General features: G+C 61.4%; 101 protein-coding genes (2 of these 101 cut by a window edge). 83 read left to right on the top strand and 18 right to left on the bottom strand.

Going from position 1 to position 115,343, the window contains the following annotated elements:
• The 8 genes from GEOBRER4_RS13300 to GEOBRER4_RS13265 form a co-directional block, all read right to left on the bottom strand.
• Nucleotides 1-21: the beginning of a DUF294 nucleotidyltransferase-like domain-containing protein gene (locus GEOBRER4_RS13300; RefSeq protein WP_185242708.1), read on the bottom strand. Its footprint begins 1,197 nt before the window's first position; 21 of the gene's 1,218 nt are visible here — the first part of the coding sequence; it begins with the start codon at nucleotides 19-21; its stop codon lies off the left edge, out of view.
• Between the two features lie 203 nt (nucleotides 22-224).
• Nucleotides 225-2,213, bottom strand: a complete 1,989-nt coding sequence (locus GEOBRER4_RS13295; RefSeq protein ID WP_185242707.1) for a solute symporter family protein — start codon at nucleotides 2,211-2,213, stop codon at nucleotides 225-227.
• Nucleotides 2,214-2,235: 22 nt separating this feature from the next.
• Nucleotides 2,236-2,547, bottom strand: a complete 312-nt coding sequence (locus GEOBRER4_RS13290; protein ID WP_085812145.1) for a DUF485 domain-containing protein — start codon at nucleotides 2,545-2,547, stop codon at nucleotides 2,236-2,238.
• An 843-nt stretch (nucleotides 2,548-3,390) separates the two neighbouring features.
• The gene (locus GEOBRER4_RS13285) at nucleotides 3,391-4,440 is read right to left on the bottom strand and encodes a hypothetical protein (protein WP_185242706.1); all 1,050 of its coding nucleotides are present in this window, start codon (nucleotides 4,438-4,440) and stop codon (nucleotides 3,391-3,393) included.
• 12 nt (nucleotides 4,441-4,452) lie between these two features.
• Entirely contained in the window at nucleotides 4,453-4,704 is a 252-nt protein-coding gene (locus GEOBRER4_RS13280; protein ID WP_012529954.1) for a hypothetical protein, read from the bottom strand.
• Nucleotides 4,705-4,783: 79 nt separating this feature from the next.
• The gene (locus GEOBRER4_RS13275; protein ID WP_085812149.1) at nucleotides 4,784-4,981 is read right to left on the bottom strand and encodes a hypothetical protein; all 198 of its coding nucleotides are present in this window, start codon (nucleotides 4,979-4,981) and stop codon (nucleotides 4,784-4,786) included.
• A gap of 431 nt (nucleotides 4,982-5,412) precedes the next feature.
• On the bottom strand, nucleotides 5,413-6,798 hold the full coding sequence (locus tag GEOBRER4_RS13270) for a sigma-54-dependent transcriptional regulator (RefSeq protein ID WP_085812150.1): 1,386 nt from the start codon (nucleotides 6,796-6,798) through the stop codon (nucleotides 5,413-5,415).
• A 46-nt stretch (nucleotides 6,799-6,844) separates the two neighbouring features.
• On the bottom strand, nucleotides 6,845-8,815 hold the full coding sequence (locus GEOBRER4_RS13265; RefSeq protein WP_185242705.1) for a cache domain-containing protein: 1,971 nt from the start codon (nucleotides 8,813-8,815) through the stop codon (nucleotides 6,845-6,847).
• 180 nt (nucleotides 8,816-8,995) lie between these two features.
• Between GEOBRER4_RS13265 and GEOBRER4_RS13260 the strand changes: the two genes are divergently transcribed.
• Nucleotides 8,996-9,889, top strand: coding sequence for a DUF2156 domain-containing protein (locus GEOBRER4_RS13260; RefSeq protein WP_185242704.1), 894 nt, complete (start codon nucleotides 8,996-8,998; stop codon nucleotides 9,887-9,889).
• Here the strand turns inward: GEOBRER4_RS13260 and mnmH are convergent.
• On the bottom strand, nucleotides 9,864-10,904 hold the full coding sequence (mnmH, locus tag GEOBRER4_RS13255) for a tRNA 2-selenouridine(34) synthase MnmH (protein ID WP_185242703.1): 1,041 nt from the start codon (nucleotides 10,902-10,904) through the stop codon (nucleotides 9,864-9,866). The two genes, GEOBRER4_RS13260 and mnmH, sit on opposite strands and share 26 nt — an antisense overlap.
• Before the next feature lie 260 nt (nucleotides 10,905-11,164).
• On the opposite strand from mnmH, the gene secA reads away from it, so the two are divergent.
• The 38 genes from secA to GEOBRER4_RS13065 all read left to right on the top strand — a co-directional run bounded on the left by secA (nucleotide 11,165) and on the right by GEOBRER4_RS13065 (nucleotide 55,163).
• Nucleotides 11,165-14,038, top strand: coding sequence for a preprotein translocase subunit SecA (gene secA, locus GEOBRER4_RS13250; RefSeq protein ID WP_185242702.1), 2,874 nt, complete (start codon nucleotides 11,165-11,167; stop codon nucleotides 14,036-14,038).
• A 174-nt stretch (nucleotides 14,039-14,212) separates the two neighbouring features.
• A complete protein-coding gene (gene argJ, locus GEOBRER4_RS13245; RefSeq protein WP_185242701.1) occupies nucleotides 14,213-15,388 on the top strand; it encodes a bifunctional glutamate N-acetyltransferase/amino-acid acetyltransferase ArgJ in 1,176 nt (391 codons plus the stop codon).
• 87 nt (nucleotides 15,389-15,475) lie between these two features.
• Nucleotides 15,476-15,883, top strand: coding sequence for a DUF2914 domain-containing protein (locus GEOBRER4_RS13240; RefSeq protein ID WP_185242700.1), 408 nt, complete (start codon nucleotides 15,476-15,478; stop codon nucleotides 15,881-15,883).
• Between the two features lie 52 nt (nucleotides 15,884-15,935).
• The gene (locus GEOBRER4_RS13235) at nucleotides 15,936-17,081 is read left to right on the top strand and encodes a serine hydrolase domain-containing protein (protein WP_185242699.1); all 1,146 of its coding nucleotides are present in this window, start codon (nucleotides 15,936-15,938) and stop codon (nucleotides 17,079-17,081) included.
• A 241-nt stretch (nucleotides 17,082-17,322) separates the two neighbouring features.
• Nucleotides 17,323-18,534, top strand: coding sequence for a response regulator (locus GEOBRER4_RS13230; RefSeq protein ID WP_185242698.1), 1,212 nt, complete (start codon nucleotides 17,323-17,325; stop codon nucleotides 18,532-18,534).
• 86 nt (nucleotides 18,535-18,620) lie between these two features.
• Nucleotides 18,621-21,287 carry a valine--tRNA ligase gene (locus GEOBRER4_RS13225; RefSeq protein ID WP_185242697.1) on the top strand — a complete coding sequence of 889 codons (2,667 nt, stop codon included), beginning with the start codon at nucleotides 18,621-18,623 and terminating at the stop codon, nucleotides 21,285-21,287.
• Nucleotides 21,288-21,459: 172 nt separating this feature from the next.
• The gene (locus GEOBRER4_RS13220) at nucleotides 21,460-22,284 is read left to right on the top strand and encodes a prepilin peptidase (RefSeq protein WP_085812161.1); all 825 of its coding nucleotides are present in this window, start codon (nucleotides 21,460-21,462) and stop codon (nucleotides 22,282-22,284) included.
• Between the two features lie 10 nt (nucleotides 22,285-22,294).
• The gene (locus GEOBRER4_RS13215) at nucleotides 22,295-23,761 is read left to right on the top strand and encodes a sensor histidine kinase (RefSeq protein ID WP_185242696.1); all 1,467 of its coding nucleotides are present in this window, start codon (nucleotides 22,295-22,297) and stop codon (nucleotides 23,759-23,761) included.
• Between the two features lie 86 nt (nucleotides 23,762-23,847).
• Nucleotides 23,848-25,218, top strand: a complete 1,371-nt coding sequence (locus tag GEOBRER4_RS13210) for a sigma-54-dependent transcriptional regulator (RefSeq protein ID WP_185242695.1) — start codon at nucleotides 23,848-23,850, stop codon at nucleotides 25,216-25,218.
• A 227-nt stretch (nucleotides 25,219-25,445) separates the two neighbouring features.
• Nucleotides 25,446-26,231 carry a DsbC family protein gene (locus tag GEOBRER4_RS13205; RefSeq protein ID WP_185242694.1) on the top strand — a complete coding sequence of 262 codons (786 nt, stop codon included), beginning with the start codon at nucleotides 25,446-25,448 and terminating at the stop codon, nucleotides 26,229-26,231.
• Nucleotides 26,232-26,428: 197 nt separating this feature from the next.
• A complete protein-coding gene (locus tag GEOBRER4_RS13200) occupies nucleotides 26,429-26,620 on the top strand; it encodes a hypothetical protein (RefSeq protein ID WP_185242693.1) in 192 nt (63 codons plus the stop codon).
• Complete coding sequence (locus tag GEOBRER4_RS13195; protein ID WP_185242692.1) at nucleotides 26,617-31,491, top strand: Ig-like domain-containing protein; 4,875 nt, start codon at nucleotides 26,617-26,619, stop codon at nucleotides 31,489-31,491. The genes GEOBRER4_RS13200 and GEOBRER4_RS13195 overlap by 4 nt, the downstream gene beginning before the upstream one ends.
• A gap of 26 nt (nucleotides 31,492-31,517) precedes the next feature.
• Nucleotides 31,518-32,018: a pilus assembly FimT family protein gene (locus tag GEOBRER4_RS13190; protein ID WP_085815088.1), complete on the top strand. Its 501-nt coding sequence runs from the start codon at nucleotides 31,518-31,520 to the stop codon at nucleotides 32,016-32,018.
• On the top strand, nucleotides 31,978-32,397 hold the full coding sequence (locus GEOBRER4_RS13185; protein ID WP_185242691.1) for a type IV pilus modification PilV family protein: 420 nt from the start codon (nucleotides 31,978-31,980) through the stop codon (nucleotides 32,395-32,397). Before GEOBRER4_RS13190 ends, GEOBRER4_RS13185 begins: the two co-directional genes overlap by 41 nt.
• A 1-nt stretch (nucleotide 32,398) precedes the next feature.
• Entirely contained in the window at nucleotides 32,399-33,637 is a 1,239-nt protein-coding gene (locus GEOBRER4_RS13180) for a prepilin-type N-terminal cleavage/methylation domain-containing protein (protein ID WP_185242690.1), read from the top strand.
• 23 nt (nucleotides 33,638-33,660) lie between these two features.
• A complete protein-coding gene (locus GEOBRER4_RS13175) occupies nucleotides 33,661-34,278 on the top strand; it encodes a pilus assembly PilX N-terminal domain-containing protein (protein ID WP_185242689.1) in 618 nt (205 codons plus the stop codon).
• 229 nt (nucleotides 34,279-34,507) lie between these two features.
• Entirely contained in the window at nucleotides 34,508-35,005 is a 498-nt protein-coding gene (locus GEOBRER4_RS13170) for a pilus assembly FimT family protein (protein ID WP_185242688.1), read from the top strand.
• Nucleotides 34,974-35,384 (top strand): prepilin-type N-terminal cleavage/methylation domain-containing protein, encoded by a 411-nt coding sequence (locus GEOBRER4_RS13165; RefSeq protein WP_185242687.1) that lies wholly within the window; start codon nucleotides 34,974-34,976, stop codon nucleotides 35,382-35,384. The genes GEOBRER4_RS13170 and GEOBRER4_RS13165 overlap by 32 nt, the downstream gene beginning before the upstream one ends.
• On the top strand, nucleotides 35,377-36,630 hold the full coding sequence (locus GEOBRER4_RS13160) for a prepilin-type N-terminal cleavage/methylation domain-containing protein (RefSeq protein ID WP_185242686.1): 1,254 nt from the start codon (nucleotides 35,377-35,379) through the stop codon (nucleotides 36,628-36,630). Before GEOBRER4_RS13165 ends, GEOBRER4_RS13160 begins: the two co-directional genes overlap by 8 nt.
• Before the next feature lie 14 nt (nucleotides 36,631-36,644).
• Nucleotides 36,645-37,262, top strand: a complete 618-nt coding sequence (locus tag GEOBRER4_RS13155) for a pilus assembly PilX N-terminal domain-containing protein (protein ID WP_185242685.1) — start codon at nucleotides 36,645-36,647, stop codon at nucleotides 37,260-37,262.
• Nucleotides 37,263-37,521: 259 nt separating this feature from the next.
• Nucleotides 37,522-37,719: a helix-turn-helix transcriptional regulator gene (locus GEOBRER4_RS13150; protein ID WP_041248407.1), complete on the top strand. Its 198-nt coding sequence runs from the start codon at nucleotides 37,522-37,524 to the stop codon at nucleotides 37,717-37,719.
• Between the two features lie 18 nt (nucleotides 37,720-37,737).
• Entirely contained in the window at nucleotides 37,738-38,790 is a 1,053-nt protein-coding gene (gene pilM / locus GEOBRER4_RS13145) for a type IV pilus biogenesis protein PilM (protein ID WP_185242684.1), read from the top strand.
• Complete coding sequence (locus GEOBRER4_RS13140; protein WP_185242683.1) at nucleotides 38,787-39,335, top strand: PilN domain-containing protein; 549 nt, start codon at nucleotides 38,787-38,789, stop codon at nucleotides 39,333-39,335. Before pilM ends, GEOBRER4_RS13140 begins: the two co-directional genes overlap by 4 nt.
• A 30-nt stretch (nucleotides 39,336-39,365) precedes the next feature.
• Nucleotides 39,366-39,965, top strand: a complete 600-nt coding sequence (gene pilO / locus GEOBRER4_RS13135; protein WP_185242682.1) for a type IV pilus inner membrane component PilO — start codon at nucleotides 39,366-39,368, stop codon at nucleotides 39,963-39,965.
• The gene (locus GEOBRER4_RS13130) at nucleotides 39,946-40,497 is read left to right on the top strand and encodes a pilus assembly protein PilP (protein WP_185242681.1); all 552 of its coding nucleotides are present in this window, start codon (nucleotides 39,946-39,948) and stop codon (nucleotides 40,495-40,497) included. Before pilO ends, GEOBRER4_RS13130 begins: the two co-directional genes overlap by 20 nt.
• A gap of 12 nt (nucleotides 40,498-40,509) precedes the next feature.
• Nucleotides 40,510-43,293 carry a type IV pilus secretin family protein gene (pilQ, locus tag GEOBRER4_RS13125; protein ID WP_185242680.1) on the top strand — a complete coding sequence of 928 codons (2,784 nt, stop codon included), beginning with the start codon at nucleotides 40,510-40,512 and terminating at the stop codon, nucleotides 43,291-43,293.
• 431 nt (nucleotides 43,294-43,724) lie between these two features.
• Complete coding sequence (locus GEOBRER4_RS13120; protein ID WP_185242679.1) at nucleotides 43,725-45,635, top strand: Ig-like domain-containing protein; 1,911 nt, start codon at nucleotides 43,725-43,727, stop codon at nucleotides 45,633-45,635.
• Nucleotides 45,636-45,814: 179 nt separating this feature from the next.
• Nucleotides 45,815-46,996, top strand: a complete 1,182-nt coding sequence (gene aroC, locus GEOBRER4_RS13115) for a chorismate synthase (protein ID WP_185242678.1) — start codon at nucleotides 45,815-45,817, stop codon at nucleotides 46,994-46,996.
• Between the two features lie 167 nt (nucleotides 46,997-47,163).
• Nucleotides 47,164-47,676, top strand: coding sequence for a shikimate kinase (locus GEOBRER4_RS13110; RefSeq protein WP_185242677.1), 513 nt, complete (start codon nucleotides 47,164-47,166; stop codon nucleotides 47,674-47,676).
• Entirely contained in the window at nucleotides 47,673-48,761 is a 1,089-nt protein-coding gene (gene aroB / locus GEOBRER4_RS13105; protein WP_185242676.1) for a 3-dehydroquinate synthase, read from the top strand. The genes GEOBRER4_RS13110 and aroB overlap by 4 nt, the downstream gene beginning before the upstream one ends.
• Before the next feature lies 1 nt (nucleotide 48,762).
• Complete coding sequence (locus GEOBRER4_RS13100; RefSeq protein ID WP_185242675.1) at nucleotides 48,763-49,965, top strand: tetratricopeptide repeat protein; 1,203 nt, start codon at nucleotides 48,763-48,765, stop codon at nucleotides 49,963-49,965.
• Complete coding sequence (locus tag GEOBRER4_RS13095; RefSeq protein WP_185242674.1) at nucleotides 49,955-50,317, top strand: roadblock/LC7 domain-containing protein; 363 nt, start codon at nucleotides 49,955-49,957, stop codon at nucleotides 50,315-50,317. The genes GEOBRER4_RS13100 and GEOBRER4_RS13095 overlap by 11 nt, the downstream gene beginning before the upstream one ends.
• An 11-nt stretch (nucleotides 50,318-50,328) precedes the next feature.
• The gene (aroQ, locus tag GEOBRER4_RS13090) at nucleotides 50,329-50,763 is read left to right on the top strand and encodes a type II 3-dehydroquinate dehydratase (protein ID WP_174573564.1); all 435 of its coding nucleotides are present in this window, start codon (nucleotides 50,329-50,331) and stop codon (nucleotides 50,761-50,763) included.
• Nucleotides 50,764-50,784: 21 nt separating this feature from the next.
• On the top strand, nucleotides 50,785-51,855 hold the full coding sequence (locus GEOBRER4_RS13085) for an aminopeptidase P family protein (RefSeq protein ID WP_185242673.1): 1,071 nt from the start codon (nucleotides 50,785-50,787) through the stop codon (nucleotides 51,853-51,855).
• A gap of 81 nt (nucleotides 51,856-51,936) precedes the next feature.
• Nucleotides 51,937-52,407: an acetyl-CoA carboxylase biotin carboxyl carrier protein gene (accB, locus tag GEOBRER4_RS13080; protein WP_185242672.1), complete on the top strand. Its 471-nt coding sequence runs from the start codon at nucleotides 51,937-51,939 to the stop codon at nucleotides 52,405-52,407.
• 126 nt (nucleotides 52,408-52,533) lie between these two features.
• A complete protein-coding gene (gene accC / locus GEOBRER4_RS13075; protein ID WP_185242671.1) occupies nucleotides 52,534-53,874 on the top strand; it encodes an acetyl-CoA carboxylase biotin carboxylase subunit in 1,341 nt (446 codons plus the stop codon).
• A gap of 3 nt (nucleotides 53,875-53,877) precedes the next feature.
• A complete protein-coding gene (gene gcvH, locus GEOBRER4_RS13070; protein WP_085812190.1) occupies nucleotides 53,878-54,267 on the top strand; it encodes a glycine cleavage system protein GcvH in 390 nt (129 codons plus the stop codon).
• Between the two features lie 74 nt (nucleotides 54,268-54,341).
• Complete coding sequence (locus tag GEOBRER4_RS13065) at nucleotides 54,342-55,163, top strand: menaquinone biosynthetic enzyme MqnA/MqnD family protein (protein ID WP_185242670.1); 822 nt, start codon at nucleotides 54,342-54,344, stop codon at nucleotides 55,161-55,163.
• A gap of 127 nt (nucleotides 55,164-55,290) precedes the next feature.
• Here the strand turns inward: GEOBRER4_RS13065 and GEOBRER4_RS13060 are convergent, their stop codons facing one another.
• Entirely contained in the window at nucleotides 55,291-55,743 is a 453-nt protein-coding gene (locus GEOBRER4_RS13060) for an NUDIX domain-containing protein (protein WP_185242669.1), read from the bottom strand.
• 83 nt (nucleotides 55,744-55,826) lie between these two features.
• Nucleotides 55,827-56,120 (bottom strand): PxxKW family cysteine-rich protein, encoded by a 294-nt coding sequence (locus GEOBRER4_RS13055; RefSeq protein WP_185242668.1) that lies wholly within the window; start codon nucleotides 56,118-56,120, stop codon nucleotides 55,827-55,829.
• Between the two features lie 235 nt (nucleotides 56,121-56,355).
• Here GEOBRER4_RS13055 and GEOBRER4_RS13050 point away from each other — a divergent pair, with 235 nt between their 5' ends.
• The 3 genes from GEOBRER4_RS13050 (at nucleotide 56,356) to nifS (ending at nucleotide 60,287) form a co-directional block, all read left to right on the top strand.
• Nucleotides 56,356-57,780, top strand: coding sequence for a phosphoglucomutase/phosphomannomutase family protein (locus GEOBRER4_RS13050; protein ID WP_185242667.1), 1,425 nt, complete (start codon nucleotides 56,356-56,358; stop codon nucleotides 57,778-57,780).
• Between the two features lie 486 nt (nucleotides 57,781-58,266).
• The gene (nifU, locus tag GEOBRER4_RS13045; protein ID WP_085812195.1) at nucleotides 58,267-59,121 is read left to right on the top strand and encodes a Fe-S cluster assembly protein NifU; all 855 of its coding nucleotides are present in this window, start codon (nucleotides 58,267-58,269) and stop codon (nucleotides 59,119-59,121) included.
• Nucleotides 59,118-60,287: a cysteine desulfurase NifS gene (nifS, locus tag GEOBRER4_RS13040; RefSeq protein WP_185242666.1), complete on the top strand. Its 1,170-nt coding sequence runs from the start codon at nucleotides 59,118-59,120 to the stop codon at nucleotides 60,285-60,287. Before nifU ends, nifS begins: the two co-directional genes overlap by 4 nt.
• Before the next feature lie 96 nt (nucleotides 60,288-60,383).
• On the opposite strand, the gene GEOBRER4_RS20450 is transcribed toward nifS, so the two are convergent.
• From GEOBRER4_RS20450 to GEOBRER4_RS13030, 3 genes are read right to left on the bottom strand one after another with little or no spacing between them, the layout of a single operon-like run.
• Nucleotides 60,384-60,458, bottom strand: coding sequence for a type II toxin-antitoxin system RelE family toxin (locus GEOBRER4_RS20450; RefSeq protein WP_226377956.1), 75 nt, complete (start codon nucleotides 60,456-60,458; stop codon nucleotides 60,384-60,386).
• A gap of 44 nt (nucleotides 60,459-60,502) precedes the next feature.
• Nucleotides 60,503-60,640, bottom strand: a complete 138-nt coding sequence (locus GEOBRER4_RS20445; RefSeq protein ID WP_226377786.1) for a hypothetical protein — start codon at nucleotides 60,638-60,640, stop codon at nucleotides 60,503-60,505.
• Nucleotides 60,627-60,857 (bottom strand): ribbon-helix-helix protein, CopG family, encoded by a 231-nt coding sequence (locus GEOBRER4_RS13030; RefSeq protein ID WP_185242665.1) that lies wholly within the window; start codon nucleotides 60,855-60,857, stop codon nucleotides 60,627-60,629. The genes GEOBRER4_RS20445 and GEOBRER4_RS13030 overlap by 14 nt, the downstream gene beginning before the upstream one ends.
• Before the next feature lie 83 nt (nucleotides 60,858-60,940).
• Between GEOBRER4_RS13030 and modF the strand changes: the two genes are divergently transcribed.
• Complete coding sequence (gene modF / locus GEOBRER4_RS13025) at nucleotides 60,941-62,395, top strand: molybdate ABC transporter ATP-binding protein ModF (protein WP_185242664.1); 1,455 nt, start codon at nucleotides 60,941-60,943, stop codon at nucleotides 62,393-62,395.
• Nucleotides 62,396-62,404: 9 nt separating this feature from the next.
• Here the strand turns inward: modF and GEOBRER4_RS13020 are convergent, their stop codons facing one another.
• Complete coding sequence (locus GEOBRER4_RS13020; RefSeq protein ID WP_185242663.1) at nucleotides 62,405-66,907, bottom strand: DEAD/DEAH box helicase; 4,503 nt, start codon at nucleotides 66,905-66,907, stop codon at nucleotides 62,405-62,407.
• Between the two features lie 369 nt (nucleotides 66,908-67,276).
• Here GEOBRER4_RS13020 and GEOBRER4_RS13015 point away from each other — a divergent pair, with 369 nt between their 5' ends.
• The 17 genes from GEOBRER4_RS13015 to GEOBRER4_RS12935 all read left to right on the top strand — a co-directional run bounded on the left by GEOBRER4_RS13015 (nucleotide 67,277) and on the right by GEOBRER4_RS12935 (nucleotide 88,330).
• Nucleotides 67,277-68,500 (top strand): hypothetical protein, encoded by a 1,224-nt coding sequence (locus tag GEOBRER4_RS13015; protein ID WP_185242662.1) that lies wholly within the window; start codon nucleotides 67,277-67,279, stop codon nucleotides 68,498-68,500.
• A 125-nt stretch (nucleotides 68,501-68,625) separates the two neighbouring features.
• Nucleotides 68,626-69,537, top strand: a complete 912-nt coding sequence (locus GEOBRER4_RS13010; protein WP_185242661.1) for a sigma-70 family RNA polymerase sigma factor — start codon at nucleotides 68,626-68,628, stop codon at nucleotides 69,535-69,537.
• Between the two features lie 108 nt (nucleotides 69,538-69,645).
• Complete coding sequence (locus GEOBRER4_RS13005; protein ID WP_185242660.1) at nucleotides 69,646-70,749, top strand: zf-HC2 domain-containing protein; 1,104 nt, start codon at nucleotides 69,646-69,648, stop codon at nucleotides 70,747-70,749.
• A 52-nt stretch (nucleotides 70,750-70,801) separates the two neighbouring features.
• On the top strand, nucleotides 70,802-71,263 hold the full coding sequence (locus GEOBRER4_RS13000) for a hypothetical protein (RefSeq protein WP_185242659.1): 462 nt from the start codon (nucleotides 70,802-70,804) through the stop codon (nucleotides 71,261-71,263).
• Between the two features lie 13 nt (nucleotides 71,264-71,276).
• A complete protein-coding gene (locus GEOBRER4_RS12995; RefSeq protein WP_185242658.1) occupies nucleotides 71,277-73,001 on the top strand; it encodes a hypothetical protein in 1,725 nt (574 codons plus the stop codon).
• 121 nt (nucleotides 73,002-73,122) lie between these two features.
• The gene (locus GEOBRER4_RS12990; protein WP_226377785.1) at nucleotides 73,123-74,337 is read left to right on the top strand and encodes an S-layer homology domain-containing protein; all 1,215 of its coding nucleotides are present in this window, start codon (nucleotides 73,123-73,125) and stop codon (nucleotides 74,335-74,337) included.
• Between the two features lie 47 nt (nucleotides 74,338-74,384).
• Nucleotides 74,385-75,326, top strand: coding sequence for a hypothetical protein (locus GEOBRER4_RS12985; RefSeq protein ID WP_185242657.1), 942 nt, complete (start codon nucleotides 74,385-74,387; stop codon nucleotides 75,324-75,326).
• Nucleotides 75,327-75,472: 146 nt separating this feature from the next.
• On the top strand, nucleotides 75,473-77,503 hold the full coding sequence (locus tag GEOBRER4_RS12980; RefSeq protein ID WP_185242656.1) for a transglutaminase-like domain-containing protein: 2,031 nt from the start codon (nucleotides 75,473-75,475) through the stop codon (nucleotides 77,501-77,503).
• Nucleotides 77,504-77,547: 44 nt separating this feature from the next.
• Complete coding sequence (locus GEOBRER4_RS12975) at nucleotides 77,548-80,424, top strand: caspase family protein (RefSeq protein ID WP_185242655.1); 2,877 nt, start codon at nucleotides 77,548-77,550, stop codon at nucleotides 80,422-80,424.
• Nucleotides 80,425-80,471: 47 nt separating this feature from the next.
• A complete protein-coding gene (locus tag GEOBRER4_RS12970; RefSeq protein ID WP_185242654.1) occupies nucleotides 80,472-80,687 on the top strand; it encodes a tetratricopeptide repeat protein in 216 nt (71 codons plus the stop codon).
• Between the two features lie 200 nt (nucleotides 80,688-80,887).
• Nucleotides 80,888-81,925 carry a FecR domain-containing protein gene (locus GEOBRER4_RS12965; protein ID WP_185242653.1) on the top strand — a complete coding sequence of 346 codons (1,038 nt, stop codon included), beginning with the start codon at nucleotides 80,888-80,890 and terminating at the stop codon, nucleotides 81,923-81,925.
• On the top strand, nucleotides 81,925-84,009 hold the full coding sequence (locus GEOBRER4_RS12960) for a CHASE2 domain-containing protein (protein WP_185242652.1): 2,085 nt from the start codon (nucleotides 81,925-81,927) through the stop codon (nucleotides 84,007-84,009). The genes GEOBRER4_RS12965 and GEOBRER4_RS12960 overlap by 1 nt, the downstream gene beginning before the upstream one ends.
• A 213-nt stretch (nucleotides 84,010-84,222) precedes the next feature.
• Nucleotides 84,223-84,981, top strand: coding sequence for a 3',5'-cyclic-nucleotide phosphodiesterase (locus tag GEOBRER4_RS12955; protein WP_185242651.1), 759 nt, complete (start codon nucleotides 84,223-84,225; stop codon nucleotides 84,979-84,981).
• A gap of 27 nt (nucleotides 84,982-85,008) precedes the next feature.
• Nucleotides 85,009-85,785, top strand: a complete 777-nt coding sequence (locus tag GEOBRER4_RS12950) for an ABC transporter permease (protein WP_185242650.1) — start codon at nucleotides 85,009-85,011, stop codon at nucleotides 85,783-85,785.
• Nucleotides 85,786-85,799: 14 nt separating this feature from the next.
• Nucleotides 85,800-86,459 (top strand): ATP-binding cassette domain-containing protein, encoded by a 660-nt coding sequence (locus tag GEOBRER4_RS12945; protein ID WP_185242649.1) that lies wholly within the window; start codon nucleotides 85,800-85,802, stop codon nucleotides 86,457-86,459.
• The gene (locus GEOBRER4_RS12940; protein WP_085812215.1) at nucleotides 86,452-87,405 is read left to right on the top strand and encodes an MlaD family protein; all 954 of its coding nucleotides are present in this window, start codon (nucleotides 86,452-86,454) and stop codon (nucleotides 87,403-87,405) included. Before GEOBRER4_RS12945 ends, GEOBRER4_RS12940 begins: the two co-directional genes overlap by 8 nt.
• On the top strand, nucleotides 87,398-88,330 hold the full coding sequence (locus GEOBRER4_RS12935) for a tetratricopeptide repeat protein (RefSeq protein WP_185242648.1): 933 nt from the start codon (nucleotides 87,398-87,400) through the stop codon (nucleotides 88,328-88,330). Before GEOBRER4_RS12940 ends, GEOBRER4_RS12935 begins: the two co-directional genes overlap by 8 nt.
• 186 nt (nucleotides 88,331-88,516) lie before the next feature.
• Here GEOBRER4_RS12935 and GEOBRER4_RS12930 read toward each other — a convergent pair whose 3' ends face one another.
• On the bottom strand, nucleotides 88,517-89,695 hold the full coding sequence (locus GEOBRER4_RS12930) for a hypothetical protein (protein WP_185242647.1): 1,179 nt from the start codon (nucleotides 89,693-89,695) through the stop codon (nucleotides 88,517-88,519).
• Between the two features lie 265 nt (nucleotides 89,696-89,960).
• Between GEOBRER4_RS12930 and GEOBRER4_RS12925 the strand changes: the two genes are divergently transcribed.
• Nucleotides 89,961-91,022, top strand: coding sequence for an L-histidine N(alpha)-methyltransferase (locus tag GEOBRER4_RS12925; RefSeq protein ID WP_185242646.1), 1,062 nt, complete (start codon nucleotides 89,961-89,963; stop codon nucleotides 91,020-91,022).
• 3 nt (nucleotides 91,023-91,025) lie between these two features.
• The gene (locus tag GEOBRER4_RS12920) at nucleotides 91,026-91,310 is read left to right on the top strand and encodes a hypothetical protein (protein WP_226377784.1); all 285 of its coding nucleotides are present in this window, start codon (nucleotides 91,026-91,028) and stop codon (nucleotides 91,308-91,310) included.
• Here the strand turns inward: GEOBRER4_RS12920 and GEOBRER4_RS12915 are convergent.
• The gene (locus GEOBRER4_RS12915) at nucleotides 91,307-91,534 is read right to left on the bottom strand and encodes a PQ-loop domain-containing transporter (RefSeq protein WP_226377783.1); all 228 of its coding nucleotides are present in this window, start codon (nucleotides 91,532-91,534) and stop codon (nucleotides 91,307-91,309) included. The genes GEOBRER4_RS12920 and GEOBRER4_RS12915 overlap by 4 nt on opposite strands.
• Nucleotides 91,535-91,655: 121 nt before the next feature.
• Nucleotides 91,656-92,072, bottom strand: a complete 417-nt coding sequence (locus tag GEOBRER4_RS12910; protein ID WP_185242645.1) for a c-type cytochrome — start codon at nucleotides 92,070-92,072, stop codon at nucleotides 91,656-91,658.
• Between the two features lie 149 nt (nucleotides 92,073-92,221).
• Between GEOBRER4_RS12910 and GEOBRER4_RS12905 the strand changes: the two genes are divergently transcribed.
• From GEOBRER4_RS12905 to GEOBRER4_RS12810, 21 genes are all read left to right on the top strand, one after another.
• Nucleotides 92,222-92,536, top strand: a complete 315-nt coding sequence (locus GEOBRER4_RS12905; protein ID WP_185242644.1) for a hypothetical protein — start codon at nucleotides 92,222-92,224, stop codon at nucleotides 92,534-92,536.
• 282 nt (nucleotides 92,537-92,818) lie between these two features.
• A complete protein-coding gene (locus GEOBRER4_RS12900) occupies nucleotides 92,819-93,250 on the top strand; it encodes a Fur family transcriptional regulator (protein WP_185242643.1) in 432 nt (143 codons plus the stop codon).
• A gap of 150 nt (nucleotides 93,251-93,400) precedes the next feature.
• On the top strand, nucleotides 93,401-95,392 hold the full coding sequence (feoB, locus tag GEOBRER4_RS12895; protein WP_185245329.1) for a ferrous iron transport protein B: 1,992 nt from the start codon (nucleotides 93,401-93,403) through the stop codon (nucleotides 95,390-95,392).
• A 187-nt stretch (nucleotides 95,393-95,579) separates the two neighbouring features.
• Nucleotides 95,580-95,765, top strand: coding sequence for a hypothetical protein (locus GEOBRER4_RS20100; protein WP_085812224.1), 186 nt, complete (start codon nucleotides 95,580-95,582; stop codon nucleotides 95,763-95,765).
• 31 nt (nucleotides 95,766-95,796) lie between these two features.
• Complete coding sequence (locus GEOBRER4_RS12890) at nucleotides 95,797-96,441, top strand: metal-dependent transcriptional regulator (protein ID WP_185242642.1); 645 nt, start codon at nucleotides 95,797-95,799, stop codon at nucleotides 96,439-96,441.
• A 365-nt stretch (nucleotides 96,442-96,806) separates the two neighbouring features.
• A complete protein-coding gene (locus GEOBRER4_RS12885; protein ID WP_185242641.1) occupies nucleotides 96,807-98,615 on the top strand; it encodes a methyl-accepting chemotaxis protein in 1,809 nt (602 codons plus the stop codon).
• A gap of 16 nt (nucleotides 98,616-98,631) precedes the next feature.
• Nucleotides 98,632-98,994 carry an STAS domain-containing protein gene (locus GEOBRER4_RS12880; protein ID WP_185242640.1) on the top strand — a complete coding sequence of 121 codons (363 nt, stop codon included), beginning with the start codon at nucleotides 98,632-98,634 and terminating at the stop codon, nucleotides 98,992-98,994.
• Nucleotides 98,994-99,359, top strand: coding sequence for a response regulator (locus GEOBRER4_RS12875; RefSeq protein WP_012530027.1), 366 nt, complete (start codon nucleotides 98,994-98,996; stop codon nucleotides 99,357-99,359). The genes GEOBRER4_RS12880 and GEOBRER4_RS12875 overlap by 1 nt, the downstream gene beginning before the upstream one ends.
• Nucleotides 99,356-101,446 (top strand): chemotaxis protein CheA, encoded by a 2,091-nt coding sequence (locus tag GEOBRER4_RS12870; protein WP_185242639.1) that lies wholly within the window; start codon nucleotides 99,356-99,358, stop codon nucleotides 101,444-101,446. Before GEOBRER4_RS12875 ends, GEOBRER4_RS12870 begins: the two co-directional genes overlap by 4 nt.
• A gap of 78 nt (nucleotides 101,447-101,524) precedes the next feature.
• The gene (locus GEOBRER4_RS12865) at nucleotides 101,525-102,403 is read left to right on the top strand and encodes a CheR family methyltransferase (protein WP_185242638.1); all 879 of its coding nucleotides are present in this window, start codon (nucleotides 101,525-101,527) and stop codon (nucleotides 102,401-102,403) included.
• On the top strand, nucleotides 102,400-102,897 hold the full coding sequence (locus GEOBRER4_RS12860) for a chemotaxis protein CheD (RefSeq protein ID WP_185242637.1): 498 nt from the start codon (nucleotides 102,400-102,402) through the stop codon (nucleotides 102,895-102,897). Before GEOBRER4_RS12865 ends, GEOBRER4_RS12860 begins: the two co-directional genes overlap by 4 nt.
• Nucleotides 102,898-103,968 carry a protein-glutamate methylesterase/protein-glutamine glutaminase gene (locus tag GEOBRER4_RS12855; protein ID WP_185242636.1) on the top strand — a complete coding sequence of 357 codons (1,071 nt, stop codon included), beginning with the start codon at nucleotides 102,898-102,900 and terminating at the stop codon, nucleotides 103,966-103,968.
• 89 nt (nucleotides 103,969-104,057) lie between these two features.
• Nucleotides 104,058-105,293 (top strand): EAL and HDOD domain-containing protein, encoded by a 1,236-nt coding sequence (locus GEOBRER4_RS12850; protein ID WP_185242635.1) that lies wholly within the window; start codon nucleotides 104,058-104,060, stop codon nucleotides 105,291-105,293.
• Between the two features lie 196 nt (nucleotides 105,294-105,489).
• Nucleotides 105,490-106,245 (top strand): 3-deoxy-manno-octulosonate cytidylyltransferase, encoded by a 756-nt coding sequence (gene kdsB / locus GEOBRER4_RS12845; protein WP_185242634.1) that lies wholly within the window; start codon nucleotides 105,490-105,492, stop codon nucleotides 106,243-106,245.
• A 186-nt stretch (nucleotides 106,246-106,431) separates the two neighbouring features.
• Nucleotides 106,432-108,033, top strand: coding sequence for a CTP synthase (locus tag GEOBRER4_RS12840; protein ID WP_185242633.1), 1,602 nt, complete (start codon nucleotides 106,432-106,434; stop codon nucleotides 108,031-108,033).
• Nucleotides 108,034-108,062: 29 nt separating this feature from the next.
• The gene (gene kdsA, locus GEOBRER4_RS12835; RefSeq protein ID WP_185242632.1) at nucleotides 108,063-108,884 is read left to right on the top strand and encodes a 3-deoxy-8-phosphooctulonate synthase; all 822 of its coding nucleotides are present in this window, start codon (nucleotides 108,063-108,065) and stop codon (nucleotides 108,882-108,884) included.
• Nucleotides 108,885-109,096: 212 nt separating this feature from the next.
• Nucleotides 109,097-110,065 (top strand): KpsF/GutQ family sugar-phosphate isomerase, encoded by a 969-nt coding sequence (locus GEOBRER4_RS12830; RefSeq protein WP_185242631.1) that lies wholly within the window; start codon nucleotides 109,097-109,099, stop codon nucleotides 110,063-110,065.
• A gap of 116 nt (nucleotides 110,066-110,181) precedes the next feature.
• Nucleotides 110,182-110,697, top strand: a complete 516-nt coding sequence (locus GEOBRER4_RS12825) for a KdsC family phosphatase (protein WP_185242630.1) — start codon at nucleotides 110,182-110,184, stop codon at nucleotides 110,695-110,697.
• A gap of 444 nt (nucleotides 110,698-111,141) precedes the next feature.
• Nucleotides 111,142-113,943 (top strand): SLBB domain-containing protein, encoded by a 2,802-nt coding sequence (locus GEOBRER4_RS12820; protein ID WP_185242629.1) that lies wholly within the window; start codon nucleotides 111,142-111,144, stop codon nucleotides 113,941-113,943.
• Nucleotides 113,944-114,108: 165 nt separating this feature from the next.
• Nucleotides 114,109-114,474: a four helix bundle protein gene (locus GEOBRER4_RS12815; RefSeq protein ID WP_085812240.1), complete on the top strand. Its 366-nt coding sequence runs from the start codon at nucleotides 114,109-114,111 to the stop codon at nucleotides 114,472-114,474.
• A 154-nt stretch (nucleotides 114,475-114,628) separates the two neighbouring features.
• Nucleotides 114,629-115,343, top strand: the 5' portion of a protein-coding gene (locus tag GEOBRER4_RS12810) for a nucleotide sugar dehydrogenase (RefSeq protein WP_185242628.1). 572 nt of this gene lie beyond the right edge of the window; only the first 715 of its 1,287 coding nucleotides appear in the window; the start codon lies at nucleotides 114,629-114,631; the stop codon falls past the right edge of the window.

Genomic DNA, 115,343 nt, shown 5'->3' with positions numbered 1-115,343 from the left:
TAGGTATACCCGGTGTGGCATGCTCTCCGCCCGATGCAAATGAGTGTGGCGTTGATTCTACAGAAAAATACCATGATGTAAAACTGTTTTGCGGGAGATGGGAGGGGGAGGGGCAAAAAAAATCGTTTTTCCGCCCCGCTTGCGTCCCCTTTATCGTGTGCAGAAGACAAAAAAACTGGGGAAGGTTTCCCTTCCCCAGTCCTTTCAGCGTTATGCGTTTGCTGCTAGTGCTCGACTGCCTTGGCCATGCCCAAACCGGTGTTCTGGCGAACGTAGACCTCGTCGAACATCTCCTCGGAACGCCTGTTCGGGAAGGCGAGGGCGCCCAGAATGGCGGCCATGAAGCCCAGCGGGATGGAGACGATGCCGGGGTTCTTCAGGGTGAAGAGCGGTTTGTCGAGTCCCATCATGGAGGTGCCGTCTTTCTGTGCGTCTACCTTCGCCTTGGCAAGCGCCTTGGCGTCGTTTTCGGAGAGGGTCTCGCCGGCAGGGAGAGCCGCCTGCTTCTTCTCCATAGCGGCGACCACCTTCTTGGCGCCTGCGGCAACCACTTTCGGGTAGGTCATGTTGGGGGAGACCATCACCAAGCCGATGGAGGCGATGGTGCCTACCAAGAGGCCCGAGATGACGCCAGCGGTGTTGAACTTCCTCCAGAAGAGCGAGAGGATGACGACCGGCAGGTTGCCGGAAGCGGCGACCGCGAAGGCGAGTGCCACGAGGTGGGCGACGTTCTGCTTCTCGGCCGCGAGGCCGATCATGATGCCGCAGGCGCCTACCACGAAGGAGGTGGCGCGTGCTGCGAAGACCTGCTCATGCTGGTCGGCGTGACCGTCTTTGATCACGTTGACGTAGATGTCGTGTGCGATGGCCGCGGAGGCCGCGAGCACCAGGCCGGAAACAACGGCGAGGATGGTGGCGAAGGCTACGGCGCACAGGAAGGCGAGGAAGAGGTCGCCGATGACGGGTGCGATGTCGGCGCCCATCTGCTGTGCCAGCATCAGGGTAGCCATGTTGCCGCCCGGGTCGACCTGGGTGATCCCCTGCGGGGTGAGGTGGATCGCCGCGCCGAAGCCGAGGAGGGTAGTCAGGATGTAGAAGCCGCCGATGATGAACATCGCGATGATGACGGATTTACGTGCCGCCTGCGCGGTCGGGACGGTGAAGAAGCGCATCAGGATGTGCGGCATGCCGGCGGTGCCGAGCACAAGGGCCATGCCCAGGGAGATCTGGTCCAGCGGGTTCTTCAGGTAGAGGCCAGGCTCGAGGAAGCGCTGCCCCGCGTCGGCGCCGGCGAGGATGACGCCGTCTTTCAACACCAGTTTGGAGACGTGGTCCTGGATGTCAGGGCTGCTGACGATGGTCGAGAAGAAGCCGATCGGGTTGAAGCCGGCCTTCAGCATGACCAGGAAGGAGAGCAGGAAGGCGCCCGACATGAGGAGGCCCGCCTTGATGATCTGTACCCAGGTGGTAGCGACCATGCCGCCGAAGACTACGTAGCCGACCATGAGGACGCCGACGCCGATGATGGACATCTTGTAGGGGATGCCGACCAGAAGGGCCATCAGTTTGCCTGCACCGACCATCTGGGCGGTGAGGTAGAAGGTGGAGACCGCGACGGTGGAGATGGCGGCGAAGGCGCGCACCGGTTTAGGGGAGGTACGGAAGGAGAGGATGTCCCCCAGGGTGTACTTGCCCGCGTTGCGGCACGGCTCGGCGACGATCAAAAGGACCGTGATGTAGGCGACCAGCCAGCCGACCGAGTACATGAACCCGTCGTAGCCGTAGAGCGAGATCAGGCCGGAAATCCCCAGGAAGGAGGCTGCCGACATGTAGTCGCCGGCGATAGCCCAGCCGTTCTGGGTCCCCGTGATGCCGCCGCCTGCGGCGTAGAAGTCGGAAGCAGTCTTGGTCTGTTTGGCGGCCCAGACAACGACCCCCATGGTGATAGCGATGATGACCATGAACATGCCGATGGTGATGGTCCTGTTGGTTTTGAGCTCCCTTTTGACCGGAGCGGGCTTGGCCGGGGCCGGCGTCGCGACCGCCTGGGCCTGGTTAAGCTGGGCGGCCGGGGCTGCGACGGCGGGAGCGGCGCCCTGTGCTGCGGGTGCGCTCACCGCGGGTGCGGCGGCGGGGGCTGCCTTTTGCTCTTCGGCAAAGGCGGCCGCGGCAACGGAGAGGGCCAGCGTGGCTGCTATAAATATCTTTTTCATCGTCATTGTCGTTCCTCCTTTCCTAGAGATGCAGTTCGTCGATCAGTTCCCTGGTCAACCGGTCAAAGTCCTTGTTGGCGACATGCGAATAGTAAAGCGCGATTCCCCAGGAGACGAAGAACTGGGAGAGGGCGAATACGTACCCGAAGTTGACGACGCCGATCATCTTGACCTTGAAGATCCCCGGTGTGTACGCCGCCCCGATGGGGAGCAGGAAGTAGTACACGCAGGAGAAGATCCACCATCCGAAAAGGAAGGCCGTCTTCTTGTGGTGCAGTTCCACGAATTTTGGATTTTTTGCGATTGCTTTCCAGTCGTACTGTCTTTCTGCCATGGTAGTCACTCCTTTCTTGTAAGCTGCGCTGTTGTGGCGACGGCGTCCCGTCCCCGTGGTCAAGTCCCGATAAATCCCCCTTTCCGATTTCTTTAGATTTCGATGCCGATCTGCAACTTCTGAAACTGGGTTTGTTGAACGGCCCTGTCCTTCGCTGCGGCCGTAACTGGTTTTTTTTATGGCCTTTTGGGAGGGGAGGTCTGCTGTTCCCCTTCTCTGTGCCCCGGGTTTTTAGGAGCGTGTCAGCGTATACGTAAAATTGTTTTACCACATGATTTCCAAATGTACAATAAAAATAAACAGCGTTCTAAAGCAAAAAAATATCAAGAACCCGAAAACTGTCTTATCTGGTAAGCTGCAAGATATAGAAATTACAAGTAAAAACCAGAAAGTTGCGACTAAATTATTTTTTATTATTCTGGGGGTGCCGGGGTGCGCGGGGTCGTCGCTGTGTTTTTTGGGGTGTCGGTTTACGGTTGACTCAAACGCTGTCGCATTGATGGGTGAGGGGTTGCCGGTACTGTTATTTATCGTCGGGGCTGCAGGTAAATTTAGAACTTTTGGGCAAAAAACGCCGTCGACGCAGCTGGTTTTATTATCTAGTCTGTTCGCTTCTGACCCTGGCGACGCATGAGCTAGAGAGAGGGGAGGCGGGTGTGTGAACGATATAGGAGGCGGCTTTTGCCGTAGCAGAACAGCTGCAGGTGAGGTTTGCTTCCAATTTGAAAAATTGATGTTACATTGTTTTATTATGACTGAATAATTGACGTTGGCGGAAAAGAAAAAGGGAAGGCCGTTTCTGGCTTTACCTTTGATCTTCGGATCTTGCAGCAGAAGGTCAAGTCACTGCTTTCCGAGAGACAGTGATTTGGACGGTCCGTTCATTCGTATCGCTGCGGCAAACTCCATCCAGAAGATTAGATAGATCGAAACCATGAGCGACAAGCCTATGTTCGCGTTCTCGGGTCCGAGCGCCTTGGACAGGATCGGCGAGGCGAACCCGGCCCCCAGGGTGCCGGTGGCGCGCTCCAGGAGGTAGAAGATGGGGAGGGTCACCAGGGTACCGGCTATCATGATGCCGATGCCGCGTCCGCGCTTCACCCAGTATCTGGGGGAGAAGCCGAACATGCGCATGAAGATGACCACCAGTATGATCCAGACCGAGTAATCCACCGCCGCGTCCGGGAGCGCCAGCTTGTTTTTCACGAGCGCAACCTCTAGCACCGTGACGGCGAAGAGGAGCACGAACATCCAGTTGAACTTCTCGTTTGCCTGGGTCTGCCAGTTGCGGCTGTCCGGGGCCGCCGTCTCGCGGGCGGAGTGGTTCGGGGTTCCAAGGGCCGAGAACAGGATCGCGAACCAGATGCCGGCGTTGTGGAACAAAAGCGAGGCGTGGTTCCCCGCGACGTTGGCGATGCGCGACATGGGGTCGCGGGCGAAGTCGGCGGCGATCCTCATCAGGAACAGGTTCACGATGATGGAGCACATGATGATCACGGTCAGGGTGAAGATGCGCCGCGGCAAAAGGTACGGGTCGATGCGGTCCGGGAAGCCGAGGATGAAGGCGAGCCAGATCAGGTACATGATGAGGGGGATGCCGAGGCAGATGCCATAGACGGAGTTCCCGGCGAAATCGCCGTTCTGGGCGTAGATGATGTAGTTGTTCTTCTCGTCCGCGTCGGTGTTCGCCGCCTGGACCACTTCCTTGGCGACCTTCTTCACGTGGGGGAGAAGCCCCATGCCGTACCAGCCGTGGTCCCCCTGGGCCGTGTCGATTACCCAGTACTGCTCACCCATCATCTCGTCCAGTCCCTGGAAGATGCGCAGGGAAAAGGTCGCGCAGATCACGACTGCAACGAGGAGCAGCAAGATGTTGGACATTTTCATGGGCATGACGGCGTCCTCCTACTCCTTGTGGGTGGTCCAGAACATGGACACCGCGTTGGCGGCGAAGAGGCCGTAGAGCCACATGGTGTTCCAAGCAGGCCCCGACCAGTGGCTGCCGCGTCCGCCTCCCACGACGCCTGAGGCGATGACGATGCCGATCATCGCGGTGAAAGCTACCATGGCGACTGCGCGCAGGATGGCGCTGTTGCGCCAGGTATGCCGCTCGAGTTCCTCGAGTCTTGAGAGCAGTTCAAGTTCTTTTTCACTCATCGCCGTTCTCCTTTTGCCATAACAAAATACAGTTTGCTGCTTGCCTTAATACCGTCGCTTCGCCCGGAGGCCCGTCGGCTCATGCCGGGCAAAGCTTGTGATCGAGCGCCCCCAGAGGGACGCGGTCGGAAAGCTCCTGGTACTTGAGGCATTCCCTGTAACGGCAGCTGCAGAAACTTATGATCTGCTTCACGTCGTGCGGCGAGATGTAGCCGCAGCCGACGTCGCAGTAATCATCGTTTTTGCCGTAGAAAGGGCAGACCGTAGCTTCCCGCATAAGACCCCAATACCTTTTTGAAAAAGCAGACGATACTCAAGCAAGAGATCCAAAGAGTGACGTCTACATCATTAGCAACCACCGTACCAATCCGGAGTTTACAACCTTCTCCTGTGAAAACATGATTGATGTCGAAGGCTTAGGGCGTGGTAACGGTTCTGCCGGGGAGGGGGACTTGAGGGGGGTTTTTGCATAAACGCAAATCGAGATTAGAGAGGCGGTTGCCGCAGCCTCACGTCAGGTTTTGCCGGAGAAAGGTGGGGGGGAGCTGGAAAGTGACTGAATTCAGGCGGGTTAGCCCGCTTGAAGGGTGCGGGAGTTGGGTCTTTGCAGCGTTGCAACTGCCGGAAACAGGGTTTTTGCAATGCTGCAAATAGTTCCGTCGACTTGCGGCAAAGGCGAAAACGAAGGAGGAAGGGGAAGCCTTTATGCTACATGTTGTACTCTTCCTTCCTGATGCCGTACTTCTTGATCTTGCGGTAGATGGTTGCCATGTTGGTGCCGGCCTCTTTCGCGGCGGCCTCGACGTTCCCCTGGTTCTTGCGCAAAAGCCCCCGCAGGTACTCCGTTTCGAAGCGCATCAGCGCCTTGGCGTACTCCCCCTCGTCGGCCGTAGCCTCTCCCCCCGCCTCCAGCGGGGCCACCTCGATGAACTGGGAAAGTACCGGGAAGGTGATGTAGTCGTTGTTCTCCATGGCGATGCACGCCTCGATCACGTTTCTGAGCTGCCGGATGTTGCCGGGCCAAGGGAATTCCACCGCGGCCTCCAGTGCCTCGTGGTCGAGCCCCTTGATCTGGGTGCCGAACTTGGAGTTTTGCAGCGAGATGAAATGCGCGGCCAAAAGCGCTATGTCGTCCTTTCTCTCCCTCAAGGGGGGGAGGTGGATGTTGACCACGTTAAGGCGATAGTAGAGGTCCTCGCGGAATTCCCCCGCCTTGACAGCCTGCTTCATGTCGGCGTTGGTGGCCGAGAGCACCCGGACGTCCACCTTGGTGGGGGTAGGGTCACCCAGCCGGTTGAACTCCTGTTCCTGCAGAAAGCGCAAGAGGGTCTTTTGCACCGTCATGGGGAGGTTCCCCACCTCGTCGAGAAAGAGGGTGCCGCCGTCGGCGGTCTCCAAAAGGCCGCGGCGGTTCTCGGCCGCCCCGGTGAAGGCACCCTTGCGGTAGCCGAAGAGCTCGCTCTCCAAAAGGGAGGCGGGGAGGGCGCCGCAGTTGATGGCGACGAACTTCTTCTCCTTTCTGGGGGAGTTGTAGTGGATCGCCTGCGCTATCAGCTCCTTGCCGGTGCCGGACTCCCCGGTGATCAGCACCGAGGTGTCGCGCACGGCGAGCTTCTCCACCCGCTCCAGGACCTCCTTGAGCGCCTTCGAGGCGCCGATGATGTTGCCGAAGTTGAACCTCCCGACGAGCTCTTCTCTGAGCTCCCGGTTCTCCTCCATGAGGCGGGTGTGCTGCAGGGCGTTCTTCACCCGGTACAGAAGCTCCTCGGGCTCGAAGGGCTTGGTGAGCATGTCGTAGGCACCCTTTCTGAGCGCCTGGATCGACATCTCCACCGTGGCGTAGGCGGTAACCATGATCACCGGGAGGGCCGGGTCCTTCTGCTTCACCTTCTGCAAAAGCTCCAGCCCGTCCATCCCCGGCATCTTGATGTCGGTCACCAGGAGGTCCCACTGCCCCGCCTGGAAGCTTTCGGCAGCCTCGAAGCTCCTGGTGTACGCGGTGACCGCATAGCCGTTGTCGGAAAGCACCGCCTCCATCATGCGGCAGAGCCCTTCCTCGTTGTCGACCAGCATGATCCTTTTCTTCACAGTCACGCTTGCTACCTCCCAACCGTCCCCCGAGCCGGGGCGGACAGTGATCTTAACAGTAGTCGTCCCGGTTGATGGGGAGCCGCACCTCGACCGTGGTCCCGACGCCGATCTCGCTCTCGATACCGATCTTGCCGTGGTGCTGCTCCACGATCTGCCTCGTTATGGCAAGCCCCAGGCCCGTCCCCTTCACCTTGGTGGTGAAGAAGGGTTCGAAGATCCGCTCCATGTGCTCGGCGGCGATCCCGGCGCCGTTGTCGGAGAACTTGAGGCTCACGCAGTTGTCTTCCCCGTTCTGGGTGCTGACCACGAGTTTGCCCCCCCTCTGCATGGCGGCGCCGGCGTTGAGGATCAGGTTGATCGCCACCTGGCGCAACTGGTCGCCATCCACCATGATCTCAGGCAGCGAAGGGTCGAAGCTTTTTTCCACCGAGACGTGGTGCATGTCGGTGTGGTTCGCCGCGAAGTCTACGATCTGCTCCAAAAGCGCGTTGAGGTCGGTCGGTTCCAGCACCGGCTGCGGCGTGCGCGCATAGGAGAGGAGGTCCTGCACGATCTTCTTGCAGCGCTTGCTCTCGCGCTTGATCTCGTGGATGAACCGGTAGTTGGGGTCGTCCGGGGAGAGCTTCTTCTCGATGTAGGCGGCGTACCCCAGGATAACCCCGAGCGGGTTGTTGATCTCGTGGGCGACCCCGGAGGAGAGGACGCCCAAGGAGGCCATCTTCCCCTGCTGGGCCAGGTTCGCCTCCAGCTCCTTGTTGTGCTTGATGATCTTGGTCATCCGGTTGAAGGCGGTGGCGAGCTCGCCCAGCTCGTCCTGGGTCTCCACCTTCATGGTCTCGTCCAGGCGCCCCGATTTCACCTTCCTGATCACCTCGATCATCCTGGAGATCGGCTCGGTCATCACCCGGGACGCCAGAAGCACCAGGAACACGGCCATCACGCTCACCAGGATGGTAAGCACCACCATGCTCTCCATGATGCGCCCCTTGATCACGTTCGCCTCCTGGTAGAACTCCTCCTCGTAGGAGCCGACCGCGACGATCCAGTTCCAGGGTTGGAAGTACTCGTAGCGCACGATCTTCATCCTGGGGCCCTTGTCCCCCTGGTTCTTCCAGGGGTAGCGGATCCAGCCGTTTTTCCGCTCGCACATCTCCTTGATGAAATGCTGCCCGCTGAAGTCGACCGCGTTCAGGAAGTTTTTCCCCTCGCCGGTCGGGTGGATCATGAAGTTCCCCGAGGTATCCATGGCGAAGATGTAGCCGGTCTTGCCGACCTTCTTCGCCTTGATCTTCTCCTTCAGTTCCTGGAAGGAGCGGCGCTCGAAAGCCACGTCCTCGTAGGTCTCCTCCAGGTAGCCCCCCGCGGCGATGATCCAGTCCCACTCCTTGAAGTAGCGGTAGGCCACCACCTTCTTCCTGAGCGACTTGTCGCCGAGCGCCGCGTTGCGCCAGGGGTAGACGATGTAGAGCACCTCACCGGGCTTGGAGCGGCGCGCTTTCTCGATCATCTCGCGGATGAAGTAGCGCCCGGTCTCGTCCCGGCTGTCAAAGACGTTGACCCCTTCCTGCGCCACGTGGACCTTCAGCTCGCCGCGGCTGTTCATGGCGTAGATGTAGCCGGTCTTGCCGACGTTCACCTTGGAGAGGGCATTGCGCGCCTCGCGCTGCGCCGCCGCGAGATCCATCCTCCCTTTTTGCTGCAGTCTCTGCTGCGACTGCACCACGTTGTAGGCGAGCTCGCTCACCGTCCTCAGCTCTTCGTGGAAGGTCTTCTCCTTGTCCTGCTTGTAGACCTGGAATTGCTGGTAGTGGGAGTTCAACATGTCGACGGTGAAGCCGGCCATGTGCTGCAGGTCGTCCTTGCTGGTCTGGGTGATCCCCAGGTAGGCCTGCTTGGTGGAGATGTAGCCGATGACCCCTCCCACGAGGAAAATGGGGATGATCACGAGCGGCAACACCAAGACCACCATCTTCCAGCGCAGCTTCAGTTTGTTTATGAAGGCGAAGAGGTACTTCTGCACGGCTCCCCCGGATGACTCGGTTAGGCGTAGGCCCTGTCGCTGTGGCCGGATGGATACTTTCCGGCCACTGTAAAACAACGTTCGCAATACTATCGTATACGGCGAGTCAATTGCCAGCGTTTTTTCGCATTTTTGCAAATATGCAGGTATACTGTTGAAAATTTTTTTTCCGGAGCCGCCATGGAAATACCGCAGTACCCCAACTCCCGGGTGATCACCCTCGAGGACAAGGCGCAGTTGGACCCGCTTTTTAACGCGCTGCAGCCGCGGGTCTCCGAGCTCACCTTCGCCAACCTCTACCTATTCAGGAAGGCGCACGACTACAGACTTTCCCAGGTGGGGGACGCGGTGGTGGCGCTTGGCCGCGGCTACGACGGTTCCCCCTATTTCCTTCCCCCCTTCGGCGGTGATATCGCGGCCGCGGCGAAAAGGCTCCTGGAAGAAGGGCTCACCCTGTACGGCGCCGACGACGGCTTCCTCTCGGGCTTTCTCCCGAGCTCCGGGCTCGAGGTGATCCCTGACCGCGACAACTTCGACTACCTGCACCTGAAAAAGGAGATGGCTGAGCTTTCCGGCAAGCAGTACCACAAGAAAAAGAACCGGGTGAACTACTTCCTTTTGCGGCACCGCCACCAGGTGGAGCTCTTCAATGAGGGGCACCTCGAGGGGGCTTTGGAGCTTTTGGAGCAGTGGCGCCGGGTGCGCGCCGAGTTCGGGGAGGGGGCTTCGCTGGCCAAGGAGGTGGAGGGGGCGAGCGAGGCGCTGAAGCTTCGGGAGGCGCTGGGGCTTTCCGGGGTGGTGGTGCTGGTGGATGGTGCGGTGAAGGGGTTTGCGCTCGGGGAGCGGCTGAACCGGGAGACGGCGGTCTGCCATTTCGAGAAAGGGGACCTGTTCCTGGAGGGGCTGTACCAGCTGCTGGACCGCGAGTTCTCCCGGCTTCTTTTCCCCGAGTGCAGGTACCTGAACCGGGAGCAGGACCTGGGGGAGCCGGCCTTGAGGCAGGCGAAGCTCTCCTACCATCCGGTGGAGCTGGTGGCGAAGTACCGGGTCAGGCGCTCGCGCCACCCGTTTTGAAGCGCAGGGAGAGGTAGCGCTCAAGCTCGGCCGCGGCCTGGTCGAAATCCTCCATGCTGAGCTCGCTGTCCGCCACCCAGGTGCGGTTTTTATAGTAGACCTTGTCGTAGTAGTCGTTCACCAGGCCCGCCATGAACGGCTCCATCTCCCATCTCTCCAGGTTTTCCGCGAGTTCGTCGCACCTTTTCCCGCCGAGCTTCTTCCTGATCCTCTGCAGTGCTGTCGCCATCTCCTCCTTGTAGGTGGGGAGGCCGTACTCGTCGATGAGCCTTTGCACTCGGGTCTCAAGCGAGGCGTGGCACCAGACCCTGACGCCGGCGGCCATCTTCTGGTAGAAGTCGCCGGGAAGCGACACCCGGCCTATGCGCTCGCTCTCCCCCTCGAGGATGAGAGGGCGCCCCGCCGGGGCTTTCCTGATCTCGTCCCACAAAAGGGTCTCGAAGCGTTTCTGGGTGAGGGTCTGGTTCAGCCCCAGTTGGCCGAAGGCGGAACCGCGGTGGCAGGCGAGCCCCTCGAGGTCGAGCACCGAGTTGCCGCGCTCCTTCAGGCGCTGCAGGAGCGTGGTCTTGCCGATGCCGGTCATGCCGTGCAAAACGACGAGCGGCACCTTGGGGGTAAAGGGATTGAAGTACCCGCTTACTTCGTGCCGGAAGCTCTTGTATCCCCCCTGCAACTGCACCGCCTTGAAGCCGGCCAGATCAAGGATCATGGTGACGGTCTTGCTCCTAAGCCCCCCCCGCCAGCAGTAGACCAGGATGGGCCTTCCCGCAGCGGCGAGCGCGATCTCCTCTACCATCTGCGGAAAGCGGTGCGCGGTCAGCTCGAGCCCCCTTCTCCTTGCCGCGTGCGGGCCGGTCTCCTTGTGCAGGATGCCGATCTCCACCCGCTCTTCGTTGGTCAAAAGCGGGACGTTGATGGCGCCGGGGAGGTGGTCCTCCTCGTATTCGAGTGGGGTGCGTACGTCGACTAAGAGGTGGGTGTCGATGAGTTCTTCGTTAAACGGTGCTGTTTCCAAGTTGCTGGGCTCCTTTTTGGCGGGCTCATTATAAAGAGAGCCCCGGCGGATTGCAAGGAGGAGGTTGCCTGAAGAAAGTGGGGCGAGATCGGCGCCGGTTGCACCGGGGCGGGAGATAGGGGCGCACCGTCGGAGGAGGCTTCGGAAGGGGCAGCGTTAGAGCCCGCCGTTGAAGCCTTTTCAGTTGAGGCTTTCTCACTTTTATGGTAGCGTACACTGTTTTTTTTATCCCTGTTTCTACGGCCAAGGAGAATAGATAGATGTTTGGAGCGCTGATAAAGAAGTTAGTCGGGAGCAAAAACGAGCGCGAATTGAAGCGGATGTGGCCCATCGTCGAGCGCATCAACCAGCTGGAGCCCGAGTTGGTCAAGCTCTCCGATGACGAGCTGCGCGGCAAAACCGCCCAGTTCAAGGAACGCTACAGCCGCGGCGAAAGCCTCGACTCCCTGCTCCCCGAGGCCTTCGCCGTCTGCCGGGAGGCAGGGAAAAGGGTCCTCGGCATGCGCCACTTCGACGTGCAGCTGATCGGCGGCATGGTGCTCCACTCCGGAAAGATCGCCGAGATGAAGACCGGCGAGGGTAAAACCCTGGTGGCGACGCTCCCCTCCTACCTGAACGGCATCTCCGGCAAGGGTGTGCACGTGGTCACTGTCAACGACTACCTGGCCAAGCGCGACTCCGACTGGATGGGGCGCATCCACAAGTTCCTGGGGCTTTCCGTTGGGGTCATCGTGCACGGGCTGGAGGACCACGAGCGGCGCGAGGCCTACGCCGCCGACATCACCTACGGCACCAACAACGAGTTCGGCTTCGACTACCTCAGGGACAACATGAAGTTCGACCTGGCCGATTACGTGCAGCGTCCCTTCAACTTCGCCGTGGTGGACGAGGTCGACTCCATCCTCATCGACGAGGCGAGGACCCCGCTCATCATCTCCGGTCCCACCGAGGACTCGACCGACAAGTACTACATCATCGACCGCATCATCCCGCTCCTGAAGAAGGGTGAGGTGATCGAGGTCGAGGCGAACACCCTCTCCGGGAAGAGGAAGAACTACACCGGCGACTTCACCGTGGATGAGAAGGCCAAAAGCGCCACCCTCACCGAGGAGGGGGTGCTCAAGGTCGAGAAGCTGCTGAAGATCGAGAACCTCTACGATCCGCGCAACATGGAGATCCTGCACCACACCCAGCAGGCCCTGAGGGCCCACGCCCTCTTCAAGAGGGACGTCGACTACGTGGTCCGCGACAACGAGGTGCTCATCGTCGACGAGTTCACCGGGCGCCTCATGCCGGGCCGCCGCTGGTCCGACGGCCTGCACCAGGCGATCGAGGCCAAGGAAGGGGCGAAGATCGAGAACGAGAACCAGACCCTTGCCACCATCACCTTCCAGAACTACTTCCGCATGTACGAGAAGCTCTCCGGCATGACCGGCACCGCCGACACCGAAGCCGAGGAATTCCACAAGATCTACAAGCTGGACGTGGTGGTGATTCCGACCAACCGCCCGCTTCTGCGCCCGGACTTCCCGGACGTCATCTACAAGACCGAGCGCGAGAAGTTCAACGCGGTGATAAGCGAGATCAAGGAGCTGCACGAGAAGGGGCAGCCGGTCCTCGTCGGCACCATCTCCATCGAGAAGAGCGAGGAGCTCTCCGAGCTGTTGAAGCGCCAGGGGATCCCGCACTTCGTCCTGAACGCGAAGCAGCACGAGAAAGAGGCGGAGATCGTGGCCCAGGCCGGCCGCAAGGGGATGGTCACCATCGCCACCAACATGGCTGGCCGCGGCACCGACATCCTCCTTGGGGGAAACCCCGACGGTCTGGCCCGGCAGGAGTTCAAGGGGACCCCTGAGGCGAGGACCGAAGAGTTCATGACCGAGTTCACCGAGATGCTCTCGAAGAGCCTGCCGGAGAAGGAGCTCTTGCAGGGGCTGGAGCGCGAATACCCGGGGATCATGCCGGTCGTTGCCTCCTGCTTGAAGCAGGGTGGCGAGATCGACCTGGAGGAGCTGGAGCGGCAGGTGCTCGCCGAGCACCAGAGGCAGTTCGACCAGATGGTGGAAAAGAACAAGCCGGTATGCGCCGCCGAGCACGACGAGGTGGTGGCCTTGGGCGGCCTGCACATCCTCGGCACCGAGCGCCACGAATCGCGCCGCATCGACAACCAGTTGCGCGGCCGTTCCGGCCGCCAGGGGGACCCCGGTTCCTCCCGTTTCTACCTTTCGCTGCAGGACGACCTTTTGCGCATCTTCGGCTCCGAGCGCGTCTCCATGATCATGGACAAGCTTGGAATCGAGGAGGGCGAGGCGATTACCCACGGCCTCATCACCCGCGCCATCGAGAACGCCCAGAAGAAGGTCGAGGCGCACAACTTCGAGATCAGGAAGCACCTGATCGAGTACGACGACGTCATGAACAAGCAGCGCGAGGTGATCTACACCCAGAGAAAGGAGATCCTGGGAGGTAACGAGATCCGGGAGAGCTTCACCGGCATGATGGAGGAAACGGTCAGCGACATCGTCTCCGCCTACGTCATCGACAGGACTCCCGCCCGCGAGTGGGATTGGCAGGGGATCACCGACAGCGTGCAGAAGGTGTTCGGCTTCCACCTGGACCTGACCCCGGACCTTATGGACCGGATCACGCCGGTGAACTTCGAGGATACGCTGAGGACCACCGCGCGCGAGCGTTTCCAGCAGCGGCTGGACGAGTTCGGCGACGACCTGATGGACCACCTGATCAAGGTGATCATGCTCCAGGTCATCGATACCCAGTGGAAGGACCACCTGCTTTCCATCGACCACCTGAAGGAAGGTATCGGCCTGCGCGGCTACGGCCAGAAGGACCCCAAGCAGGAGTACAAGAGGGAGGCCTACAAGCTCTTCATGGACATGATGCTGCGCATCAGGGAAGAGGTGGTGGAGAAGATCTTCTGGGTGCAGGTGGGAAGCGAAGAGGAGATGGAGCAGTTCGAGCTGGAGCAGCCCCAGCAGCGCATGGTGTTCAACCTCGTCGACGAAGAGGCGACGGCGCCCGCTCAGGCTCCCTCCAAGAGCAAGAGGAGTGCTGGGAGAAACGATCCCTGCCCCTGCGGTTCGGGCCAGAAGTACAAGAAGTGCTGCGGCAAATAGGCTAGAAACCGTTGAGAGGCGGTTCAGCGTTCAACGTTCGACAGGCAGTAGAACGTAATGAACATGCTGGCGACTTGCTCCTGCCGATACGGTGCCAGTAAGGGTTTGGCGACTACAGGTGACCAGCTCTGTTGAACATTGAACGTTGAACGGTTTTGGGCTTTTGGAGGTTCTATGAAAGGTTTTCGCTTTTCCGCCGTCGAGGCGGCCATAAAGAAGCCGGGTCGTCTGGACCTGGCGCTCATCTTCTCCGACCTGCCGGCCAAGGTCGCCGCGGTCTACACCACCAACAAGGTGCAGGCTGCACCGGTCATCCTATCGCGCGAGCGCTCAGCAAACGGCTCCTGCCGCGCCCTCCTGGTCAACAGCGGCAACGCTAACGCCTGCACCGGCGAGCAGGGGATGCAGGATGCGCTGGAATGCGGCAGGAGGACGGCCGAGGCCCTGGGGCTTGCCGACGAGGAACTGCTCATCGCCTCCACCGGCGTCATCGGGCAGCAACTCCCCATGGACCGTTTCCGCAAGGGGATCCAGCCCCTGGTGGACGGGCTCGACCGGGGCACCCTGGAGGACGTGGCGAGCGCCATCATGACCACCGACACCTTCGCGAAGATCGAGCGGCGCGAGGGGGAGGCCGGGGGGACGCCGTACCGCATCTGGGGCATAGCCAAGGGGGCCGGGATGATCCAGCCCAACATGGCCACCATGCTCTCGTTCCTCGTTACCGACGCGGCCGTCGACGGCGCCTTTTTGAAGAGCGCCTTCGCCGAAGCGGTGGACGGCTCCTACAACGCCATCACGGTGGACGGCGATACCTCCACCAACGACACGGCGCTCGTCATCGCCAACGGGGCTGCGGGGAACCCGGAGATCAAGGGGGGGACCCCGGAGGGGGGCGCCTTCCTCGCCCTTTTGCACGACCTGCTGTTGTCGCTGGCGAAGCTGATCGTGAAAGACGGCGAGGGGGCCACCAAGTTCGTCGAGATCAGGGTCAAGGGGGCGGCCGATAACGCCGACGCAAAGACCGCCGCCCTGGCCGTAGCCAACTCGCTTTTGGTGAAGACCGCCTTCTTCGGCCAGGACGCCAACTGGGGGAGGATCATCGCCGCGGTCGGTTACTCCGGAGCCCGCGTGGAGCAAGAACGGGTTGAGATAAAGTTCGACGACGTGGTGATGGCTTCCAGCGGGATTTTCGCCGGCGGCGACGCCGAGGCGGCCGGGACCCTTGTTTTGCAGCAAAAGGAGTTCATGGTCACCATCGACCTGAAGCTCGGAAAAGGGGAGGCAGCGGTGTACACGAGCGATCTCTCCTACGATTACGTGCGCATCAACGCCGACTACAGGACTTAGAAGCTGAAACAAATCTCCCCTTGGGGGTACCGGCATCGACCGCACCCTGCCGGCATTTAATCTCCGCGAATCGCTGCTGGAGGCACCATGAATCGCACCACGGTTTTCACCACAGTCGCCGCTATCCTTTTTCTCTGCCTCGCAGGCTTCAGCGAGTCGCACGCAGGCGACCTGAAGATCACCGAGATGGCCGTAACCACGAAGATCGTCAAGGGTAACCCGATCGACTCGGTGCGGCGCATCTCGTCGGCTTCGGTCAAGGCTCTCTACTGCTTCACCCGCTTCTCGGCGCCCGAGGATACCGACACCAGCATCAAGCAGCTCTGGTACCTGAACGACGAGGTGGTCGCCGAGTACGAGCTCCCGGTCAAGGGGGCGCACTGGCGCACCTACAGCCGCAAGGTGGTTGAGAAGGGGCTTTCGGGCGAGTGGCGCTGCGACGCGGTGGACAGCGACGGAAAGGTGCTTAAATCGGTCAGTTTCAGGATGAACTGATCCTTTCGTTAGCCTGCAGTTAGACCCTTCAACCCCGTTTCGCCGGCGAGCCATGCCTTTTTTCAGACAAATCATCTGCACTCTCCTCCTGGTACTATGCGCAAGCCGCGGCTATGCCGCCGACCCGGCCAGGATCGACGCGCTGATCGGTGACGCCATCGGCCGAAACCTCATCGCCGGCGGCGTGGTCCTGATCGGGAGCCGGGACAAGATCCTGTTCGAGAAGGCTTACGGCCGGACCTCCCCGCTCCCAGACGCCCCCCCCATGGCGGTCGACACCATCTTCGACATCGCTTCCCTCACCAAGGTCGCAGCAACCACCCCGTCGATCCTGAAACTCGCCGAAGAGGGGAGGATCTCGCTGATCGACCCAGTGGTGAAATGGTTCCCCGAGATGGCAGGCCACGGCAAGGACGCCATCCTGGTGCTGCACCTCCTTACCCACACTTCCGGGCTCGACGACGTGCAGCTTTACGGCGAGAACCCGATGCGCTCCGCCATAGAGGGGGCCGCCTCCCAGAGACTCAAGGGCGAGGTGGGGAGCCGCTTCAGGTACGCGGACCTCAACTTCATCCTCCTGGCGGAGCTGGTGCGCAGGGCGACCGGCGGTCCGCTCGACGTCTACACCCAGGCATCCTTTTACCGCCCGCTCGGCATGACCGACACTGGCTTCAACCCCAGGAGGGATGGGCGCTTCGGCGCCACCCTGACCGATGGGCGCATCCTGATGGGGGAGGTGCAGGACCCGCTCTGCCGGCAGCTCGGGGGAGTGGCGGGGCACGCCGGGCTCTTCTCGACGGCGCGGGACCTGGGAAGGCTTTGCCGCATGATGCTTGGGGGAGGGGTACTCGACGGCAGGCGGGTGCTGGCGGCGAGGACCGTGGACCAGATGACCGCCCCCTACTTCTCGCGCGGCGGTGGCGTGGTGCGGGGGCTTGGCTGGGACATCGCTTCCCCGTTCTCGTCTCCGCGGGGCAACGGCTTCTCCCGGATCTCCTTCGGTCATACCGGTTATTCCGGAACCTCGATCTGGATCGATCCGGCGTCCGACACCTTCGTGATACTTCTGACGGCCCGGCTGGATTACAGGAACACCCACGAGTTCAGCAAGCTCAGAGGCGATCTTTCCACTGTCGCATCCCAGTTATTCGGCATTCCTCCCGAGCTCGGCGAGATGGCCAGATTCAATGACGACTGATTAATAAGAAAAGGGCAAAAACCTTGACACCTTGTACCCTTTATGCTAGCTTTTCCTACCGTTTTAGCATCAAACTGGATCTTTTTTCGCTCAGTCGAAACTGTCTTCTCTATCTGTCCTGTCAAAAGACAAATCCTTTGTATCAGCATCTGGATTGCATCGCCTGTCTTAGCCGGACGATTCGACTTCTCTGTGCCAAATTAACTCCTGACAACAAGCTTTCAAAGTAGCGGAGGGATAGATGGGCAATAGACTGCTCCTCGCCGATGACAGCATCACCATCCAGAAAGTCGTGGCAATCATCTTTGCCAACGAGGAGTTCGAGCTCACCGTCGTGGACAACGGCACGGCTGCCCTTGAGAAGGCGCGGGAGATAAAGCCCGACGTGATGCTGGTCGACGCCCTGATGCCCGGCAAGACCGGGTACGAGGTCTGCGCCGAGATCCGCCGCGATCCCGAGCTCAATTCCGTCCCCATCCTGCTCCTGATCGGCGCCTTCGAGCCGCTGGACGAGGAGAAGGCGCGCGACTGCGGGGCTGACGCGTCCATATCGAAGCCGTTCGAGTCCCAGCAGCTGATCGACCGCGTGAAGGAGATGCTGGTTCTCGGCAAGTCCAGGGAGAGCGCGCCCGCCCCCGCCGCGGCTACGGCCGCGGAGCCGAGCGCCGAGGAGCTTTGGGGCGACCTCTCCTCCTTCGACGCCATGCCTGCCGTTGAGGCCCCCGAGGCGGCAGCTTTCCCCGACGCCGAGGCGGTCTGGGGGAACGTGGCGGCCGAGGTCGAGCCTGCAGCCGCCGCACCGGCCGCACCGGCGGTATCCGTTGTCGCCGCTGCGGTGCAGGAGGAACTGGTGGAAGCGACCCAGGAGGACGATCTCTGGGGGGCCTTCGAGCTGGAGGAGGTTTCGTCCGCCCCGGCAGCCCCCCCGGCCCAGCTTTTCGGGGTGGTGGAACCGGAAGGGGAGTTAGAGGCCGAGGAGCTCTTCAGCTTCGACGAGGACGACGAAGACATCGAGGAAACCGGACCCGCCCTGGACCTGGAGCCAGAAGCGCAGGTAGAGGAAATGCCGGTCAGCATCTCGGAGGAGGAGTTCTTCGCGCTTGCCGAGGAGCCGGCGGCTGCAGCCGAGGAGGCTCCTGCCGCGACAGTAGAGGCCGAGTCCTTCCAGTTCCCGGAGTACGATCCCTTTGCCGTCGAGGCCGAGGCGACAGAGCCGCAGGCCCCTGCCGCAGCAGTTCAGGCCGCCGAGCCCGCCAAGGCCCAGCAGCCTGCCGCGCCCGCCGCAGCCGCGGCTGCTACCCCCGCGGAACTGAGCGAGGAGCAGCTGGTGGCGGCTCTCTCCAAGGTTTCCAGGGAGGTGATCGAGAGGATCGTCTGGGAGGTGGTCCCGGACCTGGCCGAGGTGCTCATCAAGGAAGAGATCAGGAAGCTCAGGGCAGGCGAGCGCGGCTGATCCGCCCGTCCCGGCATCCGCTTACGAATCAGGGGATTTCACGATCCCCTTTTTTCATACTTTAGCTACTGAAAGAGGTCGATTAGATGGCAAAGAAAGAGCTGGAAAAGGTTTACGAGCCGAAAAGCGTCGAGGAGCGTTGGTACCAGCAGTGGGAGCAGAAGGGTTACTTCCACGCGACTGTCCCCTCCGACAAGCCTGGCTACAGTATCGTGATCCCCCCCCCGAACATCACCGGGGTCTTGCACATGGGACACGCGCTTAACAATACGCTGCAGGATATCCTCTGCCGCTGGAAACGGATGGCCGGTTACAACGTCCTCTGGATGCCGGGCACCGACCATGCCGGCATCGCCACCCAGAACGTTGTGGAGCGCCAGCTGGCCGCCGAAGGAAAGGACCGCTTCGAGCTGGGGCGCGAGGCGTTCATCGAGCGGGTCTGGAAGTGGAAGGGCGAGTCCGGCGGGCAGATCATCGGCCAGTTGAAGCGCCTGGGCGCCTCCTGCGACTGGGAGCGCGAGCGCTTCACCATGGACGCCGGCCTCTCCAAGGCCGTGCGCGAGGTGTTCGTGCGCCTGTACCAGGAGAAGCTGATCTACCGCGACAACCGCCTGATCAACTGGTGCCCGCGCTGCCATACCGCCCTTTCGGACATCGAGGTCGAGCACGAGGAGAAGGCGGGACACCTGTGGCACCTGCGCTACCCGGTGGTAGGTACCGGCGAACATCTGGTGGTCGCGACGACCCGCCCGGAAACCATGCTGGGCGACACCGCGGTGGCGGTACACCCCGAGGACGAGCGCTATGCCCACCTGGTGGGCAAGATGGTGCTCCTCCCCCTGGTGAACCGCGAGATCCCGATCATCGCCGACGACTACGTCGACCGCGAGTTCGGCACCGGCGTCGTCAAGATCACCCCGGCCCACGACTTCAACGACTTCGAGATGGGGGTCAGGCACAACCTGGACCGCATCAACGTCTTCGACGAGTCGGGCGTGGTAAACGCGGCCGGCAAGCAGTACGAGGGGATGGACCGTTTCGCGGCAAGGAAGCAGGTGGTGGCGGATCTCGAAGCCGCGGGGCTTTTGGAGAAGATCCAGGACCACGCGCTTTCCGTCGGCGGCTGCTACCGCTGCAAGACCGTGGTCGAGCCGTACATGTCGCTGCAGTGGTACGTGAAGGTCGGGCCCCTGGCCGATCGCGCCTTGGGCGCCGTGAAGGACGGGCGCACGAAGATCGTCCCGCAGCAGTGGGAGAACACCTACTACGACTGGATGGAGAACATCCGCGACTGGTGTATCTCGCGCCAGATCTGGTGGGGGCACCGGATCCCCGCCTGGTACTGCGACCACTGCGGCCACATCACCGTGGCCAAGGAGGATCCGACCAGCTGCGAGAAGTGCGGCTCCGACGAGATCCGGCAGGAGACCGACGTGCTGGACACCTGGTTCTCCTCGGCTCTTTGGCCCTTCTCCACCATGGGGTGGCCTGAAAAGACCCCGGAGCTTGCCGCTTTCTATCCGACCTCCTGCCTCGTCACCGGCTTCGACATCCTCTTCTTCTGGGTGGCGCGCATGATGATGATGGGGCTCCACTTCATGGACGAGGTCCCCTTTACCGACGTCTACATCCATGCCCTGGTGCGCGACGCGCAGGGGCAGAAGATGTCCAAGTCCAAGGGGAACGTGATCGACCCCTTGACCGTGATCGACGCCTACGGGACCGACGCCTTCCGCTTCACCCTGGCTGCCTTCGCGGCCCAGGGGCGCGACATCAAGCTTGCCGAGGAGAGGATCGCCGGTTACCGCAACTTCGCCAACAAGATCTGGAACGCCTCCCGCTTCGCCATGATGAACCTGGAGGGGTTCGACCCGAACGCCGTGGATCCGGCAACCCTCAAGCTCTCCAACGCCGACCGCTGGATCCTGTACCGGCTGAACCAGACCACGGTCTCGGTCGACTCGGCGCTCGGCTCCTTCCGCTTCAACGAGGCGGCGGGCGACCTGTACCGCTTCACCTGGAGCGAGTTCTGCGACTGGTACATCGAGCTTGCCAAGGACGACCTCTACAAGGGGGACGCCGACCGTCAGGCTGCCGCGAAATACGTGCTCTGGCTGGTGCTTGAGAACCTGTTGCGCCTTCTGCACCCGTTCATGCCGTTCATCACAGAGGAGATCTGGCAGGCGCTCCCGAAAAAGGCGGGCTCCGCCGAATCGATCATGATCTCCAGCTTCCCCACCCCCTGCGCGGAGTGGGAGGGGTACGCCGCTGCCGCCTCCGAGATGGAGCTGGTCATGGAGGTGATCAAGGGGATCAGGAACATCCGCGGCGAGATGGAGGTGGCCCCGAGCAAGCAGATCGCCGCCATCCTCGACTGCAAGTCCGAGGCGAGCCTCGCACTTTTGAAGCGCAACGAGGCCTACGTGATGAGCCTTGCCCGTCTCTCCGACCTGGGCATTGGGCAGGGGATCGAGCGGCCCGCCGAAGCGAGCCTGCAGGTTGCGGGCGACGTCGAGATTATCGTTCCGCTGAGGGGTCTCGTGAACGTAGAGGAAGAGGAGAAGCGTCTTGGCAAGGAGATCGCCAAGATCGAAAAGGACATCGAGTTCCTCTCCAAGAAGCTTGAGAACCCGAGCTTCGTGGAGCGCGCCCCCGCCGACGTGGTCGAGAAGGAGCGCGAGAAGATAGGCGAGTTCGCCACCAAGAAGAAGCTTCTGGAAGAGAGCCTGGAGAAGATCCAGAGGCTCAGGTAAAAGCAGAAACCAGGGACTAGGGGCTAGGGGGCAGGGGCTGGTGAAAACCGGTGTCTCGCCTTTCGCTAGCCCCCAGTCCCTAGCCCCTAGTCCCGCTTTTCCTTTGTAGATTTTCGGTGCTTTCCAGTATACTGCTCTGCAGCCCGCTAATGAGGGGCGTACCGAGGTTACGTTGAGCATTCCCTACATCATCTATTCCAGCTTCGCCTTCATACTGGGGGGCGTGGTCGGCTCCTTCCTGAACGTTTGCATCTGCCGCATGCCCCATGGGGAATCGGTGGTCTCCCCCCCTTCGCACTGCCCCAAGTGCGATTACCGCATCCGCTGGTACGACAACATCCCGGTCCTGAGCTACCTCGTCTTGAGGGGGAAATGCCGCGGCTGCGGCGCTCCAATCTCAATTCAGTACCCGCTGGTGGAGCTTTTGAACGCCTTCCTCACTCTGGCGCTCTTCATCAGGCTCTTCCCGGTGAGGCTCATCGAAGAGGCCCCTTTTGAGGTGGTCTTGAGACAAGGGACGGTCTTCGGCATCCTGTTCGTCTTCTGCAGCGCCCTGGTTGTGGTCACCTTCATCGACCTGGAGCACCAGATCATCCCGGATGCCATCACGCTCCCCGGCATCGTCGTCGGCTTTGCCGCCTCGTTCTTCATCCCGCAGCTGGGGTGGCTCGACTCGCTGATCGGCATCGTCGCCGGCGGCGGCAGCCTGCTCCTGATCGCCTACGTCTACCAGGCGGTCGCCAAGAAGGACGGCATGGGGGGAGGAGACATAAAGCTTTTGGCCATGATGGGGGCGTTTCTCGGCTGGAAAGCTGTCATCTTCATCATCTTCACGGGTTCGCTGATCGGCTCGGTGATCGGGGTGAGCGTGATGCTGGCCAGAAAGGAGAACTCCAGCCTGGCCATCCCGTTCGGCCCCTTCCTGGCAAGCGGTGCCGTCCTCTACATCTTCTACGGCGGCAGGATCATCCGCTGGTACCTGAGCATGGGTAGCTAAAGCGCCCCGCATGAAACCTACCCGATTCAGCCTCACCTTCTATACCCTTTCCGCCCTGAGCATCATGCTGGTGCTCACCTGGGCCATGCTTTCCGTAATATCCTTCAACACCGCCGAAAAAGACCTGCTGGACCAGAAGGGGGAAGAGGGGAGGCTGCTGCTTTCCAGCATCGTTCTTTTGCTGCCGCGCCCACTGGGGGCGCCCGAGGCCGGGTCGGCGGCGGCCAAATACCTTGAGCACCTCAAGGCGGATCGCACCTTCCGCGGTTTCCTCCTGGTCGATTCTTCCGGGCGCGACCTCTACGCCCTCTCTGATTCAGCGGGGGGAGATGCTTTCCTTCTCGGCACTTTGCGCAGCGGGCGCGGAACCTTTCAGGTATCGCCGGACGGCCTGTTTGGGCGCTGTTACCTTCCGGTCATGGAGCAGGGGAGGGCGATCGGCGCGGCGCGGCTCACCCTGTCGCTGCTTCCCGAGCGGGAGAGGCTCAAAGGGTCCCGCACCCTTTTCCTTTCCTACTTCGTTCTCGATTTCCTGCTGCTCCTGGTGGTCGGCTCCTATCTTCTATCCACAAGCGTGGTAGTGCCGATAAGGAGGCTGTTGGCGGCGACCCGCAGGATCGCTTCGGGCGATTTGAGCGGCACCGTGGACATCCCCGGCAGCAAGGAGGTGGCGGAGCTGGGTGACGCCTTCAACACCATGGTGGTGGCGCTCAGGGAGAAGAGGGAGGAGGTCGAGGCCAACGTCGCCTCGCTAAACCGGGCCAACCGCGAAATCATGGAGGCGCGCAACGAGGCGATACGTTCCGAGAAGATGGCGTCCGTGGGGCTTCTGGCCGCCGGGATGGCGCACGAGATCGGGACTCCGCTTGCGGCCATCATGGGGTACAGCGGCATTCTAGCCGAGGAGCTTGCCGGCGACCCCGAGAAGTCCGATTACCTGCGCAGGATCACCGAAGAATCGAAGCGGATCGACAGGATCGTCAGGGGGCTTCTGGACTACGCCCGGCCCAAGGGAGCCCAGCGGGAAGAGATCGAGGTGCTGCCTCTTTTGGAGAAGGTGGTGGAGCTTCTGGGAGCCCAGGGGGCGCTGAAGCTCCTGGATGTGACGGTTGAAGTGGAGCCTACCTTGCCGCGGCTGCACGCCGACCCATACCAGTTGGAGCAGCTGCTCATCAACCTGATCATGAACGCGAAGGATGCGATGCCGAAGGGTGGGAAACTGCAGCTCAAGGGGTTGCGTGCAGGTGGGGGTGTCGCCATCGAGGTGGCGGACACCGGCGCAGGGATGCCGCCCGAGCATCTGTCGCTGGTGTTCGAACCCTTCTTCACCACCAAGGAACCGGGCAAGGGGACAGGGCTGGGACTTGCCATCGCCGCCAGGATAGCGGAGTCGTGCGGCGGGACGCTCACGGTGCAAAGCGATCTGGGGGAGGGGAGCCGGTTCAGGCTGACGCTGCCGGCGGAAGGCAGGGGCTAGGGACTAGGGGCTAGGGGCTAGGTCAGGCAGGTCAGGCAGGTCAGGCAGGTCAGGCAGGTCAGGCAGGTCAGGCCTTAGGAGCAAGTGTGACCGAGAAGAAGAAAATACTGGTGGTGGACGACGAGGAAAACCTGCGCCACATGCTCCAGGTCATGCTGAAAAAGCAGGGTTACCTGGTGGAGCAGGCTGTGGACGGCCAGCAGGCCCTGGAGAAGGCGCAACAGGGAAGCTACGACTTCATCATCTGCGACATCCGTATGCCGGTCCTGGACGGCAGGGCCTTCCTGGCCGCCTGCGGAGACGCGGGCATCAGCACCACGGTGATCATGATGTCCGCCTACGGCACGCTCGACGACGCCATCGGCTGCATGAAGCTCGGCGCCTACGACTACATCTCCAAGCCGTTCAACAGCGATGAAATCTCGCTGGTACTGAAAAAGGCGGAAGAGCGCGAACGGCTGAAGGACGAGAACCGCAGACTGCGCGAGGAAGTGGTGCGCCGCCTCCCCTTGGGCGACATCATCAGCAGAAACGAGCGCATGGCCGAAATCGGGCGACTGGTGCTGAAGCTCTCGGAACACAAGACGTCCGTCCTCATCCTGGGGGAGTCCGGGACCGGGAAAGAGCTGGTCGCCAGGGCCCTGCACTACGGCGGAGCGCGCAGGGGCGCCCCGTTCGTGGCGGTAAACTGCGGCGCGATACCCGAATCCCTGCTGGAGAGCGAGCTCTTCGGGCACGTCAAGGGGGCCTTCACCGATGCAAGCCACGATAAGATTGGCCTATTCGAGGAGGCCGACGGCGGCACCCTTTTTCTCGACGAAATCTCCGAGCTCTCCCTGCCGTTGCAGGTTAAGCTCTTGCGCGTGCTGCAGGAGGAGGAAATCCGCCGCGTCGGTGCGGCAACGTCGCAGCGCGTGAACGTGCGCGTGGTCTCGGCCACCTCGCGCGACCTGGCGCAGGAGGTTGTGGCAGGGAGGTTCCGCGAGGACCTCTACTTCAGGCTCAACGTCTTCCCCATCTCGCTTCCCGCACTGCGGGACAGGATCGAGGACGTCCCGCTCCTGGTGGACCACTTCCTGGAAAAACACGGCGAGAGGATGGGGATTACCGGCGTGCGCCCAAGCCCGGAGACGCTGCAGGCCCTGGTGCGCTACCGCTGGCCGGGAAACGTGAGGGAGCTGGAGAACTGCATCGAGCGCGGCCTGGTGCTTTGCGAAGCCGGGGTCCTCGGGCTTTCGTGCCTTCCGGAGAGCGTGCGCCGCGGGGTAGGGATCGAGAGACGCGCTACCGACCTCCCTGAATCGCTTTCGATAAAGAAGGGGGCCGAGTCGCTGGAACGCGCGCTCATCGTGCGCGCCCTGGAACAGACTGCCGGAAACAGGACTCGCGCCGCGAAGCTACTGGAGATAAGCCACCGGGCACTTTTGTACAAGCTGAAGGAGTACGATCTGGGGTGACCGGCAACGCGTCTCCCTGATGGCGCTCAGGCTGAAGTAACCGGACTTTTTGCATACCTCTTGCTTTTGCTATGAAAAAAATGCATAGTTTCCGCCGGGGGCACCCGTGGGACAGTTCGCAACTCCTGAGAATTGCAGCTCATAGCTCCCCCTGTCACCCTGTCCAGCCTGCGGCATGATAGTTGCTGCATTCCCAACGCCTAGAACCGTTAAGCGAGGTCAGATACATGTCTTGGTTGAAAAATCTCAAATATCTCATCGCCGCAGCATCCGCTCTCGTGCCCCTGGCACTTTTCGTCCCTGCCTTCGCCATGTCTGGAGGCTGCGGCGGCGAGTGCGCCTCGTGTCACTCGATCACGGTACAGGAGGCGGGCACGCTCCTGAAGGGGATCGGAGTGGTCAAGGAAGTGAAGCCCGCGCCGGTGCGGGGGCTGTACGAGGTGACCTTCGAGCAGCAGGGTAACACCGGCGTAGCCTATCTCGATTACGGCAAGAAGTACATCATCGCCGGCCAGGCGTTCGACATCGCATCCAGGCAGCCGGTGGGGGCCAACGCGCCGGCCGCAAAGCAGCAGGAGAGGCTAGATCCCGCGACCCTTTCCACAACTGATGCGCTGGTGATGGGAAACCCCGACGGGAAGAAGAAGCTCTTCGTTTTCACCGATCCCGAGTGCCCCTACTGCGCGAAGATGCACGGCGAGCTGAAGAAACTGGTCGAGTCGGAGCCGGACCTTGCCATCTACGTCAAGCTCTTCCCGCTCAAGATGCATCCCAAGGCCTACGACAAGGCACGGGTGATCGTGGCTAAAAAGTCGCTGGAACTGCTTGAGAATTCCTTTGCCGGCAAGGCGCTTCCTGCTGCCACGGAGGCGACGCCCAAGAAGCCGGTGGACGATACCATCCGTTTCGCCGCCGCAGCCGGGATCAACGCTACCCCGACCCTGGTACTGCCCGACGGGCGCATCTTCCCCGGGTACAAGGACGCGGCCGCGATGCGCCAGTTGCTGCAGTAGTCACAGCAAACCCAGGTACACGTCCATCGCGCGGCCAACCTGGATGAAGTTTTAAAACGAATCACAACGCAACAGATGGGGTGATGACCATGAATAGGGCAGGAATTATCTTGATAGCCGCTTTGGTATTGACCATGTTAGGGGGGGCACCTTCTTTCGCCCAGTCCGAGCGGGAGGATGTGGGAAGGGTTATTTCCATGAACGGGTCCCATCTGGTCCTGCAGTTGGCGGACGGTGACAGGCTTCGCCTCAACGTAGACGGCGCCACCAAGATCTTCCTGGAGGATACCCGCGTCCGGGTCAAACGGCTCCTGCCCGATACGAAAGTCAGGGTCAGCCATAAAGACGGTCATGCAGCTGCGATCTTCGTAAAGGCGGTGCCCAAATGAAACGCTTACTGGTTGTCCTTTTCACCCTCGTCACCCTCGCCTGGTCGGCAGGTGTTGCCCAGGCAGATCCCACAATCGTCGACACCAGCCCTGACAACGGCGCCGTCAACGTCGATCCTATAACCCTCAACGAGATCTGGGTCGAGTTCAACGACTTCACCATGGATAAGAACAGCTTCACCGGAAGCAACGCCGGGAGGGTCTCCGTAGACAACGGGGCTACCTACACCGTGAGCAAGGTGGACGGCGACTGGCCCTGGAACTCCGGTGACTTCATCAAGATCACGCTCACCAAGGACCTCAATTACAGCACCACCTACACCGTCAGCATCGACTCCCGAGTCAAGAATAGGGACGGCGATCAGATGGGGACCAAGTACGTTTTCAGCTTCACCACCAAGGCGAAGCCAAGCACGGACACCACGCCGCCGGTTATTGAGTCGACCTCGCCGGTAAGCAGCGCCGTCGACGTTCCGGTGACCGCGGCGATAACGGCGACCTTCAGCGAGGTGATGGACACCGCCACCATCAACAGCACCAACTTCAAGATCAACAACGGGGCGGTTGCCGGGACAGTAACCCTTGACGCCAGCGGCAAGGTAGCCACCTTTACCCCAAGCTCCAACCTGGGCTCGTTCACCACCTACACGGCCACGGTCACGACCGGCGTGCGCGACGCGGCGGGCAACGCCCTAGCCAGCGACTACTCCTGGAACTTCCGCACCATGGCGGTCGACAACGTCCGTCCCACGGTTACCGCCGTCAGCCCCATCGCCGGCGCCACAGGCGTCGACCCCGCGGCCGTGGTAACGGCCACCTTCAGCGAGGCGATGAGCGACACCACCATCACCAGTGCCAACGTGACGGTCAGCGGCGGGGTGACAGGCACGGTGAGTTACGATCCCGGGACCTGGACCCTCTCGTTCGCGCCGTCGGTGCCCCTTGCCAACGGGACGAACTACACCGTGACCATCTCCACCGGAGTCACCGACCTCGCCGGCAATGCAATGGCCTCTGCTAAGAGCTGGACCTTCACCACCAGGGCAGCCGCCACGCCGCCGCCGCTAAACGACTATTGCCAGATCCCCCCATACGTCACCAGCACGAACAACATGGTGAAGCCAAACGTGCTGCTCGTAGTCGACAACTCGGGGAGCATGTACGAGTTCGCCTATAAAAATCCGAACACCGGCAACAGCTCGTACGACACCAGCTACAACCCCGCGAAGAGCTACTACGGTTACTTCGACGAGAAGAAGATGTACCTGTACTCGGGAGGGGCATTCGTTCCCGACACCTCTGCCTCGACGGTCACCGACACCACGCAGTTTTTATCAGGCAACTTCCTGAACTGGCTCACTATGCGGCGCGTGGACGTGGTCCGAAAGGTACTGGTCGGCGGTAAGATGACCCCGCGCGTTGGCACCGGCCGCTACCTGTATCCTGCCGCGGATCCCGACCGCGACTTCTACAAGAGCTACAACAACGTGAAGTACACTATCCAGTCGGGCGCCTCCACCGAAGTGATCAAGGACACCACCCATAACGTGACCTACAACCTGAAGATCGCCATCGGGGACGAGGGTAGCAACCAGGATGAAGGGCTGGTGCCTAAATACTCCAACCTGATCAGCTTCGGGATCATGTTCTACAACGACGGCTACAAGTACGAAAACTCGATCAACAACGTACGCGACGGCGGCTACGTCGCCGCCGATCTCGGCACGACCGGCAGCGACCTGGTCACCAAGATCGAGAGCACCGATCCCACCACCTGGACCCCGCTGGGCGAGACCCTCTACGAGGCGACCAGGTACTTCCAGGCCGGGGCCAGCGCCTACAACGGCGGGACCTACTCCGGCAAGGATCCCATAACCTACGCCTGCCAGAAGAACTTCGTCCTGATCCTCACCGACGGGGAGTCGACCAAGGACCAGAACATCCCGGGGGGGTCGACCAACTTCTCAGGGAAAGTGACCGACAGCAGCTTCAACGTGAAGACCTGGATGGACAGCATCGCAACCCAGGAGGGGTATGCCAGCCAGTACAACTCCAGTGCCAACACCGACGAAGGGACCTACTACCTCGAAGGGGTTGCTTACTGGTCGCACCTGACGGACATGCGCTCGGCAACCCTCGGCAAGAGCGATATCCCCGGGAAGCAGAACCTCACCATCTATACGGTCTTCGCCTTCGACGACTCTGCCGTTGGCCGGGACCTTCTGAAGAAGACGGCCAAGTACGGCGGCTTCAACGACTACGATTCGACCGGGAAGCCGGACAAGGTCGCCAAGTGGGACCAGGACGGCAACGGGATCCCTGATACCTTCTACGAGGCCTCCGACGGTGGACTTCTCGCCGCGTCGCTGCAGAAGGCGTTCAACGACATCCTTGCGCGCGTCTCCTCGGGTACTGCCGCCTCCATCCTCAGCAACAGCGAGGGGAGCGGGGCCAACATCCTGCAGGCCGTGTTCCACCCCAGGAAGTACTTCGACGACCAGACCTCCGCCGACTGGATCGGCGAGATGCACAACATGTGGTACTACGTCGACCCCTTCATCAAGAACTCCTCCATCCGCGAGGACAGCGACTACGTGCCGGCGAGCCCGGCCCCAGCTCACTTCCTGAACCTCGGCACGGACAAGGTGATCAACTTCTACTTCAACACCGACCAGGCGAAGACGCTGGTCAAGCGCTACTCCGACGCCAGGGGGGACGGCAAGCCTGATCTGGACACCAACGCTGATGGCGTTGCCGATTCCTACACCCCTGTGGACGAGATCGACGCCGACAGCGTCAAGAGCATCTGGAAGGCCGGCAAGCAGCTCTGGAGCCGCTCCTCTTCGAGGACAATCTACACCCAGCTCGACGGGAGCCTCACCAGCTTCACCGGCCTGGATACCACGGACACGAACATCCAGCGACTGCTGCAGGCGGCGAACAAGACCGAGGCGGACAAGATAGTCTCCTACATCTCGGGCACCGACCAAAGCGGCTTCCGCAGCCGGACCGTCAACATTGGCGGCGTCACCGGCACCTGGCGCCTGGGGGACATCGTCTCCTCGACCCCGAGGCTGCAGTCGTCGGTGAAGCAAAACGTCTACAACATGCTTCCGCCGAGAGGGTACGGCGACAAGTCTTACGGGGACGACTACACGAGGAAGGGGTACATCTACACCTCCTCCTACACCAGCCGCGGCATGGTGTACGTGGGGGCGAACGACGGGATGCTGCATGCCTTCAAGCTGGGGCTTCTGGACGTCAGCGCTTCCGGCGACCGCAAAGCGAAGCTTTCCGGCGAGGGGCTGGGCGAGGAGCAGTGGTCCTTCATCCCGAAGAACGCGCTCCCTTACCTCAGGTACAACGCGGACCCCGCTTACAACCACATTTACTACGTCGACGGCAACACCACGATCAACGACGTCACCATGGGGAGACCGGCAGGCTGCACCAGCAACTACTGGGACTGCACCAGGGACGTAGAGAACGGGACCAACTGGCGCACCGTCCTCATCTCCAGCATGGGGCTTGGAGGCGCGTCGAAGATCGCGGGAAGCGGGTGCAAAGGGACCACCTGCGTGGAAACCCCGATCACGGACCCGGCTAACGGCAGCCTTGGGGTCGGCTACTCCTCTTACTTCGCCCTCGACATAACCAATCCCAACAGCCCTTCGCTTTTGTGGGAGTTCGGCAAGCCGGGCCTCGGCTTCTCCACCAACGGTGCTGCGCTGGTGAAGATCAGCGCCAGGAAAGCTGACGGGGTGACCCCGGATCTGACCAAGAACGGCAAGTGGTTTGCCGTCCTTGCTTCCGGACCGACCGGACCGATCGACACCGCGCTGCACCGGTTCAAGGCGACTAGCGACCAGAAGCTGACCATCTACGTGCTTAACCTGGCCGACGGGACCGTAGCCGCCACCATCGATACGCTAACCGACGGGACGCAGCTCACTAACGCCTTTGCCGGGACCATCAACAACTCCGTGGTCGACACCGACCGGTGGAACAGGAACGCACCCGGTCACTACCAGGACGACGCGCTCTACATGGGCTACAGCCAGCTCTCCGGCACCTCCTGGACCGGCGGGGTGCTGCGCCTGATGACCGGAGAGAACCCCGACCCCACTACCTGGAAGCTCAGCAAGGTGATCGACGGCATCGGGCCCGTGACCACCAACGTGACCAGGCTGCAGGACCGCGTGAACCATAACCTCTGGCTCTACTTCGGCTCGGGGAGGTACTACTACAGCCAGGACGACAACGACGCCACCAGGCTGGTCGCAGCCCTCAAGGAGCCTTGCTACGACGCCACCAAGGACGGGCTCACCCCGACCTGCACCACCAAGAAGAGCCTGTCCAACATGACCAACCAGTCCACCTCCTTCAGCACGGTGACCAACGACGGGTGGTACATCAACCTCGCGCCGGTCGACACCACGCACCAGTTCGGCGCGGAGAGGATGATCGCCGACCCGACCGCGATAGGGAACGGGGTGGTTTACTACACCACCTTCGCTCCTACCACCGACCCCTGCAGCTTTGGAGGGAAGTCGTACATGTACGCCTTGCAGTACAACTCGGGCGACGTTCCCAAATGCAGCCAGATAGGGGATGCCATAGCACTGGTGCAGCTCTCCACTGGCGCCTTCCAGGAGATACACCTGAAGGATGCCATCGGCTGCCGCGACAAAAACGGCACGTTCGTCCCGCCGCTCACCCCGCAGGACCCGCAGGTGAACCCGGCGGGGTACACACCACCGCCGGGAAAAAGCTACTCCATGGTAGGAAAGCCACCGGGTGACCCCTCACCGATCGTGACCAACGCGAACCTGAAGCCGGTGAAACGGATCTTGCACATCCTGGAGCACTGACGCTCTAAAGGAAAAGGACCATCTCGATGGCCGAACCGTCAAAAAGACGCCGAGAAACAGGGTTCTCCCTGGTGGAGCTGATCGTCATCATGGGGATTCTCACCGTTCTCCTCTCCCTCGCCACCTTGGAGTTCAAGAAGTACTCCGTCAAGTCGGCGATAGAGGGACAGACCCGGGTGATGATGTCGGATTTGACCAAGATCCGCAGCGAGGCGCTGTTCGAGAAGCGCAAGCGCGCGGTGAAGTTCACCTCCTCCACCTTTTCGGTCTACTCCTCGGAGGTCTCCACCGTGAGCCCCGTACAGACCAAGTCGCTCAGTTATCCGCTGGCGCTGACTAATGTTCCTGACCCTCTGGTGTTCACCGGCAGGGGGGTGTTGGAAGGGGTCGACGACGGTGCTGTCGTTTGCGTAGGACCGGCAGGAAACGAAGCCACCATCGACGCCATCGTCTTCAACACAACGCGGGTGCAAATAGGAAAAAGAAATGGAACCAATTGCCAGACAAGCGACATCGAAACTAAATAAGGACGGCTTCACGCTGATCGAGGTGATGGTCTCCATCGTCATCGTACTGGTCGGCCTGCTGGGACTGGTGCAGGCGATGGGGGTGGCCACCTCCTACAACCTCAAAAACCTGTTGAGGGACGAGGCTGTATTGATCGGAGAGGAACAGATGGCGGATCTTTTCCGCCGCCCGGAGTCAGCCCAGATCACCTCCGATTCCAAGTCGGTCACCAGCCGGATACGGGGTGGAGGCAGCACCTACAACGTCACCAGGAGGGCGACGAAGGTGCTGAATACGTCCAGTTACCAATTGACGGTCAACGTCGGTTGGACTCATAAGCAGGTTCCTTACCAGTACGAAGTACAGGCGATGCGGACCTATAACGCGGACGGGAACTGACATGGCAAACAGCAAGGGCTTCACACTGGTTGAATTAATCGTCGCCATGGGGATATTCGTGGTCATCATGGCCATGGCCGGATATGGATTCGAACGGGTGATCGCTACGACCGGGCAGCAGTCGAGGTCCGCGCAGAGTAACTTCGAAGGGGTTGTGGGGCTTGAGATGCTCAGGTACGACATCGAGCATGCAGGCTACGGCGTTGCCTGGACCTTCCAGAACTACTCTTCGGAGATAAAGTTCCGCAATCTCGGCGGGACCACCGACCATGAACTGATAGCGGATGCTAACGCGCCGCTGGACGGCTTCGATTCCACAACCCTTAATGCCACGCGGGCGAAAAACATCCAGCCTTTTGCCGCCGGGACCGCCACAAAGGAGGTCAACCATACGGCTGTTACCAACGCCGCCGGAGGCCCGGATTATCTGGTCATACGCTCCACCGTCTCTTCCCTCGATGACTCGGCTAGAAAATGGAGCTACGTGAACTACTCCGCCGACAGTTCATCGAACCTGAGCTACATGAAGCATTGGGACAACGGTGATAACCTGAGCTCCAACGATCGGATCATCACCGTCCTCTCCACCTTCACCACCGACGGGAAGGAAAAAAAGATACTGCTCCAAGATGGCGCAGACAACTTCGAGCTGAACTTGACCGGAACTGGCGCGATGCCTGCCGGGGACGCCTTCAAGCCCGCCTCGCCTGCCGACATCGTAGTTGCCTACGGGATCAGGTCGGCGGCCGCCTCTGCCTTGCGTATGCCGTACAACAGGACCGACTACTACGTCACCCGACCCGACAGCGGGATGCCAACCAACTGCAACCCAGGCACCGGAATCCTTTACAAGGATATGGTGAGCCATGCCACCGGAGGTTTCGAGACCCCCTATCCGCTCATGGATTGCATAGGTGACATGCAGGTCGACTTCGAATACGACCCCAATGATGACGGGATCGTAACTCATCTTCCTCCTGCCCTTCTGACAGCGAAAACTGCAGAGGAAATGCGCCTGCACCTCAAAAACATCCGCATCTACATCCTCACGCACGAGGGGAAGATGGACAAAAGCTACCGGTATCCCGGCGACAGCATACATGTCGGGGACCCGAACAAGGCTTCATCGGGGCGTACCCTTACCTCCAGCGAAATGAGCACCCTTTTTAGCAGCAATTGGAGAAACTACCGGTGGAAAATATACACAATGGTGATACGCCCCAAGAATCTGGCCCAGTAGCGCTCGGAGAAGGAGAAGTGGGGATGAAGATCCTGAAAAACGAAAAGGGGGTGGCGCTGGTTACCTCGCTTATGCTGACGCTCATCTCCTTGGGGATGGTGATGGCACTGCTGCAGCTCGTGCTGATGCAGACGAAGATCTCCGGAGCCCACAAGCGGTACAAAAACTCGCTGGAGGCGGCGCACGGCGGGGTGCAACTGATAGCCAAGGAGATCATCCCTATGCTGTTCAGTGACACTCCCGATCCCAAGGCGACGCTAACCTCGCAGTTCGCTGCCATCGAACTCGACACTTCTTCCAACGAATGCCTGAAGCAAAAGCTCACTTCGCCTACGGGAAACTGGACCGCCTGCGGCGCCGGCAGCACGAGCTTGGACCCGAAAACGGGGTGGGACATGACCTTCAAGCTCCCGGGGACCACGGGCACCGGCTACCAGGTTTATGCGAAGATCGTGGACAGCAAGCCCGGCAACTCCGACATGTCCGGCGTGCTCAATTTGGACAGCGGAGCTGGAGTTACCGGCAGCAGTCCCGCCGTCGACCCCATGCACCAACCAGCCATCTACCGCATCGAGACCGAGGGGGAGAGCACCACCAACTCCAAGGAAAAGGCTGAACTCACCGTCTTCTATTCTTACTGAGGCGACGACGGCTCCCGGCTGAGCCGCCTTCTTCCCATGGTTTTCCATCCTCACAAGACCCTCTTTCACGAGAGGGTCTTTCTTTTTTCGGCCTAAACCTGCTTCCTCCGCCGGTTCCCGAAATATCCACCTCTCCTTTTTTTTCTCGGCCTTGATGCTAATATTGGAAAGTTCAAATTTTGACTGTGCCCGCGCAGGCGGTGTGCAGTTTAGTGGCGGAGGGATTGCGATGCGTTCGCGCGGCTTCTCACTGATTGAGCTGCTCATGATAATTGGCATCCTCTCCATCCTCTACGCCATCGGGACGCTCAGCTTTAACGCCTACCAGAAACGCTACCGGGCCGAGGCCCAGACAAGGTTTCTCTTCTCCGAGATTCAGAAGGCACGCGTCGACGCCATCTGCCAGAGAAGAGGGACCAGGGTCAAGGTTTACCGCGACCGCTTCGAGCTGTACTCCACTCACCTGGACGACACCAGCGGCGTCCAGCCGATGCAGAGCTATCCGCTACGTTTTCCGGTAGTTTGGGTTCCGAAAAATAAGTATCCATATGTAATTGAGTTTGAGCCGTGGGGCGTCCTCAACGCTGACGAAAGCTCAGAAGGCACAATCTGCCTTGAGGACTGTTCCGGCACGGGTGGGGTGGACAGCATCAAGATATCCTCCACAAGGATCAGTATCAAAAAAGGGGACGGCGATGACTGCAAAAGCGACATCACAGTCAATTAGCCCTGGCTTCACCTTGATAGAGATGCTGATGGCGATGCTGGTGCTCACTGTCGGGCTCCTTGGGTTATTGCAGTCGCTGCAGTTGGGGTATAGGCAAAGCGTGCGCGACCGGATGCGGGAGGACGCGGTCCAAATCGCTGAGGAGCAAATGCACGACTTGCGCAGGTCCAAGTACGAGGAAATCACCAACAAAAAGGAGGAGGTAAACAAAACGCTCGGTGGAGTTAAGGTTCGCTTCGTGATCGACAAGGTGGTAGAAGGCATCGGTCCGGCGGGGGGCTCTGCGAAGAAGCTCAGGGTGACTGTGTCGTGGACGGTCAATGGGGAGCGCTTCAGCCATGAGATTTTCACTCTGAGAACCAGGAGGTCCGATGAGTAAGAGGAGCAACAACGCCGCGCGAGGTTACACAATTGTCGAGTTGATGGTGGTGATGCTGATCTTTTCAGTCGTAATGACTCTGATCAGCGTGTCCTTTTCCAGGATGGTCCGCGGCTCAGCGCAGTTGATTAAGAGTGCCGAAACTGATATCGGAGGGCTCATTGGACTGGAAGTCATGCGCCGCGACATAGAATTGGGGGGGCTCGGACTTTTCTGGAACATACCCTCCGACGCCAAAGGCAGCACGTCCTACTTCAGCTACACCGAGGCTCCTGACCACTTAAAGTTCGTTTATAACTGCTTGGACGGGTGTCCACAAGCGAAACCTTCGCTATTTAACGATAGTACTTACGACGATGACCGCTACATACCTAGGGCGTACCGGGTCGGCAACAACGTCGCTTACAACGGTTCCGATTATCTGGTGCTCAAGGCGACGGCTCTGGGGACGAACAAGGTTTCCCGGGCGTGGGGCTACCTGAACTACACCACCACGGTAGTGATTCCTCCACGGGATGCGGAGAGTCAACCCTTTCAGGATAAGGACCGCGTCATCGCACTCAAAAGCGGAATGGCTGGCGGGAGAGGCGTTCGGGAGCTGGTGTTTAAGCAGCCGGGAGAAGCAGGTTTCTCCGTTTCCTATGTCAAACCGTTTCCTGCAGATTTTTCCCCAAAGGATCCTGGCGACAACTTCTTGGTCTACGGGGTAGACAAGCCCGAAAAAGACGACACGTTGCCGCTCCGATTCCCGTTCAATAGGGCCGACTACTATATCAGCCGTCCCGATGAGATGTCTCCGAACTGCGCATCGGGGACCGGCGTTCTCTACAAGGCGGTAATCACACACGGAAACCCAGACCCTCCACATTTGCCGCGGGAGACAGTTCCGATTCTCGACTGTGTAGCTGACATGCAGGTGGTGCTTCCCGTAGACACCAACGGGGATGGCGAAATAGATTATCACCTCGACCTCGAAGAACTGGACGCGCTGAAAACACGAGATCAGCTGAAGGAGATCCGGGTCTACATTCTCGCGCAGCAGGGACGAAGGGACGACAGCTATAGTTACCCCGTCGCGGATTCTGAGCGGGCTGTCATCGTTGGCGACCGGGACCTGATGGAGAACCCGGATGACGCCTACGGGAGCATCTGGAGCTCGAGCAAAATGGCCGCCACCTTCGGCCGCAACTGGCGCAACTACCGCTGGAGGCTCTACACCATCGTGGTGCAGCCCAAAAACCTGTAGCAGGGGAGGGGAGCATGGCAATCCTTCGCTCTGAGGGAGGGGCGGCGCTGATAACGGCACTGATGCTTACCATGCTGACGCTGGTGATCGCGCTGACGCTGCTCACCATCATCACGGCCGAGACCCGTGTTTCGGGCAGCCAAAAGCGCTACCGCAGTTCCCTCGCGGCGGCGCAGGGGGGGGTGGAACTCCTGACGGCGGAGATCGTGCCCAGGCTGTTCCAGTCGTGGTCCTTAGACGATCTGAAGGACGACTACTCGTCGATCGAGCTGCAACTGCAGGCCACCGACTGCCTGAAGCAAAAGCTGGAAGAACCTGCTGACCGCTGGAACAAGTGCAGCACGGCCCAGGCTTCCACCGACCCCGCGCAGGCCCCGGACGTTTCTTTCCGCCTGGCCGGGGAGGCGCCGGCAAAAGGGTTCGTGGTCACCTCCAAGATAATCGATACAACGCCAGGCAACTCCGACTCCAGCGGCAACGATCTGCTCGACCCGGGAGGCTCGGTCACCAGTAATGACCAGATCGTCCGTCCGCGACACGTACCCGCCATGTACAACCTTTCCGTGCAGGGGGTCCGGGAAGAGGTTGGATCCCGCGAAAAGGCCCGACTGTCAGTACTTTACGCCTACTGATCACCGTTTTGCCCCTAGCCTTCACATGACCGCCCTCCCCATCCAGGGGGCGTTTCTGTTTTGCAACCCGAATTTCACTGCACTGATCACGAACCGCTTTATGCAGTCGCCGCATCCGAGGCAGCGATAACTCTCAGAGATGTTGCTGTACCTCTTTGCAATATAATTACATATAACTTGAATTAATTTCTTGACTTTTCTTTCTTTTAGTGTAGATCTTTAGCAAAATTTGTTATGTCTGTCTTAACCGGTGCCTACCATGATCATGAATAGCGTCAAAAAACTGCGGGAAGAGCGACTGATGAGCAAGGCGGAGTTGGCGCGCCTTGCGGGTGTGTCGCCTATCACCATCGACCGGATCGAGCGGGGAGAGGATTGCAGGATGGAAACCAAGCGCAAGATCCTGCTTGCCCTTGGCTTTTCACTCTCCGACAAGAACAAGGTATTTCAGGATTAGCGGGAATAGGACCACGCGATGCTTTTCTCAAAGAAGAAGGACATAGTAGGGGTCGACATCGGATCCAGCGCAGTGAAGCTCGTGCAGCTGCGCCCGGGGAAGGGTGGCTACCAGCTGGTTAAGATCGGGATTGCGCCGCTTCCGGCCGAGGCCATCGTCGACAACACTCTCATGGACAGCTCCTCCATCGTGGAGGCGGTGAAACAGCTTCTCTCCGGCCTTGGGGTCAAGGCGAAGGAAGCGGCCTGCTCCATCTCCGGCAACTCGGTGATCATCAGGAAAATCTCGCTCCCGGTGATGCCGGTCGAAGAGTTGGAGGACCAGATCCACTGGGAGGCCGAGCAGTACATCCCCTTCGACATCAACGACGTCAACGTCGATTTCCAGATACTTTCGCCCGACGAGCAGGACCCCTCGAAGATGAACGTCCTTTTGGTCGCCAGCAAGAAGGACATCATAAACGACTACCTCTCCGTGTTTGCCGAGGCGGGGCTGAAGCTGGTGGTAGTGGACGTCGACTCCTTCGCGGTCCAAAACGCCTTCGAGGCGAACTACCCGGCGGACCCGGACCAGGTGGTCGCCCTGGTCAACATCGGCGCCAGCATCTTCAACCTGAACGTCATACGCGACGGGGTTTCGCTCTTTACCCGCGACGTGCAGATGGGGGGAAACCTCTATACCGAGGAGATCCAGAAGCAGTTCGGCATCAGCAGCGATCAGGCGGAGCAGATGAAGCTTTCGGCCGCAGGCGGGGGAGACCCGAGGCTTGCCGATACGCTGCAACGAGTGAACGAGACCATTGCCCTGGAGATGCGCCGCTCCCTGGACTTCTACAATTCCACCGCGGGCGAGGGACGGATCACCAAGGTGTACCTCTCCGGTGGCGCCGCCAAGACGGCGTTCCTCATGGAAGCGGTGCAGCAGCGGCTGGCTTTGCCGGTGGAAATGCTAAACCCGCTCTTGAAGGTGGCGGTGAACGAGAAGGATTTCGACCGCAAGCACCTTGACGAGATTTCGCCGCTGATGACGGTGGCGGTAGGGCTTGCGACGAGGAGGGTCGGGGACAAATGATCAAGATAAACCTCCTCCCCTTGCGGGCATCCAAGAAGAAGGAAACGATCCGGCAGCAGGTTTCGATACTGGTGCTCTCCGTGGTGGGCGTCCTGGTGGTAGCCCTCAGCTTCTACGGCGTCCTGCGCGGCAGGATCTCCGCAACCACGGCCGAGATCGCCAACTCCCAATCCGAACTCGCCTCGCTCAAGGCGAAAATCGGCACCATCGACAACATCAAGAAACTGCAGGTGGAAGTTAAGAAAAAGCTCGACGTCCTGAACCAGTTGCGCCGCGCCAAGAGCGGTCCCGCTACGAGGCTCGCGGCCCTGTCCGAATCGCTTCCACCGAAGTTGTGGCTCACCAGATACTCCGAGAACGGCAACAACGTGACTATCGGAGGCGTCGCGATGAGCGAGGAGCTGATCGCGATCTTCATGAAGAGCCTGCAGGCTTCAGGTGCCTTCAGCAACGTCGAGCTGGTGGTTTCCGAGCAGAACGAGACGGCCGGCGTCAAGGCGAAACGCTTCGAACTGCAGGTCCAGATCGCGCAACAAAAGCCGTAACTAAACCAACTCTGAAGCAGAGGCCTTGCCATGGATCCACAGATAGAGAAGTTGCTCAAGCTCCCGACCAAGGAGAAGGTCGCCCTGCTCGCCTTGGTGCTGATCGTTGAGGGGGGCGCCCTTTTCTACGGGCTGCACCGCCCTAAGATGAATGAGCTGAAGGAGCTCAAGACGAAGCAGGAGGAGCTGCAGAGGCAGATTCAGGAAAACCGTTCCATCGCCAACAACCTGCCGCGCTTCAAGGCGGAATACGAGCAGCTCAAGAAGGATCTGGACAACGCACTCACCGAGCTTCCCAACCAGAAAGAGATCCCGTCGCTTCTGACCAGCATCTCCACCCTGGGTAAAGGGGCCGGGCTCGACTTCCTGCTGTTCAGGCCCAAGCCCGAGGTCCCCAAGGACTTCTACGCCGAGGTCCCTGTGGATATAGCCGTGGCTGGGACCTACTTCCAGGTCGCCGACTTCTTCGTCGCGATAGGGAAACTGCCACGTATCGTCAACATCAACAACGTGACGGTCTCTGATATCAAGGAGAGCAACGGGCGGACCAACCTGAAGGTCAGCTGCCTGGCCACCACCTTCCGTTTCCTCGACCCTAAAGAGAAAAAAAATGAGAAAAAGCCTAAATAGTACCGCGCTGATGTTGCTGCTCGTGGCTCTTTGCGGCGCCGGCTGCAAGAAGGAAGAGGCCCCGCCTCCGCCGCCTGCCAAACCCCGTCCGGCGCCCCTGCCCAAACCGGCTCCGCTCCAGGCTCAGCTCTCGTCGGCGACCAATACCGGCGCCTCGCTTGACTTCAGCAAGAAGACGGACCCGTTCAAATCGCAGGCCCCTGTGGTGGCGAAGCCTCAGCCGGGATCTCAGGGGACCGGGGGACGAGGCGGTGTGTCGGCCCCATCGGGTGACGTGCTTCCGATCCAGAGCTTCGAGGTGACGAAGTTCAAGGTCGCCGGGATCATCGCCGGTCTCAGGGAGAACCAGGCGCTGGTAATCGACCCCAACGGCAAAGGTTATGTAGTGCGGGCAGGTATGGCGATCGGCAACGCCAACGGCCGCATTTCCAGAATCACCTCCTCGAGCGTGGAGGTGGTGGAGCGTTACCGCGATGGCGGTGGCCGCACCAAGAGCAGGACTATCGTGCTTACGCTGCCCAAGAAAAGGTAAGGAGCGTTTCAGATGACAAGGTACCAGTGCAGAATTCTATGTCATGCCATGGCACTCATCGTTTTGGTGGCGGTTTCCGCCGGCTGCGTGAAGCGTATGACCGCAGCGAACGAGCCTGCCCAGGCAGAGGCCTCCGCCTTTGCGACACTTAAGTCGGTGACGGTGTCCCCTGACGCCAGCAGCGTGGAGCTCTCCAGCGACAAGCCCCTCACCTACACCTCCTACAAGGGGGGGGATCCGACTCAGATCATCGTCGACATCTCCCAAACCGAGCCGGGAGCCGTGGCCTCTCCCATCGAGGTCAACCGCGGCAACATCAAGCGGATCGAGCTCGAGCGCCAGCCGGTGGGTGGGAGCGTGGTGACGCACCTGACCATCGTCCTCACAAAGGACGTGGACTTCGCTGTCGCCACCGACCCCTCTGACAAGAGCAAGCTCAAGATCTATCTCCCGGTCGTGGAGCCTGAGGTGAAGGCCGAACCGGCCGAAGCCAAGGAAGCGCCGCTTGCCGAGAGCAAGATCGAGGAGAAAACCCTGACGCCGCCCGCAGCGGCACCCGTCGCCGAGGCGAGCGCCGCCCCCGTTAAAGCTGAAGCCTCGCCTGCAGCGCCTGCTCCGGAAGCGAAGGCGACCCCCGCTCCGCAGAAGGACGGCGGTGCAGATGGCGGACGCGGTTTGAACGCGGTGATCCCGGGGGCGGACGGGGTGGAGATCTCCATCCAGGGCGGAGTGCAGACCTTCAACTCCTTCAAGTTGACCAAACCCGACCGCATCGTCCTCGACCTCTTCAAGGTCAAGAACTCGCTTTCCCAGAACGTGATACCTGTCAACGCGTTTGGCATCGCCAATGCCAGGGTGGGATCCACCCCCGACAAGGTGCGCGTGGTGCTGGACGCCGCTGGCGACAGTCTCCCCCCGTACGAGGTGGTGAAGAGCGATCTCGGCGTGAAGATCAGGCTCAAGGGAAAGGCCCCGGCCGGCGCCAAGGCTCAGGCTTCTGAGCCCCCGGCAGCGACGCCCGCTCCGGCAACGGTTGCCCCTGTCGCGGCCCCGGCCGCCCCGCGTGCCGTCCCGGCGCCTCCCGCCGCCAAGGTAAAGACCGAAGTTCCCCATTCGCGCCTCACCAAGGGTGCGCTTGAAGGTATCGAGTTCAAGGTGGTCGATGGCGTCTCCCGCGTCTCCATGAAGCTTTACGGGACCTGCGAGCCTGGGCAGCCTGTGCGCGGGCCGCAAGGGGTTACGCTCAACATCGCCAACTGCCAGGTTCCCAAGCAGTTGCAGCGTGCGCTCGACACCACCCAGTTCGGCACTCCGGTGCTTTCGGTGACGCCCTACCAGGTGAAGGTCAAGGGGAGCACGGTCACCAAGGTGCTGGTCAAGCTGCGCGGCAACCCCGAATTCAGCACCAGCCGCAAGGGAGACCTCCTCCTTTGGGACTTCGTGAATCCCGGTCCTGTGGCAGTTCCCAAACTCCCCGCCGCACCGCCTGCACCGCGGGCAAAGGCCCCGGCCGAGCCTAGGGTCGCCGAGGAGCTGGTCCCAGCGCCCGCGCGCACAAGCGACGAGATGGCGATTCCGCTTCCCAGTGATCGCCCGGCCAAGAAGGTGTACACGGGGAGGAGGGTGACCCTCGAATTCTCCGACGCCGACGTCAGGAAGATCTTCCAGCTGATCGCCGAGGTCAGCAACCTCAACTTCCTCATCGCCGACGACGTCACCGGGACCATCAGCATCAAGCTGGTCAACGTCCCCTGGGACCAGGCGCTGGACGTCATCCTGGACGCCAAGGGGCTTGCCATGGTGCGCCAGGGGAACATCGTTCAGATCAAGCCCCGGTCCAAGATGCAGAACCAGGCCGACGAGGAACTTGCGGCGAAGAAGGCGGCCGAGCGCCTGATGGAACTGAAAACCATGGTGTTCGAGGTCAACTACGCTTCGGTGAACGATGTGGCGGCCCAGTTCGCTATGCTGAAGAGCGATCGCGGCGTGATCACAAAGGACGATCGCACCAGCCGCGTGATAGTGAAGGACATCCAGACCGCGCTTGACGACATGAAGGCGCTCCTGAAGACTCTGGACTCCCCTGAGAAGCAGGTGATGATCGAGGCCCGCATAGTCGAGGCCACCTCGAACTTCACCCGCGATCTCGGCGTGCAGTGGGGGCTCAGCTACCGGGACGGCTCCGCTTCCGTGGCGGGCATCAGCGCGGTCGACACGGGCTTCGGCGGCGTGGTTTCCGCGGCTGGGCCGGGGTCAACGGGCGCAGGCGGGCTTGGCCTTGGCATGTCCTTCGGCAAGCTGACCAGCAACATCAAGCTCGACATGAGGCTCGCTGCGGCAGCGACCATCGGGCAGGTGAAGATCATCTCCACCCCGAAAGTGGTCACCTTGAACAACAAGGCGGCGAAGATCTCCCAGGGGCAGTCCATACCGTACCAGACCACCTCGGCCGAAGGTACCAAAACCGAGTTCGTGGAAGCGGCGCTGACCCTCGAGGTGACCCCGCACATAACCTCCGACGGCTCGGTCAGCATGAAGATCAAGGCTAGCAACAACTCGCCCGGTTTCGGGTCGCCACCTCCCATCAACAAGAAGGAGGCGACCACCGAGCTGGTGGTTTCCAACGGCGACACCACGGTCATCGGCGGCATCTACGTCGACAGCGACGTGGAATCCGACACAGGGGTTCCCTTCCTCGCCGATATCCCGCTTCTGGGCTGGCTCTTCAAATCCAACTCGAAGCAGAAGACCAAGACCGAACTGTTGATTTTTATCACACCGAAAATTGTTCTGTAATATAAGGAGAAATTTATGTTGAGTTGTTCTAGAAGATTTTTGTTGTTACTAGCCTTACTAGCACTTTCAGCATGTGGAAGTGGGGGGGATAGTAATACCAACGGTTTGTTAACTCTTGATGCTTCCTCTCAATTGCTCGCGGGGCAGCATGTAGTCACCGCTACCGCCACATATGCTAATGGCACTGCATCCTCCGTATCAGGTGTGCCTATCATTCTCAACTTCACTGCTCGTTCTGCCTCCGGCACTATAGGTACGCCGTACTCCACTGAGGTTTTTACCGACAGCAGTGGCACCACACCACCGGTCACTGTTAACTACACACAGATTAACGAGGCGATTCTGGTCACTGTAACGGCTACAACGGGTGGTCTAAGGCAATCTAAACAACTCGAACTTTCTGCTCTGTAAAGGAAAGGAAAAACATGATAATGCACAATCTGTTTAAGCTAATTCCGGTTGTTGCCTTAAGCCTTTTGATGATGTTTAGTTGTGGTTGCTCTGGTGGTGGCAATTCCGGCGCCGCAGGCCCGACCATCACTATCGGCTCATCAAACGTCGCTCTCAGTATCGAAAATACCTCGTTGAATATCGCCGGGACCACAACCGCCACTGCGACTTTCAAAAAAGTAGACGGCACTCCCGCTGCCGGGGTCGCTGTAACGTTTTCAACCACTTTGGGGACTCTCACTCCCGGAAGCGGTATCCGTACCGATGAAAACGGTATTGCAACAGTCACTTTGACCGCTGGTTCCACTTCCGGACAAGGACAGTTAACCGCTTCCGCGACTGTGGACAATAGACTTATTACCTCTACTGGGCTCTTCAGCGTTAATCTGCCGCCACTGACACTCGCGAACCTGAGGTTACTCGATAATGCTAGTGGCCGTATAAACTACGGTAGCAGCCAAGGTATAGCCGTTGATGTACTAGATGCAAATGGCAATCCTTACACTACTCAATCTGTGGACGTTGTTTTCACTTCGACTATGTCTGGGCAGGGCAAGGCATCTATTAGCTCTCCGGTCTCTACTGTTAACGGCACTGCATCGACTACTTACACTGCTGAAACGGCATCGGGGGATGACACCATTACTGCTTCCATCGCCGGTTCTTCCAAAACGATAACTTTTACTGTTATCCCTCTGACGGCAGCATCGATTTCCTTTGTTTCTGCATCCCCTGCTACCATTGGGGTAAAAGGGATGGGGGGAGTCGGCGTCCAAGACAGCTCACTTGTCACTTTCAAGGTTCTCGATACCGTTGGTAACCCAAAAGCTAACCAAGCAGTAACGTTCGCGCTAATCACCGATGTGGGTGGGGTTTCACTCTCCACAGCCACCGGCAGCACCGATTCCAGCGGTTTGGTCAGTACTAGGGTACAATCCGGTGTTATAGCAGGGCCTGTTCGAGTCCGCGCAACAGCTGTGGTGGGGAGCACTACACTTACCACCCAGTCTGATCAACTTACTATTCAGACTGGCGCGCCCGCCCAAGATGGTTTCTCCATCTCCCTTGGCAACATGAATCCTGAGGCATTCAACTACGACGGCGTTAATTCTAGCGTTACCGCTCGCCTATCCGATCATTTTCATAATCCGGTTCCCGACGGAACTGCTGTCTATTTCACCACTTCTGGCGGTTCTATCGAACCATCCTGTGTCACAGTTAATGGGGCCTGTACGGTCAACTGGACCAGCCAAAATCCGCGTCCCGTTATAGCTGGTGGCGCCTTGGCTAATGGCCGCGCTGTAATTCTTGCTTATGCGCTAGGTGAGGAATCTTTCGTGGATCTCAACGGTAACGGCTTGGCAGATATTGGTCTCGATACTATTAAGGACGATCCTGAAGCTTTCCGTGACGACAACGAGAGCGGTTTTCGGGACGCCACAGAAACCTTTATCGATTTTAACGGCGATCATCTTTACAGCGCCGGCGACGGCAAATATAACGGCGTCCTCCAGGGGAGTGGTAACAGCGGAGCCTCGATTTCTAAACACGTCTTCAGCAACTCTGTGTTAGTGATGTCGACTTCAGAGGCGAGCATAGTGACCTCTACAAACTCGCTTTTGGCACCGGGAATTTTCACAGTTACCGTCAGGGACCTCAATGGCAACACGATGCCATCTGGCACTACCATCACAACGACGGCACCTTTCGGCAAATTGACAGGGAACACCAACTACACCCTACCTCAGAATGTAGGATATGGGGTAACACTCTCCTTCAACCTAGCCGCTGCCGAAACACCAAAGGCACAGTCCGGATACATCACCATCAAGGTCACCACACCAAGGGGACTAGAGACCACGAAGCTTATAGCAGTAACTGGTAACTTTTAGCAGTACAACCTTATATAGTTAATTATATTTCACGAAAGCCAGGGGAACAGCCTGGCTTTCGTTTGCCCGGTGATATTGTTTTGCCTGTGGCTGTTTTTGTTGATATTATCCGCCGCAATAGCCGAGACAATCGCGTTGCCGCTGGTGCCGGCATTTGAAAACTATAGCTAGGAGAGTGCATGTTCAGATACCTTACCGCGGGGGAATCGCACGGCCCGCAGTTGACCGCCATAGTCGAGGGAATCCCTTCCGGTCTCAAGATCAGCGAAGCTGACATCAACGTCGATCTCGCGCGCAGGCAGGGTGGGTACGGCCGGGGCGGCCGCATGAAGATCGAGACTGACAAGGTGCGCATCCTCTCCGGCGTGCGCTGGGGCGAGACCATGGGGTCCCCGATCACGCTCGTCGTGGAGAACTCCGACTGGGTCAACTGGGAAGAGCGGATGTCCCCTTACGCGGAGCACCGCGACGACAGCATCAGGGTTACCCGTGCAAGGCCCGGCCACGCTGATCTCCCCGGCGCCATGAAGTACTGCCAAAGCGACGTGCGCAACATCCTGGAGCGCTCCAGCGCCCGCGAGACCGCCGTCCGCGTGGCGGTGGGGGCCGTCGCCAAGGCCTACCTCGCCCGTTTCGGCATCGCGGTGACCGGCTGCGTCCTGGAACTTGGCGGGGTGAAGGCCGAGCGTCCCGACTTGAGCGTGAAGGCGCTGCAGGAGGCGATAGCCGCCTCCCCGGTCTACACCTACGACGCGAAGGCGGAACTTGAGATGATCGCGGCCATCGACCGCGCCAAGGACGCCGGCGACACGCTGGGCGGCGTGGTGGAGGTGCGGGTGACCGGCGTCCCGGTGGGGCTTGGGAGCCATGTGCAGTGGGACCGGAGGCTCGACGCGAGGCTCGCCGCAGCCGTGATGAGCATTCAGGCCTTCAAGGGGGTCGAGGTCGGCGCCGGTTTCGAGACGGCGCGTCTTCCGGGCTCCCAGGTGCACGACGAGATCTTCTTCGACCAGCAGCGGGTGGCGCGCGGGGAGAAGACGGGTTTCTACCGCAACACCAACCGCGCGGGGGGGCTCGAGGGGGGGATCACCAACGGCGAGGAGATCGTGATCTGTGGCGCCATGAAGCCGATCCCGACCCTGTACCGGCCGCTGCAGTCGGTCGACATCCTGACCAAGGAGCCGTTCGAGGCGACTGTGGAGCGCTCGGACTGCTGCGCCGTTCCGGCTGCGTCGGTGGTCGCCGAGGCGGTCGTCGCCATCGAGATAGCGTCGGCCTTCATGGACAAGTTCGGCGGCGACTCCGTCGCCGAGACCGCCAGGAACTACTCCTCGTACATAGAGTACCTGCGGGAATTCTAGGTCAAAGGCTCTCACCACAGAGGACACAGAGGTTCACAGAGGAACATCTGAGGAAGGCAAACCCTGATGAAGGGGATAACTGAGTGCCTTTGGTTCTGTTTTCCCTCTGTGACCTCCGTGTGCCTCGGTGACCTCTGTGTTCCGATTTATGCTTGTTGGGGTTTTGCTTGAAGAACAACATCTTTCTCACCGGATTCATGGGCTGCGGCAAGACCACCGTCGGCCGCGTCCTCGCCCAAAGGCTTGGCTGGAGCTTCGTTGACCTGGACCAGGTGATCGTGGACCGGGCCGGCGCCAGCATCAAGGAAATCTTTGCCTCCGAAGGGGAGCAGGCTTTCAGGGCGTTCGAGTCAGCCGCACTGGTCGAGGTGGCTTCCCGCCCGTCACAGGTAGTCTCCACCGGGGGAGGGGCCGTCATCGCCTCTGAAAACCGCGCGGCCATGCGGGCCTCGGGCCGCATCGTCAACCTCACCGCTAGCGTTGAGACCATCGCCGCGCGCGTCACCGGAGACAGCGAACGGCCGCTTCTCGCCGCGGACGCGTCGGTGGAACGGATCAGCTCCATGCTTGAAGGGCGCGAACGGTTCTACGCCGACGCCGACCTGCGCATCGACACCACCGGCAAGACCGTCGAGGCGGTCGCCTCGGAAGTACTCGATTCTTTGAAGGGGTTCTTGTGAAAGCTGAACAAATCAGGGTGGCGCTCGACGAGCGGAGCTACGACATCGAACTGGGCGCCGGCAATCTCGACCGAATCGGCTCCCTTTGCCGCGAGGTAGGCCTGTCCGGAACGGCGGCTGTGGTCAGCAACACCACCGTTGCCCCCCTCTACTACGAAACGGTCCGCCTCTCGATGGAGCGGGCGGGGTACCGTGTGGTGCTGGTATCTCTTCCGGACGGCGAGGCTTACAAGAACAGCGCTACCCTTAACCTGATCTATGACGGCTTGGTCGACGCCTCGCTGGACCGCGGCTCCTTCATCCTTGCTCTTGGGGGCGGGGTTATAGGCGACATGGCCGGGTTTGCCGCCGCGAGCTACCTGCGCGGCATTCCCTTCGTACAGATCCCCACCACGCTTCTTTCCCAGGTCGACTCCAGCGTCGGAGGCAAGACCGGCATCAACCACCCCCGCGGCAAGAACCTGATCGGAGCCTTCTACCAGCCCAAGGCCGTTCTCATCGACGTAGCCACCCTCGACACCCTGCCGGAAAGGGAGTTCCTGAGCGGTTTGGGAGAGATCGTCAAGTACGGCGCGGTTCTGGACCGCGGCTTCTTCGACTTCCTGGAGAAAAACGCGGCACTGCTTTTGGCTCGCGACAAGGAGGCCCTGATTCAGGCGGTCAGCCGCAGCTGTGCCATCAAGGCGAAGGTCGTGGCGGAGGACGAGCGGGAAGGGGGGGTGCGCGCGGTGCTGAACTACGGGCACACCTTGGGGCACGCCGTTGAGACCCTCACCGGGTACACACGCTACCTGCACGGTGAGGCGGTCGCCATCGGCATCGTGCAGGCGGCGCGGATCTCCCAGCACTACGGCTTTTGCTCCCAGGCGGACCGGGACCGGATCGAGGTGCTCATCCAGGCGCTGGGACTTCCGACGGAACTTCCTTCCTTCCCGGCTCGACAGTACCTGGAGGCGCTCTCGCACGACAAGAAGGTACGTGACAAGGGACTCTTGTTCATCTGCAACCAGGGGATCGGCGCCTACCGCATGGAAAGGCTCACCGACCTGGGGGCGCTGCTGGAGATCTGCGGCATAGGAGATTGACATGGTAGAGGACGCTTTATCCTTCTGGACCGAGATTCAGCGCTACGAGGACATGCTGGCCGCCGATGCCAAGAACCTTTGCTTCGCGCCACTCTCTGAGCTGTATCGAAAGCTCGGTCTTTTGGACGATGCCATCATGGTGGCCGAGAAAGGGTGCGCTGCCCATCCCGAACTCCCCGCCGGTTTCCTGGCCCTTGGTGCCGCCTGCTACGCGAAGGGGCTCACCGGACAGGCGCGCAGCGCAATGGAACGTGCTGTGGCGCTCCAGCCCAATCACCTGGAGGCCCTGAAACTTCTGGGCCAGCTCTACGTGGAGCAAAACGAGATCGTCCTGGCGCGCAAGGTACTGGAGCAGGTGCTTGCGCAGGATCCCGACGACCTGGAAAGCTCGCTGCTGCTGAACTCGGTCGCCTTACTCCCGGACCAGACGGAACCCGAGGAGCTGCTGGAGGATCTCGAGGTCATAGAGGAACTGGACGAGGTGGTGGAAGAGCTGGAACCTCTCGAACCTGACACCTTCGAACCGGGCGTCGCGCCTCTTGGTCCCGCGGTGCAGCCGATTCAACCTGCAGCGCCTGCTGCCGCTGCGCCTGCGCAGGAAGACGACATCTGGGCCATAGAGGACCTGGAAGAGGTCGAAGATGAGCCGGTCCCCCGGAGCAGCGAGGCCGCCACGCCCGATCCGCTGACCACCGCGACCCTGGCCGAGCTCTACGTGTCGCAGGGGTTCATCGATAAGGCGCAGGGGATCTACCGGGAACTCATCGCCGCACACCCGGCCAACTCGCAGTACCGGTTGCGCCTGGCGGAACTGCAGGAAATGCAGGAACTGCAGCATGAGAACGCCGAACCTGCAGGCGCCACCCTGGGACTGGCAGCAGCGGAGCCCCATGCCGCGGCCGAACTGCAAGAGGAAAGCGACGAGTTAGAATCGGGTTGGGACGTCCCTGTCGAGCCGCAAGAGGCCGCTCAACTGGAGCGCCCCGCCGGGGTGGTGATGCCTGCACCTCTTGAGACGCCGACCACGCTGGAATTTCCCGCAACCGCCGAAGCGGCGTTTGCCATCGAATCCCCGGCCGTCATGGAAGAGCCTGCTCTTGAGGCATTGGGGACGCAGAGCGCGTCTGCGGCCGGCGCCGGTGCAGTCGAGGACGAGCTGCAACGCTGGCTGGAAAACATAAGGAGAAGAAAAGATGGGGTTTAAGGCGATACTCAGATCGATCGTCGAGGAAAGCGGCGGCGGCCTTGGCGGCGTCATCATGGGATACGACGGCATCTCCATTGACGAATACGTGAGAGAATCCGCCGGCATCGACGTGCTTACCATGACTGTCGAATACGCCTCGGTCCTCAAGGAAATCAAGAGGACGGTCGGGGTGCTGAAGACCGGCGAACTGGAAGAGGTTTCCATCATCAGCGGCGAGTGCAGCGTCATCGTGCGCGGGATCAGCGACGACTTCTTCGTGGCGCTGATCATGGCCGCCGACGGCAATTTCGGCAAGGGGCGCTACCTCTTGAAGCGCGCCGCTCCCGGTTTCAGGGAGGCGCTGCAATGACAAAACCCGCAGTGAGGATACTGGTCCTGCACGGACCCAACCTGAACCTGCTCGGCACCCGCGAGCCGGGAGTCTACGGCACCACGACCCTTCAGGGGATCAACCAGTCGCTCATGGCGCTTGCCTCGGAGCTCTCGCTGGAGCTGCGCATCCTGCAGACCAATTCGGAAGGTGCCATGGTCGACGCCATCCAGGGGGCCATGGCGGACTGTCAGGGGATCCTCATCAACCCCGCTGCCTACACCCATACCAGCGTCGCCATCCGCGACGCCATAGCGGCCGTCGCGCTCCCCGCCGTTGAAGTGCACCTCTCCAACGTCCACGCCAGGGAGCCGTTCAGAAGCCATAGCTACATAGCCCCGGTGGCGCTGGGGCAGATCTGCGGATTCGGCGCCGAAAGCTACCTTTTGGGACTGCGCGCACTGGCGCAGCGGCTGGGAAAATAAGATTGTCATACGGGCGGGTTTATGGTAATAGACAGAATCTCTGCGGCCAGGGGGTGCCTCAAGCGGGTCGGAGGCGACCTGCTGCTGGTCACAAACCTCAGTAATATCAGATACCTTACCGGGTTCACCGGCAGCGAGGCACTGCTGGTTCTCTCTCCAGACGACGGGTGGTTTCTGACCGATTCCCGTTACACCTCCCAGGCCGGCGCCGAGGTCACAGGCGCAAAAGTTGCCGAGTTCTCCAACAAGATGGAATCGCTGGTCGAGTTGCTGCAGAGGCTGCAGCCGTCCAAGGTAGCCTTCGAGGCGGCCCACACCACGGTTGCCGTCTACCAGGAGCTCTGCAGCAAGACGCCGCAGATCGAGTACCTCCCGGCGGACGCCGAGATGGCGGCGCTGCGCAGCGTGAAGGACTCGGGCGAGCTGGAGATACTGGAGCGGGTGGCGGCGATCGCTTCGCAGTCGCTTCTGGAGACGCTGGAGCGGGTTGCACCCGGCATGACCGAAAGCGAGGCCGCCTGGATGCTCGAGGTCGCCATGCGGGAGAAGGGGGCGGAGAACAAGTCCTTCGACTTCATCGTCGCCTCCGGCGAGCGGGGCGCGCTGCCTCACGGCAAGGCGTCCGGCAAGAGGCTCGCCAGGGGGGAGCTGGTCACCTTCGACTACGGCGCCATCTACGGCGGTTACTGCTCGGACGAGACGGTGACCGTGGCCTTGGGCGAGCCGGACAGCCGGCAGCGCGAGGTGTACGAGACGGTTCTGGGCGCCCAGCGCGCCGCCATGAACGCCGTTAGGCCCGGATTGAGCTTCAGGGACCTCGATGCGGTGGCCCGCGACTACATCGCCTCCCGTGGCTTCGGCGAGTACTTCGGGCATGGGCTCGGGCACGGCGTTGGTATAGACATTCATGAACATCCCGCCGCGTCGCCGCGCAGCAAGAACGTGATCCAGGAGGGGATGGTATTCACCATCGAGCCCGGGATCTACATCCCAGGATGGGGCGGAGTGAGGATCGAGGACACCGTGGTCGCCGAAGGCCACGGCTGCCGCTGCATCACCAAGGTCCCGAAGGACCTGATCGTATTGCCTTGACCGTTTTCACGCAGGCTGCACCCGATGCGCTCCGGGGTAGCCTTTAATCATGCAGTTAGCGTAAATGCAAAGGAGAAAGATGTGGATATAAAAGACCTGAAGATGCTGATAAAGATGGTAACCGAGACCGACATCACCGAGTTCGAGCTGGAAAACGCCGAGGACAAGGTCGTCATCAAGAGGGGCTGCGGCGCCGCCGTTCCCCAGTTCCAGATGCAGGCCCCCGTGTACCAGTACGCTCCCACGGCTCCCGCCTCTCCTGCTGCGGCTGCAGCTCCGGCCGCTGCGCCGGCTGCCGCAGAGAAAGAGCAGGGTGATGTCATCACCTCTCCCATCGTCGGCACCTTCTACCGCTCACCGGCCCCGGACGCGGCTCCCTACGTGGAAGTCGGCCAGATCGTCGAGAAAGGGCAGGTCCTCTGCATCGTCGAGGCTATGAAGCTCATGAACGAGATCGAGGCCGAGTTCAAGTGCAAGATCGTCAAGATCAGCAAGGAGAACGCACAGCCGGTCGAGTACGGCGACGCGCTTTTCGTTGTGGAAAAGCTGTAACAACAGATTGGGAAAAAGATAAAGATTAGGACTAGATTCAGTTGATGTCGCTGGCTTTGCCTTGATTTAGTCTTAGTCTCAAACTTAATCTTAGTCTTAATCTTAATCTGTTCTCTGGAGATATAAATGTTTCATAAAATTCTTATCGCCAACAGGGGTGAGATCGCCCTCAGGATCATCAGAACCTGCAAGGAGATGGGGATCAAGACGGTCGCCGTGTACTCCACGGCCGACAGCGAGTCCCTTCATGTGAAGCTCGCCGACGAGAGCGTCTGCATCGGTCCGGCTCCCAGCCTCTCCAGCTACCTCAACATCAACGCCATCATCTCCGCGGCGGAACTGACCGACGCGGAAGCGATCCATCCGGGGTACGGGTTCCTCTCCGAGAACCCGATCTTCGCCGAGATCTGCGAGAAGTGCGGCATCACCTTCATCGGACCTTCGGCCGAGAGCATGCGCATCATGGGCGACAAGATCTCCGCCCGCCAGGCGGTGATCAAGGTCGGCGTCCCCATCCTTCCCGGCACCAAGGAAGGTGTGCACGACGTAAACGAAGCGATCCGCGTCGCCAAGGAGATCGGCTTCCCGGTCATCATTAAGGCTACGGCGGGTGGCGGCGGACGCGGCATGAAGATCGTTCATTCCCCGGCGGCGCTCCCGAACGCCTTCGCCACCGCGCGCGCCGAGGCTCAGTCCGGCTTCGGCAACCCCGAGGTCTACATCGAGCGCTACTGCGAGAGCCCGCGCCACGTCGAGATCCAGATCCTCGCCGACAAGCACGGCAACGTCGTGCACCTGGGCGAGCGCGACTGCTCGATCCAGCGCCGCCACCAGAAGGTGATTGAGGAGGCCCCCTCCACCGTCACCACCCCGGAATTAAGAAAGGCGATGGGCGAGGCTGCTGTCGCCGCGGCCAAGGCCGTCAACTACTGCAGCGTCGGCACCATGGAGTTCCTGGTCGACAAGAACAACAACTTCTTCTTCATGGAGATGAACACCCGCGTGCAGGTGGAGCATCCGGTGACCGAGATGGTGACCGGCGTCGACGTCGTGAAGGAGCAGATCCGCTCCGCCTACGGCCTGAAGTTGCGCTACACCCAGGACGACATCAAGATCAAGGGACACTCCATCGAGTGCCGCATCAACGCGGAGGACTCGGTGAAGTTCACCCCCTGCCCGGGCAAGATCACCGACCACCACACCCCCGGCGGCCTCGGGGTCAGGGTCGACTCCTTCGTCTACACCAACTACTCGGTCCTGCCGCACTACGACTCCCTGATCGCCAAGCTGATCGTGCATGCCGACACCAGGGAAGAGGCGATCAAGAGGATGGCCCGCGCGCTTGACGAGTACATCGTGGAAGGTATCAAGACCACCATCCCGTTCCACAAGAGAATCATGGCCAACAAAGACTTCATCGAAGGGAACATAGACACCGGCTTCATCGAAAGGCTGGTACTGGAGTAATCTATGGACTTTCCAGAAGAGCTTAAATACAGCAAGGAACACGTGTGGGTGCGCATCGAGGGTGACCGGGCCGTGATCGGCATCACCGATTACGCACAGACTGAGCTGGGCAACATCACTTCCGTCGAGCTTCCCGAACCCGGCGACGAGTTGGAGCAGGACGATTCCTTCGGTTCAGTCGAGGCTAGGAAAACCGTGGCCGAACTGTACGCCCCGCTCTCCGGCACGGTCCTGGAGGTGAACTCCGAGCTGGGCAACGCGCCCGAGTTCGTCAACGACGATCCCTATGATGCCGGGTGGCTAGTGGTCATCGAGGTTGCGGACTCCGAGGAGTCCAACCTCCTCATGTCCGCAGAACACTACGAGGATTACGTCGCAGTAGCGGAAGATTAGGATTCAGAAGCACATAGACAGGAAAAGGCGAGAGGATCTCTCGCCTTTTCCTTTTGCAGCACCTGGAGTTATCAGTGACTATCAACATCGGACACATCAAGTACGCCAACTGCACCCCCATCTTCACCGCTCTTGCTTCGCACTTCGACTGCAGCGGCTATCGATTCGTGGACGGGGTTCCGGCCCAACTCAACGCCATGCTCCGCTCGGGAGAGATAGATCTGAGCCCTTCCTCCTCGATCGAGTATGCTACCGCGCACGAGCAGTACTGTCTTCTCCCCGACCTCTCCATCAGCTCCATAGGCGCCGTGAAGAGCGTTTTCCTCTTCTCATCCGTCCCCGTGGAGGAGCTCGACGGCTCCCCCATAGGGTTGAGCGCCGAATCCGACACCTCAGTCAACCTGCTCAAGGTGCTTCTGGCGCGGAAGTACGGTTTCAAGAACAGCTTTGAGCGGACGAGGGAGCCCCTTTCCGAAGCGCTCAAGCGCTTCCCCGGCCTGCTGCTCATAGGTGACGCCGCCCTCAAGGGCGCGGCTTCCGGAGCCGCCGCCTATTGCTACGATCTCGGGCAGCTCTGGTACGAGTTCACCGGGCTCCCCTTCGTCTTTGCCTTGTGGATCGTGAGACGCGACGCTGCTCTCGCGAAGCATGCCGGATTGTCCAAGCTGGCGCGAGACCTCGTGGCCGCGAAGGAACTTGCCTATCGCAGCTACCCCGAGATCGCCGCATCGTGCCAGGAGCGGGAATGGATCGGGGAAAGCGATCTCGTCGACTACTGGAACACCATCAACTACGAGCTGACCGATGCCCACATAGAGGGGGCGCGGTTGTTCTTCCGTCATGCCTTCGAACTGGGGCTCATCCCCAGCTTGCCGGAGATCCGGTTCTTCGAGTGAGGGGGCAACGCAGGTAGATGTGACTGTGACAGAGGGATTACGCTACAGGGACGCCTGCGCAGCAGGGTGCTGGCAGGGAGAGGGGAGGCAATTATGATGCCTCCCCTTTTTTGTTGGAAGTGACAGGCTAGATGGTCCCGGCTTCTTTTCTTTGGCGGTAGTCGGAGAGGATCTTGCCGTGGTCGAAGCAAAGCGGCTGCGGCAGTTTGTCGATGGGGAATACGGCGAGGTTGGCGGCGTCGTCTCCCGCCTTCGGAGTGCCGACGGCCCTGGCGACATATACGGTGGAGATGTTGTGGCTGCGGGTATCACGGGAAGGGTCGGAATAGCATCCCAAAAGTCTCAGGTCGGTCACTTCGAGCGAGGTCTCTTCCAGCGATTCCCTGGCAGCGGCGGTTTCCAGGGACTCGCCGTAGTCTACGAAGCCCCCTGGTATGGCCCACCCGAAAGGCTCGTTTTTACGCTCGATCAAAACGATTCCTTCAGGGAGTTCGATGATGACGTCGACCGTCGGGAGAGGGTTCTTGTACTGCTTGACCTTGGTGCCGCAGGCGGGGCAGGCGAGATAGTCAAAGGGCATGGGTCACCTCCAGGAGGATTTTGAGCAAAAAAAAGGGAGGACATCGGTCCTCCCCTTTAGGGTACAGCGTGTTAACGTGTGTGCTACTTTTTCTTCTTGGCGCCTGCTGCTTTCTTGGATGCTTTGAGCGGGTTGATCTTCGCGTCGTCGGTCTTGAGCTCAACCTTGACGTGGGTAGCGAAGTTGCAGATGCCTGCGGACCACTTCTTCTCGGGGGCGGGGTATGCGCTGCAAACCTTCCCGATGGTGCCGTCGACGACCCTGTCACAACCCTCGCAGTTTTCCACCACAGGCTGGCAAGCGCCTTCAGTGAATACACAACCTTGTTTGCCCATGAAAGTGCACTCGGCACCAGGAAGTACGGTTTGACATTGCATGTTTTAAGCCTCCTGAATTCCTTCGTAATCGTTGATAGAGGCTACCATACCAATTTCGAAAGAAAAATGTCAACCCACTTTTTTTCGTAAAAAGTTGACTCTCCAAAAGCATTGCATTAATCTCTAGTAATTATTTTTCGGGCCGCTCGATGCCCTGTTTTCGCCCCTTTGCTGGGGGCGACCAGGTGTTCACTCCATCGTCTGGTGTCTATTCAATTCTTTCAGGAGGGATTTTATGCAGCGTATCACTTTTGGCACCTCTGGCTGGCGCGGCATCATGTGTGAAGATTTCATCTTTGAGAATGTGAAGGTAGTCACCCAGGCCATTGCGGACAACGTAAAAGCCTCCGGCGAAGCGCGCAAGGGAATCATCGTAGGCTACGACTCCCGCTTCATGGGCGAATCGTTCGCCCGCGAGGCCGCCCGCGTGCTCACCGGCGCCGGCATCACAACCTATCTTTGCATCCGCGACACCCCCACCCCGGTCATCGCTTTCGAGATCCTCAGGCGCGGCACGGCAGGCGCCATCAACTTCACCGCCAGCCACAACCCCCCCGAGTACAACGGCATAAAGTTCTCCCCTTCGTGGGGCGGTCCTGCCTTGCCGCAGACCACCACCGACATCGAGAACCGCGCCAACGAGATGGCAGGGGAGATCTGCTACGCGGAGTGCTCCATCGACGATGCGATAAAGAAGGGGCTCCTGGTGGAGATCGACCCGATGCAGGCTTACCTGGAGGACCTCTCGACCAAGGTCGACTTTGCCGCCATTGCCAAGCTAGGGACCATCGCGGTCAACCCCCTTTACGGCACAGCCCGCGGCTATCTTGCCGAGCCGCTCAAGGCCCACGGCGTCAAGGTGGTGCAGATGAACGCCAACCGCGACCCGTACTTCGGCGGCTTCCCCCCGGAGCCCTCCGAGAAATACATACAGGACTTCATCCGGCTGGTGCAGCAGGACCCTTCCATCACCCTGGGAATCGCCACCGACGGCGACGCGGACCGCTTCGGGATCGTGGATGGCGACGGCAGCTTCATCGAGCCCAACTACATAATCGCACTGCTCCTCGATTACCTGGTCCGGGTGAAGGGGATGACCGGCGGGGTGGGGCGCTCCGTCGCCACCTCCCACCTGGTGGACGCGGTCGCCAGGATGCACGGGGTGGAGGTGTTCGAGACGCCGGTTGGCTTCAAATTCATCGGCGAGCTGATCAGTCAGGACAAGATCATCATCGGCGGCGAAGAGAGCGCCGGGCTCACCATCAAGGGGCACGTCCCCGAAAAGGACGGGATCCTCGCCTGCCTGCTGGTAGCCGAGATGGTCGCCCGCGAAGGTAAGCCGGTGAAGGCACTGCTCGAGCAACTCTACGAGAAGGTGGGGCGCTACCTCACCAAGCGCGTCAACATCACGTTGTCTCCGGAACTGGAAGAAGTCTTCCCTGAGCGCATCGCGGCCACCCCTGCAGGTTTCGCCGGAGTGGCGGTGAAGCAGAAGGTGACTGTGGACGGAAACAAGTTCATCCTGGAGGACGGCAGCTGGCTTCTGTTCAGGAAGTCCGGGACCGAGCCGGTGGTACGGCTTTACGCCGAGGCCTCCAGCGAGGCGCGGCTGCAGGCGCTCTTGGCCGCCGGACGCGACTTCATCGAAGGCAAAGCGTAAAGCAGAAGGCAGTTTCCTGTTCGGCAGCATCAGCGCTTTCGCCCGAGGGCGGCGCCGCGGCTGATTCAAAGACCAAAAAAAATGGGACGCGGATGCATCCGAAAAACCATGACCGAAGGGGGGCTCAACTTCTCTCATTGGAGGATCGGATGACAGCTCCGTGCCCCATTTTTTTTTTGAAGCGTTGTATCGCCATTCTTGCCTATGCTGTTTTCTTACACAGATGGCGGGGACGCCTCTTATTCCTGGATGACCGGAAGGCTTTGAGGGGAGAGTCATTTTCAATATCATCCCAGGCAGTTACGGCACATAATCTCCTTGGCTCTGTCGCTTGGCAAGGTCAGCGAAGCGTGAATTGCAGCTCCCCCGGATACGTTTGATCGGGCAGTGTACCTTACTGCGGTGCTGTAGTTAGAAGCGCGTTTAGGGGTTTTCTTTCTATCAGCTCTGCGCTATGATACTCGGACTAATTAGAAGGGAGGGTCTATGTGGGACTACACGGACAAGGTTAAAGAACATTTCCTCAACCCCCGGAACGTGGGTGAGATAACCGATGCGGATGCGGTTGGCGAGGTAGGCAGCCTGGCCTGCGGCGACGCGCTTAAGCTGTTCATAAAGCTGGATGAGAAAAAAGAGAGGATCGTCGATGCCAGGTTCCAGACCTTTGGCTGCGGCAGTGCCATCGCTTCTTCTTCCGCCCTCACCGAGATGGTGAAGGGGAAGACGCTGGACGAGGCACTGCAGATCACCAACCAGGAGATCGCGGATTTCCTAGGCGGGCTCCCCGAGGAGAAGATGCACTGCTCGGTCATGGGGCAGGAAGCGCTTGAGGCCGCCATCGCCAAGTACCGCGGCGTGGAAGCGCCGAAGCACGGACATGACCATGTTGAGACCGAGGGTGAGATCGTCTGCAAGTGCTTCGGCCTGACCGACCTGTTCCTCAAGAAGGTCATCGCCTCCAACAAGCTGCACACCGCAGAACAGGTGACCCATTTCACCAAGGCCGGCGGCGCCTGCGGCGGCTGCATCCCGAAGATCAAGGAGCTTATCGCTGAGGTTATGGGCGAGGAGAAGAAGGCAGCACCGGCAAAGCCTGCGAAGCTAACCAACCTCAAGAAGATGCAGCTGATCCAGGAAACCCTGGAAAACGAGATCCGTCCCCAGCTTTGGGCCGATGGCGGCGACCTCGAGCTGATCGACATCGACGGGGCGAACGTGCAGGTCGCCTTCCGCAAGGCATGCGCGGGTTGCGCCTCTTCCGGCAACACCGCCAAGTTCGTCGAGCAGAAGCTGCGTGAGATGGTCTCCCCTGACATCACCGTCCAGGAGGTACAGGGATGAAAGAGATCTATCTTGACAACAACGCCACCACCAAGGTGGACGAGCGGGTTTTCGAGGAGATGCGTCCCTATTTCTGCGACCTGTACGGAAACCCCAGCTCCATGCACTTCTTCGGCGGGCAGGTGCAGAAGAAGGTGGACGAGGCGCGCAGCCGGGTCGCCGCTCTTCTCGGCGCGCTCCCGGACGAGATCGTCTTTACCGCCTGCGGCACCGAGAGCGACAACGCCGCCATCCGTTCCGCGCTGGAGGTCTTCCCCGAGAAGCGCCACATCATAACCAGCCGCGTCGAGCACCCCGCGGTGCTCACCCAGTGCCGCAACCTCACCAAGCGCGGCTACCGGGTGACCGAGCTGAATGTCGACGGCAACGGACAGCTCGACCTCAAGGAACTGGAGGCGGCGCTCGACGACGATACCGCGATCGTCTCCCTCATGTACGCCAACAACGAAACCGGCGTCATCTTCCCCATCGAGGAAGCCGCCAAGATGGTGAAGGCGAAGGGCGCGCTCTTCCACACCGATGCCGTCCAGGCCGTAGGCAAGATCCCGCTGAACATGGCGGACTCCGCCATCGACCTTCTTTCACTTTCCGGGCACAAGCTGCACGCGCCGAAAGGGGTAGGGGTACTCTACGTGCGCCGCGGCACCCCGTTCCGTCCGCTTCTGGTCGGCGGGCACCAGGAGCGTGGCCGCAGGGCGGGGACCGAGAACACCGCTTCCATCATCGCCATGGGCAAGGCCTGCGAACTGGCCCACCTGCACATGCCCGAGGAAGCTGGGCGTGTGCGCGAGATGCGCGACCGGCTGGAGCGCGAGCTGACCGCCCTCATCCCCAACACCAGGATCAACGGCGGCGGCACCAACCGCCTCCCCAACACCCTCTCCATCGCCATGGAGTTCGTGGAAGGGGAGGGAATCCTGCTGCTCCTCTCCGAGAAGGGAATCTGCGCCTCCTCCGGCAGCGCCTGCACCTCGGGCTCTCTGGAGCCGTCCCATGTGCTGCGCGCCATGGGCGTTCCCTTCACCTGCGCCCACGGCTCCATCCGCTTCTCGCTGTCCAGGTTCACCACCGACGCCGAGATCGACGCTGTGATCGAGGCACTTCCTCCGATCATCAGCCGCCTGCGCCAGATGTCACCCTTTGGCAGGGAGTTCCTGAACAAGTAGGGCCCCGCTGGCAGGTTCATAAAGACCAAGGGGTGAGCGATTTTCGCTCACCCCTTTATTATTGCCGATTCGTTTTGCTTCTGAAAATACTGCTATTTACCGATAGACCTCGCGCCGGTGGGCGACTTTCACCACCCATACGGTCAGCTCAAGATCCTGAATTGAATAGATGATTCGATAGTTCCCCTGGCGGATCCGGTACCGCTCCTGGCCGGTCAGCTTTTCACAGCCGATCGGCCGCGGGTCGTGGGCAGGTTACCGATCCGGGCGACGATGCGGCGCAGGTCGTTCTTCGGAATTGAGTCGAGATCCTTCCTGACGCTTTCCCGGAGCAGGACGTTATAGCCGGCCATTTTCCTTCAACTCTTTCAGCAGGCTCTCGTAGGTTACCAGCGGCTCGTGGACCCGTTCTTCAAAGGCAGCCAGATCTTCGGCGTCTTCGGCGAGAGTCCTGCGAACAGCATCGTTGACAAGATCGGAAACCGAGCGCGACGTCTCCAGCGCCTTATGCTGTAAAGCCCTGTGCATTGCCGCGTCGAGATGAATTGTCGTTCTTTTTTGCTCAGACATATACTTTCCTCCACTTCAGAGGGTAACGTTATGACGTTTAAGCGTCAATAAGCGCCGATGCGGCGCAGGCACCGGATGGAACCGTGAACATCATTTTGCAGGACGCAGTAGCCAAGATACACGACGGGAAAAACCTGGAAGGGATCACCTTCAACATAGCGGCGGACGAACATTGGGCCATCGTCGGGGCCAACGGTTCGGGGAAATCGGCGCTGGGGAAACTTATTTGCGGTGAACTGAAGGTCGTTTCCGGCCAATGCCGCATCCCCGCCAAGGCCGGATACGTCTCCTTCGAGAAGATCGACGAGATCCTGGAAACTGAGCGCTACAACGACGATTCGGACTTTCTCGGCTACGTGACCCAGGGGACCCCGGTCGCCAGATTCATCCTCTCCGGCTCGGCTGCGGACGAGGCGAAACTGACCGAGCTCGCGCGGGAGCTGGAATTTACCGGCATCCTGGAGCGGGGGATCAAGTTCCTCTCCACCGGCGAGATGCGCAAGGCGTTGATCTGCAAAGCGCTTTTGCAGGAACCGGAACTGCTGGTGCTGGACGAGCCGTTCGACGGGCTGGACCGGCACTCCTGCGAAGTGCTGCGCACCCTGATCAGCCGCTGCATCGGGCGCGGCATCCAGGTGATCCTGCTCCTGAACCGCTTCAGCGAGATCGCCCCCGAGATCACGCACGTCGCCTACCTGAAGCAGTGCCGCGTCTTCAGGTCCGGCACAAGGAAGGAGATGCTTGATTCCGAGGCGCTGCGCCGTTTCCACGCCTTTCATTACACGCTTCCCGACCGGCTTCCGGAGATAGACAGCGCGCAACGCCCTGAACCGCTTCCCGCGGGAGCGCCCCTCGTCGAGATGAAGGATGTGAAGGTCTCCTACGGCGGGAAACAGATCCTGTCCGGCCTCTCATGGACGGTAAAGCCGCGGGAGCACTGGAAGATAACTGGGCCGAACGGCTCGGGGAAATCGACGCTGTTGAGCCTGGTGAGCGGAGACAACACGCAGGCCTACGCCAACGACATCACACTCTTCGGCAGGAAGCGGGGGACCGGCGAGACCGTCTGGGACATCAAGAAGAGGATCGGGCTCGTTTCCACGAGCCTGCAGCAGGACTACCGGGTGGGCGGCTCCGCGAAGATGGTGGTCGTCTCCGGCTTCTTCGATTCCATCGGGGTCTACTCCGATCCCTCCCCCAGGCAGCTCGAGATCGCCCAGGAATGGCTGGAGCTTTTGCACATGGACCATCGCGCCGGCGACACCTTCCGCGAGCTTTCTTACGGCGAACAGAGGCTGGTCCTCTTGGCGCGGGCGATGGTGAAGCAGCCTGACCTGTTGATCCTGGACGAACCGTGCCAGGGGTTGGACGACGTGAACCGGGAGATGGTGCTGAAGCTGGTGGACCACCTGGCGAGGACGGGCAATACGCAGATCCTCTACGTGACCCATCACGCTGAGGACGAGATCCCTTCCATCACCAACGGCATGGAGCTGGTGCCGGCGCCTGGCGGGGGATCGACCGCTTCGATCAGCTAAACCAGGCGTCTAGTAGCTCCGCCACAGCTCCAACCCGCTGTACGCCCTCTGGAAACCGAAGGCGAGCAGCGCCGCCGCGTACCTCGAATCGCCCGCCGGCTCCCCGTTGATCCGCTCCACCGCGATGCTTTTTCGGGGGTTGAAGTCTCGGCTCAACAGCACCTTGAAAAAGGAGAGATAGTCGAATAGTTGCGGGTGGTCCGGCGGCACCTTGAACTCCAGCTCCTTGCCGAAGCGCCGGGAGATGAGCGCGAGCCCGGTGCCGTGGTAGACCAGGTGGGTCGACGGGAGGCGTGGGGGAAGCTCCTCGCGCACCCCCTCCAACCCGCTGCCGCAAAGCGAGACGGGATCGGCGGCGTTGATCCAGTAAATCCGTTCCTCGTCAATCCCCGCCTCCAGCTTCCGGTAGGCTTCGTGCGAGACGAACTGCAGCCCCGGTATCCCGTTGAAGAAGTTCCCCGACATCACCTCCCCGGACATCTCCATGATGCGCAGCGACCGGAACAGCCGCCCCCATTGCAGCGGGGGGAGTTCCCTCAGCAGCAGTTCCCTGAAGAGGATCCCGTAGCGCCCCAGCAGCAGCCTGACCCGGTCCTTGTTCCTCTCCTCCAGCTCCAGCACGTCCTGCTCCCCCTCCGGGCGCGGCAGCAGGTACCAGCTTCCCGCTCCCTCCTGCGCGCGGCCCCAGCGGCTCCCCGGGACCCTGTGCAGATGCCTCCCCTGACCCGGTTCCGGCTCGCGCCGCTCGAACCGGTTCAAGATCCCCTTTCTCACCGAAGCGAAGGAATCGTTGCTCAACTCCCCACTCCAGGCCCCCTTCCAAAGCTCCTCCGTCGCCTGCGCCGCCGAGAGGCCGGAACTGGAGCAAATGGCGAAGAGGCTGTAGTGCCCCCTTGGGTCGCGTATCAGCCTCGCGGCGGCATCTGCATCGGCAATAACCGATTCATCCTCCGCTTCTTCATCCTGTTGCGGCCCTGAAGGTTCCGGCCGGAAAAGGTCGAGATCCTCCGGAAAGGCGAAGGAGAGCTTCCTCTTGCCGCAGCCGAACCAGAGGAGGTCGCTTCCCTGCATGGCGCTGTCCAGCCAGGCGCCGAAGTAGGGCTGCAGGCGCGCAGGCAGCACCTCTTCCTCCCAAAGCTGCGCCGCAAGCGGAACCCCCAGCAACTGCTCCAGCCTCTCCCGGAGATCGTCGGGAGATGATCCGGGTGGGGCGATCCCCTGGAAGCAGGCGAGAAAGAGCGGCAAGTAGGGAAGCTCCAGCGCCTCGAAGGGAGGCTTCCTCGACCTCCTGAGCATCCGCAGCAGCGCTTCCAGGTTCGCCGCATCGCAGATCTCGGGAGCGGTGCTCGTCTCGCCCAACTGGTCCACCAGCACCTGCCCCTCTTCTTCGAGTGAATGCAGGGGCTCCCGGAGCTGTTCGTCCCCGAGCCCCAACATCCGCTGCAAGTTGGCAAGCTCCACCGGCCCGTGGTAGGCGAGCCACCTCCCGATCAGCTTCACGTCGGGCGGCTCTTCCTCCTCTGCTTCCACCCGGCTGGCTCCCCGTTCGGCCAGCGTCTCCGCCGCCCCCTGCAGCCGTTCCCGCAGCCCCTCCTGGTCCACCAGGGGCGACAGGGCGATCTCCTGCCAGTTGAGCGACAGCCCCCGCGCTATCTCCGGGAGCATCTCCACCGAGGCGACGAGCGGGACCGAGCCTCCCGGCAGCCCCAGCACCACCACCCGTTCCGCCAACTGCGGCAGGAGCTCCGCAGGCGCGACGCCGGAGTCGCGCTGCACGGCCTCCAGAAGCTCCAGCCACTCCGTTTGCGGGGTCAGCAGGCGCTCCTTCACCCAGTCCGCCAGTTCACGCGCGCTATCGGGGGCGTAGCCTGGGGCGGTCCGCTGCCTTTTCGCCTCGAAGAGCCGGATCAACTCGGCAGGGAGGCGGGGGCGCAGGTGGGAGGCGAAGACCAGTTCCTTTAAAAGGTCCTGCCCGAGCGCCGATTTGCCCAGGCCCGCCGGCGTGTCGTCCTCATAGACGTACTTGTTGGTCTGCAGCCAGATCAGCCCCTGTGCGAAGGGGGAGGCGGTCGTGGTCTTCACCTTGGTGATCCTGATGCTTCCGTCCTGGATCTCCTCCAGGAGCAGTCTCAGGTTCGTGAGATCGAACTCGTCCTGGAGGCAGGAGCGCCAGGTCTCCAGGAGCACCGGGAAGTCGCGGTACCTGGCAGTCGAGGCGAAGAGCTTCTTGGAACGGAGTCGGTTCAACCAAAGCGGCATCCTTCTCTTGAAGTTGCTGCGCGAAAGGAGCAGGGCGCGACCGGCATTCTCCCGGAAGCGGGCGCCGAAATAGCCGGTAGTTTCCAGCGTGCCGCGCAATAGGGCCTCGATCCGCTCGGGCTCCACCAGCCGCAGGATCCGGCCCGGGGCGTCCAGTTCGTGGGGGAGCAGGAGCGCTATGCCGTCGTTGTTGTAAAAAGCCTGCAGCGGGTAGCCGAAATGCTCTTCCCAGGCGGCGCAAAGTGCGAAGGTGAAGGGGCGGTTGATGCTGTTTCCCCAAAGGGTATGCAGGATGACCTGCTGCGTTTCGGCGCCCCCCAGCGGGTCGTGGTACTGCTCGACGAGCAGGTGGTGGCGGTGGGGGAGGTCCGCCCCGGTCGCCTCCCGCTGCCGCTTGAGGTAGCTCTCCAGTGACTGCGCCGCAGGCTCGTCCATGAAGTGGCGCCGCACCAGTTCCTCGACCAGCCCCTTGCTTGAGAGCCGCCCGTTGCTGTACTCCAGGAACGACGCGATCTTCTCCGAGTAGAAGAAATCGCGGTCAAGCTCTTCCGCACGCCAAAAAGGGATGATCTGCTGCGACTTCCTGGCCGGGACCACCAGCACCGTGCTGTGGGTCACATCCGTTATCTGCCAGACCTGCGCCCCCAGCGCGAAACTGTCCCCGATCCTCCGTTCCCAGACGAACTCCTCGTCCAGCTCCCCGATCTTCGCGCCGCTCTCTTTCAGCCGCAGCTCGAAGTACCCACGCTCCGGGATGGTCCCCCCCTCCATGAATACGAGCATGGAAAGCGCGGGTCTAGTGGAGATGGTCCCCTCCAGGCGGTCCACCGTCGCCCTGGGGCGCAGTTCCGGGACCCGGGAATCGGCGTACCTCCCCTCCAGCATCCCGATGACGAGATCGAACTGTTGCCGGGAAAGGTTCCGGTACGGGTAGCAACCTTTCAGGAAGTCGTAGAGATCGTCCAGCTGCCAGGTTTCGGGGAGAGCCATGGAGAGGACGATCTGGGCCAGCAGGTCGAGGGGGGTCTCCACCGGGCGGATCTCCTCGATCTCCCCATCGGCGATGGCGCGAGCGATGACCGCCGCCGAGACGAAGTCCATGCCGTAGGTGGGAAAGAGCATCCCCGAGCTCACCTCGCCGACGCCATGACCGGAGCGGCCGATACGCTGGATCGCCGAGGAGATGGAGCGGGGCGTCTGGATCAGTACCACGCTGTCCAGCCGCCCGATGTCGATGCCGAGCTCCAGCGAGTTCGTTGCCACGATCGCCTTCAGCTCCCCGCGCTTGAGCCGCTCCTCGACGGCGAGGCGGATCTCGCGGGACAGCGAGCCGTGGTGGGAATAGGCGAGCTCTTCCCCGGAGAGCTCGTTGATCAGGCGGGTCACCTTTTCCGTGGTGCGCCTGCTGTTGGCGAAGAAGAGGGTGGAGCGGTGCTCTGCGATGATCTGGGCGAACCGGGCCGAGAGCGCGGGCCAGAACTCGTCCGCAGCGCGCTGATCGCCGGCCTCCTCGGGTGCGCTGATGGTGAGGCTGAAACGCTTGGCGCGGTCGCCCCTGACGATGGAGACCGGCCGGGGGAGATGCTCCCTTCCGGCTTGCGTGAGCCCCCCAACGAAATCCGCCACCGTTTCCAGCGGCCTTACCGTGGCCGAAAGCGCGATGCGCTGGAACTCGCCGCTTAGAAGCACCAGCCTTTCCACCGCCGTGATCAGGTGCGTCCCGCGCTTGCTCCCGGCGACGGCGTGGATTTCGTCCAGGATGATGGTGGCGACGCCGGTGAGCGTCACCCTGCTTCCCTTCGAGGTGAGGAGGATGTTGAGGCTTTCGGGAGTGGTGATCAGGATCTCAGGAGGATGGCGCAGCATGCGTCTGCGCTCGTCGCCCGGGGTGTCCCCGCTGCGGGTCTGCACGCCGATCTCTGGGAAGGGGACGCCGTTCCGGGCAAAGTAATCGCGCAGCTCGGAAAGCGGCGCGATCAGGTTGCGGCGCACGTCGTTGTTCAAAGCCTTCAGAGGGGAGACGTAGAGCACCCTGGTTTCCCCGCGCTCCCAGGCCCCGGTCGCCAGCTGGTTGATGGCCCACAGAAATGCGGCCAGCGTCTTGCCGCTTCCGGTCGGCGCAGTCACCAGAACGTGCCGCTCTTGCATCACCTCGCTCCAGGCACGCGACTGTACCAGTGTCGGTTCCCCCAGGGTCTCCCTGAACCAGCCGGCTATCAGCGGGTGGAAATATTTAAGGACGTCTTCGGACATAGCTATGACTTTAGGACAAGCCCGGAGTTATTCAAGCGTCGGCGGAGGATCGTCCAAATTTTGCTTGAGCGGCGCTGACTCCGGCCGATAGATTCAAGAGCCTCAAGCCGTATCCGGGATATGTGTGCTGGTGAGGATGAAGACATAGCGCTTGCGTGTGACAGAAGGACGGCTGCTTTTAAAGACATAGTGGGTGGGGATTGTCATTTCCAAGAAATAAAATAGTTGTCTTTAACCAGCACTAAGTGATATTTACACTGCGGCGACCTATATCCGGTTTTGCCTTATCCATCAGTTGCACGTGCTGCTCCTGGCGGGCCTGGATTCTGATACTGGAGGTTTTGTTTGATGTACGGAGGGAGGAACATCTTGAGACATCTCTTCACGGCTAAAGCGGCGGCCGCCATCGGCGTACTGTCGCTTTTCGCGCTCTGCGTCGACAGCGCCTGCGCGCAGGACAACTGCTATAACGGCGAGGGTAGTGCCGCCGTCGTCAACAACGATGTCGCCTCGGCGAAGCTGGAAGCGACGGCGCGTGCCCGATGGGCCGCCCTGGAGAGCGCCGTCGGGGTCGAGGTCCGCGCCGAAAGTGTGGTGGAAAACTCGGCCCTTCTGGACGACCTGGTCAGCGTGCATGCCAAAGGGACCATCACCTCGTACAAGGTGATAAAGGAGCACAAGGAGCCCGCGCTCTACCACGTCACGGTGAACGCCTGCGTCGAGCCGTCCAAGGCCGCCGAGGCCTTGGCCTCGCTTGCCCTGAACAATTCGGTGGCGGTCTTTCTTCCCGCCCGGAAGCCGCGGGTGCTTCTGGAGTCCGAGTCGAACGCAAAGGTGAGCGACAGGCGCGGAACGCTGGTGAAGGCGAAGGTCGCGAACCATAGGGTCGAGGACGAGCACGAGGAGAGCAACATCGTCTCCGAGAGCCTGATCGAGAAGCTGGTGGAGCAGGGGTACACGGTGACGGACATGGCCCCCGCCGATGTACTCGACGCGGAGGCGGTCGACAAGGCGATCAAGAGCGGCAACTTCATGACCATGCGCAGCCTGTTCGGCAAGTACCTGAGCAACCTGCTCCTGATCGGCAAGGTGGACTACACCGTCTCGCAGAAGAAGGGGGAAGAGATCGGCTACGGCATTGAGGCCCCCTTCAACCGGGTGACGGTCCGGCTGACCTACCGCCTGCTGACCCGTGACCGTGACTCCGGAAGGCTCCTCATTGTCGGCGCTGGGAGCTCCGAGGCCAAGGGGACCGCGGCAAGCCTCGAGGATGCGGCCGCCAAGGGGATGCAGAGCCTGTCGGAGAAGGCGATGCCGGGGGTGCTGGAGAAATTCGCCAAGCAGATCAAGGGGGTATCGCGCAAGATCACGGTGAAGGTGGACGGCTTCGACGGCCTCGACGGCACCTTCGACGTGAAGCAGGCGATCAACGGCGCGGCCTGGGTCAGCGAGGTGCAGGCGACAGGCGTGAACGAGTTCCTGGTGAGCTATCCCGAGAACTCCATCTACCTGGCCAACAGCCTGAGCCGCAACCCCAAGTTGAAGCTGGAGAGCTATGCCCCTTATCTCATCAAGTTGAGCTACCGGAAATAGTTCATTAATCGCAGCCGGCGCTTTACCCGCTGTCGGCTGAAGCATAAGACGGTAAAGATATTTACATTTCTCACGGTTAATGATAAAAAATTCTCGCTGTTAATGCTACGCCCGCGGATACCGGCATGCAACTGTTCAAGCCCCGTAGTTTCTTCGCAGAGCGACCCCCCTCAGAGCACCCTGAGGGGGGCGCCTACGCGCGGCTGATAACGGACAACCTTGGCTACATCGAGAAGCAGTGCCGCCGGGCTGTGCTGCAGTCGATGACCGGCGCCGGGGGGGACGGTTTCACGGCGGGAAGCGACGACGGGCTGGACCTGGAAAACCAGAGCGACGAGCTTCTGAACGAGGTGCTGGACCGGCTCAGGGAGGACGACTTCAAGGCCCTGCGCGAGTTCAAGGGGAAGGCAAAACTCACCACCTACCTCACCACCATCGTGGCGAACCTGGTGATAGACCTGGTGCGGCAAAAGAAAGGGCGCAGCCGGGCCCGAGAGCGCGCCAGGGAGCTGGGAGAGGTGGCGGAGCGTCTCTACGAACTCGTCTACCACAGGGGATGCACGCTTTCGCAGGCGCACAGCCACCTGGAGGTCGACCACGGCATAAGGGAGCCGCTCGAGGCACTTCAGGGGATGCTGGAGAAGATTCGGGGACGCGGCGCGAGGTCGCAGATGCTGCTCGCCTCCGACCCGGAGGAAGTATGGCTGGTGCCGGGAACCAGGGTGGCGGTCGACGATGAGGTCGAGTTCGTGGTGCCGGACCCGCGCAAGGACGCCGAGGCGGTATTGATCGAAACCCAGCGGGAGAGTGGTGCGCGGCAGGCGGTGCAGGATCTCCTGGCTGGGCTGGATGGCGAGGAGAGGTTTCTTTTGCGGCTTCGTTTCCCTACCGACGGCAGCACTCCCATGTCCTTCAAGGAGATAGGGAAACTGGTCGGGGCCACCGAGAACGGAGTCGATGCCCGGATCCGCAGGATCCTGGTCCGTTTTCGCGAATCGCTTCTGCGCCGGGGTCTCACCCTCAAGGACCTAGTCTGAGCTTTATTTTTTTGCAGGAAAAACAACCGTTGTCCGTCACATGGGAAGAGATCGGATTTCTTTGCCGCGGCGACTCCCGCGGCTGACCAGGTGGAATTGGCGGCGACTATGAAAAAGGATGATTCCGCATTAGGAAAGGCGCTAACCAGGGGCTTGACCGACGCCGAGCCGGCAGAAGGATGCCCGGCGCTGGAAACGGCGGCAGGGCTCGTGGACGGGTCGCTTTCCAGCCAGGAGCGCGACCGGTTGCTGGGGCATCTGGCCTCTTGCGACCACTGCCGCGAACTGTTCATCGCGGCTTCACAACTTTCCGAGGCACCGGCGCAGCAGAAGCGGCACCGGTTGCTGTTTCCCTCCGCCCTTGCCGTCGCTGCGGTGCTGGTGATCGCGGTTACGCTCCAGTTGCGGACGGTTGAACCGGACCGGGGGATGGTAGCGCGCTCCGATCAAGCGGCTTCCCCGCAAACGGCGGCTTCCGCCGGGCGAAACGGCGACCCTCCCCCCGCGAAGGAGATGGCGCAGCTCCCCGATGCCAATACGGAACGGTTGCCGGCAAGGGAACAGATCGCGTCTGCCGCCGCCCAACGCAGAACCGGCGGAGTCCCCCAGGGAAACGCACCCGACGGCGCACGGCTGGCCCGGCTGCTGATGGCGAAGGGGGACCCCGCCCAGTTGGCCTCCCTTTCCATGGCCCAGGACAAGAACTTCGGCTTCGCCACCTCGGCGGACGCAAGCAGCGTTGCCTTTCGCATCGGGGTAAGCCTGATGAACCTGGAGGTGGAACTCATCGCCGGCGACGGCGACCGCGCCCAGGCGCAGGCAGCGCGTCTGGCGCCGCTTCTGGAGTCGCTGGCGGGAAACCCGGATCGCTCCCCTCTGGAGTGGGTGGTGGCGCAGCTGGAGCGGGGAGCCGATCCCTCGACGCTCGCCGGGGCAAGCGGGCAACTGGAGAGGCTGGTTCCCACGGAACAGCTCCCGTTCGCGCGCCTCGGCGCCTGGGCTCAAGGGGCGAGGCTTGCGGCGAAGACGGGAAACCGCGATTACCTCGCCGCCGGCGTCCCGCGCTATTTCGGAAACAAGGTCGCCGACCAGGGGGTTCCTGTACCTGCAGTCCTGGCACTGAAGGAGCTGGACCAGAGGCTCAAGCGGCCGGGAAACCTCGACCTGGAGCTGGTGGAAAAGGAGCTGCTCGTCCTGCTGCAGGCTTTTTAGCCCGTCCCATGCAGCGTGGCAGGCATTCAGGTTGACTATGAAGGAGAGGGTTATGAGAAGGTTCCTTACCATCGCCGGCGTTTTTTTTCTGCTGACCCTCACCCTGGTCCAGGCCGGGATCTGCGCCGCTCCCCTGCAGCTGCTGACCATGGAGGAGGCGGCCCTCCCGGAGGCGAGGAATTTCGGCTTCGCCGCGGCCTTGCGCAGCGACGGGCCGTCCATCACCGCGCGCGACCTGGAGGTCACGGCCGGCGACCGGACTTTCCCGCTTGAGGTCTCCTTCGCCCCCAGGGACGGATCGCAGGTCGACGTCAACACGCTAAAGCTCGAGTGCCTGAAGAGCAGCAACATCGACCTCACCCCACGCATCAAGCCCTACGCCGACAAAGACGGCGTCAAGGTCGACAGCATCTCGCTTCCTCCCGGCTCCTACCGCTTCCGCGTCGCCATCAGCGATTTCAAGGGGCGGTTTTCCGAGAAGGAATTCACCGTCAGGGTCACGGTCAACTACTAAAAGGGGGCGCCAGGTGCCTTACTCCGCATCGGCAACACGACATAAACGGCTCTGGATCGGGCGCTTTACCGCCCTGCTGCCTGCCCTGGTCCTGCTCTTTTCCGCCGCCACCTCCCTTGCCGTGGATTCGCTCCCGACCGACCATCCCAAGTACCAGAAGGTGAAGGCGATCTACGACAGCGTGGCCCGCGCTTTCGGCGACGGCAGGGTTCCCCCGCGACTGATCGTCTCCCCCGTCGGTGCCTCAAGCCGCAACGCGGTCGCCTGGTCCGACCCCGGCACCGAAGGGGCCATCGGCCTGGACGCCGACAGCGGTCCCCTGCAGGCGGGTTACATCGCCATCGAGGAGAAAATCTTCGATCTCTTCGCCTCGCTGGGAGACGACCAGGAGAGCGCCATCGCTTTCCTGCTCGGGCACGAGCTGACCCATTACTACATGCGCCACGGCTGGGTGGGGGATTTCGGCAACTCGTTCGCCTCGCTGGAGGTGGGACGCAAGATGATCAAGGCGGCAAGCTACGAGGACGTGATCAAGAGGGAGACCGAGGCGGACTACTTCGGCGGCTTTTACGGCCACCTTGCCGGTTACGACACGCTCGGCGTCGCCCCCCGGGCCATAGAGCTCATCTACGCCTCCTACAAGCTCCCCAGCAAGCTTCCCAACTACCCCACCCGCGCCGAACGCGAGGCGATTGCGGAGCGCGCCGAGGCGAACCTGCGCAAGCTGGTTCCGGTGTTCGAGGCGGGGAACCGGCTGCTGCTCCTGGAAAAATACGAAGCGGCTGGGCGCCTGTTCGAGCACCTTGCGCACACCTTCCCGAGCCGCGAGATGTTCAACAACGCCGGGGTCGCCTACGCCTCCGAGGCGCTGCGCCTGTTCCGTCCCGGCGCCCTGAAATTCGGCTACCCCTTCGAGTTCGACGCCGAGACGAGGCTCAAGGCGAAGGGGCAAAGGGCGAAGGGACTCCCGGACGAATTTGCAGAGCGCCGCAACCGCCTGCTGCAAAAGGGAGCGGACAACTTCGACAAGGCGATCCAGCGCGACCGCGGCTACGCCGCAGCCTACGTGAACCTTGCCGCCGTGGACACGCTGATCGGGGACCGCGACAACGCCATCATCCTCGCCAACAAGGCGATGGAGATGGCGCGCAGAAACAACGAGACGATCACGCTGGCCAACGCGCTCGTGGTGCGAGGCATCGCCTACGCCGAGGGGGGTAACAAGGAGAAGGCCATGGTGGACATGGCCGCCGCCCGCAACCTCGGGAGCGGCACCGCCGCCTTCAACCTGGCCCAGTTGCAGGACGAAAAGGGTGCGGCTCCCAAGATCCTCGGCGGGAGCGAGGCAAGCGGGGCCGAGACCATCGCCCGGATCAGCCCTCGGGACGACTTCGTCAAGAGCAAGGAGGTCGCCACCTTCTCCCTTAAGGGGGTGGACAAGGAGGAACCGACCATCACCGTGTATTCCCGCCAGGGAAGCGGCTGGGAGGACATGCTCATCTCTGTTGACGGTCAGCTGGTCCGCCTCGTTTCCGCCGGGAAAGGGTACGCAGAGAAGAGCTCCCGCGGGATCGGGGTGGGGAGCAGTTCAGAGGAGCTCGCTGCGAAATACGGAGAGCCCTCCCGGATGGTCACCTCCCGGCAGGGGACCTACTACCTGTACCAGAAGGGGGAGATGATCTTCGCCGCCGATCCGCAGGGGCGGGTGACCGGCTGGATGATCTACACGGTGCAGTAAGGAAAAACATCGAGGGAAATATCGGGCCTGTCCGTCTCATGATGTCGGGCAGGTTTTCCTGCTTTGCTTGAGTGGCCGTTAAAGCCGCAAAGCTTATGCCAGAAGCACATGGAGGCTGACGATGATGAAAAAAACGCTGTTCATGCTTTTCGCGCTGGTTGCCGTCCTGGCGACGGTGACGGGATGCGCCGGTCCGCAGGTGCGCAGCCTTTCGCCCGAGGATAACCCCGAGCACCACTACCTCGCTGGGATGAAGGCCCTGGAAAGCGGCGGCTTGACTGTCGCCGCGGAGAAGTTCGACCGCGCGGTCTACCTCGACGAGAAGTTCTCCAAGGCGTACGCGGGGCTTGCCATAGTCTCGGCCGAAAAGGTGAAGGCGCAGGCCGATCCCAAGTTCAAGGCGGTGGAGCTGGAACGTGCCTTTGCCAACTTGGAGAAGGCCAAGAAGTTTGCGGACCGCCCCGAGGAGGAATTCGACTACTACGCCGCGAAGGTCCGGGTGCACACCCTGGTCAAGGACGAGAACTGGCTGAAGCAGGCCGAGGAAGCCTTCCGCAGCGGGAGCGAGCTGAAGCTCGACGAGCGGGCGCTCACCTATTACCAGGGGGGCGAGGCGCTCATCTACTACATGGGGGTCGCCTACCTCGACGGCCTCGAGTTCCAGAAGGCGCGCGACCGCTTCGCCGATGTCTTGAACGCCCGCCGCGAAGGGAAGTGGCACGAGAAGGCCGACCGCGCCTGGAAGAAAGCGGACCGCATCGTGCGCGCCATGGCGGGTATCACCGTAGGCGAGGTGGGCAAGAAGATAGCGGCGCAGGATGCCGTCACCCGTGCCGACCTGGCCGCGCTCCTCGTGGACGAACTGAAGCTGGACCAGCTTTTTGCCGGGAGGATCCCGGTTGCCTCGCAGCTCGCGAAGATGAAGCCTGAGTTCACCCCCGCGGATGTCCTGAACCACCCCTTCAAGGAAGAGGTGCTCACCATGATGAAGTGGAAGGTGCGCGGCATGGAGCCCAAGTTCGACGAGACCACCAAGGCGCAGCTCTTCAAGCCCGCCGACAGCGTGAGCCGCGGCGAGATGGCCTTCATCCTGGAGGACGTGCTGATCAAGCTGACCGGCGACGAGAAGCTCGCTTCCGCCTACTTCGGGCAGGAGAAGTCGCCGTTTCCCGACGTCCGGAGCACCTCCCCCTTCTACAACGCGGTGATCAACATGACCACCCGCGGCATCATGGAGGGTGAGCTCTCCGGGGAATTCCGCCTGAACGACCCGGTGGACGGCGCCGACGCACTCCTGGCCATCCGTGTGCTGAACCAGAAGAGGAACATCTACTAACAACCGGGTCGCCGGTCAACATTTCAAATTCAATAACGGAGGGAATCATGAAGAGACTTCTTGTTGGGGCGTTGCTGGTGGCAGGGATGGTGGGCGGAGCCTACGCCGAGGACGACATGTCCATCCAGTTGGACGACACCTTCGTCAAGGCCAAGACCTGGCTCAGCCAGCAAAACCTCACCCTGACCGGCAGCCCGTCGGGCAGGGACGACAACGCCGCCTTCAGCCAGGAGAGCATCCTGTTCTACGGCGAGGCCGCCGCCAACGCCAACCCGAACCTGAGCCAGGCGCAGAGGGAGATGGGGGCGAAACGCGCCGCCGTCGTCACCGCACAGCGAGCCGTTGCCGAGTACCTGAACGGCTTCGCCCTTGTCGGCGATACCCTGGTGAAGGACGGGGTGCTCGAAAGCGACCTGATCAGGAGCGCCGTGACCGGGACCGTCAAAGGGGTCCAGATCGTGGTGCAGGAGTACAGCAAGGAGACGGACACCGCGGTCGCCATCGTCAAGGTCGGCATGCACGGCCCCAAAGGTTTCGCCTCCTCCATGTACGAGAAGATGTTCAAGGACCCGGAGCTTAAAAGCAGCCTGACCGAGGTGGACGGCAAGCCCGCGCCGAAGTTCAAGGCGAAGGTCGAGCGCCTGCCGGAGAGCTACGACGGTCTGATCGTCGACGCCACCGAGCAGAACTTCAGGCCGGCACTGATCAACCGCATCTTCAGCGCCAAGAACGAGCTCCTCTACGACCCGTCCAAGGTGAGCCAGAAGGTCCTGGTCGAGCAGGGTTGCGGCGAGTACACCAACAGCGTGGAGAAAGCTAAAGCCGCACTCGAGGCGCGCGGCATCAAGAACCCGCTGGTCGTTAAGGCAAGCGGCACCGTCAGCGCCGCCGACCTGCAGGTCACCGACGAGGACGCGGTAACCATCTTCTCCGCCAACCAGAAAGGGAACTTCCTGGCCGGCGCCAAGGTGGCCTTCGTACTGAAGTAGAGCGGCAACGGCGGTTTCAGGCCGTGATGACAACGCGTAAAACAGGGATGAAGGGGGTAGGGGATGATGGCGGCTCTGTCGTTGTCCCCGATCCCCGCATCCCTGTAGCTGTTTAAGCTATGCGCGAGATTCAGGTAGGAGAGCTCATGCTGCAAAAAGGACTGTTGTTGGCGCTTTTGATCCTGGTTACGGCGGTCCCCTGCCGGGCTAAGACGCTCGTCGTCGCGGGGAAGATCTCCAGCGAGGTCACGGTGACCCAGCAGGTCACCTTCGGCGTCGAGGAAAAGCTCTCCGAGCTCATCTACCGCTTCCCGCTACCGGCGGCGATCAAGGTGGCGAGCCTCAACCAGCGCCTCACCGACCATCGCCTCAAGTTCGACCCTCAGCCCGACTCCGTCAAGGACGAGACCGACGATTACGGCAACAGCTACAAGGTGGTCACCTGGCGCAAGCTCGCGGGAGACGCTCGCGCCACCATCGTCTACACCACCGCCATAGACGCTACGCTAGCGCCGGTCAAGACGCGCGCGCCCTTTCCTGTCGGCCAGGTCCCGGAGGACGTCCGGCTCTTCCTGAAACCGACCAAACAGGTGCAGGCGACGGACCCCGAAGTGGTGAAAAAGGCGGCGGAGCTTACCGCCGACGCCGCCAACCAGGGCGAAGCGGTGGATGCCGTCATCAACTTCGTCACCGACCATATCCGCTACGAGACCCCTCCCAAGTCCTACGACGCCCTCTACGGCCTCTCCACCGGCACCGGCAACTGCCAGAACTACGCGCACCTGGCCTGCGCCCTGTTGCGCGCCTCCGGGATCCCCGCGCGCGTCGCCGTAGGGCTGACCCTCAAGGACAAGTGGAAGATCCCGCTGGACAACCGCGGCTCTTCGCTGGTGCAGGGGATGGGGGAGGGGCTGCACGCCTGGATCGAGGTCTGGTTCCCCGGGCTCGGCTGGCTTCCCTGCGACCCGCAGCAGTCCAAGCAGTTCACCTCCACGCGCCACATAAAATACGCCCATGGTCTGGAATGCGGCGAGATCGGAACCTCCTGGCGGGCGGCCCCGGTGCTGCCGCGCTATAGCGCCTCGATCAGCAGCAACTACAGCCGCGATCTCGTCGACCTGAACCTGAAAGGCTCCGGGAGCGAGCCGCGCGGCTACATGGCGAGCTTCGAGATGATCGCCGCGGCCCCGGAGGTCGCTGTGCTCACGGCGCCTGCACCGCTCCCCGTGCCTGTGGCGCTCCCGGTCCCCGTCCCCTCACTGCCGTCCTTGCCGAAGCCGGAACCGAAGCGCGAGGGTAAGCAGACGCCCAGGCCTGAACCTAAACCGGAACCTAAACCCGAACCAAAACTGGAACCGAAGCCGGAACCGAAACTGGAACCGAAGCCGGAACCGAAGCCGGAACCGAAACTCCCGTCGAAGCCTGTGGCGAAGCCGAAACTTCCGCCCAAGCCGGCACCAAAGGCGCCTGTCAAAGAGGCGAAGAGCGAGCTCCCGAAACCCGAGCCGCAGCCCGCGCCGCTCCCGAAGCTTGAGCCGAAGCCTCTGGAAAAGGAACCGGCCCCGGCACCTGCTAAACCGGCGCCGAAGCCGAAGAAGAAAAAACCGAGCGGGCCGCCGCCGGTCGAGCCTGACGCAGCCGGAAGGGTGATCTTCGGCAACACGCACTTCCCTGCCAACCTCGACTTCTACACCAACAGCGGCAATCGCGGCGAGGCTTCCCTGGAGCGGGAAACGGCGGAATACGCCACCTCCACCAGCGTCTACGCCCAGGCCTTTGTGCTGGATAGGCCGCTCAGGTTGGAACAGGTCTCGCTCGCCATGAGGAAGTTCGGCGGCGACGGCACCGTGTACCTCGACATCGTGGCCGACGAAGATGGGAAGCCCGGGTTGACCCGCGGGGTCCGCTCCCGGCCGGTCTACCTGGAGAACGTCAAACGCCTTCCCGGCTACGGCTGGCTCGATTTCGCCGTCGCGCCCGATGCCGAAACCTTCCCGCCGGGGAAATACTGGGTGGTGCTGCGCCGCTCCGGCGAGGCGATACTCAACTGGTACTACACCCCGGGCAAGCCCTACAGCGGGCCCGACGACACCCGCTCCACCGCGCGCGGCTGGCAGTGGGAGGATATCCTGACCTACGACTTCGTCTTCAAGGTGACGGGGCGGGTGCCGCGCTGAGGCGCGAGCCCCCGGTTATGCAGCAAAGAGACTGGAGATACATGATGAGCCGAAGGTTCCTATCCGCGCTTTTTTCGCTCTGTCTGGCCTGGCAGATGGCGGCAACCCTGGCCTTTGCCGCGGCCCCGCCGCGCGAACCGATGCTCCGCATCGAGACCGGTATGCACACGGCGATGGTGAAGGCCATCTCGATCGACGCGGCAGGGCACTGGATGGCGACAGCATCAGAGGACAAGACGGTGCGGGTCTGGGATCTCGCCGCGAAGGTGGAGGGGAGTTCCGACCCCGCCCCGGTTCGCATCCTGCGCCCTCACATCGGCCCGGGGAACGAAGGGAAGCTATTCGCGGTCGCCATCTCCCCCGATGGCGGCACCATCGCCTGCGGCGGCTGGACCGGGTGGGATTGGCAGAAAAAGGGGAGCGTCTACTTCTATAGCCGCGCCACCGGAAAGGTGGTGAAGCGGCTGGACGGCTTCCCCAACGTGATCAAGGCGCTTAGGTACTCTCCCGACGGCAGGCGCATCGCCGTGGCGCTCGGCGCCGGCAAGGGGGTCTACCAGCTGCGCGTCTCCGACTGGAAACTGGCCGGGGCGGACCGCGCTTACGGCAACGATTGCTACGGCCTCGAATTCGACGCCGCGGGGAGGCTGGCTACGGCTTCCTGGGACGGGTTCGTGCGCCTTTATGACGACAGGATGCAGCTCTTGGCCAAGGAGAAAGCCCCCAACGGTGAGCTCCCCTACTCGATAGCCTTCACCGCCGACGGCGGGAAGCTTGCCGTCGGCTGCGACGATTCCCGAAAGGTCGCCGTCCTCTCCGGGAGTGACCTGACCCCCCTCTACACGGCTCCAGGCGGCGCCGACAGCGGCAGCCTCTTCAGCGTCGCCTGGTCCGCAGACGGCACGACGCTCTACGCCGCGGGGAGCCACAGGTCGGGTGACAAGTACCTGCTGCGCCGCTGGGAAGAGGGGGGGAAGGGAGAATTCTCCGACCTTCCCATAGCAGACGGAAACGTGATGCAGCTCGCCTCTCTCCCGGGCGGGGCCCTGGCCTATGCGGCAGCCGGGCCTGAGATCGGTGTGACCGAACCCGGTAAGGCCCCCTCGTTCCACCGCGCCCCCGGCATCGTCGACCATCGCGGCGGCAACCTCCTGGTCTCTGCCGACGGCTCCTCCATCGGATTCGGCTATGGCCCCGGCGCCAAGCCGGGCGCCGTTTTCGCCCTGGGGGACCGATCCCTCAGGCTGGGGGGGGACGACGACGGGCTTTACGGTGCGCTATTGGAAACGCCCGAGCTGCGGGTGACCGGATGGCGCAACGGGACCACGCCGCTTTTGAACGGCCTGCCGCTCCGGATGGAGCCGCACGAGGCGTCGCGCAGCCTCGCCCTCGGTCACGACCGCAAGCTCTTTTTGCTCGGCACCGACTGGAACCTGCGCTGCTTCGACCGGCTGGGGAAGGAGCGCTGGCACCGCGCGGCGCCTGCCATCGTCTGGCAGGTGAACGTGTCCGCCAACGGCAAGGTGGCCGTCGCCGCCTTAGGGGACGGGACCATCCGCTGGTACCGCATGAGCGACGGCAAGGAACTTCTCGCCTTCTTTCCGCACGCGGACAAAAAGCGCTGGGTGCTCTGGACGCCGTCGGGGTACTACGACGCTTCCGTGGGGGGGGAGGAGCTTGCGGGGTGGCACCTGAACAGCGACACCGCGCAAGGCGCCGACTTCTTCCCCGTCTCCCGCTTCCGCTTGGTCTTTTGCCGCCCCGACGTCATCAACCGGCTCTTAGCCAAGTGGGATGATGCGGAAGCCGGCAAGGGCACTGGGGAGGAAACGCTCCTGTCGCTCCTCCCGCCGGTGGTGAGCATCACCTCGCCCCAGGACAAGGGGGTGGTCGAACAGGGGGAGGTGACCGTCGACTTCACCGTGCGCTCCCCCTCCGGCGAGGCCGTGACCGGTGTGAAGGTCCTGGTGAACGGGCGCCCCGTCTCCTTCAAGTGGCAGGGGACCGGCCTGCCGCTCAACCAGGGCGAGCGCCGCAAAGTCACCTTTGCGCTCCCTGCCGGGGAAAGCGAGGTCGCCGTCATCGCCGAGAACAGGCACGCAGCCAGCGAACCGGCAACGATAAGTGTGTCGCGCACGGCGCAGGAACCCGAGCCCGAGGTGATATCGCTCAAGCCGCGGCTTTTCATCCTCTCCATCGGCATCGGGGGCTACCCCGACCCGGAACTCGCCCTCGACTTCGCTGCCAAGGACGCCAAGGACTTCGCCTCCCTCATGCAGCTCCAGAAGGGTGGGCTCTACGGCGATGTCTCGGTAAAGCTCCTGACCGATGCGGCGGCAAACCGCCAGGCCGTGCTGGACGGGCTCAAATGGCTTTCGGGCGAGGCGCGTGAGCGTGACACCGCGATCGTCTTTCTTTCCGGCCACGGCGTCACCGACGCAGGCGGCGCCTACTACTTCCTCCCCGTCGACGGCAAGCCGGGAAAGCTCGGGGAAAGTGCCGTCGTCTTCTCCGAGATCAGGAAAGCCCTGATGTCGCTTCCCGGCAAGGCGGTGCTCTTCGTAGACACCTGCCATGCGGGCGACGTCATGGGCGGCAAGAAGGGGGGGAGCGAGGTCAACGCCGTGGTCAACGACCTCTCCAGCGCCGAGAACGGCGTGGTCGTTTTCGCCTCCTCCACCGGGCGCCAGTACTCCATCGAGGACCCCGCCTGGGGCAACGGCGCCTTCACCAAGGCGCTGGTGGAGGGGATCTCCGGCAAGGCCGACTACACCGGAAAGGGGCGCATCACCGTGGCGAGCCTCGACCTGTGGCTTTCCGAAAGGGTGCAGGAGTTGACCGGCGGAAAGCAGACCCCGACCACGGCGAAGCCCAGGACCGTTCCGGATTTTCCGCTGGCGGTGAAAAAACAGGCCCCCTAGCTGCATATTCCCGACCCCATGAGGGGTCCCAACAAAAGGAGAGATAGATGAAGAAATCCGCACTGTTGATGATGTTGTTCCTGGCGCTGGCGACTGCGTGCAGCTCCGGCGAGGACAAGAGCAAGGAGCTGTTCCAGACCGCACAGTTGGAGGAAAACCAGAACAACATCGAGCACGCCAAGCAGCTCTACAAGGAGATCGTCACCAAGTACCCCAAGAGCAAGCTCGCCAAGCAGGCCCAGGAGAGGCTCGATTCGCTCTAGGCTTTTCCACCTTCGCGCTAGGCGCTACGGTGGACAAGCCACCTTCGCGCTTAAGGGCGCGGAAAGTTGATCCATCCCCCCTCCCCTTGCGGGAGGGGGTTAGGGGTGCCAACGAGGGGGCTTTACCCACCGGAAACCCCGGAAGAACCTTCAGAAAATGTAGAAAAGATCGATTTCCATTCGATGTCGGAGGGATACCTATGCGTACCATCATTTTGTGCTGCCTGATGCTGCTTCTGCCGGCGCTGGCGATAGCCGCACCGGCCGGTGGCGTGACCAAGGCCAAGGGGACGGTCCTCTACAAGTCGGGCCCGGGCGGAAGCTACCGCCCGCTGGCGGCAAAGCAGGTGATCAACGAGGGAGACTGGCTCAAGACCGGCAAGGACGGCTGGATCGAACTGACCCTCTCCGACAACAGCCGCTTCACCATCGCCAACAACTCGGAGCTGGAGATCCAGAGCTACCTGGTCTCGAAGACCAGGAAGACCGGCTCCTTCGGCCTCACCCAGGGCAAACTCCGCGCGTCGGTGATGAAGCTCGCGGGACAGCAGACCGACATCAAGGTGAAAAGCAGCACCGCGGTCGCAGGGGTCAAGGGGACCGAGTTCCTCATGCTGACCCAGGGGCCCGCCAACATCTTCTTCGGCAACGAAGGGACCGTCACGGTCTCGGGTAGCTCGGGCGGGAGCGAGCCGCTTCCGCCCGGCACCATGACGCAGACCACCAGGGGAGCCAAACCGGCCGCTTCCGTGCGCGTCGACCAGGGAACGCCATTGGCCAAGGCGAAGCTCGACTTCGAGGCCGCCACCGGCTCGCTTCCCCCCGCGCAGTGGGGCGAAGCAGACAACCTCGCCAACATCATCGCCCGCTGGAACATCAACCACGGTCACTACCTGGCCGATTCCGGGCGCCACGACGAGGCGCTGCAGGTGTTCCAGATCGCCCTCGACCTGACCACGCTGGCCGACGTCCGCGCGGATGCGAGGCTCGAGCGCGGCAGCGTCTACGGCCGCTTCCTGGATCACCCCGAGGCGGCGCTCGCGGAGTACCTCCTGGTCCTCGAGGAGTACAACAAGATCCCCCAGATGGAGACGGCCCTCTACAGCGCGGGACAGACCCTCTACGACATGGGACGGACCGACCTGGCCAAGGCCCGCTTCAAGCAGTACCTGAACGAGTACCCAGAGGGAAAGCATAGAAGCAGCGTCGAAACGCTCTTGAAAATGCTGGAGCAGTGATGAAGCGAACCCGCATCTTCCTCGCCATAGCGCTCTTGGCGTCCCTTTTCTCCCTGGGGCTTTACCGCAGCCAGTTCGCCTTCATCGAGCAGGTCGACCTGCGGCTGCGCGACGCGAGGTTTCGGGTGCGGGGAGCGGTGGCGCCGGGGCCGGAGGTGGCGGTGGTCGCCGTGGACAACAAGAGCGTGAAGGAGGTGGGGCGCTGGCCTTGGTCCCGCGAGGTCACGGCCCGGCTGATAGAGAACCTCTCCGCCTATGGCGCCAAGGTGATCGCGCTCGACATGGTCTTCTCCGAGCCCCAGGGGGAGGTCCCGGACCGGACCCTGGCGCGGGCGGTGGCGTCTTCTCCGAACCTCGTCATGGGGTACTTCTTCCGCAACGAGATGCAGCAGATCGACCCGCTCGCCCTGGAGCAACTCTCTAACGCCAAGGTGAAGTTCTTGAAACTGGAGGAGGGGGTCACTTCGGTGCCGCTCACCGAATTTGCGAGCCTGGACGCCAATCTCCCCTCTGTGGCGGGCGGCGCCCGCGAGTTCGGCTTTTTCAACCAGATTCCCGATTACGACGGGCTGTTCAGGAAGGCGCCGCTTTTGCTCCTTTACGACGGCGACATCTACCCGTCGCTGGGGCTTTTGGGGCTCAGCCGCTACCTCGACAAGCCGGTCCTGGTCGACGTGGCGCCGTTCGGGGTCCGTTCGGTGGCGGTGGGGGACCTCCCGCTGTCGGTGAACGAGCAGGGGCGCCTGGCTCTCAACTACTACGGGGGGACAGCGAGTTTTCCCACCATCTCCGCGGTGGATGTGATCGAGAAGAAGGTCCCGGCGCAGGCGCTCAAGGGGAAGCTGGTATTTGTCGGCGTGACCGAGACCGGCATCTACGACATGCGCGCCACCCCCTTCGACCCGGCCTTACCCGGGGTCGAGATCCACGCCACCGTCGCGGCAAACGCGCTGGACCACCGTTTCCTGATCCGCGACGGAAGGACGCTGGGGCTGGAGATGGGGTGCATGTTCCTGTTGCCGCTGCTTTTGGCCCTGCTGCTCAACACCACCCCCCGCACCATGGTCGGGCTCGCCTATTTCTCCCTTCTAAGCGGCGGGTACCTGGTCCTCAACTACCTCCTTTTCAAACACGCCTCGCTGGACCTGAGTTTCATCTACCCGCTCTCTCCGGTGATATTCACCTACGTCGGGGCCGAGGCGTACCGAAACCTCGTCATCGAGAAGCGGGGGAGGTACCTGAAGAAGGCGTTCGGCAGCTACGTCTCTCCCGACCTCGTCGACAAGATCGTCAAGAACCCGGACCTGCTGAAATTGGGGGGGGAGAAGCGCGAGGTGAGCATCCTCTTCTCCGACATCAGGGGCTTCACCACCCTCTCCGAATCGCTTTCTCCTGAGGAGCTGGTGCGGCTTTTGAACGACTACCTCTCCCCCATGACCCGGATCGTGATGGAGGAGAAGGGGACGCTGGACAAGTTCATCGGCGATGCGGTAATGGCGATCTACAACGCGCCGCTCGACGTTCCCGACCATGCCGGGCATGCCTGCCGCAGCGCGGTGAAGATGCTGGAGCGGCTTGAGCTCTTGAACCAGGAGTTCGCCAAGCGGGGGGTGCCGCAGATCTCCATCGGCATCGGCATCAGCACAGGCGAGGCGGTCGTCGGCAACATGGGAGCCGACATCCGCTTCGACTACACCGCCATCGGGGATACGGTCAACCTCTCCGCCCGCCTTGAAGGGCTCACCAAGTTCTACGGGGTCCAGGTCCTCGTGAGCGAGGCGACCAAGGCCCATGCAGGCGACGGCTTCCGGTTTCGCAAGGTGGACCTGGTGCGGGTCAAAGGGAAGCACGAGCCGGTCGCCGTGTACCAGCTCCTGACCGGGGAGCTAAAGTTCCAGGCGCAGTTCGAGGCCTCCCTTGCGCTTTACCGGGCCGGCGAGTTCGCCTCTGCCTGCGAAGGTTTCGCCGCCATCGCGGCCACGGGCGACAAGGTGTCGGAGCTTTATCTCTCGCGCTGCCGCGAGTTCGCCGCAGTGCCCCCCCCGGAAGGGTGGGACGGCGTGTACGTGGCGCAGACGAAGTAGTAGCTGGACGCCCCCCTCCCGGCCTCCCCCCTCCAGGGGGAGGAGAGCGGGATGTCACGAGTTCCCTCCCCTCCAGGGGGAGGGTCAGGGTGGGGGGCGCACGGGGAGAGAAGGCATAGGCCTTGGAATTATGGAGAAATCCATGGTGGGACGTGGTATGGTGCGGCACCCGGAATGGCAGTGACTACCATTGCAGGATAAGCGAGGAAACCTGTGAGATTACGCGTATTAGGATGTTCAGGCGCCGAATTCCCCGGACACAGCCCATCGGCTTTTCTGATCGACGACTCTTTGCTCCTCGACGCCGGGACCGTGGGGGCCGTGCTCAGCGAGGAGGAGCAGTGGCGCATCAAGGACATCCTGGTGACCCATTCGCACCTGGACCATATCCGCGGCATCCCGCTTCTGGCCGACAACATAGTCGTTTCCGGAATCTCCCGGACCGTCCAGGTCCGCGGCACGACCGAAGTCCTCGCGGCCCTCGGCAGCCACCTGATGAACGGCGTGATCTGGCCCGACTTCACCCGCATCCCCACCCCTGAGGCGCCGGTGCTGCGCTACCAGCCGGTCGTGGTCGAGGCGCCCTTCCAGGTCGGCGACTACCAGGTGCTCGCCTGCCCCGTGAATCACCCAGTCCCGGCCGTCGGTTACCGGGTGAGCAGGGGAGGGGCTTCCCTTCTCTACACCGGCGACACCGGCCCCACCGCGCGCATCTGGGAGCTGGCCGGGGAACTGGCGGCGCTGATCGTCGAGGTCTCCTTCCCGAGCGAGATGGAGGAGATAGCGCTCCTCACCGGGCACCTGACGCCGGCGCTCCTGGGCATAGAGCTGGCGAAACTCCCGAAGCTCCCGTCCCGCATCCTGATCACCCACCTGAAACCGCAGTACTACGACCGGATCAAGGACGAACTGGAGGCGCTGCGTCTTCCGGGCGTCGAACTGTTGCGCGGCGGGAACGTCTATGACCTTTAGCAACCCACTTTCGCAGCGGGGCGCGGCATGACAGGGGCGCTTTTCGACAAGCCGCTCGCCCTGATCGACTACCTCTACGACCTGGTCCAGCTGATCCTCTGCGCCTGCACCGATGCGCTCGCGGCGATGCGGCAGGGGGCTCGGCCGGTATTGAGCGTCTACCTGCGCCAGGTCTATTTCACCGGGCTGGAGGCCTTCAAGATCATCCTGGTCACCGCGCTTTTGATCGGCACCGTGGTCATCACCCAGATCGTCAGCATCGCCGGGTCAGGGAGCGAGACCCTCACCGGGAAGGTGATCGTCTGGATCGTGGTGCGGGAACTGGCGCCCCTTCTGACCGCGATCATCGTGGTCGCCAGAAGCGGCACCGCCATCGCCGCCGAACTGGCCCAGATGAAGGTGGCAGGCGAGATCGACTACCTGGAGTCGCTGGGGATCCCCGCCCCGGTATACCTGGTCATGCCGCGCATCCTCGGTGTCGCCAGCGCCGTGCTGGTCCTCGCCATCTACTTCGAGTTCGCCGCCGTTTTGGGGGGATTCCTGGTCGCCTCGCTAGGGTGGCACGTGCCGTGGGAGCAGTACTCGCAGGGGGTGTTTTCGGTGCTGACCATCACGGAACTCGCGGTCTCGCTGGTTAAAAGCGCCCTTTTCGGCCTCTTCATCGGCGCCATCTGCTGCCGCCAGGGGCTCAAGGTGGGGCGCAGCGTGACCCAGATACCGCAGGCCGCCACCAGGGCCGTGATGCAGAGTCTTTTCCTGCTCTTCATCATCGACGGCGTGGTGTCGCTCTTTTTCCTTTTGTAGAGGTTATTTCCGGCATGGAACAGGCTGTTAAGTTCGAAAACGTGGTCGCCGGTGAGCTGCTGCAGCCGGTTTCCTTCTCGATACCGGCAGGGTGCAAGGCGGCGGCCATCACTGCACGGCAGGAGGAAAACGACCTGCAGGCGAGGTTGATGCTGGCGCTGGCAAAGCCTCTGTCGGGAAGCGTCACCGTGCTGGGTGAGCCGCTGGAGCGCGCGTCGAATAAGGCGCTGCAGGCGCTGCGCCGCCAGGTCGCCGTGATCTATCCGAGCGGCGGCCTGATCTCGAACCTCAAGGTGTGGGAGAACCTCGTGCTGCCGCTGGAATACTTTTCCGTCTGCCCGGCCGGCGAGATCGAGGAGCGGGGGATGGCGGCACTGAAGCGGGTGGGGTACGAGGGCGACCTGATGGAGCTGCCGGGGCACCTCTCCCTCTACGCCAGAAGGCAGGTGGGGATCGCCCGCGCCATGCTTTTGAACCCGCGGCTCGTGATCTGCAACGAGGTCCTGACCGGCCTGAGCGGGGGGCAAAGAAGCGCCGTCCTGGCCCTTTTGGAGGAGTTTCACCGGGAGAGCCCCGAGCTGACCTCGCTGTTTCTGACCGCGGACGAGGACGCCTTAAGGGAGCTGCAGGTAGATACGCGCATAGTGATGAAAGGGAGTTCCGCGCATGGTTAAGGTAGAAGATCCGCGCTTTAAGCATCTGAAAAAGAAGGTGGCAATCTTTGCCGCGGTGGCGCTTGCCGTCGTCGCCGTCGTCATTCTCCTGATCGGGAAGGAAAACGACCTTTTTACTAAGAAATACCATCTAAGGTTCACCGTCGAGAAGGGGACCGGCTTCACCCGCGGCATGCCGGTCAAGCTCTCAGGCTTCAGGATCGGGAGGGTGAAGTCGATCTCCCTGAACGAAGAGGCGAGGGTCGACATCGTGCTCCTGATCGATCAGAAATACCAGAAGTGGATCAGGCGCGATTCGACGGCGAAGCTGGTCAAGGAAGGTCTCGTAGGAGACGCCATCATCGAGGTTTCGGTCGGCAAGCAGAGCCAGGCGCCTTTGCAGGAGAACGATACGCTGGCTTTCGTGAAGACCAAGGCGCTGGACGAGCTGGCGGACGAGTTGGCCGAGAAGGTGAAACCGGTTCTCGGCGAGGTGGGGGAGATCATCAGCTACCTGAACGACCCCAACGGCGACATCAAGCAGTCCATGAAGAACTTCAACCAGCTGGCCCAGAACCTCGAAGGGACCAGGCAGCGGGCCGACCTGCTGGTGCAGCACGCAGACCGGGAGGTGGGGGCGGTTTCCGGGAAGCTCTCGACCGTGCTGGACGGGGCCTCCGACTCGGTGCAAAAGGCCAACGCCTCCTTCGTCATGGTCGAGCAAAAGTTGCCGGGGCTTCTGACCAGCGCGGAGGGGTCCCTCAAGAACATGGAGAAGGTGAGCGCCGACCTGAAGCTCGCCGAGGAAACCATGCTTCCCAAGGTGCCGCCGCTATTGCAGAAATCGGAAGACGCCCTGCAGGAGACCGGAAGCGTGCTCCGCGCCGTGCAGGGGGTGTGGCCCATCAGCCGCTATGTGGATGCCCCCAAGGAAAAGCAGTTCGTGCCGGGGGACAGCCATGACTAGCGGCAGGAGGATATCGAGGCTCGCCGCTTTGCTCTTACCGGTAGCGCTTTGCCTTGCCGGGTGCGCGGGGGGCGTGGTCAAGCCGGTCTCTGTCCCCAGGGCGCAGGCGATGGAACACAACCGGCGCGGCGTGGAGGCGGAAGCGCGCGGGGAGAGGGGAAAGGCCTTGGCCGAATTCGCCGAGGCCCTCAGGCTGCACACTTCCGTCGACAACACCGACGGGATGATCGTCGCCCTGGTGAACAGCGCCAGGACGCAGCGCCTGGGGGGCGATCTGCAGTCGGCGCGGCTGAGCGTCGAGCGGGGGGCGTCGCTTCTGGCCGACGGTTCCGGCCTCGCGTCGGAGCTCTACTACGAGAAAGCGAAGATTCTGGCGGCCGCCGGGGATCTTCCCGCCGCCCTCCAGTGGGCGCAGCGGGCGGAGGCGGCCGAGCAAGGCGAGGCGCTGGGGCGCAGGCTCAACCTCGTGGCCGCCTTGAAACTGAAGCAGGGTTTTCCCGACGAGGCAGGCGAGCTTTTGGAAAGGGCGCTGGCAGCGAACCGGGAGGCGAAGCTTAGGGGCGAAGAAGCGAATTCTCTGCGGCTTCTGGGGGAGATCCACCTGCTGCAGGGAGCCTGCGCCAAGGCATCGGAGTCTTACCTGGGGGCGCTTGTCCTGGACAAGGAGTTGGGGTTCAGCGGCAAGATCGCCGGCGACCTCGCCGGGCTCGGGAGCGTATCCGCCGCCTCCGGCGACATAAAGGGGGCCATCGGCTGGTATCTGCGCGCCCTGGAGGCGAGCCGCGCCGGCGGCGACACAGCGAAGGCCGCCGCCACCCTGGAGAAGCTGGCGCAGCTCTATCGCCTGAACGGCGAGGTTGAAAGCGCGAAGCTTTTGGAGAAGCAGCGAAAGGAGCTTCTTGCCTCAGGCGTGGCAAGGGAGTAGGGGGAGTCAGGCAAGATCACCTGGCACCGTGCGTGCACTGGCGTTCCCCCCTTTGCGACAGGCCTGCGCGCCGTAGCGCTTCGGTCTGCGAAGGCGGGAGGGGGGACAGGGGGGATTTGCCTCTGGTACCCCAGCTTAAAATCCAGTGAACCACCCCACTTTCCAAACGAAGGACCTTTACCTCCTTTATCCCGCCTGCAAAAACTCCCCCGGTGCGAGGCTCGTCGCCAGCATCACCATGTTGATATCCCGGTGCTCCTTCCAATGCTCGCTCCCCTTGTCCCGCTCCCCACGCCAGAACCGCTCTATCCTCGGCGCCAGGGCGAGGTGTCGCGTCAGCGCCTCGATGCGTGGGGTAAGCTCGAAGAGCAGATCGGGATCGTGATCCTCTTGGAATTCGACCGCGAGCCTGGCCAGGTTCGCCGCACCCCTTAGCCCGATCGACAGCCCGAGTTCGCGGAACGCCAGCCGGTAGCGCGCCGGAAGTTCCAGGAAAGTGTCCCCCGCGCCCTCCAGGCTCGCCAGGGCGTCGTCCAGCACCTGCCGGAACAGGCGCAGATGCTGAAAATCCCCCTTGATCACCAAAAGCTCCATCCAGTCGGCGTCGCACAAAAGCCCCCCGATACCCAGCGGGTCGTCGGTCGCAAGGCTCTTGCCGCGGCACATCGACGCCAGTTCCCCGATCTCCTCACCGAGATCCGGCAGCCCGTCCACCGCGAAGTCCCCCGCCAGGGAGCGCATCTCGCTGCAGGCGACCAGGCCGTCCAGCGGGTCGTGCAGCCCGGCTGAGCGGACCAGCGGGCGCTTCAAATCGATGCTCATCTTCCAGTGCAGCGCAGGGGCCCCGTCGGGTGTCGCGGCGTAGCGGAAGGCGCGATGCGCGGCCCGGGCCAGTTCCATCCCCCACCTGAGGTAAGTTACGTCGCCGGTGACCCGGGTCATGCAGCTTAGCGCGTGCATCCACTTGGTCAGGTAGTGGTAGTACTGCCCGTCGCGGTCCCATTCCAGCCGCTCGTCCGAAGGCTCGTCCGGGAGGCGCTCGGCAAGCGGCTTCCCTATCCTCAGCCCCGCTACGGTCGGGTGCAGCTCTCCCTCCTGCTCGTCCAGACCGCTCAGCCAGCCGCTCGCTTCTGCGTCGACTCGGTGGCGCCCCAGGACGCGATGCACCTGGTCGACCAGCTGCCGCGCCAGCTCCAGCCAGCTTTCGTCCTGCGAGCGGCGGTAAAGCTCCACGAAGTTGCAGACCGCGAAGGCGTCGGTCCACAGGTAGCGCCGCGGCGCCCGGTCGGGATCGGTGAGGCCGGTGCTTATCGCGAAGTCGAGCATGACGTCGCTGACCAGCATGGTGTTGTCCTCTTTATGCATGTCCGCTCCTTTCTCTCACCCGGTCAGGAAAAGGTTCTCGCTGGGCCAAAGCCCCAGGACTTGCCGGATGATCGCCTCTCGCCGATGTGGTAGGCGTTGTGGTCTGCCGCCAGCACGACCTCCCGGATCCTTGTTTTTTCACCCCCTAACTCTACTGGCCATGGTCATAAATGCAAAGGTGTCCCACGCGGTTATCATGAGCGTTGACGTTAATCATTAGCAACCTATAATCTAATACTTTTGGGAGTGCAGAACAGGAGGAACCATGGATACCTTTTTCGCCTCGCCCGAAGCGCTGATCTGCCGCCAACTCAGTGAAGCGAGACGAGGGCATGGCCCCAGGATCGTGAGACCTCAGGCGGGCGCGGACCCGGTGCAGGAGTTCGCCCGCTCCAGCGCTTCAGGGCTTGCGTCGCCGCCGCGCCGCCTGGAGAGCCGGTTCCAGTACGATGCGCAGGGAAGCGCCCTTTTCGACCAGATCACCGCGCAGCCGGAATACTACCTTACCCGTACCGAGGCTTCGATCCTTGCGGTCAACGCCACCCGCATCAGGGAGCTTACCGGCCCGGTGAACCTAGTGGAGCTTGGGGCCGGCAGTGCGGCGAAGACGGATCATCTCTTGAGGGCTTGGCTCGAGCGCTCCAAGAGGGTCTGCTATTTCCCTGTCGATGTCAGCCTGACCGCTCTCTTCGGGACCTGCAAAAGCCTCTCGGCCAGGTTTCCAGGAGCCCGCTTGACAGCTGTGAACTGCGAATACGGGGAAGCGTTCCCGCTTCTGGCACAGCTCTCCCCGGTTATGGTGACCTTCCTGGGGAGCAGCATCGGCAATTTCAGCCGCCCTGAGATGTCGAGCTTTTGCCTCGCGCTGGCTGCGTCGATGCGTCCCGGCGACTTCTTCCTTTTGGGGGTGGACTTGGTGAAGAGGAACGCCCTTTTGGAGGCGGCCTACAACGACAGGGCGGGAGTGACGGCCAGCTTCACCCGCAACATCTTCGCCCGGATGAACCGTGAGCTCGGGTGCGCCATCGACCTAGACTCGATTGAGCACTCTGCGCGCTACCGGCCGGAGCAGGAGCAGATCGAGATCGATGCCTGCTTCACAAAGCAGCAGACTTTCCTGCTTCATCCCAAAGGGAGGGTCATCACCATCGCCGAGGGTGAATCGGTGCGGACCGAAGTCGCCCGGAAGTTCCGGCTGGAGCAGGTGATCCCCGAGCTGCACCGCTGCGGCTTTGTAACCGAGCAGGTATTCAGCGACGAACGGCGCTGGTTCGCGCTCCTGCTGCTGCGCCGCTTGCCAGGATACTGCCGCCAGTCGGGGAGGTGATGGATGGCCGAGGAATCCCGCGAGACCCGCAACGGCCTGTGCGGCATCTGCCCCGCAGGCTGCTTCGTCACCGTGACGCTGGAAAAGGGTGGGCTGGTTTCGGTGGGGCCGCAGGCGGGAACCCCCATGGGGATCCTCTGCCGCATCGGGCGCCACTCGCCGCAGATCGTGCACGACCCGGACCGGCTCCTTTATCCTCTCAAGCGCGTAGGCCCCAAGGGGAAGGAAGGTACGAATTCGAGCGCATCTCGTTGGACGAGGCGTTCGAGACCGTCGTGGCGCGGTTAAACGAGGTGAAGGCGCGCTACGGAGCGGAGGGCGCGGAGTGGATCCCGATACGTGTAGAGCGCCGTGATCAGCGAACCAAGGCACCAGCCGCCGAAGGTGACCAGGGAGAGCGACAGGGCGTGGCTTCGGTCCTTCCAGGCTCTAGAGATCTGCGGCAGGTAAAGGAGGACGGCGATGACGCCGTTCAAAGCGTACAGGGATTTGAGGGCGGTAAGGCAAATCATGGCGTAAAAGTACTACGGACGCGCCGAAAGCGCAGTGAAGTGTGTCACAAAAATATGTGGGGCAAAAGAAGAGGGGGGCGCAGTTTGCGCCCCCCTCTTGGCGTTTTGTGGTGGTCAAGGATCAGGGGAAGGTCGCCAGGATGTAGTCGCCGATCTTCTTAGCATCGTCGTTGGAGATCATCCCCTCGTCGAACTTGTTCATGCCCGGGCCCGGGTTGCGCATGATCTTCACGATGTCGTCCGCGCTCTTGATGTTGCGGTCGGCCATTGCCTTTTTGCTTAGGGTCTTTGCCGGCGTGATGGTGTTGCCGCCGTTGGGGTGGCAGGCTGCGCAGTGCTGTTTGAAGAGCTGCTCCCCAGTGGTCGCAGTGGCAGAAGCTGCCGGCTGACCTCCTGCCGGGGCAGCGGGAGCCGCGGTGGTAATCTGACTCTGTGTCGGTTGGGTTTGAGCTTGCTCTTCGCTCTTCTTCTTGCATCCTGTGACACCGGTTGCAACGAGTGTCAAAATTGCCAACGTTGCGATCAAGCGCCTCTGCATGTGACACCTCCTGTTAGGGTTTTTTCATTCGGTGAGTATACCAGAGAAAGCGGCTGCCGCTTGCGCCGTCGATAAATCAGTGCGATTGACATTTTATTGCCAGATGTTAATTTTTAGCGTCCCGCCAACGAACCAGGGAGGAAGCAGGCATGATGACAAAGGCGATCATGGTGGCGCTGGTTCTGCTGTTGCAGCTTTCTGTTGTGCGAGCCGAGGGTGAGGAGGGGCGGTACGAATCCAGCGGCGTGGTCGGCAGCGATATCGAGGAGATGCAGGACAAGACCCGGGACAAAGCGTGCGACTGCTGCGAGAAATGCAAGGCCGCGCGCAAGCCGGTACAGCCCGGCCAGCAGCAGCAAAGCCCGCTGAAGAAAAACGGTTGTGAGGATTGCTGCAAGCAGTGTGGCAGGCCCTTCCTGCCCGACCCCGAAGACATCCCTCCAGAAGTTCTCCCCAGGCCATAGTCCAGGTGAAAGAAAGCAGCCTGCGTCCATTCAGTCCATTCAGTCCATTCAGTCCATTCAGTCCATTCAGTCCATTCAGTCCATTCAGTCCATTCAGTCCATTCAGTCCATTCAGTCCAGTGCCGCTCCGTTCACCTGAGCTGCGGGTTCAGCGAGCCCAGTGGCTTCTCCTGTCGACTGTCGTTGGTGCGGCAGCCGTGTCTGCCGCGCCGCTGGAAAAATAATCATTGACAGTGGCGGGGACCCCCGCTACTATGACATCCACTTTCAATTGGGGTTCTCATGAAACGAGCCAAGAAAAAAGTCTTCGCCGACTTCATCGCCCAGCGCGGACTCAAGACCACCAAGCAGCGGGACATCATCCTCGACAGCTTCCTGTCCAGCGACAGGCACCTGAGCATCGAGGAACTGTACCTGAAGCTGAGGGCCAAGCACTCGAACATCGGCTACGCCACGGTGTACCGGACCCTGAAGCTCTTCGCCGAGGCCGGGATCGCCCGCGAGATGCAGTTCGGCGACGGCCAGACCCGTTACGAGCACGTGGGGGAGGGGGAGCACCACGACCACCTGGTCTGCACCAGGTGCGGCCACATCGAGGAGTTCGAGAACGAGACCATCGAGAAGCTGCAGGACGAGGTCGCAAACAGCCGGGGCTTCCTGATCGAGCGGCACCGCCTCGAGCTCTACGGTCTTTGCTCGAGCTGCAGAAAGTAAGGGCTGACCGGGCTCCTGGTTGGTTCAGGTAGCCCGCCGGCTCTCCGTGGTCAGGAACGCACGAAGCTAAAAATTTTTCCCGCCAACCTGAAAGTGATATTCATTGACTTTTAATTGGCATCTAAACGTTAAAGAGGGGTAGTGGAAAACATGTCATTTTTCAAGAAGAAGGGTTCCTGCCACGAAGCCGCAACCGTTGCCGCCAGCGGCGCCAAGAAGGTGGCGCTGGTGGGGAATCCCAATGTCGGAAAGAGCGTCCTCTTCAACGCCCTCACTGGCGCCTACGTCACCGTGTCCAACTATCCCGGCACCTCGGTGGAGGTTTCCCGCGGCAGCACGGCGATCAACGGGGAAGAGTTCGAGATCATCGACACCCCAGGCATGTATTCCATACTCCCCATCACCGAGGAGGAGCGGGTCGCCCGCGAGATCCTCTTGACCGAGCGCCCGCACCTCGTGCTCCACGTACTCGACGCCCGCAACCTGGAGCGGATGCTCCCGATGACGCTGCAGCTCATCGAGGCCGAGCTTCCCGTGGTGCTGGTGGTGAACATCATGGACGAAGCGGCGCGCATGGGGCTCGAAATCGACATTCCGCTTTTGTCCAAGCGGCTCGGCATCCCGGTAATAGGCGCCGCTACGGCGAAGAAGATAGGGGTCCCCGAGATCAGGGCCGCAATTGCCGGCTCCTCCTCTTGCGCCGTCCCCCCCTTCACCTATTCGCGCCTCATGGAGGGGGACATCGCCGAGATCTGCCAGAGCCTCAGGGGCGAGTACATCCTTTCCAAGAAGGCGATAGCTCTTTTGCTTTTGCAGGACGACGCGGAGGTGGCAAACCTGGTGCGGGAAACCGAGGGCGTCTGGTTCCCCGGGGTGCAGACAGTGGTGAGGGAGAAGCGTTTTGAGCGCCGCGAGTCGTTCCACCTGGACCTCTCCATGGAGCGCAAGGCGATAGTGAAGGGGATCCTGGACGGCGCCTTCAAGGCGCCGGAAAAGCGCGTGGTGACGCTCGCCGAGCGCTTCTCCCGCTGGACCGTCCGCCCGGCCACCGGTATCCCGCTTTTGCTCATCGTGCTTTACTTCGGCCTCTACCAGTTCGTCGGCGTCTTCGGCGCCGGGACCCTGGTCGATTTCCTGGAAGGAAAGGTGTTTGAGGAGCACTTCAACCCCTGGATCATCGAAATCGTTAAGCTCTACGTCCCCTGGGGTATGCTCCAGGAACTCCTGGTGGGAGAGTACGGCATCATCACCCTGGGCTTCCGCTACGCCGTCGGCATCATTCTCCCCATCGTCGCCACCTTCTTCCTCTTTTTCTCCGTGCTCGAGGACAGCGGCTATTTCCCGCGGCTTGCGCTCCTCGTGGACCGCGTGTTCAAGACCATGGGGCTCACCGGGCGCGCCGTGATACCGATGGTGCTCGGTTTCGGTTGCGACACCATGGCGACCATGGTGACGAGGACCCTGGAGACGGTACGCGAGCGGGTGATCGCCACCGTCCTTTTGGCGCTTGCCATTCCCTGCTCGGCGCAGCTCGGGGTCATCATGTCGCTTCTCTCCCAGACCCCGGGAGCGCTTCTGACCTGGGGCGTCTGCCTGCTCCTGATCTTCCTTTTGGTCGGGCTTCTCGCCGCCAAGGTGGTTCCCGGGGAAACGCCGATGTTCTACATGGAGATCCCCCCGATGCGGCTGCCGCAGTTCGGCAACGTGCTGACCAAGACCTACACCCGCATGCAGTGGTACTTCATGGAGATCCTGCCGCTGTTCATCCTCGCCTCCGTGCTTTTGTGGCTGGGCAAGATCACCCACTTCTTCGAGAAGATGATCGAGGCGATGACCCCGGTCATGGCAAGCCTGGGGCTCCCCAAGGAGTCGGCGGTGGCCTTCATCTTCGGCTTCTTCAGGCGCGACTACGGCGCGGCGGGACTCTACGACCTGCAGACCAAGGGGCTCCTGAACGCGAGGCAGCTCACCGTGGCGGCGGTAACCCTCACCCTTTTCATCCCGTGCGTCGCGCAGTTCCTGATCATGAAGAAGGAGCGCGGCTGGAAGGTGGCCATCGCCATCGGACTCTTCGTCTCCGGCTTCGCCTTCGGCAGCGGATGGCTGTTGAACCGCTTCCTGCTCGCCACGCAACTGCTTTAAAGTTCAATCAACAATGGACAGTGGACAATTGACGATTGACAACTAAAATCCAAGGACTGTAACTGCAATTGACGATGGACAATTGACGATTGACGATTGACATCTAGAGTCCAATGACTGGTTGAACGCACCGGCTATGGATCCTCGGACGACTGGCGTGCAGGTTTAAAAAGAGAGACTGGAATTTATGAGGTGCGGGTTTTGTGGACACGAGTTCGAGGAACATGAGGGCAATGTCGGATGCAAGAACTGCCCTATGTCCAGCGGCTGCAAGATGGTGAAATGCCCCAGGTGCAACTATGAGAATCCCCCTGAGCCCGCACTGATCAAGGGGCTCAAAAAGGTCTTCTCCGCAAAGAAAAAGACGAACTGACCAGGTTTATTTTCAATAAAGGAGTGGTTTTATGAAGCTGACTGACAAGGCGGAAGAGATACTGGAGGCGCTGTGGATAGAGTCGGAGGAAAAGGGAACCGGCTACGCCGAACTTGACCGGATGGAGATAGAGGCCTCCGATCCCGCCTATCAGGAACTTGCCTCCCGGGCGCTGGTCGAGATCAAGGGGGGGCGCATCTACTTCCGCCCCGAAGGGCGCGAGGAAGGGCGCAACACCATCCGCCGCCACCGGCTCGCCGAAAGGCTGATGATGGACGTGCTCAACATCCGCGGCGAGAGCGGCGACATGAAGGCGTGCCAGTTCGAGCACCTTTTGAACGAGGGGGTGGACACCAAGGTCTGCACCATGCTGAACCACCCGGTGACCTGCCCGCACGGCAAGCCGATCCCGCCGGGGGAGTGCTGCGAGGAGGCGCGCAAGACCGGAGACCTGGGCGTGGTGCCGCTCACCGAACTCAAACCCGGCGACGAGGGGGACATAGCCTACATCCAGACCGAGGACAGCAAGAAGATGCAGAAGCTGATGGCCATGGGGGTTCTCCCGGGGAACCGGATCTCGCTTTTGCAGGCTTTCCCCTCCTACATCTTCAGGGTGGGCTTCTCCGAGTTTGCCATCGACTCGGCCATGGCCCGGGAGATATTCGTCAGACGCTAGCGCCGCACGAAAAGGGGTGCGGCCGCGCAGCGGCCACACAGGGGGTTCCGAAAGGGACCCCCTTTTTTTTGTTTTTCCTTCATCCGCCTCCCTCACCCCCGCCCCTTTCCCTCCTGCGGACCGTAGCCTACGGTGGGCGAAGGCCCTCCGGGCGAGGGGAGAGCTCCCTCCCTCAACACCGCACTCGCCCCGCTTCCGACGGACGCCGAGCAAACATTAGATGCCACGAATTTTAAAATACATGAGAAAAAGACTTCAAGATCTGACAACGGCTGACGATAAATTAAAAAGCCGGACCCGTGACGACCGAAAGGGCGCCGGCAGTGAGATTCCGACAACAATTTGCCCTATAAAAGAAGGTGCTTATGATACCAGACGGCAAGGATAACAAGACGCAGGATGCGGAGTTTAAGAGGCTGTCGGACGAATGGTCCGTAGTCCTCGCCGGGCAGTCGGCAGAGCTTGCCGCCGTTTCCGGGACCACCGAGCAGGAGTTTCTCGACATAGGCGGCAGGCTCCAGGATTTCTACCAGCGGGGCCTGGGCATCTCCGGGCTCGCCTCCGAGATGGTGGGCGAGGTGGCGGGGGACCAAGTCATCGGGACCATGCAGGGGCTGGGCGAGATGCTGGACGACATGGGGCACTACGTGAGCCGTGCCCAGAACGAGATCGAGGTGAGCGCCGACACGCTGCGCGAGATCCTGGGGCTTTTGGCCAAGGTGAGCGACCCGCTTTCCGGCTTCAAGAAGGTGAACAAGGTGCTGAGGATGCTGGGCATCTCCACCAAGATCGAGAGCGCGCGCCTGGGGCAGAGCGCTGCCGGCTTCGACACGCTGGCAAGCGACGTGGGGGAGCTGTCGGTGCAGGTAAACGACAAGGCGGCCATCATCCTCAAGCGCAAGGAGGAGCTGGCCCGGACCATCGAGCAGACCCTGACCGGGGTGCTGAACAGCGGCGCGCAGCAGCATGACCAGGTCGTGGCGATCCTGGACCGGACCAGGGGGAGCATGCAGGCCCTCTCCGAAATCAACACGCGCTGCTCCAGTTCCGTAGCCGCGGTCTCGGCGGTCTCCGACGAGGTCTACCGCTCCATCGGCGACGTGGTGATGTCCATGCAGGCCCACGACATCGTCAGGCAGCAGATCGAACATGTAGACGAGGCGCTGAGGGATCTGAAACAGGGACTCTCGACGGGGTCGGCAGGTGCCGATACCACGGCAGCTGTCTGCGAACTGCAAATAGCCCAGCTGCGCCATGCCGAGGAGGAGCTCGACGTCGCGGTGACCACCATAATCGACAGCCTGAGGGAGGTCGCGCGCAAGCAGTCGGGCCTCTCCGCGCAGACCTCCAGCATGGCCGGTATGGCGGACCAGACCGGAGGGAGCTTCTTCTCGGAGATGGAGAAGGACATCTCGGTGGTGAGCGACGCGCTCCTTGAGAGCTCGAAGGTGAACCAGGCGCTCTGCCTCGCCATGGCGACCGTGGCCCAGACGGTGGGGGAGATCGCCACCTTCGTAGGCGACATCGAGAAGATCGGCGAGGAGATCAAGCTGATCGCCTTGAACGCGCAGATAAAGTCGGCCTATACCGGCGACGAGGGGGCGGCACTCGGGGTCCTGGCCGAGGCGATCCAGCGCCTCTCCATCGACGCCATCGATCACACCGGCGCCGTTTCCCACACCCTGCAGGGGATCATTGCGGTGACCGACCGGTTGAACGAAGGGGTGAGCGCCGAGGCCTCGGGGCTTGAGAGCGAGGTGCGCGGCATGGTGCAGACGCTCTCAGGGCTCCTGCAGACGCTCAGGCAGGTGAACGACAACCTGCAGCACTCCCTGCGCAGCATGGACGACTCGGTCACGCAGCTCTCCTGCGACATCGAGCACGTGGTCGCGGGGATCACGGTGCACCGCAAGGTGAGCCTCGTGCTGGAGACGGCGATCCGTGACCTGGCCGGGGTCGTGGCCCAGGCCAGAAAGCTCGCCCCGGCCTCGCCGGGTGCAGGCAACCTGGAACAGCTCACCCAGCGCTACACCATGCAAAGCGAGCGCAGGATTCACGAATCGCTCAAGGCGGGGGGCGCGCGCGAGGCTTCTGCGCGCCCCTTGACCGTTGCCGCCGCGCCGCCGCCGGCTGCAAGCGAAGACGACTTAGGCGGGAATGTGGAACTTTTCTAGCACAAAAGGACGGTGTATGGACGATTTAAAGTTGGAGTGCAGGCAAGACCCCAAGGCAGCGGGAAAACAGGTCCTGAAAGTCTCCGGGGGGGTGACCATCGGCGACGCCGGCGGCTTGCGCCAGGCGCTGTTGGCGGCGCTCGAAAAGGGAAGCGAGCTGCAGGTGGACCTCTCCGAGATGACCGGGATCGATCTCACCGGGCTGCAGCTTCTCTGCGCGGCGCACCAAAGCGCCCTTCTCGGGGGGAAGTGGCTCTACATCACAGACGGAGGAAACATGACCTTCCGCGACATGGCAGCGGGCGCCGGCTTCCGCAGGCATACCGGGTGCGCGAGGGATACTTCTTATAGCTGCATATGGGCAGGAGGAGAGAGCTAATGGCCAAGGTGATAATGACGGCGGACGATTCCGCGAGCGTCAGGCAGATGGTGACCTTTACCCTGAAACAGGGTGGATACGACGTGGTCGAGGCGGTGGACGGCAAGGACGCGCTGCAAAAGCTCTCCTCCACCAAGGTGGACATGCTGATCACGGACCTGAACATGCCCAACCTGGACGGTATCGGGCTCATCAAGGGGGCGCGCGCGCTCCCAAGCTGCAAGTTCATCCCCATCGTGATGCTGACCACGGAGTCGCAGGACTCCAAGAAGCAGGAAGGAAAGGCCGCCGGCGCCACTGGCTGGATCGTCAAGCCCTTCAAGCCCGAGCAGCTGATGGCGGTGGTGAAGAAGGTGCTCGGATGATAGACCAGCACCGGCAGGCATTCAAGGAAGAAGCGTACGAGCTCCTGGCTGAACTGGAGACGTCGCTTTTGGAGCTTGAGGAGAGGCCGGACGATATCGACCTGATCGGCAGGGTCTTCCGCGCCATGCACACCATCAAGGGGTCCGGCTCGATGTTCGGTTTCGACGACATCGCCGCCTTCACCCACGAGGTGGAGACCATCTTCGACATGGTGCGCAACGGAAAGCTCCAGGTAACCGCGCGCCTGGTCAACCTGACGCTCGCCGCGCGGGACCAGATCCGGGCCATGCTCGACGCAGCCGACGAGGTAGGGGAAGGGGCCGACCTCGAGGAAAGCGGCAAGATCATCAGCGGCCTGCGCGAGCTGGCGGGGTTTCTTCCCACCGCGGCCGCAGCCCCGGCAGTGGCCACGGCCGCCAAGAAGCCGGAGAACCTGGTCACCTACCGGATCCGCTTCGTCCCCTCCCGCGACATCTTCATCACCGGGACCAACCCCCTCACCCTGCTGCAGGAGCTCAAGGAGCTTGGGACCTGCTCGGTGGTGGCGCAGACCGGCGCCTTCCCGTGCCTCGAGGAGATGGATCCGGAGGCGTGCTACGTCTTCTGGGACCTGATCCTGACCACGAACCAGGGGGAGAACGCGATCCGGGACGTCTTCATCTTCGTCGAGGACGACTGCGAGTTGAAGATAGAGCAGGTGGCGGAGCACAGCCAGTTCGACGAGCCGCAGGATTACAAGAAGCTCGGGATGATCCTTTTGGAGCGCGGCGACATCACCGCCGAGGAGATGGATGAGGTGCTCGCCCAGCAGCGGAAGTTCGGCGAGCTGGCGCTCTCCAAGGGGATCCTCGACGAGGGGAAACTGCAGTCGGCACTCGTGGAACAGCGGCACGTAAAAGAGGTGCGCCAGGAGAAGCAGGCGACGGAAGCCGCCTCCAGCATCCGGGTCCCTGCCGAGCGGCTCGACCTCCTGGTGAACCTGGTCGGGGAGATGGTGACCGTGCAGGCGCGCCTCTCCCAGACGGCGGCGCAGCGGGCGGACGCGGAGCTTCTGGCCATCGCGGAGGAGGTGGAGCGCTTGACCGCGGAGCTGCGCGACAGCGCCCTCAACATCCGGATGCTCCCCATCGGCAGCACCTTCAGCAAGTTCAAGCGCCTGGTGCGCGATCTCTCGGTCGAGCTCGGCAAGCAGATCGACATGACCACCGAGGGAGCCGAGACCGAGCTGGACAAGACGGTGATCGAGAAGCTGAACGACCCGCTGGTGCACCTGATCCGCAACAGCATCGACCACGGCATCGAGCTTCCAGAGGCGAGGGTCGAGGCGGGCAAGCCCGCAAACGGCACCGTGCACCTCGCCGCGGTCCATTCCGGCGACAGCGTCGTCATCACCATAGAGGACGACGGAGCTGGGCTCGACAAGGAGGCCATCAGGAGCAAGGCGATTGAGAAGGGGATCATCGCCGCCACGGCGGAGCTCTCCGAGAAGGAGCTCTTCGGCCTCATCTTCGCGCCCGGCTTCTCCACCGCCAAGAAGATCTCCTCGGTCTCCGGGCGCGGCGTGGGGATGGACGTGGTGAAACGCGCCATCGAGGCGCTCAGGGGAAGCATCGACATCTCCAGCGTCCGCGGCAAGGGGACCACCATCGCGGTGAAGATCCCCCTCACCCTGGCGATCATCGAGAGCCTCAGGGTCCAGATCGGCGCCGACTCCTTCATGCTCCCCCTGGCCCTGGTGGACGAGTGCGTGGAGCTGACCCGCGAGGACGTGGCCCGCTCCCACGGCCGCAACCTGGCCCGGGTCAGGGCGCAGATGATCCCCTACATCCCGCTCAGGGAGCACTTCCGGATCCAGGGGGACCCCCCGGAGATCCAGCAGATCGTGATCACCCAGGTGAACGGCGTCAGGGTCGGCTTCGTGGTGGACCAGGTGATCGGTGAGCACCAGACGGTGATCAAGTCGCTGGGGCGCGCCTACAGGGACGTCGACGGCATCTCCGGCGCCACCATCCTGGGGGACGGTTCCGTGGCGCTGATTCTGGATGTGCCGCAGCTTTTGCAGAGCGTGGAAGAGAAGCAACCTTAGCCGCCGCCTCCGGACGGGGCGGTCTCAACGGCAAAAACTCCGCCGGCTCGCGCCGGCCTGCTGGGGGAAAAAGCGAAAATGTACGCATCGGGAGCGCTGAGCATGGAAGAGCCAGGCCGCATAGAGCACGCCGCCGTCCTGTCGGCCCGTGATTTCGGCAGGCTGAGCCGTTTCATCTACGATACCTGCGGCATCAAGATGCCGGAAGTCAAAAAGACCATGCTGGAGGCGCGCCTGCAAAAACGGCTCAGGGCGCTCGGCATGCACAACTTCACCGATTACTGCGACTTTCTCTTCTCCAGCGAGGGGCTGGAGAAGGAGCTGGTGCAGATGCTCGACATGGTCACCACCAACAAGACCGACTTCTTCCGGGAGCCGGACCACTTCCACTACCTCTCCCAGACGGTGCTTCCCGACTGGGTCAGAAGGCACCCGGGTGCAACCCTCTCCATCTGGAGCGCCGGCTGCTCCTCCGGGGAGGAGCCCTACACCCTGGCCATGGTTCTCTCCGAGTTCGCCCTCCAAAACCCGGGCTTCGACTTCAGGATCCTCGCCACGGACATCTCCACCCGGGTTCTCGAGAAGGCGAGAAACGCGATCTACCAGGAGAGCCAGGTGGAGCCGGTACCCTTCGAGTACAAGAAGAAGTATCTCTTGAGGAGCAAGGACAGATCCAGCGGCATGGTCCGTATCGTGCCGGAGTTGCGCGAGAAGGTGCGCTTTCGCAGGCTCAACTTCATGGACGAAGATTTCGGCATGCGGGAGCAGCTGGACATAATCTTCTGCCGCAACGTCATCATCTACTTCGACCGCCCCACCCAGGAGAAGCTTTTGCAGCGCTTCCACCGCAACATGAAGCCTGGGTCCTTCATCTTCATGGGGCATTCAGAAACCCTGAGCGGCCTGGATGTGCCGCTGGTGAGCGTGTACCCGACCGTGTACCGCAAGCCTAGATGATCCAGCAGGTACGGAGCCTTCTTTTCCTGAAACCGGGGCAGATGATGGTAAGCTCTGTACCGACTTTGGTCACGACGGTGCTGGGATCCTGTGTCGCGGTCACCCTTTTTTGCCCCAGGAACCAGTTCGGCGCCATCTGTCACGCGCAACTCCCCAGTTGTGACAACCCTGTCGACTGCAGCCACGAGCATCCCGCCCGCGGCAAGTACGTCGAATGCGCCATCAGGATGATGCTGGAGCGGCTTAACGCGCATGGCGTCAAGAGGCACGAGCTTCAGGCCAAGGTGTTCGGGGGCTCCGACATGTTCGAGGGGAACCTGAAGCGGCGGGGGGTAGGGAGCCAGAATGCGGAGATGGCGCTCAAGGTGCTGGAGCGGGAGGCGGTCAGGGTGGTCTGCCAGGACCTGGGCGGGGAGCGGGGAAGAAAGATCATCTTTCATACTGATACCGGAGAGGTGCTGCTAAAACGTCTCGGGAAATCGGGGGATTCATAGATGGCGAAGAAGAAGATAAAGGTCCTTATAGTTGACGACTCGGCGGTGGTGCGCCAGACCCTGTCGGATATCCTCTCCTCGGACCCGCAGATCGAGGTCATGTCGACGGCGGGCGACCCCTTCATCGCGGCGGACCGCATCCGGCACGAGGTGCCGGACGTCATCACCCTCGATGTCGAGATGCCGCGCATGGACGGCATCACCTTCCTGCACAAGATCATGAGCCAGCATCCCATCCCGGTGGTGATGTGCTCGAGCCTGACCGAGATGGGATCTGAGACCGCGCTTAAGGCGCTGGAGTACGGGGCTGTCGAGATCATCCAGAAGCCGCGCCTTGGGACCAAGACCTTCCTGGAGGAGTCGCGGGTGAGGATCTGCGACGTGGTGAAGGCGGCGAGCCAGGCGAGGGTCCGGAAGGTATCGGCGACCCCGCACCAGGTAGCCCCCAAGCTCACCGCGGACGTAATCATGGAGAAGCCCAAGAGCCAGGCTATGATGCAGACCACGGAAAAGGTGGTGGTGGTGGGGGCCTCCACCGGCGGCACCGAGGCGCTGCGCATCTTCCTGGAGTCGCTTCCGGCCGACTCTCCCGGCATCGTCATCGTGCAGCACATGCCGGAAGGGTTCACCCGCGCCTTCTCGCAGCGGCTGGACGGGCTTTGCCGGATCACGGTCAAGGAGGCGGAGAACAACGACACGGTGGTGCGCGGCCGCGCCCTGATCGCGGCGGGCAACCACCACCTTCTTTTGAAGCGAAGCGGCGCCCGCTACTACGTCGAGATCAAGGACGGTCCGCTGGTGTCAAGGCACCGCCCCTCCGTGGACGTGCTTTTCAGGTCCGCCGCGCGCTACGCCGGCAAGAACGCGGTCGGCGTGATCATGACCGGGATGGGGGACGACGGCGCGCACGGTATGCTGGAGATGAAGCAGGCGGGTGCCATCAACATCGCCCAGGACGAGGCCAGCTGCATCGTCTTCGGGATGCCCAACGAGGCGATCAAGCTGGGCGGCGTCGACCTGGTGCGTCCCCTCGACGCCATCAGCCGCGAAGTCCTGAGGCTTTGCACCTGAGCCGAACCTTGAACCTCGAACTTTGAACTTTGAACGCCGAACCTTGACCGTTGAGCCTTTGAACAGCCTTCCGCTTTCCGGGGTTATACATGAACCAGCAAAAATTCTTTCTCGGACGACAGCCGATACTCGACCGGACCCAGAAGATCGTAGGATTCGAGCTCTTGTTCCGTTCCGCCGAGAGCCTGCAGTCGGCGAGGTTCGATGACGTCCAGATGGCGAGCGCCAGCGTCATCCTTGGGGCCCTGACCGAGTTCGGCATCCAGGACGTCCTCGGGAGGCACCGCGGCTTTTTCAACGTCACCCGCGAGATGCTGATGAGCGACGCGGTGGAGCTCTTGCCCCGGGACCGCGTGGTCATCGAGCTTCTGGAAACGATCGTGGTGGACCGTGACGTGGTGGAGCGCTGCCGCGCCCTGAAGTCTTTGGGCTTCACCCTGGCCCTTGACGACCACGTCTACTCCGCCGAGTTCCACGACATCTACGAGGCGGTCGACATAGTCAAGATCGACGTGCTGGAGACGCCCCCCGCCGCGCTTCCCGAGATGCTGGAGCGGCTAAGCCCCTGGCCCTTCACGCTTCTGGCCGAAAAGGTGGAGACCGCGGAGCAGTACCAATTCTGCTCCCAGCTTGGCTTCCACCTGTTCCAGGGGTACTACTTCGCCCGTCCCGTGGTGCTCAGGCAGAACCGGATCGACATAGCGAAATTCGCCATGCTGCAGCTGATGAAACAGGTGATGGCCGACACGGAGCTGGAGGAGATTGAGGAAACCTTCAAGCAGAACCCGGGGCTCACCTACAACCTGCTCAGGCTGGTGAACTCGGTCGCCATCGGCCTCAGGGTTCGGATCAAGACGCTGCGCCACGCCCTCATGGTGCTGGGGACCGAGCAGTTGAAGCGCTGGATCACCCTGGCCCTGTACGCCAGCAACGACTCAAACGGCGTCCACAGCCCGCTTCTGGAGCTGGCCGCCACGCGCGGGAAGCTGATGGAGCTTTTGGCCCTGGCACTTAAGGGGCGCGCCGGGCGTGAGCTTGCCGACCAGGCCTTCATGGTCGGGATACTTTCGCTCATCGACGCGCTCTTCGACGAATCCATGAATGAGCTGGTGGGGAAACTGAATCTGGTGGAGAACGTGAAGATCGCCCTGCTTTCACGCCAAGGCGAGCTGGGGGGGCTGCTGTTACTGGCCCAGAGGCTGGAAGAGGCGGATTTCGAAGGTGTGAACGAGCAACTGGAAGAAAGCGGGCTCGATCTCGATCAACTTCTTTCTTCGCAGTTGGAGACCATCGCCTGGTCCGACAGCCTCTCCTCATCTCTCTAATTTCACTCCTTGACACGAACCTTTCTTTTGATGTAACTTGTTTCGTCCCGCCAGACAAGGGACGGAGCCGGTATTTCAGGCTGCGCTCCACCGGCTCAAGCCGCAGCAAAAGCCAGCCGTACCAAATCACCAAACCACAACCGCAACCAGGACTTCAAGCCGGCAGTTCCGGCCGGAGTCCTCATAGAGACGCCAAATGAAAATAACCGCGGTAATCCCCGCCAGGTATGCTTCTACGCGTTTTGAGGGCAAGGCATTGGCGGACATCATGGGGAAGCCCATGGTGCAGCATGTGTATGAGCGCGCCTCCAAGGCGAACCTCGTTTCCGAGGTGATCGTGGCGACCGACGACGAGCGGATCGCAGCCGCGGTTCGCGCCTTCGGCGGACGCGTGGAGATGACCTCGTCGGAGCACGAGACCGGGACCGACCGGCTGGCCGAGGTGGCGGGAAGGATCGACGCTGACATCATCGTCAACGTGCAGGGCGACGAGCCGCTCATCGACCCGACCATGATCGACCAGGCCATCGCCCCGATGCTGGAAGACCCGTCCATCCCGATGGCGACCCTCAAGTGCCGCATCAGGACGCTGCACGATTTTCTTTCACCCAACGTGGTGAAGGTGGTTTCCGACCCGAAGGGGAACGTGCTCTACTTTTCCCGTTCGCCGCTACCGTTTTTCCGCGACAAGTGGAACGATCTGAAGGACGATGCCTTCTGCTGCGGCAAGCTTCTATGCTACAAGCACGTGGGTCTCTACGTGTACCGCAGGGAGTTCCTTCCGGTCTTCGCCGCGCTTCCCCCGAGCTACCTGGAGATGGCCGAGAAGCTCGAGCAGTTGCGGGTTCTTGAGAACGGCTACCGCATCAAGATCGTCGAGACCGAGTGCGAATCGATCGGGGTGGACACCCCGGCGGACCTGGAGAAGGTGCTGGCCAAGCTCAAAGCGTAATGCGGTTCAAAGTTCTAAGTTCACAAGCATAGGCTTTTAAAAGCAGTTCAAAGTTCGTGTTAAATATCTACCAGCGCAGGCTTATAAAAGCAGTTCGATGTTCGGCGTTCAACGTTCACAAGCACAGTTTGTTGAACTTTGAACCTTGAACCTTGAACTGGTTTGCTCTTTTTGGAGGTTTTTTCAGTGAAGACAAAATTCATCTTTGTTACCGGCGGCGTTGTCTCCTCGATCGGCAAGGGACTCGCCGCCGCTTCTTTGGGCGCTCTTCTTGAGGCGAGGGGGCTTCGGGTCACCATCCAGAAGCTGGATCCGTACATAAACGTCGATCCCGGGACCATGTCCCCCTTCCAGCACGGCGAGGTGTTCGTCACCGACGACGGCGCCGAGACCGACCTCGATCTCGGGCACTACGAGCGCTACACCTCAGGGAAGCTCTCCAAAAAGAGCAACTTCACCACCGGCCAGGTTTACTTCTCGGTCATCGAGAAGGAGCGCCGCGGCGACTACCTGGGGGGGACCGTGCAGGTCATCCCGCACATCACCGACCAGATCAAGCTGAACATCCTCGAAAACGCCAAGGGCTCCGACATCGCCATCGTTGAGATCGGCGGCACCGTGGGCGACATCGAGTCGCTCCCCTTCCTGGAGGCGATCCGCCAGCTTAAAAGCGACCGCGGCGCAGGCAACGTCCTCTACCTGCACGTGACGCTCGTCCCCTACATCAAGACCGCTGGCGAACTGAAGACCAAGCCGACCCAGCACTCGGTAAAGGAGCTGCGCGAGATCGGCATCCAGCCCGACATCCTCCTTTGCCGCTGCGAGCAGGACGTGCCCCAGGACATGAAGGCGAAGATCGCGCTTTTCTGCAACGTCGAGGAGAAAGCGGTCATCACCTCCCAGGACGCAGAGCACATCTACGCGGTGCCCATGGCGCTGAACCAGCAGGGGCTGGACGACCAGGTGGTGGAAAAGCTCAACATCTGGACCAAGGCTCCGGACCTCTCCCACTGGCAGCAGGTGGTCTCCAAGCTCACCAACCCCGGCAGCGGCGAGGTGCGCATCGCCGTGGTCGGCAAGTACGTCGACCTCAAGGAAAGCTACAAGTCTCTCTCCGAGGCGCTCACCCACGGCGGCATTGCCAACGACTGCCGGGTGAAGCTCGTTTACCTCGACTCCGAGAAGATCGAAGAGGAGGGGGGGGAGAAGGCGCTGGCCGATGTGGACGGCATCCTGGTCCCGGGCGGTTTCGGCGAGCGCGGCACCGAAGGGAAGATCAAGGCGATCGAGTACGCCCGGGTGAACAAGGTCCCCTTCTTCGGGATCTGCCTCGGCATGCAGATGGCCGCCGTCGAGTACGCCCGCAACGTCTGCAAGCTTCCCGAGGCGTTCTCCAGCGAGTTCAAGCCCGACTGCGAGAGCCCGGTGATTCACCTGATGGAAGAGCAAAAGGGCGTGGATAAGAAGGGGGGGACCATGAGGCTCGGCGCCTATCCCTGCTCCCTCACCAAGGGAACCTTCGCGCAGAAGGCCTACGGCGCCACCGAGATCTCCGAGCGCCACCGTCACCGCTACGAGTTCAACAACCTCTTCCGCAACTGCCTCGAGGAGAAGGGAATGGTCATCTCGGGGGTCTACAAGGAGGGGGATCTGGTGGAGATCATCGAGCTTCCCGATCACCCGTGGTTCCTGGGTTGCCAGTTCCACCCCGAGTTCAAGTCCAAGCCGCTGAACCCGCACCCGCTCTTCAAGGCGTTCATCGCGGCCACCAAGGCGAAGAGAGGGTAACAGGCGTTAGTTGTTTACAAGGAGAGGTTATGACCAGGGAAATCACCGTAGGTGGAGTGAAGATAGGGGGGGGGAGGCCGTTGGCGCTGGTGGCCGGCCCCTGCGTGATAGAAAACGAAACAGCCACGCTGCGCTGCGCCGAGAGGCTGATGAGCATCTGCAACGGCGTGGGGATCTCGCTAATCTTCAAGGCATCCTACGACAAGGCCAACCGCACCTCGGTGACCGCGTTCCGCGGCCCCGGGATGAAGGAGGGGCTCAGGATCCTCGCCAAGGTGAAAGAGGCGCTCGGCGTCCCGGTCCTGTCCGACATCCACTCCATCGAGCAGGTCGAACCCGCGGCCGAGGTTTTGGACGTGCTGCAGATCCCCGCATTCCTCTGCCGGCAGACCGACCTTTTGGTGGCAGCCGGCAACACCGGCAAGGTGATCAACGTGAAGAAGGGGCAGTTCCTGGCCCCCTGGGACATGAAGAACGTCGTGGGCAAGATCCGCTCCTGCGACAACGAGAACATCATCCTCACCGAGCGCGGCGCAAGCTTTGGGTACAACAACCTTGTCGTCGACATGAGGAGCTTCCCGATCATGCGCTCCACCGGCTATCCGGTCATCTTCGATGCCACGCACAGCGTCCAGCTCCCGGGAGGGGAGGGGACCTCTTCGGGCGGGCAGCGCGAGTACGTCGAGTTCCTTGCCCGCGCGGCAGTTGCCTCCGGGGTGGACGGCATCTTCATGGAAGTGCACGAGGAGCCGGAGCAGGCGCTTTGCGACGGGCCTAACTCGGTGCGCCTGGACGACCTGCCGGTGCTTTTGAAAAAGCTCAAGAGCATCGACGCCATAGTCAATCAGTAACATAACGCTCACGCAAAGAAGCAAGTTGCAAAGAAAGGCAAAACAAAGGCTTAGGACTTACCTGACCTTTTGTTTTGCCTTTCGGGTCTCAGCTGTAGTATTTTTGGCCACCGGTTAAGGCATGCAGAGCAAAAGCATCTAACAGGGTTAAAAGGGGATGCAGGGGATACTGCAGAACCTGAAAAGCTTTTAGAATTTGAAGGAGTTGTGTTTTGATAATAGAAGAAGCGAAGAGGGTGATACGGGTCGAGGCCGAGGCTCTTTTGAACCTGGAGGCATCGATCAACGGAGCGTTCGAGCAGGCCGTCCAGATGATCCTGAACAGCGAAACCGGCCGCGTCGTGGTGACCGGCATGGGCAAGTCCGGGCTTATCGGGCAGAAGATCGCCTCCACCATGGCGTCGACGGGAACTCCCGCATTCTTCCTGCACCCGGCGGAAGGGATCCACGGCGATCTCGGCATGATCATGAAGGGGGACGTGGTCATCGCCATCTCCAACTCGGGCGAGACCGACGAGGTGGTGAGGATACTACCGATCATCAAGCGGCTGGGTGCCTCGCTCATCGCCATGGCCGGCAACCCCGCCTCGACCCTTGCCAAGAGCGGCGACGTCTTCCTCGACATATCGGTCAAAGAAGAGGCGTGCCCGCTGGGGCTCGCCCCCACCGCATCGACGACCGTCACCCTCGCCATGGGGGATGCCATCGCCGTGGCGCTTTTGGTGAGCCGCGGCTTCAAGGCCGAGGACTTCGCCATGTTCCACCCCGGCGGGGCGCTGGGGCGCAGGCTCCTTTTGAGGGTCCAGGACATCATGCACTCCGGCGAGGCGCTCCCCCTGGTCAACGAGAAGACCCTGATGCGGGAGGCGCTTTTCACCATCACCTCCAAGGGGCTGGGTATCACCGGCGTCACCTCTGACGACGGGGCGCTGGTAGGGGTGATCACCGACGGCGACCTGCGGCGTGCGCTCGGCAAGGGGCTCGACATCATCAACCTCCCGGCGTCTGAGCTGATGAAAAAAGGCGCCAAGCGGATACGCTGTGACGAGCTCGCGGCGCGCGCCCTGCAGCAGATGGAGCAGTACTCCATCACCTCGCTCTTTGTCTTTGACGATGACAATGCCAAGGCTCCGGTTGGCATCGTGCATCTGCACGACCTGTTGAAGGCGGGCATCGCCTAAAACGATCTTGCGACGTGCCGCAAAGGCGCAAAGAAATGCAAATGGGTTAACCGAAGCGGAACACAGAGGACACTGAGGTTCAAGAAGGGCACAGAGAAAGGTCCAGTGAGGTGTTTATGGAAGAGAGACTGAAAAAGATAAAGCTCCTGATCCTGGACGTGGACGGCGTGATGACCGACGGGCGCATCATCTTCGATTCCAACGGGGTCGAGAGCAAGTTCTTCAACGTGAAGGACGGCCACGGCATCAAGATGCTGCAGCGCTCCGGCATCGAGGTAGGTATCATCTCCGGTCGCGAATCCCAGGTGGTCTACAACCGCGCCGTCGAACTCGGCATCGGCCAGGTTTACCAGAAGTCGCTCGACAAGTTGGTTCCCTACCGCCAGATGCTGGAGGCGACGGGCCTCACCGACGAAGAGGTCGCCTTCATGGGGGACGACGTGATCGACATCCCGCTCTTGAAAAGGGTTGGGTTTGCCGCAGCCCCCGCGGATGCCGTGGAGGAGGTCTTCGAATTCGCCCAGTTCGTGGCCAAGAACAAGGGCGGCTGGGGCGCCGTGCGCGAGCTCTGCGATCTCATCCTGAAGGCCCAGGGAAACTGGGAAACGGTCACCTCAAGGTACTACGCGTAGTTTCCTGCATCCAACGCACAGTCCGCAACAAAAGCGTCTAACAAGGATGAAGGGGATGCCCCTCCATCCCTGTGAATCGAACGGTTTTCTTGGCGGCTGTGCGTGTTTGCGTGAGGCTGGTTGGGAAATCTGCCGCCACCTGACTTGTCGTCTGTAATGACCAGTTAGCCCGTTCTTTTGAATTTACATCGCGTAGTTTAAGTGCTATACAGTAACGTCTGATCATGAGCCGTAATTTTTAATTTTTGGCGTATTCAGGCTTTCTCAAGGCCTTGAAATTTTGCCTTTTTGCATGCAGTACCTGGTTTGACTCGGTTCGCTCTTTCTAAACATCCAGATTACGCCCCCGGGAGAGCCGGCGTCTGAACCGTCGCCGTCGCCCCTGGTATTTGCAGAGTTTTGCACGTTCAGCGTCACGTCACGAATCACGAGGTTCTCCAAGGCATGAAGAAAAAATTGCTGTTGGCTGTTGCGTTTTCCTTGTTGACTGTTGCCACCTCATTTTCCGCAACTCTCTATGAAGCCTCCTCCTCGACATCGACCCCATATGGCGGTACCAACGCCGCCGCGCCGGTGACAGCTCAGCCCACCTCCAGTTACTTCACCATTCCTGCAGCAGTCCAATATCCCAATCAGCCCCAGACGGCCGGACAGACCCAGCCCCAGGGGCAGTATCAGGCCGTTGTTCCCGGGCAGATGCCGCAGCAGGGGCAAGTGCCGATGCAGGGACAGGTGCCGTTGCAGGGGCAGATGCCGTTGCAGGGCCAGATGCCGTTGCAGGGCCAGGTGCCGCAGCAGGGGCAGATGCAGCAGCAGGGACAGGTGCAGCAGCAGGGACAGATGCAGCAGCAGGGGCAGCCTGTGACGCAACGTCTCCAGGGGCAAAACGCCATTCAAGCGCCGTTAACTCCCTACCAGCAGTCCTCTCAAGTACCTCAAACCGGCCAGGAGTGGGGTAAACAGCCGTTGTCACCAACGGGGCAGCAGTGGGTCCCTCCGGCAGAACCTTCGGCACTGGAAAAGGCCATGGGCGCCGATCCTGTGACCGCAGAAAGCTCCCTCTCTCAAGCCTACGGCGTGGGTCCGCTCACCCAGTTTGGTTACAGCTTCTTCCGTCCGGAAGTGTCCGACCCCTTGTCCGCGCAAATGGACATCCCGGTTGGGCCCGATTACGTCCTAGGCCCCGGAGACCGTCTGCTGGTGACCCTTTGGGGCAGCATCGAGGGGACCTGGGAGCTGGAAGTCAGCCGCAGCGGCGAAATCATCCTTCCCAAGGTCGGGGCGGTCAAGGTCGCCGGGCAAAGCTTCGGCCAAGTCCCTTCGCTGCTCAAGAGTACGCTGGCGCGCATATTCAAGGATTTCCAGCTCAACGTCAATATGGGCAGGCTCAGGGTGATCAAGGTGTACGTGGTGGGGGAGGTGACCTCCCCGGGCGATTACAACATAAGCTCCCTTTCCACCCTGGTTAACGCCTTGGCAGCAGCCGGAGGTCCCACCAAAAGTGGCAGCCTGAGAAATATCAAGATAAACAGAAACGGCAAGGTCATCGAGACGGTCGACCTCTACGACTTCTTCCTCAAAGGCGACAAGGGGAAAGACGTCCGCCTGCAGCCGGGCGACACCGTGCTGGTTCCGGTCATCGGGCAGGTGGCCGGGATAGCGGGGAACGTCCGCCGCCCCGGTATTTACGAGCTCAAGGGGGAGAGCACCCTGAAGGATCTTCTTGCCCTTTGCGGAGGGATCAACTCGACTGCCTATCTGCAGAGGGTCCAGATGTACCGCGTGCAGGCGCACGACAAGAAGATGGTGACCGAGATAGCTCTGGAGCCCGGCAAGAGTGTAGAGGAAGCGACCGCCGGCATTAATCTTCAGGACCTCGACCTGGTCAAGGTGCTTTCCATCGACACCGTGCTGCGCGGGTACGTGCGCCTGGAAGGGCACGTGCTGCGCCCTGGCGACTATGCGCTGAAGCCCGGGATGCGGGTGAGCGCCCTGTTGCAGGGGGACAACCTGCTGCCGGAATACCACGGGACAGCGGGGCAGATCACCAGGCTGTTCGCGCCCGACCTGCACCCGGAGATCGTCTACTTCAACGTCAATGGTGCGCTGAAGGGGGACCCCGACGCCGATGTGGAGCTCAAGGAGTTTGACCGGGTGAAGATCTTCTCCCGTGCGGAGATGGAGGAGGTTCCCGTTGTCCAGGTGAGCGGCGAGGTGCTTAGGCCTGGGCAGTTCCGTTACCTCGAGAACATGACCGTGCGCGATCTGCTCATGCAGGCGGGCAACGTCAAGCTCAGCGCCTATTTGAAAAATGCCGAGATCGTAAGGCTTAAGCGTGCCGATTCGCGCGTCGTTTCCTATGTAATTCCCGTCGATTTGGAAGCGGCACTTATGGGAGGCGAAGAGAACCTCAAGCTGCAGCCGTTCGACGAGCTAACGGTCCGGCGCATACCCAACTGGGCCGAGGCCACCGACCGTTACGTAACTCTCAGCGGCGAGTTCGTGTTCCCCGGAGTCTATCCCATCCATAAGGGGGAGCGGCTCTCCTCCTTGATCGCCAGGGCCGGCGGTTTCTCCAACCTCGCCTACCTCAAAGGGGCCAGGTTCACCAGGGAGAACGTGCGCAAGCTGCAGCAGCAGCGCATGGACGAGGCGCTCCAAAAGGCGCAGGAGGAGATCATCAACCTGCAGACCAACATGGCTCAGACAGCAGCCTCCGCCGAGGAGGTCGCCGCAGCCAAAACAACCCTGGACGGGCTGTCGCGCAGCGTGGAGATCCTGAAGGCCAAGAAAGCCGAGGGGCGCATGCTGATGGAAATAGCGTCTTTTGATGAACTGAAGGGAAGTCCCTACGACCTCGAACTGCAGGGGGGGGATCAACTGACCGTTCCCAGCGACCCCGGTGGCGTCAACGTGATCGGCAACGTCTACAACCAGAGCTCCGTGGTCAGTCAGCAGGGGCGCGATGTCGACTGGTACCTGCAGCAGGTGGGCGGACCGACGGGCGAAGCCGATACCAGCGAGATCTACGTGGTCAAGGTGAACGGCTCAGTAATCAGCCAGGCCAATTCGACCAACTTCCTGTTCTACAACTCATTCTGGGGCAAGGAGCTCGACTCCGGCGACACCATCATCGTGCCGCGCCAGTACGAGAAGACCGCGTGGCTTAGGACCATCAAGGATATAACCCAGATCTTGGGCAACGTTGCCATGACTGCAGGCGTCGTGATCGCTGCAGGGAAATAATCTAACAAAGTTCAAGGTTCAGAGTTCAGAGTTTAAACAACTGCGGTTCAAGGTTTGAAATCCAGAGTTGAAGACAGGGTCCAGAACCTAGAACTCCGAACCTTGAACTCCCGATCTTGAACTTAGAACCTTGAACGCTGAACTCAAGCCTCTACCGAAGGGATTATGAAGATAGACTCCTTTGAACAGATTGAAGGCTGGAAAGAGGCACGGAAACTCGTTCGTGAGGTTTATACCAAGTGTTCTGGGTGCCGTGACTTCGGGTTCAGGGACCAGATTCAGCGGGCATCTATTTCAGTTATGTCCAACATTGCGGAGGGGTTCGACCGCGGCACCAACAAGGAATTTATACAGTTTCTGGTAATTGCCAGGGGATCCGCATCCGAAGTTAAAAGTTTGGCCTATGCTGGGCATGATGTAGGACATTTTACCTCAACCGACTTTGAGGAGATCAAAGAAAGTTGTACCAATGTCAGCAACATACTCAATGGATTTATCCGGTACCTGAAGAATTCAGAGAGAAAATGCTAAGACACAGTTCAGAGTTGGAGTCAGTTCAATGTTCAGAGTTCAGAACCTCGAACCTTGCCTTTTAGTTTGTTGAACTTAGAACTTAGAACTTAGAACTGCTTTTTTTGTTGAACTCAGAACTTTGAACTTTGAACTGCAGTTTTTAAGGAGCGGCATGAAGAAAGATCGTATCGTATCAGTCGTTGGCTTAGGTTATGTGGGCCTTCCGGTAGCTGTAGCATTCGGCAAGATAAGAACCACCATCGGCTTCGACATAAACGCTACGCGCATAGCCGAATTGAAGTCCGGTTTCGACCGCACAGGGGAAGTAGAGTCGGCGGACCTTGTATCCGCCGACATCCTCTTCACGGACCAGACCTCTGAACTAGCCAAGGCAGACTTTCACATCGTAGCCGTTCCTACTCCCGTCGATTCCGCCAACCAGCCCGACCTGACCCCCATGCTCAAAGCCTCTGAAACCGTCGGCAAGGCCTTGAAAAAAGGTGATGTCGTGGTCTACGAATCGACCGTCTATCCCGGCGTCACCGAGGAAGAGTGCGTCCCCATCCTAGAGCGCGTCTCTGGTCTGTCCTGCGGTAGCGATTTTACCGTCGGCTATAGCCCTGAGCGAATTAACCCAGGGGACAAGGAGCATACCTTTACCAAGATCAAGAAGGTCGTCTCAGGGCAGGACGCCGAGACCCTGGAGATCGTGGCATCGGTGTACGAGTCGGTGGTAACTGCCGGCGTGCACAGGGCGTCAAGCATCAAGGTGGCCGAGGCCGCCAAGGTTATCGAGAATACCCAGCGCGACCTGAACATAGCGCTCATGAACGAATTGGCGCTCATCTTTGACCGGATGGGGATCGACACCAATGAGGTTCTAGCCG

This window comes from Citrifermentans bremense (genome assembly GCF_014218275.1).
GTDB classification, from domain to species: domain Bacteria; phylum Desulfobacterota; class Desulfuromonadia; order Geobacterales; family Geobacteraceae; genus Geomonas; species Geomonas pelophila.
This window is presented reverse-complemented; position numbering and strand designations above follow the sequence as displayed.

Excerpts from the sequence above, each read along its gene's own strand:
- GEOBRER4_RS13295 (WP_185242707.1), bottom strand. The coding sequence starts at position 2,213 with ATGAAAAAGATATTTATAGCAGCCACGCTGGCCCTCTCCGTTGCCGCG.
- GEOBRER4_RS13290 (WP_085812145.1), bottom strand. The coding sequence starts at position 2,547 with ATGGCAGAAAGACAGTACGACTGGAAAGCAATCGCAAAAAATCCAAAA.
- GEOBRER4_RS13285 (WP_185242706.1), bottom strand. The coding sequence starts at position 4,440 with ATGCCCATGAAAATGTCCAACATCTTGCTGCTCCTCGTTGCAGTCGTG.
- GEOBRER4_RS13280 (WP_012529954.1), bottom strand. The coding sequence starts at position 4,704 with ATGAGTGAAAAAGAACTTGAACTGCTCTCAAGACTCGAGGAACTCGAG.
- GEOBRER4_RS13275 (WP_085812149.1), bottom strand. The coding sequence starts at position 4,981 with ATGCGGGAAGCTACGGTCTGCCCTTTCTACGGCAAAAACGATGATTAC.
- GEOBRER4_RS13260 (WP_185242704.1), top strand. The coding sequence starts at position 8,996 with ATGGAAATACCGCAGTACCCCAACTCCCGGGTGATCACCCTCGAGGAC.
- secA (WP_185242702.1), top strand. The coding sequence starts at position 11,165 with ATGTTTGGAGCGCTGATAAAGAAGTTAGTCGGGAGCAAAAACGAGCGC.
- argJ (WP_185242701.1), top strand. The coding sequence starts at position 14,213 with ATGAAAGGTTTTCGCTTTTCCGCCGTCGAGGCGGCCATAAAGAAGCCG.
- GEOBRER4_RS13240 (WP_185242700.1), top strand. The coding sequence starts at position 15,476 with ATGAATCGCACCACGGTTTTCACCACAGTCGCCGCTATCCTTTTTCTC.
- GEOBRER4_RS13235 (WP_185242699.1), top strand. The coding sequence starts at position 15,936 with ATGCCTTTTTTCAGACAAATCATCTGCACTCTCCTCCTGGTACTATGC.
- GEOBRER4_RS13230 (WP_185242698.1), top strand. The coding sequence starts at position 17,323 with ATGGGCAATAGACTGCTCCTCGCCGATGACAGCATCACCATCCAGAAA.
- GEOBRER4_RS13225 (WP_185242697.1), top strand. The coding sequence starts at position 18,621 with ATGGCAAAGAAAGAGCTGGAAAAGGTTTACGAGCCGAAAAGCGTCGAG.
- GEOBRER4_RS13215 (WP_185242696.1), top strand. The coding sequence starts at position 22,295 with ATGAAACCTACCCGATTCAGCCTCACCTTCTATACCCTTTCCGCCCTG.
- GEOBRER4_RS13205 (WP_185242694.1), top strand. The coding sequence starts at position 25,446 with ATGTCTTGGTTGAAAAATCTCAAATATCTCATCGCCGCAGCATCCGCT.
- GEOBRER4_RS13200 (WP_185242693.1), top strand. The coding sequence starts at position 26,429 with ATGAACGGGTCCCATCTGGTCCTGCAGTTGGCGGACGGTGACAGGCTT.
- GEOBRER4_RS13195 (WP_185242692.1), top strand. The coding sequence starts at position 26,617 with ATGAAACGCTTACTGGTTGTCCTTTTCACCCTCGTCACCCTCGCCTGG.
- GEOBRER4_RS13190 (WP_085815088.1), top strand. The coding sequence starts at position 31,518 with ATGGCCGAACCGTCAAAAAGACGCCGAGAAACAGGGTTCTCCCTGGTG.
- GEOBRER4_RS13185 (WP_185242691.1), top strand. The coding sequence starts at position 31,978 with ATGGAACCAATTGCCAGACAAGCGACATCGAAACTAAATAAGGACGGC.
- GEOBRER4_RS13180 (WP_185242690.1), top strand. The coding sequence starts at position 32,399 with ATGGCAAACAGCAAGGGCTTCACACTGGTTGAATTAATCGTCGCCATG.
- GEOBRER4_RS13175 (WP_185242689.1), top strand. The coding sequence starts at position 33,661 with ATGAAGATCCTGAAAAACGAAAAGGGGGTGGCGCTGGTTACCTCGCTT.
- GEOBRER4_RS13170 (WP_185242688.1), top strand. The coding sequence starts at position 34,508 with ATGCGTTCGCGCGGCTTCTCACTGATTGAGCTGCTCATGATAATTGGC.
- GEOBRER4_RS13165 (WP_185242687.1), top strand. The coding sequence starts at position 34,974 with ATGACTGCAAAAGCGACATCACAGTCAATTAGCCCTGGCTTCACCTTG.
- GEOBRER4_RS13160 (WP_185242686.1), top strand. The coding sequence starts at position 35,377 with ATGAGTAAGAGGAGCAACAACGCCGCGCGAGGTTACACAATTGTCGAG.
- GEOBRER4_RS13155 (WP_185242685.1), top strand. The coding sequence starts at position 36,645 with ATGGCAATCCTTCGCTCTGAGGGAGGGGCGGCGCTGATAACGGCACTG.
- GEOBRER4_RS13150 (WP_041248407.1), top strand. The coding sequence starts at position 37,522 with ATGATCATGAATAGCGTCAAAAAACTGCGGGAAGAGCGACTGATGAGC.
- pilM (WP_185242684.1), top strand. The coding sequence starts at position 37,738 with ATGCTTTTCTCAAAGAAGAAGGACATAGTAGGGGTCGACATCGGATCC.
- GEOBRER4_RS13140 (WP_185242683.1), top strand. The coding sequence starts at position 38,787 with ATGATCAAGATAAACCTCCTCCCCTTGCGGGCATCCAAGAAGAAGGAA.
- pilO (WP_185242682.1), top strand. The coding sequence starts at position 39,366 with ATGGATCCACAGATAGAGAAGTTGCTCAAGCTCCCGACCAAGGAGAAG.
- GEOBRER4_RS13130 (WP_185242681.1), top strand. The coding sequence starts at position 39,946 with ATGAGAAAAAGCCTAAATAGTACCGCGCTGATGTTGCTGCTCGTGGCT.
- pilQ (WP_185242680.1), top strand. The coding sequence starts at position 40,510 with ATGACAAGGTACCAGTGCAGAATTCTATGTCATGCCATGGCACTCATC.
- GEOBRER4_RS13120 (WP_185242679.1), top strand. The coding sequence starts at position 43,725 with ATGCACAATCTGTTTAAGCTAATTCCGGTTGTTGCCTTAAGCCTTTTG.
- aroC (WP_185242678.1), top strand. The coding sequence starts at position 45,815 with ATGTTCAGATACCTTACCGCGGGGGAATCGCACGGCCCGCAGTTGACC.
- GEOBRER4_RS13100 (WP_185242675.1), top strand. The coding sequence starts at position 48,763 with ATGGTAGAGGACGCTTTATCCTTCTGGACCGAGATTCAGCGCTACGAG.
- GEOBRER4_RS13095 (WP_185242674.1), top strand. The coding sequence starts at position 49,955 with ATGGGGTTTAAGGCGATACTCAGATCGATCGTCGAGGAAAGCGGCGGC.
- GEOBRER4_RS13085 (WP_185242673.1), top strand. The coding sequence starts at position 50,785 with ATGGTAATAGACAGAATCTCTGCGGCCAGGGGGTGCCTCAAGCGGGTC.
- accC (WP_185242671.1), top strand. The coding sequence starts at position 52,534 with ATGTTTCATAAAATTCTTATCGCCAACAGGGGTGAGATCGCCCTCAGG.
- gcvH (WP_085812190.1), top strand. The coding sequence starts at position 53,878 with ATGGACTTTCCAGAAGAGCTTAAATACAGCAAGGAACACGTGTGGGTG.
- GEOBRER4_RS13060 (WP_185242669.1), bottom strand. The coding sequence starts at position 55,743 with ATGCCCTTTGACTATCTCGCCTGCCCCGCCTGCGGCACCAAGGTCAAG.
- GEOBRER4_RS13055 (WP_185242668.1), bottom strand. The coding sequence starts at position 56,120 with ATGCAATGTCAAACCGTACTTCCTGGTGCCGAGTGCACTTTCATGGGC.
- GEOBRER4_RS13050 (WP_185242667.1), top strand. The coding sequence starts at position 56,356 with ATGCAGCGTATCACTTTTGGCACCTCTGGCTGGCGCGGCATCATGTGT.
- nifU (WP_085812195.1), top strand. The coding sequence starts at position 58,267 with ATGTGGGACTACACGGACAAGGTTAAAGAACATTTCCTCAACCCCCGG.
- nifS (WP_185242666.1), top strand. The coding sequence starts at position 59,118 with ATGAAAGAGATCTATCTTGACAACAACGCCACCACCAAGGTGGACGAG.
- GEOBRER4_RS20445 (WP_226377786.1), bottom strand. The coding sequence starts at position 60,640 with ATGGCCGGCTATAACGTCCTGCTCCGGGAAAGCGTCAGGAAGGATCTC.
- GEOBRER4_RS13030 (WP_185242665.1), bottom strand. The coding sequence starts at position 60,857 with ATGTCTGAGCAAAAAAGAACGACAATTCATCTCGACGCGGCAATGCAC.
- GEOBRER4_RS13020 (WP_185242663.1), bottom strand. The coding sequence starts at position 66,907 with ATGTCCGAAGACGTCCTTAAATATTTCCACCCGCTGATAGCCGGCTGG.
- GEOBRER4_RS13010 (WP_185242661.1), top strand. The coding sequence starts at position 68,626 with ATGCAACTGTTCAAGCCCCGTAGTTTCTTCGCAGAGCGACCCCCCTCA.
- GEOBRER4_RS13005 (WP_185242660.1), top strand. The coding sequence starts at position 69,646 with ATGAAAAAGGATGATTCCGCATTAGGAAAGGCGCTAACCAGGGGCTTG.
- GEOBRER4_RS13000 (WP_185242659.1), top strand. The coding sequence starts at position 70,802 with ATGAGAAGGTTCCTTACCATCGCCGGCGTTTTTTTTCTGCTGACCCTC.
- GEOBRER4_RS12990 (WP_226377785.1), top strand. The coding sequence starts at position 73,123 with ATGATGAAAAAAACGCTGTTCATGCTTTTCGCGCTGGTTGCCGTCCTG.
- GEOBRER4_RS12985 (WP_185242657.1), top strand. The coding sequence starts at position 74,385 with ATGAAGAGACTTCTTGTTGGGGCGTTGCTGGTGGCAGGGATGGTGGGC.
- GEOBRER4_RS12980 (WP_185242656.1), top strand. The coding sequence starts at position 75,473 with ATGCTGCAAAAAGGACTGTTGTTGGCGCTTTTGATCCTGGTTACGGCG.
- GEOBRER4_RS12975 (WP_185242655.1), top strand. The coding sequence starts at position 77,548 with ATGAGCCGAAGGTTCCTATCCGCGCTTTTTTCGCTCTGTCTGGCCTGG.
- GEOBRER4_RS12970 (WP_185242654.1), top strand. The coding sequence starts at position 80,472 with ATGAAGAAATCCGCACTGTTGATGATGTTGTTCCTGGCGCTGGCGACT.
- GEOBRER4_RS12965 (WP_185242653.1), top strand. The coding sequence starts at position 80,888 with ATGCGTACCATCATTTTGTGCTGCCTGATGCTGCTTCTGCCGGCGCTG.
- GEOBRER4_RS12960 (WP_185242652.1), top strand. The coding sequence starts at position 81,925 with ATGAAGCGAACCCGCATCTTCCTCGCCATAGCGCTCTTGGCGTCCCTT.
- GEOBRER4_RS12950 (WP_185242650.1), top strand. The coding sequence starts at position 85,009 with ATGACAGGGGCGCTTTTCGACAAGCCGCTCGCCCTGATCGACTACCTC.
- GEOBRER4_RS12945 (WP_185242649.1), top strand. The coding sequence starts at position 85,800 with ATGGAACAGGCTGTTAAGTTCGAAAACGTGGTCGCCGGTGAGCTGCTG.
- GEOBRER4_RS12940 (WP_085812215.1), top strand. The coding sequence starts at position 86,452 with ATGGTTAAGGTAGAAGATCCGCGCTTTAAGCATCTGAAAAAGAAGGTG.
- GEOBRER4_RS12935 (WP_185242648.1), top strand. The coding sequence starts at position 87,398 with ATGACTAGCGGCAGGAGGATATCGAGGCTCGCCGCTTTGCTCTTACCG.
- GEOBRER4_RS12930 (WP_185242647.1), bottom strand. The coding sequence starts at position 89,695 with ATGCATAAAGAGGACAACACCATGCTGGTCAGCGACGTCATGCTCGAC.
- GEOBRER4_RS12925 (WP_185242646.1), top strand. The coding sequence starts at position 89,961 with ATGGATACCTTTTTCGCCTCGCCCGAAGCGCTGATCTGCCGCCAACTC.
- GEOBRER4_RS12920 (WP_226377784.1), top strand. The coding sequence starts at position 91,026 with ATGGCCGAGGAATCCCGCGAGACCCGCAACGGCCTGTGCGGCATCTGC.
- GEOBRER4_RS12915 (WP_226377783.1), bottom strand. The coding sequence starts at position 91,534 with ATGATTTGCCTTACCGCCCTCAAATCCCTGTACGCTTTGAACGGCGTC.
- GEOBRER4_RS12910 (WP_185242645.1), bottom strand. The coding sequence starts at position 92,072 with ATGCAGAGGCGCTTGATCGCAACGTTGGCAATTTTGACACTCGTTGCA.
- GEOBRER4_RS12905 (WP_185242644.1), top strand. The coding sequence starts at position 92,222 with ATGATGACAAAGGCGATCATGGTGGCGCTGGTTCTGCTGTTGCAGCTT.
- GEOBRER4_RS12900 (WP_185242643.1), top strand. The coding sequence starts at position 92,819 with ATGAAACGAGCCAAGAAAAAAGTCTTCGCCGACTTCATCGCCCAGCGC.
- feoB (WP_185245329.1), top strand. The coding sequence starts at position 93,401 with ATGTCATTTTTCAAGAAGAAGGGTTCCTGCCACGAAGCCGCAACCGTT.
- GEOBRER4_RS20100 (WP_085812224.1), top strand. The coding sequence starts at position 95,580 with ATGAGGTGCGGGTTTTGTGGACACGAGTTCGAGGAACATGAGGGCAAT.
- GEOBRER4_RS12890 (WP_185242642.1), top strand. The coding sequence starts at position 95,797 with ATGAAGCTGACTGACAAGGCGGAAGAGATACTGGAGGCGCTGTGGATA.
- GEOBRER4_RS12885 (WP_185242641.1), top strand. The coding sequence starts at position 96,807 with ATGATACCAGACGGCAAGGATAACAAGACGCAGGATGCGGAGTTTAAG.
- GEOBRER4_RS12880 (WP_185242640.1), top strand. The coding sequence starts at position 98,632 with ATGGACGATTTAAAGTTGGAGTGCAGGCAAGACCCCAAGGCAGCGGGA.
- GEOBRER4_RS12875 (WP_012530027.1), top strand. The coding sequence starts at position 98,994 with ATGGCCAAGGTGATAATGACGGCGGACGATTCCGCGAGCGTCAGGCAG.
- GEOBRER4_RS12870 (WP_185242639.1), top strand. The coding sequence starts at position 99,356 with ATGATAGACCAGCACCGGCAGGCATTCAAGGAAGAAGCGTACGAGCTC.
- GEOBRER4_RS12865 (WP_185242638.1), top strand. The coding sequence starts at position 101,525 with ATGTACGCATCGGGAGCGCTGAGCATGGAAGAGCCAGGCCGCATAGAG.
- GEOBRER4_RS12860 (WP_185242637.1), top strand. The coding sequence starts at position 102,400 with ATGATCCAGCAGGTACGGAGCCTTCTTTTCCTGAAACCGGGGCAGATG.
- GEOBRER4_RS12855 (WP_185242636.1), top strand. The coding sequence starts at position 102,898 with ATGGCGAAGAAGAAGATAAAGGTCCTTATAGTTGACGACTCGGCGGTG.
- GEOBRER4_RS12850 (WP_185242635.1), top strand. The coding sequence starts at position 104,058 with ATGAACCAGCAAAAATTCTTTCTCGGACGACAGCCGATACTCGACCGG.
- kdsB (WP_185242634.1), top strand. The coding sequence starts at position 105,490 with ATGAAAATAACCGCGGTAATCCCCGCCAGGTATGCTTCTACGCGTTTT.
- kdsA (WP_185242632.1), top strand. The coding sequence starts at position 108,063 with ATGACCAGGGAAATCACCGTAGGTGGAGTGAAGATAGGGGGGGGGAGG.
- GEOBRER4_RS12825 (WP_185242630.1), top strand. The coding sequence starts at position 110,182 with ATGGAAGAGAGACTGAAAAAGATAAAGCTCCTGATCCTGGACGTGGAC.
- GEOBRER4_RS12820 (WP_185242629.1), top strand. The coding sequence starts at position 111,142 with ATGAAGAAAAAATTGCTGTTGGCTGTTGCGTTTTCCTTGTTGACTGTT.
- GEOBRER4_RS12815 (WP_085812240.1), top strand. The coding sequence starts at position 114,109 with ATGAAGATAGACTCCTTTGAACAGATTGAAGGCTGGAAAGAGGCACGG.